Below are 110,810 nucleotides of genomic sequence, written 5' to 3'. Positions count from 1 at the left end.
CGGCACCTTCATGGTGCGGCGGCGCCTCGCCGGCCAGGAATAAGCGGATCCCGGGGACCGGATCGAGATGAGGAAAACTCCGGGCGGCCGCCGCAGAAGCCTCGGTGCGGCTGCGGCGGCCGCACTTCTCCTCGCAGGGGCCGGCAGCGCCGGTCCCGTAAGCGTCCGTAACGCTGCAGCAACAGCCCTTGTCCCGGCTCCAACTGCCTCTGCACGGACCGCCCCGGAAACGGCCGTACCGGTACCCGCGCCGCCGTCGCCGTCGCCGTCGCTACCACCTGCCGCGGCGCCCTCCCCATCGAACGTCCAGAGCGCGGGACTGCCGGAATCCGCACCGGCGACGTTGCGCATCCCTTCGATCGGGGCGTCGTCGAGACTTATCCGCCTGGGCCTGGACGACGACGGCGCACTGCAGGTCCCTCCGGGCAAACCGGGTTCACCCGCCGGCTGGTACGAGCATTCCCCAACCCCGGGCGAAACGGGTCCGGCCGTGCTGCTTGGCCATGTGAATGCCGAGGGAGGTGGTCCCGGGATTTTCGCCAACCTCCGCCGGCTCTCCCCCGGCGACCGGATTGAGGTGGTCCGGGAAGACGGCAGCACGGCCGTTTTCACGGTGCTCAGCGGCGAGCAGTATCCCAAGGACAACTTCCCCACGTCACAGGTGTACGGCAACACTGCCGGGCCGGAACTCCGCCTGATTACCTGCGATGGCTACGATCCCAAAACTGGCCGCTTCGACGACAACTTCGTGGTGTACGCCGCGATGGTTCCCTGAAGCTGCGCTGCCGTCCTGCTGACCGGAAAAGTGCCCGGCATGAGGCATCGACTTTTTTGGCCGCGCTGACCTGCCTGCCGGAAGCCGGCCGAAAACCGCTCTAAATCAGAGTTCGATGCTACGGACCGGCTGGCGCAGAACCGTCCGTAGTTTCTCCGGAGCCGCCCGCCTCGGGTCGCTGAGGTACACCTCGTGGTGGTCGCCGTTGAAGGTCAGCCCTCGCTCGGGCATCCAGGAGCCGTGCAGCCGGGCCAGGACCGGACCCTCGTCGTCGTAGGGTCCGATGTACAGGATCTGCGCCGCGAGACCCTCCGTGAGCGTCAGCAACCGCACCTGGTCCAGCCCGGGAACCTTCTTCTTGGCGGCCACCGAAGCAACAGCCGCGTCCACCATTTCCGGAGTGATCCACTCCGGCTGCGCAATGAGCATGGTCCAGTCCCAGGAGCCCTTGTCGCGGCGGCTAAAGGCCTCCGGATCCTCGGCACGCCACAGACCTTCCAGCGGGCCGACCGTAAAGTCCGCCTCCAGCTCATCCTTCGAGGCGAACTTCAGTGAATACGCCACCGGATAGAGGCACTCGAGGGCCCGGGTGTATTCGGGCGAGGTGTTGGGGTCACCGTGCCCGTCGACGGCGAGGTAGTGCATGATCGGCACGTCCACCAACGTGAAGTCCCGGCCGCCGGGCGAATAGAGCTCGGGGTAGGAGCGTTTCAGGTCGAGCTTTTCCATGCGCTGTCCACCTTTCGAGCGGCTTTCCAGCGTAGGCGTGTGCACCCGGATACCGGGAGGCCCGGCCCCGCAAGGCCATCCCGGCAGGGCCAGAAAGGAACCGCAGGCGCCAGAACGGCGGCCCCCGGAAAACCGGGGAACCGCCGTCGTTGTGGTGAAGCCGAGGAGCCTACAGGCTCTCGATAGCTGCCTTGGCCTGCGGATCGGAATCGTCCAGGAACTTGCGGATCCGGTCCACTTCCTCGGTCTCCCCGATGGCCGCAGCCGCGCGGCCCAGCGCGTACAGCGAGCGCAGGAAACCGCGGTTGGGCACGTGCGACCACGGGATGGGGCCGACGCCGCGCCAGCCGGCACGGCGCAGGGAATCCAGCCCGCGGTGGTACCCCACCCGGGCGTAGGCGTAGGACTCGATGTTCCGGCCCTCCTCGAACGCCTCATCCGCGAGCGCGGCCCACACCTGCGAGGAAGTGGGGAACTGCGCTGCGAGGTCCACCGGTTCGTCACCGGCATCCATGCGGGCGACGACGTCGGTCTCCTCGGGGAGATAGGTGGCGTCGGGGCCGAGCAGGTTCTTGCGGAATTCGTCTGACATTAGAGTGCCTTGCCTGCCGATCCAAGATTCTGTGCTGCTTCCACCACGCGGGCGGCCATGCCCTTTTCGGCGGCTGCACCCCAGACGCGCGGATCGTACTGCTTCTTGTTGCCCACTTCGCCGTCCACCTTCAGCACGCCGTCGTAATTGCGCAGCATGTGGTCCGCCACCGGGCGGGTGTAGGCGTACTGGGTGTCGGTGTCGATGTTCATCTTGACGACGCCGTAGGAGACGGCGTCGGCGATCTCCTGGGCGGAGGAACCCGAGCCGCCGTGGAAGACCAGGTCGAACGGCCGGTCCTTGCCGATGGAGCCGCCCACCGCGTCCTGGATTTCCTTGAGGATTTCCGGACGCAGCTTCACGCCGCCGGGCTTGTACACGCCGTGGACGTTGCCGAAGGTCAGGGCAGTGATGTAGCGGCCCTTGCTGCCGTCGCCGAGGGCTTCGATGGTGGCCATGCCGTCCTGGACCGTGGTGTAGAGCTTGTCGTTGATGGCGTTCTCCACGCCGTCTTCTTCACCGCCGACGGTGCCGATCTCCACCTCGAGGATGATCTTGGCGGCCGCCGTGCGGGCCAGCAGTTCCTGGGCGATGCGCAGGTTGTCTTCAAGGGTCTCGGCCGAGCCGTCCCACATGTGCGAGTTGAAGATCGGGTCCTCGCCGCGCTTCACGGCAGCTTCGGAGGCGGCCAGCAGCGGCAGGACAAAGTCATCCAGCTTGTCCTTGGGGCAGTGGTCGGTGTGCAGCGCAATGTTCACGTTGTAGCTCTTGGCTACTTCCTTGGCGTAGGCAGCGAACGCGAGGGAACCGGCGACCATGTTCTTCACCGAGGCGCCGGACCAATAGGCCGCACCGCCGGTGGATACCTGCACAATGCCGTCCGAACCTGCTTCGGCGAAACCTGCGAGCGCGGCGTTGAGGGTCTGCGAGGAGGTGACGTTGACTGCCGGATACGCGAAGCCCCCTGCCTTGGCTCGGTCGATCATCTCGGCATAAATCTCCGGGGTTGCAATAGGCATGCTGACTCCAAGGTCGATACGGCAGGGCCTTCAGCCCTCGTTGGCTCCTTACATCCTAGCCACAAGTGTCCCTGCGGCATCAGGTACCGGCGCCGGATTACGACGCCGGTTTCCGGGGTGCGCTGCTAGCCCACCTTCTGGCCGAACACATGCCGGCGGATCCAGCCATGCATCGCGATGGCGGCGGCGGAGCCGGCGTTGATGGAACGGGTGGAGCCGAACTGGGCAATCGACAGGGTGGCGTCCGCTGCGGCGTGGACTTCCGGGCTCAGCCCGGGCCCCTCCTGGCCGAAGACCAGCACGCAGTTTTCCGGGAGTTCGTAGGTTTCCAGCGGCACCGAGTCCGGGAAGTTGTCGATTCCAATGATGTGCAGGCCTTCGCTGCGGGCCCACTGCACAAAGTCCTCAACGGTGGGGTGGTTGCGGATGTGCTGGTAGCGGTCGGTGACCATGGCACCGCGGCGGTTCCACCGGCGTCGTCCGATGATGTGCACTTCCTTCGCCATAAAGGCGTTGGCCGTGCGCACCACTGTGCCGATGTTGAAATCGTGCTGCCAGTTCTCGATGGCCACGTGGAACGGATGCCGCCGGGTGTCCAGGTCCGCCACGATCGCGTCATGCTTCCAGTAACGGTATTCGTCCACCACGTTGCGTGCGTCCCCGTTGGCCAGCAGTTCAGGATCCCAGTGATCCCCTTCCGGCAGCGGCCCCTCCCAGGGACCCACACCCACCTGGTGCAACGGTGCGGCGGCTTCATCTACGGTGTCATTGCTGACTTCTTCGGGGCTGTCTATCACCCTTCCAGCCTAAGGTGAAAGACTGGCAACGCCCGCTTCCGGCGCCTCCGGGACAGGTTCCAAGGCCGTGCGGCGCGCTGTAAGGCGAGGCAGTAATGCAGTATGCGAGAAATGGGAGACCGTGGGCGAAAACGAGAACATTGAATGCTGGCTGACGGACATGGACGGGGTCCTGGTTCACGAAAACCACCCCATCCCCGGTGCCGCTGAGCTGATTGAGCGCTGGGTCTCCACCTCCAAGCGGTTCCTGGTGCTGACCAACAACTCCATCTACACCCCGCGGGACCTTGCCGCACGCCTGCGTGCCTCGGGGCTGGAGGTGCCGGAAGAAAACCTCTGGACCTCCGCGCTGGCCACGGCAGAGTTCCTCAAGGACCAGGTGAAGAACTCCGGCACTCCGGGGCGCTGCTTCGTGGTGGGCGAGGCCGGACTGACGACGGCGCTGCACGAGGCAGGCATGATCCTCACCGACACCACTCCGGACTATGTGGTGCTGGGCGAGACCCGCACCTATTCCTTTGGCACCATCACGAAGGCGATCCGGCTCATCCTGGACGGCGCCCGTTTCATTGCCACCAACCCGGACGTCACGGGTCCTTCGCAGGAGGGACCGCTCCCGGCCACCGGCGCCATCGCCGCACTGATCACGGCGGCCACCAAGATGGAGCCCTACATTGTCGGCAAGCCGAACCCGATGATGTTCCGGTCCGCGATGCGCAAGATCGACGCCCACTCCGAAACCACGGCCATGATCGGCGACCGGATGGATACCGATATCGTGGCAGGCATCGAGGCGGGACTGCACACGGTGCTGGTGCTCAGCGGCATCACCCAGCGCGAGGACATCAACCGGTATCCGTTCCGGCCCACGCAGATCATGAACTCCGTCGCGGACCTGATCAACACCATCTGAGGACTCCCGGAACCTGGCCGGGCGGGGTTATTCCTCCGCCCGGAGACCTCCCGAGGGTCCTGGCGGGTCGAAGAGCCGCAGCACTTCCAGCACTATGTCCTCATAGACCGCGGGGTTCCACTGCGGGCTGGCGTGGGCCGGACGGGCTCCTTCGGTGACCAGCGAGCTGGTCAGCAGGTTCTCCGGGAACGCTGCCTCCCAGCCGGCCCGGGCCGTGCCGTAGTCCACCGTTTGGTCCTCCGGGTTTCCGATGAATGCCAGCTTCGTCCCGCCCAGCGATCCCGAAAACCGGGGAGCCGTGAAGTGGTAGATGTAGGAGGCCTGGGACTGGATGAGCCGGCTGGACGGGGCCAGCGGCGAAAGCTGTTCCAGGGTTTGTTCCGCGACCGTCCGCCAGGACCGTTCATTCCTGTGCAGCATGCGCTCCCCCAGTTCGTAACCGCCGCGCAGCCCGGTGGTGATCCGGTAGCCGTTGTCGTACAGGAACACCGCTCCCTTGAACATGGCCTGGTCGCGGACGGCATTCCGGCCCGACGGGCTGGAGTCCAGGACGATCAGGTCGACGGCGACGCCCCGGCTGGCCAGCCTGGCGGCCACCTGCACCGCCAGCATCCCGCCGAAGCTGTGCCCGTAGAAGTAGACACGCGTCAGCGAGTGTTCCCGGATGGATGCATGCACCGCCTCCAGGATTGCCGGGACCTTCAAACCCCTGTTGGAATACCCGATCCCGGCGAGCTGTCCCCGCGTGGCCAGGGCCGGGCGCAGGGAGCGCAGGAGCCAACCGGTTTCCTCCCAGCTGGTCTTGTAGCCGGGGAACAGGAACCACATGGCATGCGGAAACCGGCGTTCGGCGTCGTCGTCGGGCACGCGCAGGATTTCCAGCTCTTCACGGTAGTGCTGGACGCGGTCGGTGACCACAAGATCGGTGCTGAGCACAATCCCCGCCAGCGAACCGGCCAGGAAGCGGCGCCGGGATACCCGGTGCAGGTCTGCCGTGGTCCGAAGGAGTTCCCTCGAATCGGGAGGTGCCGGTTCCATCGAACCGGTGCCGCGGCGGTTGCTGCGGCTATCCGAGGCCGAGCTCATCCTTGCCGAACGCAAACAGATAGGGAACGCCGGCCTCGGCCTCGATGCGTTCCTTCGCTCCGGTGTCCCGGTCCACGATCACTGCCACGGCCACCACGTTGCCTCCGGCGTTGCGCACGCCCTCGACGGCGGTCAGCGCCGACCCGCCGGTAGTGGACGTGTCTTCCAGGACCACCACGTTTCGGCCGGCGACGTCGGGGCCTTCCACCTGGCGGCCCATGCCGTAGGACTTCTGTGCCTTGCGGACAACAAAGGCGTCCACGGCGCGGCCGGCTCGGGTGGCCGCATGCATAACGGCGGTGCCCACCGGGTCCGCGCCCATGGTCAGTCCGCCGGCGTTGGTGAACTCAATGCCCGCGCTGTCCAGCAGTTCCAGCATCACGTCACCGACCAGCACCGACGCTTCGTGCTGCAGCGTGACGCGGCGCAGGTCAATGTAGTAATCCGCCTCGGCGCCGGAGGAAAGCACCACTTTGCCGCGCACCACCGCCAGTTCCATGATCAGTTCGAGCAGCCGGGCGCGGGACGGGGCGATTGCGGGCGAAGTCATGGCTCAATCCTAGCTACGGGCACCGGCAGGACAGGGCTTTGGTCCCTTATGCGAATGTGGCGCCGGTCGATTCGGACAACCCGGGCCTGCGGCGGCGCAACTCGCGCGGCCTTTCCCGGGCACGGCGGGACCGTCGGATATAGGCTGTGATCCATGCGGAAACTACAAGCGGAAATCATTGCCGAACTGGGAGTTCAGCCCACCATTGATGCGGCCGCGGAAATCCGCCGCCGGGTGGACTTCCTCAAGGACTATCTGCACGCCTCACACTCCAAGGGGTACGTCCTGGGCATCAGCGGCGGCGTGGATTCCACGCTTGCGGGCAAGCTTGCCCAGCTGGCCGTGGACGAGCTGAAAGCCGAGGGCACCGACGCGGAGTTCATTGCCCTCCGACTGCCCTATCGGGTCCAGCATGACGAAGCGGACGCCCAGGCAGCGCTCGGGTTCATCGCGCCGTCCAAGTCCCTGGTCTACAACGTGGGACCGGCAGTGGACGGCTTCGAAGACGAATACGTGAAGATGACCGGCGAGAAAATCACCGACTTCAACAAGGGCAACATCAAGGCACGGGTACGCATGACCGCGCAGTACGCAGTGGCCGGCCAGCACAACCTGCTGGTGATCGGCACCGACCACGCCGCCGAGTCCGTCACGGGTTTCTTCACGAAGTTCGGCGACGGCGGCGCGGATCTCCTGCCCCTTTCCGGCCTGGACAAGCGCCAGAACCGGGCCCTGCTGGCCGAGCTGGGCGCCCCGGAAACGCTCATCGCCAAGGCGCCCACCGCGGATCTGCTGGATGACAAGCCCGGCCAGACCGACGAAACCGAATTGGGCCTGAGCTACGACACCATCGACGGCTATCTGGAAGGCGGGGACACGCCTGCCGAAGACGCCGAAAAGATCGAGGCACGCTTTGTGATGACCCGGCACAAACGCACCGTACCGGTCACCGTTTCCGACACCTGGTGGAAATAGCGTCAACTTCCGTGGCGTGCACCCTTCTAAGCGGGCGGTCCGTCCATACCGCCCGCTTACCCCGTGTGGCGCGGGGCGCAGTGTGGAGCCGGACGGGATTCGGTAACGTAGCAGTGTGAAGATAGCTACCTGGAACGTGAACTCCATCCGCGCCCGAGCCGACCGCATTGAGGCCTGGCTGCAGCGCTCCGACGTCGACGTCCTTGCCATTCAGGAAACCAAGGCGAAGGACGACAACTTCCCCTGGGAGCTGTTCGAAAAGAACGGTTACGAGGTGGCGCACTTCGGGCTGAGCCAGTGGAACGGTGTGGCCATCGCGTCCCGCGTGGGGCTCGACGACGTCGAACGCACCTTCCCGGACCAGCCGATGTTCGGCAAGACCGAAGAAACCACCGTGGCCGAGGCCCGCGCCATAGGTGCCACCTGCGGCGGCGTGCGGGTGTGGAGCCTGTACGTACCCAACGGCCGGGCCGTGGATGATCCGCACATGCCCTACAAGCTGCAATGGCTCAAGACGCTCAAGGACCACGCGGCGGAGTGGATCACCAAGGATCCGTCCCTGGAACTGGCCCTGATGGGTGACTGGAACATTGCCCCGGAAGATGACGATGTCTGGGACATCGACTGGTTCCGCGCCCAGAATGCCACGCACGTCACCGAACCCGAGCGGCAGGCCTTCAACGAGTTCCTTGACGCCGGGTTCACCGACGTCGTCCGGCCCTTCCATCCCGGCCCCGGCGTCTACACCTACTGGGACTACACCCAGCTGCGGTTCCCCAAGCGCCAGGGTATGCGCATCGATTTCGTCCTGGGCTCCCCGGCCCTGGCCAAGCGCGTGACCGGTGCCGTGATCGACCGGGAAGAACGCAAGGGCAAGGGCGCTTCGGACCACGCACCCGTGATTGTGGAACTGGACTAGCCGTGGCGCGGCATCCGCAGCAGTCGCTGTACCGCACCTTCCCGTTTGTCTCCTACCTCCGCGTCTACGAACCGCTGGACGCCTTTGATGACAGCCAGCAGCTGGCAATCATGGAGCAGCGCGCCCGCGGACGCCACGAAACCGAGGTCCTGGAACGCACCGACGCCGTCCGCCGGCTGGTCCGGGTGGTCTCGGACCCCTTCCCCCACAACGCCACGGACCTGGTCCGGGTGCTGCATTATCCGGCGCAGGAAGGGGTCACCAACCGGTTGTACTGCCCCAACCAGCTGGCCGTGCGCACTTCCCTGGCGGCGGAGTCCCTGGGCGAGTCCATCCGCGGCCCCCTGGTGGACGTGCTGGTCCCTGAAGTGGCCCGCGAGGCCCACGCGGCGCGGCTGGATCCGGATTCCTTTGCCGACTCGCTGGCGAAGCTCCACACCCGCTCCGCCACCTGGGGCGTGCCCTTCGGCTGGTTTGTCCTGCTGCACGAGGAGGACCACACCGAGGTGGTGGAGGATGACGGGCATGTCCAGACCGTCCGGCTCTCCGCGCCGGTGCTGCAGTGCATTGACCGGGCGCGTGCAGCCTCGGCAGCCTTGGCCATAGCCGCTCCGGAACTTGACCTGCTGGACGAGCTGGCCGAACTGACAGCCTGGCTGGAAGTCTTTGATCCGGACGCCGTGCTGGAGCTGGACTACGGCCCGGTGGCGGACCTCGTCTTCCCGGACGACTCCCCCTCCGATGTGCGGCTGGGGATCGAGTCCCTGGCCGACGGCGATATGACCGGCGCTGCCGCCGCGTACCGCCGGCTGGCGTCGCGGTGGATCCCCATCCGGCAGTTGGCCCGGGCCTCCTAGGCAGTCCTAGCGGACCCGGTCCTCCCGGCCGAAGCGCAGCCGGCGGCCGGCCTCCAGGCTCAGCAGCACCGGGGTCTGGTGTCCGAGGACGGTGTCCAGGGTTTCCACCAGCGCGGTGGCGTCGGCGGCAATCAGGTGCGGAGCGGCCCCCTGCCGCGGGGTAATCCGCACCCGCAGGGCGCTGCGCCCCTTCACGGAGTACGTGCTGACGGCGGAGGCGGCAACATCGGGGTTGTCCTGCAGGGCGGTGCGCAGGGCCTGCTCGGCCACGGTTCCGCTGATCGCGACCCGGCCGGGGGCGCCGTCGTCGTCGTACTCGGAGACAAGTGTTCCCGTCCGGCCGCCACCCTGGCCGGCCATCCACACCGCCATGAGCACGATGCCCAGGAAGCTAAGCACGGCAAGTGCGACCCAGATCCAGCTGCCGCCGCCCCCGGGCAGTGCCGTGGCGGAGAGCGCTGAGTCGATGGCCTGTCCGGCGTCGGCTGCAAACCTGTGCCAGACCTGCGCCGCGGCAGGCCAGACGGAAATAAGCACCAGCCCTCCGCCGATGCACATCAGCACGAACCCAAGAAGCCCAAGCAGGAAACGGTTCAGCGCGCGAGGTGTGGCGTTCACTGTCCAATCACCCCGGTTTCGGCAACCCGTACGCGGACCGCCGGCTGCGGGTCCAGCTTGGTCAGCAGCAACTCGTCCTCCACTGCGCCCCGCACCGCCTCGGCATCCACGGGAGTGCCCGACGTCGGGCGGATCTGCACCTCCACCAGTGTCCTTCCCACCGTTACGAGCACCTGCTGTGGCGTGACGTCAGCACGCATCCGGGCGCACCGGGCCAGCGATGCGGCCAGGACTTCGCCGTCCACAACGACGGCGGCACGCGGGTTGGGCAGCGCATAGCGGGCGCGGCGTCCGGGCAGCACGGCCGGCAGGAAGAACAGCAGGCCGGCAAGGAAAATCAGTGCACCGGATAATCCGAGGATCACCGGGTCCGTACCCGCGGGAAGATCCGCCAGCCACCGCCCGAAGGTAGGCGGATCGATCAGCCACGCCTCCTGGCCCAGCGCCTGGAGCACGGATTCCAGCAGCACATACGCGAAAAAGAGAATGCCAAGGACGGCCGCAAAGGACGACGCGGCGGTGCGGGCCGAATGGGTTTCCCGTCGAAGGATTCTGTTGGTTACGTCCAGGTCCGCCTGCTTCACTGCACCCGCCTTCCTTCCACCGGCAGCGCGCCGGTGATGCGGATGTCGACCCGGGAAAGCCGGGACCCGGTAAGGTCAGCCACCCGTCGGAGCAAAACAGGTTTGGCGGCGTGCGCCCGCTCCCAGACCGTCCCGCCGGCGCGCTGCAGCATGGCGGGCGTGAGGACCTGCAGCGGCGGCAGCGCAATGGGCAGGGATACCGAGAGCGCGAGCAGCCCGCGGTCATCGGTCCACTGCACGCGCACCTGCTGTGCCGGCACGCCGAAGTATTCGGCCGCGGCCGCCTTGGCGGTGCTGGTCAGCGCCTGGGTGCTGATCCGGTTATGCCCGGCCAGCACCGACCCGGTCTCCATCGCCGGCGGCGCGGTCATCCCGGCGGCGCTCACGAAGAGGAGCGGCGGCCGGTCAGCGCATCGGAAACGCTGCGGAAGTCGATCTTTCCTTCCGCAGCGCGGCCCAGCAGCGCTCCGACTGCAATGAACAGGGCGGTCAGCAGAAAGCCCCAAAAATCGAATATCAGTGCGGCGAAAGCCAGTACGGCCCCGATTGCCATTCCCACGACTGTTGGTTTCATTTCCCCTGCCTTAATACCTGCTCCACATAACCCGGTGCGTCCTGCGAGGAACGTGCTTTGAAGCCTATACCGCTTTCGCGCCGCCGACCTGTGCGGAACCGGTTGGCTCGGTGGGAAGCTGCACGTCCGAAATTTCCACGTTAACCTCCACCACGCGAAGGCCCACGAGTTTTTCCACGGCACCGTAGACCGCGGCACGGACATTGTTCGCAACTACCGTCAGGGCATTGCCGTAGACGGCGGTCAAACTGATATCGACGGCGACTTCGCGTTCGCCGACCTCCACGTGCACACCGGAGGTGGCGTTTGAGCCGCCGACGGCGTCGCGCACCGCACCGAGCGCCCGCCCCGAACTGTTGCCGAGGGTGAAGACGCCGGGAACCGCCCGGGCGGCAATTGCGGCAACCTTGGCCACCGCCTGCTCGCTGATGGAGTTCCGGCCGCCGATCACGGCGGCATCGCCGGTGCCCGTTACGGCGTGCGCCGGGCCTGCCGGTGCGGGGGCGGTTGGTGCCGCAGTGACGGGAGCGTTCGCTGATGTGTTCCGGGGCTCATCCATGGGATCAGCGTATCCCGGGAGCGGGACGTTTTGCAGGGCGCAGCAGCAGCCGCTGATCCGCGCCGGGGGGCCGGAGGGCCGCCTCCGCGGGGCAAAAAGAAAAACCCCGTCCTGTCTCCTGCGAGACAGCTACGGGGTTTTAGCTGGTGGCTCCGACCGGCGTCGATCCGGTGACCTTTCGATTTTCAGTCGAACGCTCTACCAACTGAGCTACAGAGCCTGGCATCATCAACCGATGATCACCGAGATCTTCCAAATCGCTTCAGAAAATCTGAGCGACCCTGACGGGACTTGAACCCGCGACCTCCGCCGTGACAGGGCGGCGCGCTAACCAGCTGCGCTACAGGGCCTTGCATTTCACGAGTGTAAACTCTACCAGATTCTCACCGGCTCATTTACCACTCCTGAGTACCCCCAACGGGATTCGAACCCGTGCCGCCGCCGTGAAAGGGCGGTGTCCTAGGCCGCTAGACGATGGGGGCCAACAGAACACACATGGAATGAAGCGGCTGGTGAACCAGTCGTTTCGCTCCGTTGTGGACTCTAAAACTATAGGGCTTATTTCCGGAATATCCAAAACGCTTCCGGTGAGGCCTGCGCCACTACAGTGGAGGGGTGCCAATCGAGATGAACCCGGACGAGTTCGACGCCTGTGTGGAAGCAGCCCTCGACTCCATTCCGGCGGACCTGTCCCGCGCCATGAACAACGTGGCGGTCTTCATCGAGGACGAGTATGAGCCGGGTCCGCACGAAGATCCGGACACGGAACTGCTGGGGGTCTATGAAGGGACCCCGCTGACCGAGCGGGATTCCTGGTGGGATGCGGGTTCCCTGCCGGACCGGATTGTGGTGTTCCGCGGACCCTTGCTGCGGATGTGCGACAGCCGGGAGGAAGTGGTGGACGAGGTCCGCATCACGGTCATCCACGAGGTGGCCCATCACTTCGGCATCAACGACGAACGGCTGCACGAACTGGGCTGGGGCTAGCCTTTAACCATGAGTGAACATCACGGGCACAGCCACGGGCTGGGCACAGTCACCGCTACCGGAAAGCACCGGCGGCGCCTCCTGATCGTTTTCCTCATCACCATCTCGGTGGTCCTGATCCAGGTTGCCGGTGCCCTGCTTTCCGGATCCCTGGCCCTGCTTGCCGACGCCGGCCACATGCTCTCCGACGCGGCCGGGGTTTCCATTGCGTTGTTCGCGGCATGGATTGCCGCCCGCCCGGCCACATCGCGGCGGACCTACGGCTACCAGCGGGCCGAAGTACTGGCCGCCCTGGCCAATGCCGTGCTGCTGATTGTGATTGCCGTAGTGATCTTCGTCGAGGCGGTCCGCCGCCTCGGCAGCGAGACCGACGTCGACACCGGGCTGATGCTGCCCTTCGCCGTCGTGGGCGGCCTGGCGAACCTCATTTCCCTGCTGGTGCTGCACGCCGGCCGCAAGGAATCCCTGAATGTGCGCGGCGCCTACCTGGAGGTGCTGGGGGACCTGCTGGGCTCGGCCGCCGTGGTGGTGTCCGCCGTCGTCATCATGACCACCGGCTATCAGCAGGCGGATACCTGGGCCTCCATCCTGATTGCCCTGATGATTGCCCCGCGGGCCTGGTCGCTGCTGCGGGAAGTGATCGACGTGCTCCTGGAAGCCACCCCGCAGGGCGTGGACGTGGGCATGATCCGCGACCACATTGTGTCGGTGGACGGGGTGTCGGACGCGCACGACATCCACATCTGGACCATCACCTCCGGGGTTCCGGTGTTCTCCGCACACGTGGTGCTGGAGGAGGAACACCTCACTCCGGACGGCCTGGACACCATCCTGGACCGGCTGACCAGATGCCTGAGCAGCCACTTCGACACCGAGCACTGCACCTTCCAGCTGGAGCCGGCCAGCCACGCCGTGCACGAAGGCCAGCAGCACGCCTGACCGCGTGCGGCCGGTTACTCGGCGATCATGGGGCCGAAGTTCGGCCGATCCAGCAGCCGGGGATCGTCATGGTCCGGCACCACCATCAGCGGCCCCTTTGCATGGTGCAGCACGCTCTGGCTGGTGGACCCCATCAGCATGCCGGCAAAGCCGCCGCGGCCGCGGGTGCCCAACACCAGGAGCTCGACCTTTGCGGTGCGTTCAATCAGGATCTCGCCCGGGGCCCCGTCCACCAGCTCAACGGTCATTTCCAGTCCGGGGAAGTGGCTCTGCAGCCAGTCCCGGCCGGCGTCGAGCTGTTCATGCAGCTCCGCATGCAGCGCCTCGATGTCCAGCGGGGCAGGCACCCAGGCCAGCGAGCCGGTGAACGGCGGCAACGCGCACAGAATACGCAGGGGCAGCCCCATGCTCTGCGCCTGTTCGGCCGCAACCAGTGATGCGGCACGGCCCTGTTCCGAACCGTCCACGCCGACGACGACGGCGCGGTGCACGGCGTCCGGATCCGGCGAGTTGGCCGGCGGCCGCACTCCCGAGTCGGGAAGCCGCCCGGCGGTCCGCAGCGGCACCACGACCGTGGGGCACTTCGCGTGTGCCGGGAGGGCGCTGGAGACCGAACCCAGCAGGCGCCCGACAAAACCGCCGCGGCCGCGTGATCCCACCACCATGAGGTCCGCGTCTTCGGAGAGCTCCAGCAGGACGGCGGCCGCATCTCCGGTCTCCACCCGCGGGATCACTTCCACCCCGTAGTGGCTGATCCGCTCCACGGCCTCGTCCAGCACCTGCCGGGCGCCGTCGCGGATCATTGCGTCATCAACAGTGGTGTAGCCGGCGTCCATGGAGGAAGCGGCGAAAATGGGCACGGTGTACGCCGTCACGACGTGCAGCGGACACTCCCGCCGCCGCGCCTCCCGGGCAGCCCAGAACAATGCGCAGATACTTTGGTCGGATCCATCCACACCGACGACGATGCCCGCAGGCCCGTCGGCACCGGCCCCTGCACCCCAGGTCGAATCAGTCATATGCCGCTCCCTCTGGTCCCCAACCGGCGTCATCCTCCGGCTGTCCTTGGCAGTAGCGTACCGCGCCGGGCAGCGGGCTACGCTACCGCAGCCGGGCAAGTGCCTATATGGTTCCGCCTCAGGACCGCAGCCTGTGGGGAGGTTCCAAAACCGTCGGAAGGAACGACTGCGTGGATTCTTTCCCGAACGCGCAAACCGGTTCCGCTGGGCAGAAGGAAACAGCGCACGAGGAAACGGCAACGGAGCTAACCGAGGCCGTGGTGATCGGCTGCGGACTCAGCGGGTTGGCAGTGGCCACCGAACTATGCCGGCAGGGGGTGGACTCGATAGTGGTCCACGGACCGGCGCCGGCTGCTGCCACCATCAGGGAGGCAGCGTCAGAGCCGGAGGTCTTCCCGGAACGGTTGGAACTGCTGCGCGTGCTGCACGCCTATGCTGCCAGCCACCGGCTGGACGTCCGGGAGGATTCCGCAGCGCAGGAAATGACCTTGGCTGCTTCCGCCGGCCTGCTTCCCTCGCCGGCGGCTGCCCCCGGCAAATGGGCCATCCGCACCGGCAGCAACCTGCTCCTGGCCGACTACGTGGTGCTCACCAGTTGCTCCAGATCGGATCTGCGGAAGCTGGCCCGGGCGCTGGGCGTGACCGCCGGACCGGAAGCAGTGGAGGCGTTGCGGGGAATCGGCGTGTACCTCGTCGGCGTGGGCGAGAACCTGCTGCCGTCCCTCCGCGGGCTCATGCGCCAAGCCAAGGCGGCCGGCGAGGCCATTGCGGACGCAGGGTCACCTGCCCCGCAAGGCCCTGCCCAGGGGTGAGCGTTAGTCCTCGCGCAGCCGCCGGCGCACAACCAGGGCAATCAGCACTGCCACGGCGAGAAGCACCACCGCTGCCGGTACGACCACCGACCACGGGGATCCGGCATCGGCGGACTGGTTCAGCACCGGGCTTTGGGTCGCTGCGGGCGGCAGGGGCGCAGCAGTAGACGGAGCGGCGGTGCCGGTGGCGGTTCCGGTGCCGCCACTGCCCGCCACCGTAAACCCGAATGTCCCCTCGATCGGGTGGGCATCCGAGGACACCACGCGCCACTGAACCGTGTAGCTTCCGGCGGGCGCTCCGGGGCGGAGCGGCTGGGTGGCGGTGTTGTCCAGGATCCGCACCTGGCCCTGGGCCCAGTCCGTTCCTTCCTCATCCAAAACCCGCACCTCGGAGCCGATGGCCGCCGGAACGTTTGAGAAGGTCAGCTCCACGGACTCCGGAGCCGTGTCCACCACTGCACCGTTGCCCGGAGTGCTGCCCGTGAGTTCATCGTGGGCAGCAGCAGGCGGGGCGGAGAGAAGCAGCCCCGCGCAGAGGGCCAGCAGGAAGGCAGCAGCCACAGCGGCGAAACCGGACTTGGAAAGGTAATTGCGCACAAGGTTCGTCACCGTTTCAGCCTAACCGCCAGTTCTTCGCGGCACTGCCGCGTGCCCGCGATAAGATCTAAATGCTGGATTCCCTCACCATCCCCACCACTGGTCAGTTCAGAGGACGCGTCATGCTCAAACAAGGTTCAAAGCTGGACCGTTACTTCGAAATCACCAAACGCGGTTCCTCCGTATCAGCCGAAATACGCGGCGGCTTGGCCACGTTTTTCGCCATGAGCTACATCGTGGTCCTTAACCCGCTGATTCTCGGCGGCGAGGACTCGATGGGCAACACCATGCCCGGCCCTGCAATTGCCGCGGGCACTGCCCTGGTGGCAGGCATCCTGACCCTGATTATGGGCATCTGGGCCAAGCACCCGTTCGCGATCGCCACGGGATTGGGCGTCAACGCCTTCGTAGCCGTGACTGTTGCCTCCAATGACGGATTGACCTGGCCGGATGTGATGGGCCTGGTAGTCATCGCGGGCCTGGCGATGGTGATCCTGGTGCTCACCGGATTCCGTACCGCCGTTTTCCGGGCAGTTCCGCCCAGCCTGAAAACCGCGATCGTGGTCGGCATCGGCCTGTTCGTAGCGCTGGTCGGCCTGGTCAACGCGGGCTTTGTCCGGCGCAATCCGGATGAGGCCGGCACTACTGTTCCGCTGGCCCTGGGCAACGGCGGCCAGTTGCTGGGGTGGCCCACGCTGGTGTTCGTGTTCGGCCTGCTGCTGACCATTGTGCTGATGTCCCGCAAGGTCCGGGGCGCAATCCTCATCGGCATCGTCGCCTCGACCGCTTTCGCCGTCATTGTCGAATGGTTGGCCGAACCGGGCAGCCAGGGTGCCGGAGTGGCTACCGGCTGGTCGCTGGTGACCCCGAGCATGCCGCAGTGGGCTGCTCCGGATCTCTCCCTGATCGGCGATGTCAGCCTCGTAGGGCCCTTCCAGACCCTGGGCGGAGTTGCCGCCTCGCTGCTGGTCTTCGTGATCCTGCTCAGCATCTTCTTCGACGCGATGGGCACCATGGTGGGCCTCGCCACCGAGGCCGGCAGCATCGACAAGGACGGCAACATCCCGCGCGTGGAGCGCGTCCTCCTGGTGGATGCCGCAGGTGCGGTGGCCGGCGGCGGTGCCGGTGTTTCCTCCAACCAGATTTTCGTGGAGTCCGGCGCCGGCATCGGTGAAGGTGCGCGCACCGGGCTCGCCTCCGTGGTGACCGGCCTGCTGTTCATCGTGGCCATGTTCCTGACTCCGCTGATCTACCTGGTGCCGTTCGAAGCCGTGGCCCCTGCCCTGGTGGTCGTGGGCTACCTGATGGTCTCCCAGGTGGGCAAGATCGACTGGAGCGACATCGGGTTGGCCCTGCCGTCCTTCCTCACCTTCACGCTGATGCCGTTCACGTACTCAATTGCTGACGGCCTGGGTGCCGGGTTCATCTCCTTCACCGTCATCCGCGTCTTCCAGGGCCGGGGCCGAGAGGTCCACCCCCTGATGTACGTGGTGGCAGCGGCATTCGCCCTGTTCTTCGGCATCGGCCCCATCAGGGAGCTGGCGGGGATCTAGGGAGCGATTCCACCCGGTACTGCCAAACACGAAGGGATCCGCGGCCGCGGATCCCTTCGTGTCTTAACCGGTTTCGGCACCGGCAACCGCATCAGCTATGCAGCAGGAAAACGCTCCCACACCCGGTGGTTCGCCAGGAGCGCGGTAACGCCGGAGGCAACCTCGGCGGCTCCGCCTACAACAACGCCGGGTGTTTCAGCGGGGATGCCGGCGGCCGCAAGGACCGAAGCGCCGTCCCCCCAGGCCCCGATGGCCTTGGCATGGCGGAAGGCTTCCGTCAGGAGCAGGGTGACCCTCGGGTCAAGGGAGGGGTGCCCGCCGGGATTGCCCGCCTTGGCATCCAAGCTGTCCACCGCATCCGGTGCCGCGGCACCCGAGGCCGCAACAACCACGGCATCGAATTCGGTGGAACGGGCCGTCAGGTAGGTCCGCTGGACAGTGATTTCAGCGCCCAGCTTGCCGCCGTGCGGTGCAATGACCAGCGGGACCATGCCCTCTGCATGGACAGCTGCCAGGACCTCGGAAACCGAGGCCAGGTCGGATGTTTCATCGGCGACAACACCGACCACCCGGCCCGCTACCGGCCAGGAGCCGCCGAGCTGGCTGAGGGCCGGGCTGGGGGCTGTGTCGGCAACGGCGAGGGCGGGAGCCGGGGCCGCCAGGCCCAGGCCGGCAGCCACGTCCTCGGCAAGGCGCTTGTCGATATTCGCAAGCGACTGGAGCTGGCGCAGCCGGATGTTCTCCTCATAGCACTTGCCCAGTTCAAACGTGTAGGCCTGAACCACATGGTCCTGCTCCACCGGCGTCAGGGAACGGAAGAACATCCGCGCCTGGCTGTAGTGGTCATCAAATGTCGCCGGATTCTCGCGCACCTTGCGGGCCGCGGGCACCTCGACAGGAACGTCGATGAAGGCACCCATGTCTGCTCCGGCCATGAACGGGCAGCCGCCGTCGAGGGAGTTGGGCTTATACGGCGCCACGCCGGAATGGTCCGCACTCTGGTGGAACCCGTCCCGGAGCATGTCGTTGACGGGTGCATGCGGGCGGTTGATGGGAATCTGGCTGAAGTTCGGGCCACCCAGCCGGGTCAGCTGGGTATCGATGTAGGAGAACAACCGGCCCTGCAGCAGCGGGTCATTGGTGACGTCGATGCCCGGCACCAGGTGTCCGGGGTGGAAGGCCACCTGTTCGGTTTCCGCGAAGTAATTCGTGGGGTTCGCGTTAAGCGTCATGGTGCCGATGACCTGGACGGGAGCCAGTTCCTCGGGGACGAGCTTCGTCGGGTCCAGCAGGTCGATGCCCTCGAACATTTCGTCTTCGGTGTCGGGGAAGACCTGGATGCCCAGGTCCCACTGCGGGAACGCGCCGGCTTCAATCGCATCTGCGAGGTCGCGCCGGTGGAAGTCCGGATCCATGCCGTTGATGATCTGCGCTTCTTCCCAGACCAGGGAGTGCACACCCTGCCGGGGCTTCCAGTGGAACTTCACCAGGGTGGTTTCGCCCTTGGCGTTGATCAGGCGGAAGGTGTGGACGCCGAAGCCCTCCATGGTGCGGTAGGACCGCGGGATGCCGCGGTCGGACATGTTCCACATGGTGTGATGCTGCGCTTCGGTGTGCAGCGAGACGAAGTCCCAGAAGGTGTCGTGGGCGCTCTGGGCCTGCGGAATTTCCCGGTCCGGGTGCGGCTTCCCGGCGTGGATCACGTCGGGGAACTTGATCGCATCCTGGATGAAGAACACCGGAATGTTGTTGCCGACCAGGTCATAGTTGCCCTCGGCGGTGTAGAACTTGGTGCTGAAACCGCGGGTGTCCCGGACCGTGTCCGCAGATCCGCGGGAGCCGAGCACGGTGGAGAAGCGCACAAAGACGGGGGTTTCCACGCCCTTGGCCAGGAAACCGGCCTGCGTGACTCCTTCGGCCGCGCCGTTGGCAGTAAACACGCCGTGGGCGGCAGCGCCGCGGGCGTGGACCACGCGCTCGGGAATGCGCTCGTGGTCGAAGTGGGTGATCTTTTCCCGCAGGTGGTGGTCCTGCAGAAGCACCGGGCCCCGGGGGCCGGCCTTCAGGGAGTGATCGGTGTCCCGCAACCGCGCACCCTGGGCAGTTGTGAGGAATTGTCCGCTCTGCGCGGTGGAGGCCTTCGGCGCCCCGGTGGCCACACCTGTGGCAGTCACGGTCTCCGGTCCATCCTGGTCCGGCTTGGGCGGCAGCGGTTCGCGCGGCTGCGTCGGTTCGGCCAGTTCCGGGGCCTGCGGCGCCGGGGCGCCCGGTACGGGCAGGTCGGGTTCGGATGTGCTCTTGCTGAACATGTAGCCTCCATCGTGGTTGGTCCAACCGCCGCCCGAAGGCCACGGTCATTCTCACCACCCTACTGAAGTAAGCATGCTGATTGTCAACGGAGCTGCCGGGCGGCCACCTTCGGCAGGTACTCCCCGTGGCGCTACCGGCGGGGGGCCGGGACCGGCTGTTCCGCGGGCACTTCCCGGACAGGATCGTCATGCAGTGGCCGGGAACCGGCCGCGAAGCTGCGCACTTTTGCGTCATCCCACAGGTGGGCCGGCACCGCTCCCCCCAGCAGGGTGCGGGGCAGGGACGGATCCTCCGCAAACGGGGTGTCGCTGCCGGCCAGGATGATATTGCCGTAACGACGGCCCTTCAGCATGGCCGGATCGGCTATCGCCGCGGTGTACTCAAACGCCGCACAGATGGTGGCGGCTTCGGCGCGGGCGCCGCGCAGGTCCGGGGTGTCACCGCAGTTCACCACGTAGACGCCGCCGGGAGCGAGCACCCGGGCCACGTGCGCGGTGAATTCCGCCGTCGTCAGCGGCACCGGTGTCTTGGCGCCGGCAAAGACATCGCGGATCACCAGGTCGCGGCTGTCCTCGTGCAGGGTCTCGGTGACTGCACGCGCCTCCCCCACCCGCAGCCGCAGCAGGGGTGCCCGGGGCAGGTCAAACCACCCGCGGACCAGCTCCGCCAGCCTGCCGTCCAGTTCCACGGCAACCTGCCGGGCACCGGGATAGACGGCGGCCAGGTACCGGGCCAGCGAACACGCCGCCGCTCCCAGGTGCAGGGCACGCAGCGAGGCGTCCGGACGCCAGCGGGATTCCACCAGGGCAACGATCCAGCGCATGTATTCGAAGTCCAGATGCCGCGGGTCGGCAAGGTCGATATGCGAACTGTGCACTCCGTTCACCATCAGGATCCAGCCGTCGGAACTGAAGGAGTCCGGAACCAGCTCGCACGTTCCCGTGTCGATCGGATAGGTGCCGGCCACCGGGCCGGTGCCGGCCACGGCGTCCACCGGATCCTTGCCGGGGCGCTTGCGCCCCATCAGTGCCTCACCATCCGGATTTCCACCATGCCGGTGCCGGCCCAGACCTGCGGCAGCTCCTTTGACGTTCCGTCTGCCACGAAGCCGTTGCGCCGGTAAAACGCCTGGGCACGCGCATTGTCCTCTAGCACCCAGACGTAAGCGGGTTCCTTGTCCACGGCCTGCTCCAGCAAGGCCTGCCCAACACCCTTTCCATACGCTTCGGCGAGGATGTAGATGGACCAAAGTTCCAGCGGAACGTCCGCGTCGCTGTCCCGTGCGGGACCGGCGGACGCGAAACCAAGGAGCCGGCCGTCTTCCGAGTGGGCCAGCCAGTTTCGAATAGCCGGCTCCATTGCCTGTTCGGCCAGGGCTGCCCGCCGGTGTTCGACGGCGGCGCTGCGGTCCGCTTCCCGGCGCCGGAACACCTCATCCCCCAGTACATGGGCGTAACTCTCCCGCCAGGACTGCAGATGGACGGACACGAAGTCCTCGGCGTCGCCGGGGAGGGCGCGCCGGATACTAAAGCTCATATCTCCAGCTTAAGTCGGCACCGGCTGCGTCCCTGACCGGGGAGCGTCACAGCACCACCGCCAGCGCAAACCCGTCCCACCCCTTGCTCCCCACTGTCTGGAGGGCCGTGGCGTCCAGCCGCGGATGCGAGCCCAGGATGTCCACGGCAGCGCGGGTGCCCTGCACCGCTTCGTCGCCCCCGGGGTCCAGGACAGTGCCGCCGCGAACCACGTTGTCCAGCACAATCACGCTCCCCGGCCGGGACAGTTTCACCGCCCACTCCAGGTAGGCGGGGTTGTTGACCTTGTCCGCGTCAATGAAAAACAGGTCGAACGGCTCCGCCTCGGCCAGATCCGGCAGGGTGTCCAGGGCTGCACCCACCCGAATGGTCACGCGGTCCATAAGCCCGGCCGCAGCCAGATTGGCGCGGGCCACCTCCGCATGGCGGGGTTCGTATTCACACGTGATGAGTTCGCCGTCGTCGGGCAGCGCCCGGGCGAGCCAGGCCGTGCTGAACCCGCCCAGGGTGCCGATCTCCAGGATCCGCCGGGCCCCCGAGATGCGGGCCAGCAGCATCAGGAACTTCCCCTGCGCGGCGGTTACCTCGATTGTCGGCAGCCCTGCGGCCCCGGTCGCAGCAACGATGGCCTTCAGTTGGTCATCCGGCCGCACCACGCGGCTGCTGAGGTACTCCTCGACCTGCTCCCACTGCGACATCCCCTGCTCCCGTTCCGCCGGTGCGTCCGGCCGCTGCGTGCCTAGGCGTGCCCGCTGTACTCGTCCAGGTCGCCGAGCGCCTTTTCCAGCCGTTCCACCTTGCCGGTCAATTCACCGGTGTGCCCCGGCCGGATATCCGCCTTGAGCACCAGCGACACCCGGCTGCCGTACTGGCCAACCGCTTCCGTGGCCCGGCGGATGACATCCATGACTTCGTCCCATTCGCCCTCAAGGGTGGTGAACATGGCGTCCGTGGAATTCGGCAGGCCGGATTCCCGGACGATTCGAACGGCGGCGGCCACGGCGTCGTGCACCGAGGCCGAAGGACCGGCGGCTGGGGTCTGCGGTCCGGTACCGGACGGAGCGACGGAAAAGGCTACAAGCATCTGCCCAGTGTGCCACTGCAGGCACCAAAAAACCCGCGCAGGCCGCCGGAGCAGCCTACGCGGGTTTGGAGGTTTCCCGGCGGACCGTTCGGCCCGCAGGGCTCAGACTGCCGTGTCCCGGCTTGCACCGGCGGCGGCCACGTCATGGAACTTCTCGTTGAGACGCGAATGCCGCTGCCCGTAGGCGAAGTACAGCAGGAAGCCGATGACCAGCCAGCCCGCGAAGTAGATCCAGGTCTCAACCGCCAGGTTGGTCATCAGGTACAGGCACAGCACCGCGGAAAGGACGGGGATCACCGGACCGAAGGGCACCCGGAAGGCCGGGCGCAGGTCCGGGCGCTTCTTCCGCAGCACCAGGATGCCCAGGCTGACCACCACGAACGCGGAGAGCGTGCCGATGTTGATCATTTCCTCGAGTACGTCCACCCGCGTGAACCCTGCCACCACGGCGACCAGGGCGCCGAGGATGATCTGCAGCCGGGCCGGTGTGGAGTGCTTGTCGCTGGTCCGGGAGAGCGAGCGGGGCAGCAGGCCGTCCCGGGACATCGCCAGCACCACGCGGGCCAGGCCCATCAGCAGCACCATGATCACCGTGGTCAGGCCAATCAGGGATCCGACGGCGATGACCGATGCCGCACCGGTGTTTCCCACGAGGGCAAAGGCCGTTGCGAGGTTGGGGTCTTCGGCTGCGGCCAGGTCGGTGTAGGGGACCATGCCGGTCAGGGCCAGGGAGACGCCGATGTAAAGCAGCGTGACCACGGCCAGGCCGGCGAAGATGCCCCGCGGAAGGGTCTTGCCCGGATCCTTGACCTCTTCGGCAGAGGTGGCCACGACGTCGAATCCGATGAAAGCGAAGAAAACGATGGCGGCACCGGCAAAGACACCGAACAATCCGTACTGCGCGGGGGCGGCACCGGTGAGGAAGGAGAACAGGGACTGCTGCAGGACCCCCGAGCTTCCATCAGTGGCGGTGGCGACCGGATCCGGAATAAACGGCGTGTAGTTCTCCGCCTTGATGTAGAAGAAACCGGCGACGATCACGAAGAGAACCACGCCCACCTTGATGATGGTGAAAACGTTGCTCACCTGGGCGGAAAGCTTGGTACCCATGACCAGCAGGAAGGTAAAGATTGCGACGATCAGGAACGGGCCCCAGGTCAGCGAAAGCACGCCCAGGTCCAGCGTGGCGGGTATGTCCCAGCCGATCAGCGCAAAGACCTCGCTGAGGTAGATGCCCCAGTACTTCGCGATCACTGCCGCTGCGGTGAACAGCTCCAGGATGAGGTTCCAGCCGATGATCCAGGCCACCAGCTCACCCATCGTGGCGTAGGTGAACACGTAGGCGGAGCCTGCCACCGGGATGGCCGTGGCGAACTCCGCGTAACACATGATGGCGAGCGCGCAGGTGATCGCCGCCAGCACGAACGAAAGGGTTACTGCCGGGCCGGAGAACTGCGCCGCAGCCCGGGCGCCTACCGAGAAGATGCCGGCGCCTACGGCCACCGCGACGCCCATGATCATGAGGTCCCAGGTGGTGAGTGAGCGCTTTAGCCGACGGCCGGGCTCGTCGGCATCCGCAAGGGAACTCTCGATGGGTTTTGTACGGAAGAGACTCACGTGGATCCTCGCCTTATCTGAGGGAAATCTAACCGATCAATCGTAGTCCGGGCGCCGTGCGGCTCTTATTTTAGTCTCACATGCTGAGACAAAGGATTCCAAAAAGCTGCGCTGCGGAACCGGCGCCGGGGCGCTGGCTGGCAAGTGCCGCTGCCTTTTGCGAGGATGGATATGACGTACGCCACTCGCTTGTCAGGGGCGGCTAACCCAGGTTTTATCCCGGCAACGAACGGACAAGCAGCTATGGCCCGTGGAATCTATGTAAGCGCCATGACGCCCGGATCCGGCAAGTCCCTGATCAGCCTGGGGCTGGCGGACATGCTCGGCCGGCACGCAGACCGGGTGGGCTTCTTCAGGCCGATTGTCGAGGGCGACAACCCGGCACAGGATCCCATGGTGGAGCTGATGCAGCGCCGCTTCAACCTGGGTCCGGCCACCTGCCGCGGCGGCCTGACCCGGACTCAGCTGCGTGCATTGCTGGTTGCCGGGGAGCGCGGCGAGGTTGATGCCCGCTGCCTGGCCGTCTACAGCGAAATCGCCGCAAACTGCGACGTCGTCATTGTCGAAGGCACCGATCTCTCCGGGCACGACGTCGCCCTGGAGTTCGATCTCAATGCCCGGCTGGCGAATGACCTGGGCACCGTCGTGCTCGCCGTCGTCAACGCCCAGGAAACCACTGCAGCGGAGACGGCCGACGCCGTCGACGTGGCACGCCGCCAATTGGCCGACGCGAAGTGCGACCTGCTGGCCGTGATGGTCAACCGGGCAGCGCCATCCGACGTCGAGGCCATCACCGCCGCCATCCGGCCCGGACAGAGCGGCCGGCCGGTCTACGTCATTCCCGAGCAGAGTGAAATCTCCCAGCCGTCGATCGCCGAAGTGCAGACGGCACTGCGGGCCCGCCAAGTGGCCGGCAGCGCCAACCTTGAACGCGACGTTTCCGCAGTCAAGGTTGCCGCCATGACCGTGGGGAACTTCATTCCCCAGCTTTCGGACGGGACCCTGGTGATTGTCCCGGCCGACCGCGCCGACGTTATGGTCGCCACCCTGGCATCGTCCTTCTCCTCGGACTTTCCCGTGGCCAGCGGCATGATCCTCACCGGCGGCATCGATGTGGAACCGGCCATCCTGGGGCTGCTGGCGTCGGCACCCTTTCCCGTCTTCGAAGTCGAAACGGACACCTATATCACTGCGCGCAGGGTCAGCAGGGTCCGGGGCGAGATCTCCAGCGGCAACCGGCGGAAGGTTGCCGCAGCCCTGGGCACCTGGTCCCGGCATGTGGATGAGGCCGAGTTGCTGGAACGCCTGGCGCTCCCCCGCCCTGCCACCACCACACCGCTGCGGTTCCTCAACGAGCTGATCGTGCGGGCCCGCACCAGCCGGCAGCGGATCGTGCTGCCGGAAGGACTGGACCTGCGGGTGCTGCAGGCCGCAGAGATCCTCAGCCGGCGGGACGTATGTGCACTGACGGTGCTGGGTCCGGAGGGCCAGATCCGTGAACTGGCAGCAAGCGAGGGCATTGACCTGTCCAACATCAACCTCATCAACCCGGCCACCAGTGCCCTGCGGGAGGAATTCGCCCGGGAATACGCCACTCTGCGCAAGCACAAGGGCGTATCCCTGGAAGACGCCAACGAACGTATGCTCCACGGGGCATATTTCGGCACCATGATGGTGCAGCTGGGCAGGGTGGACGGCATGGTCTCCGGCGCGGCCCACACCACCGCCAACACCATCCGGCCAGCACTGGAGTTCATCCGGACCCGGGAGGGAGTCAAGATCGTCTCCTCGGTGTTCCTGATGCTGCTGGAGGACCGCGTCCTGGTGTACGGCGACTGTGCCGTGAATCCGGACCCGGACGCCGAGCAGCTGGCGGACATCGCCCTCGCCTCCGCCGCCACCGCCGAGCAGTTCGGTGTCACCCCGCGGGTCGCCATGCTCTCCTACGCCACCGGCTCCTCCGGAAAGGGCGGCTCGGTGGAACGCGTCCGGCAGGCCACCGAGCTGGTCCGCCGGGCCCGCCCGGATCTCCCGGTGGAAGGACCCATCCAGTACGACGCCGCCGTCGATGCCTCCGTAGCGGCCTCCAAGGCACCCGGGTCCTCAGTGGCGGGACAGGCCACGGTATTCATCTTCCCCGACCTGAATACCGGAAATAACACCTACAAGGCCGTGCAGCAGTCCGCCGGAGCCGTGGCCGTGGGCCCGATCCTGCAGGGCCTGCGCAAACCAGTCAACGACCTCAGCCGCGGCTGCACCGTCGAGGACATCGTGAACACCGTGGCCATCACCGCAGTGCAGGCACAGGAGGATTAAATGCTGGTTCTTGTCATCAATTCCGGATCCTCTTCGCTGAAGTACCAGGTCCGGGAGACCGATACCCAGGAACTGCTGGCCAAGGGGATCATCGACCGGATCGGCGACGTGGTTCCGGACCACGCGTCCGCGCTGGAAGAACTCAGCAGCCGGCTCCGCGACGAGCTGGACGGACGCACAATCGACGCCGTGGGGCATCGGGTGGTGCACGGCGGGGAACGCTTCAGCGAACCCGTATTGGTCAACAACGAGATTGTCCGCTCGATAGAACGGCTCAGCCCACTGGCCCCGCTGCACAACCCCGCGAGCGCCATGGGTATCCGCGCCGTCCATGAAAAATGGCCGAAGATGCCGCAGGTGGCCGTCTTCGACACCGCTTTCCACCGCACCCTGCCCGAACACGCCTGGCGCTACGCACTGCCCGACAGCCTGTACCGGCGTCACGGCATCCGCCGCTACGGCTTCCACGGCACCAGCTACGCCTACGTCGCACCGGCGGCTGCACGCTTCCTGGGCATCGAGCCGTCAAAGTTCGACGGCGTGATCGCCCATCTGGGCAACGGCGCCTCGGTGGCGGCCATCAAGGACGGCAGGAGCATCGACACCTCCATGGGATTCACTCCCCTGGAGGGCCTGGTGATGGGCACCCGCAGCGGAGACGTTGACCCGTCGATCCTCGTTTTCCTGGCCCGGCAGGGGTACGACGCCGACACCCTGGACAACCTGCTCAACCGGGAATCGGGGCTGCGGGCCCTGGCCGGCGAGTCGGACATGCGCGGGATCGAGGAAGCGGCCGACAACGGCAATGAGCAGGCTCGGCTGGCCCTGACCGTGGCCGCCTACCGGCTGGCCAAGTACATCGGCGCCTACCACGTGGCCGTGGGCGGCGCGCAGGCCGTGGTCTTCACTGCCGGGATCGGCGAAAACGGCTGGCATTTCCGCCGGCTGGTGGTGGACCAGCTGGGCCCCCTCGGCATCCGGCTCGACCCCGAAGCCAATCTGGCACCCGGCAAGCAGGCCCGGCGGATCAGTACGCCCGACTCTGCCATTTCCGTCCTCGTGGTGCCCACCGACGAAGAGGAGGCCATTGCGGAGGCAACCGCCGCCGTCGTCGAACACCACAAGGAATCCGCAGCTACCTTTTGACGGTTTGCAACCGAAATCCGCTAAAAGGGGAAGAACGGCAGACAGCAGGACATCCGCGTTGGTACGGTTGCAGACCCGGTTAAGCAGCGGCCGGGGATACCTGTCGGCGTGGAGAAGACATGGAAAATCCGCTGCGTGTTCTGGTCCAGATAGATACGCGGAATGCAGCCGCCTCGATTGAAGTCCGTGGAGAACTCACGGGCGCCAGCTGCGAGACCCTGCTGAACATCCTCCAGCACACCGCCACCCTGGGCGCCGACATCTGCGTGAACCTCACGCGCACCGTCCGGATTGAGGCCGCCGCTTTGGAGGTGCTCGCCGGGGTCGCGGACGACGTCGAACGCTCAGCGCCTGCCAACCTGCAGCTGCGCGTGCATATCCAGCTTCCACCGGACGCCCTGCCCGGCCATCCGACCGCGGGCGGCCTCCTCCCGGGGAGCCGGGAAGCACTGGATAACGACACTGCACTGGCAATGATCCTGTGCCGGGATACCCGGGTCCTTGCCGGGGCCCGTGAGCCCGGACCCGGGGACGCCGCGATACCCGCCGGAACCGCACCTCAGTGGCGTGTCCTGCCGGGCCGCCGCCCCTAGCCCGCTCGCCGCGCACCCTCCCGCCCACCCGGAGGCAGCATTCTGCCCGAACAAACACCTGTTTTGTCAGTACGCTTATGAATTGACACAATGGAGTTAGTTCTTTCAACGCACTCAGAATGCAACTAGCAGGAGGTTCGCACGTGAAAGCAGTTACATGGCAGGGAAAAGAGTCCGTCAGCGTAGAGGTGGTTCCGGATCCGGTGATCCAGGAACCGACCGACGCCATCATCCGCGTCACTTCCACCGCCGTCTGCGGTTCGGACCTCCACCTGTACGCCGTCCTGATGCCGTACATGAAGCCGGGTGACATCCTCGGCCACGAGTCCATGGGCATCGTGGAAGAGGTCGGCTCGGCCGTCACCAACCTGAAGAAGGGCGACCGCGTGGTCATCCCCTTCCAGATTTCCTGCGGCAGCTGCTACATGTGCCGCCAGGGCCTGCAGACCCAGTGCGAGGTCACCCAGGTACGGGAAAAGGGAATGGGCGCCCAGCTGTTCGGCTTCTCGGAGCTCTACGGTTCCGTCCCGGGCGGCCAGGCTGAATACCTGCGCGTGCCGCATGCCGACTACGGCCCCATCAAGGTCGGCTCGGAACTGCCGGACCACCGCTACCTGTTCCTCTCCGACATCCTGCCCACCGCCTGGCAGGGCGTCCAGTACGCCAACGTGCCCGACGGCGGCACGCTCGCCGTCTACGGCCTGGGACCGGTGGGCCAGTTCGCTGCCCGTATCGGCACCCACCTCGGCTACCGCGTCATCGGCGTCGACCCCGTGGAGGAGCGCCGCAAGCTCGCCGGCCAGTACGGCGTCGAGGTCCTGGACCTGCACAAGGACATTGCCGACGAGCTGCGCGAAATGACCGACGGCCGCGGCCCCGACTCGGTGGTGGACGCCGTCGGCATGGAAGCCCACGGCTCCCCTGTCGGCAAGGCCGCCCAGACTGCTGTTGGCCTGCTGCCGGACAAGCTGGCCCAGAAGGCCATGGAAACCGCCGGAACGGACCGGCTCTCCGCCCTGCACGGCGCCCTCGACGCGGTGCGACGCGGCGGAACGGTCTCACTCAGCGGCGTGTACGGCGGCACGGCCAGCCCGATGCCGCTGATGAACATGTTCGACAAGCAGCTGAACCTGCGGATGGGCCAGTGCAACGTCAAGCGCTGGGTTGATGACCTGATGCCACTGGTCGAGGACTCCGCCGATCCGCTGGGCGTGACCAACCTGGTGACCCACCAGGCCAGCCTTGAGGACGCACCGGAGCTGTACGAGAAGTTCCAGAAGAAGGAAGACGGCTGCATCAAGGTTGTCTTCCAGCCCGGTATCCAGAACTAACCGACACCGGCTCTGCCGCAGAAAGCCAGGACCCGCCGCAAGGCCGCGGGTCCTGGCTTTCTGTGGTTAACCGCCCCGGCAGCCCGCCGGGGACGGGTACGCGGATGTAATTCGCACCACACACCCCTGTGGCCCTACACTCATTGAGGTTCTTCAAACGAACACCCGTTCGGCATGCGTACAAGCGTGGCCGGTCCCCCGCCCCCCAGAGCAAGTTAGGTAAGGCCCATGGAAATCAAGGAACGCATCGAAGCGGCTCCTATGAAGCGCATGCAGGTCGGCATTGTCGCCATCTGCGTCGCCCTGAACATGATCGACGGCTTTGACGTCCTGGTTATGGCTTTCAGCGCCAATTCGATCAGCGAGCACTGGGACCTCACCGGTGCCCAGTTGGGCATGCTGCTCTCCTCGGCCCTCTTCGGCATGGCGGTGGGATCCATCCTGGTGGCCCAGGTGGCGGACATCATCGGCCGGCAGAAAACCATCCTGATCTGTGCGCTGGTGATTTCGGCGGGGATGTTCGCCTCCGCGTTCGCTCCGACCTATGCAGTCCTCTTTGTGCTGCGCTTCATCACCGGACTGGCCATCGGCACCATGCAGGCGAGCCTCAACGTCTTCGTCTCCGAGTACTCCTCGGCCAAACGGCGTTCCACCGCGATCAGCTTCTACAGCGCCGGGCAGCCTATCGGCGGCATGCTGGGCGGCATCATTGCGGGCATCCTCATCGCGGCCTACAGCTGGCACGCGGCGTTCATTTTCGGCGGCATCATCACGCTGGCCATGATTCCGTTCATCCTGAAGCTGCTGCCCGAATCCCTGGACTACCTCATGACCAAGCGCCCGGCCGGCGCTCTGGAGAAGACCAACCGCATCCTGGCCCGTCTGGACCAGCCGCAGATCACCGAACTGCCCCTCATTCCCCAGGGCACGGCGCTGACTGTCGGCTCACGCTGGAAGTCCCTGTTCTCCGGCAAATACGCGGCGACCACGGTCTTCCTGTCCATCGCATTCATGATGCTGATGGCGAGCTTCTACTTCGCGAACTCCTGGACGCCCAAGCTGGTCGCTTCCAGCGGTTTCACGGCACAGGACGGCATCGACGCCGGCGTGCTCTTCAGCCTCGGCGCGATCATCGGTTCCATCGTCTTCGGACTGATCGCCGCCCGATTCGCCGTCAAGTGGGTCCTGGTCACGTTCTTTGTCCTCGCCGCAGGCGGCTTCGGCGTGTACGCGGTCTCCACCGGTGCACTGCCCACGGCCCTGCTGGCGGCGGCCCTGCTGGGCTTCCTGGTGAACGCAGGCATCGCCGGCATGTTCTCCATCGGTCCCGTGTACTACTCCTCGGACGTCCGCGCCACGGCGGTCGGGTTCATCACCGGCATGGGCCGGGTGGGTGCCATCATCTCCCCGATCGTGGCCGGTTCCCTGATCGACGGCGGCTGGGAACCCGGCAACCTTTACTTCCTCTTCATCATCCCGATGCTTGTGGGCGGCGGAGCGATCGCCTGCCTGCGCACCGGCCGGCGCAAGACGGCCGAGCCGGCCGCCCTCCGCAAGGACACCGTCCCGGCCTGACCGGGCACCGCGGTGCCGCACCGAAAGGCGCGGCACCCGGAACGTTGCCTAGGAACGCCCGATCCCCCGCGGTGGAAGCCGCCGGAGATCGGGCGTTGCCGTTTTCCCGTCAATCTCCAGGCGCAGGTAGGTGCAGAACGGCTGGCGTCGGCGGTCTGTGGGGGACCCGGGGTTCAGCAGGCGCATCCCTGCAGGTGTTACGGAGTCCCACGGGATGTGGCTGTGGCCGAAGACCAGCAGGTCCGTGTCCGGGAACTGGGCGTCCATCCGTTCTTCCCGCTTTGCGGCGGGACCTGTCTCATGCACGACGGCGAGCCGCACCTCTTCAACCACCGCCCGGGCCACCAGCGGCAGCCGGTTCCGCAGGTCGGCGCCGTCGTTGTTGCCGTAACAGGCGATCAGCCGCCGTGAGCGGGACTGGAGCTGGTCGAGCAGCTCCTCGTTCACCCAGTCACCGGCATGCACCACAATGTCGGCCGCTTCAATGTCCGCCCAGAGGACCTCGGGAAGCACTTTCGCCCGCTTGGGCAGATGGGTATCCGAAAGCAGGAGGAGCTTCGTCGACATCCGCTATTTCCGCAGGTTCCATGCCCAGAGGATCAACGGCAGCTGGAGCGGGAGCCGGACACTGTGGATCAGTTTCTCTTTGTCCCCGCCGCGGGGGCCGAAGGCACGCTGCAGGGCAGAGATATGCCCCGCAATGAAGGCAACATACATGGCCGCCGTCCCCGTTGCCGCCAGCCGCCGAGTAGCCGGCAACAGCAGTCCGGCGGCGGCCGCGAACTCAATGACTCCGCTGACGTGCGTCCACTGCCGCCGGGTCAGCACACCGAACTTCCCCTCGGTATCGGTGCTGATGCTGCGCGGAACCACCGCGTTGTAGAAGCGCGGGTTGCGGAAGTGGTTGACGGCGCTGGTGGTCAGCAGGGCCGCCATGGCAGCTGCTGAGAGCGTCTGTCGGTTCATCGGGTTCCTTCGGTTGTGGGGACGGCCGCCTGCCGGGATGGCGCGGTCGGCACTTGTGCCGCGACGGCAACGGCAATTGCATCGGCTGCTCGGACCAGGGCCAGGTGGGAAAACGCCTGCGGAAAGTTGCCGGCCATGGTGTTGTTTTCTGCATCATATTCCTCACTGAGCAGACCAAGCTCGTTGGCGTACCCCACCAGCTGGTCCATCAGCCGCCGGGCCTCGGCGAGCCGGCCCGAGTGGGCGTACTGTTCCACCAGCCAGAAGCTGCACGCCAGGAAGGGGTTCTCCCCCGCCGCCAGTCCGTCCACCCCGGTTTCGGTGGCATAGCGCAGCAGGAGTCCGGAGCCGTTGACCAGCTCCGACTCCAGCCGGGAAACCGTGCCCAGCATTTTTTCGTCGTCGTAGGCAACGAAACCCACGTGCGGCAGCTGGAGCAGGGCGGCGTCCACGGTGCCGCTGCCGTAGAACTGGGTGAAGGAGTTCAGGTCGGGATCCCAGCCGCGTTCCATCACTTCGTCGCGCAGTCCGTCCCGCAGCCCTTCCCAGACCTCCACCGGCCCGTCGAGGCCGTAGGTCCTGGCGGCCTTGGCCGCGCGGTCGAAGGCAGCCCACATCATGACGCGCGAGTGGGTGAAGTGCCGGGGCGTCCCGCGCATCTCCCAGATGCCGCGGTCCGGTTCCTCCAGGTGCTTTTCCAGGAAGGTCAGCAGCGCCCGCTGCAGCGGCCAGGAAAAGTGGTCCTCCGGCACGCCCCGGTCCCGCAGCCGGTCCAGGGCCACCATCACTTCGCCCACGACGTCGGCCTGGTACTGCCCCACGGCCCCGTTGCCGATGCGCACGGGTGCAGCTCCCGCATAACCGGGAAACTGCGGGAGGATCCGTTCCGGAAGTTCCCGGCCCCCGTCCACGGCATACATGATCTGCAGGTCCTCCGGATCTCCTGCCACGGCACGGAGGAGCCAGCTGCGCCACTGCAGGGCCTCGTCCTCGTACCCGTGGGTCAGCATGGCTTCGAGCGTCAGGGCGGCGTCCCGCAGCCAGCAGTACCGGTAGTCCCAGTTCCGGTCCCCTCCTGCCGCCTCGGGCAGTGAGGTGGTGGGAGCGGCGACAATCCCGCCGGTGTCCTCATGGGTCAGGGCACGCAGGACCAGCAGCGAACGCCGTACCGCGTGTTCATAGGGGACGTTCTGCGGGCACTGCCGGCCCCAGCCCTGCCAGTAGGCGACGGTCCGCTCCAAGGCCGCGTCAACGTTCTGCCGGGGCGGTACCGGCCGGTGCGAGGGGTACCACGTGAGTTCCAGGTCAACGCATTCCCCGGCCCGGACTTCAAAGCGCCCTACGTGGCGGTGGTTGTCCGCTTCGGGCAGGCTCGGCCCGCGCAGGACCAGGGCACCCGGGCCCGCGATGGCGGAAAGGTGTTCGCCGTCGTCGTCCCACCCCCGGAAAACCCAGGGAATGACCGTGCCGTAATCAAAGCGGATCTCCAGTTCCTGCCTCATGTCCACAGTGCCGCTCAGGCCCTCGATCCGGCGGGTAAGGGACGCCCGGCGGTCCTTCACCGGCATGAAGTCCGTGACCCGGACCGCTCCGGAGGGTGTCTGCCAATGGGTACGCAGCACGAAGGTGGACTCAACATACCCGCGGTGCGTTACGGTCGCTGCGGGATGTTCCGGCGCCAGCAGCCACCGGCCGTGGTCGCTGCTCCCGAGCAGCGCACCGAACACCGAGGGCGAATCGAACCGCGGCAGGCAGAGCCAGTCCATGCTGCCGGTCCGCGATATGAGGGCTCCGGTATGCAGGTCCGAAACCAGCGCATAATCCTCTATGGGGGATGCCATGGCACTACTCAACCACACGGTGCCGAAGCAGATGCCCCGGTTCGTAGCGCAGCTGCGGCAATCACTGATTAGATTGGGGTGGTCCCGCGCAGAAGTTCCTTGCAGCGGATCGGCAGCGGGACCGGCACTGGATTAGGGAGCGGTATTGAAACACGCGTCAACCTCGAAGATGTCCTTCTCAGTGAAGGAGGTACACGCGTGAGCGTGGTTGCCCAGCCCACCGACGAGCAGCGCGCCTATGCCCTGCGGCGCATGAAAATGCTGGCCACGGGCCTGCTGATCCTCCTGGCCGTGATCTTCCTGTTTTCCTTCGCGCTGCAGGACAGGTACCCCTGGCTGGAATACGTCCGCGCTGCGGCGGAGGGCGGCATGGTGGGCGCCCTTGCCGACTGGTTCGCGGTCACCGCCCTGTTCAAGCATCCGATGGGGGTGAAGATCCCGCACACAGCCATCATCCCGGAGAAGAAGGACCAGATCGGGGCGTCCCTGGGCCAGTTCGTGGAACAGAACTTCCTGGCCGAAGACATCATCCGGGCCAAGCTCGATTCCATGCAGGTTGCTGCGAAGGCAGGCACCTGGCTGGCGCGGCCCGAGGGAGCCGAACGCGTCGCCACCGAAGGTGCCGCAGCCATCCGCGGGGCCCTGAGGGTGCTCGACGACGACGCCGTCCGCGACGTCCTGGAATCCATGTTCCGCCGCCACGTGGTGGACCCGCAGTGGGGGCCGCCGGCCGGAAAGATGGCCCAGCGGATCTTCGAAGAGGGCCACCACCACCAGCTGGTCAACCTGATTGTGGACAGCCTGTCCGACTGGGTGCTGGCCAATCCTGAGGTGATCGGCCGGCTGGTAACCGAGCGTTCGCCGTCGTGGGTTCCCGCCTTCGTGGATGACCTGGTCGGCGAGCGCGTGCAGATCCAGGCCGAACGGTTCCTGATCGACGTGCAGGAAAACCCCAACCACCAGCTGCGAGTGGCCTTGGACAACTACCTCACCGGAGTGGCCCGGGACCTGCAGGAGGACCCCAAGACCATGGCCAAGGCCGATGCGGTGAAGGAGCAGGTCCTGGATGACCCGCGCGTGCGCGAATTGATGACCTCCACCTGGACCACCATCAAAAACGCGCTGATGACGGCCGCCGATGACCCGGACAGCGAACTCACGCGGAACTTCAAGTCCGCGCTTCAGGACTTCGGTACGCGCCTGATCAACGAGCCGGAGCTCGCGGCCAAGGTGAACGGCTACGTGGCGGACGCTGCGGGCTACCTGGTCCGCACGTACAGCAACGACATTGCCGCCGTCATTACCGAGACGGTGGAGAACTGGGATGCGCAGGAGACCTCGGAGAAGATCGAACTGCAGGTCGGCAAGGACCTGCAGTTCATCCGGATCAACGGCACCGTGGTTGGTTCGCTGGCCGGACTGGCGATCTTCACCATTGCTACGGCTGTATTCGGCTGATCCGGGTCCGGAGAAAAGGAACGCTTAGGACAGAAAGGCCCGCCGGCAAATGCCGGCGGGCCTTTCTCCGTCGAGGGACAGTTGCCCTAGGCGGACTTCTCCAGCTGGTCCAGTTCGCCTGCCAGCTGTCCGGGGATCGACGCCGGCGGTTCACCGAAGGCGGCCCGGGTCGCCTTGATAACGCCCTTGCCCATGGCACGGTTGCCCACGCCGCCGACGACGGCGCCCACACCCAGCGGCAGGGCACGTCCAAGCAGGGCGGTGCCCTGCTTGGCCATGACCCGCTTGAGGAACTGCTTGCGGATGCTGCCGCCCACCGAGCCCATCAGGCCGGAGGGCATGCTGCCCATGCTGCTGCCCCAGGCCTGTGCGGTTCCGCGTCCGGACAGGGACTGCATCATGGAGGTCCCTTCCTCGCCCAGCATGATGGCCATGACCATGGTCCGTGACTTCTCCGGATCGGCCAGCCGGACTCCGTGCAGTTCAGCCACCGACTGCGCGTACAGGGCTGTCGCCTCGAGGAACCCGACGGTCGCTGCGGCTGACAGGCCAAGTGCCGCGACGGTTCCCACGCCCGGAACCACGGCGGTGGCACCGATGGCCGCGCCGCCGCCGGTCACCACGTTGATGTAGTGCCGGTCCAGGATGCTGATCAGCTCGGCGGCATTGGCGGACGGGTTCTTGCGCTGCATCCTGCGGATGTTCGCCAGCACCAGCGGCCGCTGGACTTCCACGGCACGCTCGATGGCCTTCACAACCTGAGGCTTGGGCTTGCCGTCCGCGCCCATAGTGGCTCGTCCGGCCAGTTTGGCTGCGGGATTGAACTTACGTCGCTTCACAGAACTCTCCTCGGGGAAATCCGGTACAGGCTTCACGCCTGCGGTATTGCTCCAACACCAGCGGGTTTTACCTAAAGCAAAGGGCGGGGTCCGGCGGAATATTCCGCCGGGGCCCCGCCCTCTAAATCAACGCCGCGTCAGCGGCGCTTACGCGCTAATTAGGCGCGGTTGCCGCTCTTGCGGGTGACGAAGCCGTAGATCACGAGGACGACAATGGCGCCGACGATGGCAACGAGCCAGGTCTGGATGGACCAGAATTCTTCAAGACCGACGCCGAAGATGGCGCTGCCGATCCAGCCGCCCAGCAGAGCGCCGATGACACCCAGAACCAGAGTGGCGATCCAGCCGCCGCCCTGACGACCCGGGAGGATCATCTTTGCAATTGCACCTGCGATGAGACCAAGAATAAGGAACGCAATGAAACCCATGAGATTCTCCTTGCTATGTGAGTGACAGTGATTTGAAGCACGACCTTGTGAGCCACGCTTTCCTCCAGACTACTTGATCAGCAACCTTACGTCACAGTCCGGAGGGAATTCCCATTCAGCCGGGGGTGTGTTAGGTACCGCGGGTGTGCGCCCAATTCCAGCTATTGTCCCCTGGGGCGTGTCGGCGTTCCCTACGGCGTGTCGGGGACAAGGTATCGGCGAAGGAAAACCGCTACATCCGTCATTTCACGCGTACCTATGGAATGCCCCATTCCCGAATAGGTCCGTGCCGTCAGCGCCACATTCTCGTCAAGCCACTGCGCGGTGTAATCCACTGCGTCTGCATTAATAACCCAGTCCTCCCGGTCCCGCCCCCAAAAGAACGGCACCCTTACGGGCAGCGGTTCCGCGGCGGCGAGGAGTTCGTTGCGGGCAATAAAACCGGAAAGGCCGACGACGGCGCGGAAATCCTGCGGCCTCAGCCGCAGCAGCGTGCCGGCCATGGCCATGCCCTGGGAAAATCCCACCAGCGAGATGCCGGTGAATCCGTATTCCGTCCGGGTCCGGTCCAGCCAGGCCAGCAGCGAGAGGGCGGATTCCAGGACCTCGGCGGTGTCCGAGTTCAGGAGCGGATCCAGCAGGAACCACCCGCTGGCTCCGCCCACGTCCAACGGCCCCCGCACCGCGGCTCCGACAGCAGAAGGCGGCAGGGCAATGAAGAGCCGCTCCATTGCCTGCTCGCCGGATCCGTAGCCGTGCAGAAAGACCACCAGTTCGCGCCCCCGGCGCCGCTCCGCCGGCTCGGACCACGTTACGTTTTCCATCGGTTCAGCGTAGCGCTGCACGCCGTTTGCAGGCCGTCGGCGCGGCGCCGCCCGAGGGCCATTGCCACGGGTGGTGCGGCAAAAGTAGAGTCGCATTCAGCGCATATACGTGGCGATTGCCACAGATCGCGGGCGTGCATGTATCCGAGCAAAAGCCACCAAAAGCACCGGGAACCGCACCGGCAAGCCGTTCCCCACCTAACAGCGGCCGGCCCTGGCAGGCACGGCCTGGACGGATCCCCTTCATGATCCTCACCCTTACCGCCAATCCCAGCCTTGACCGCACCGTCCAACTTCCCGGGGTACTGGAGCGGGGAGCCGTCCAGCGCGCCGTTGCCGCGGGGGAAGAACCGGGCGGCAAAGGCGTCAACGTCTCCCGGGCCCTGACCGTCTCCGGCATCCGGTCCGTTGCCGTCCTTCCCGGCGCCGACACCGATCCCGTCATGGCCGGATTGCGGCAGGCGGGAGTCGAGTACTTGAACCTGCCCATCACGGCGCCGCTGCGCAGCAACATCACGCTCACGGAGCCGGACGGCACCACTACCAAGATCAATGCTCCCGGTCCGCCGCTGAAGCCGGTGGAGCAGGAAGCACTGATCTCCCTGCTGGTAGGGGCCTGCACCGCCAGTGACAGCGGCCCGGGTTCCTGGCTGGTGCTGGCCGGCTCCCTCCCCCCGGAAGTGCCGCCGGACTTTTACGCTTCGGTGGCCCACACTGTGAGGGACCGGCTGGGGGCCAAGGCACCGCGCATAGCCATCGACTCCTCCGGACCGCCGCTCATGGGCGCGCTGCTCCACGGAGCGGAGCCGGACCTGCTGAAACCCAATGCCGAGGAACTCTCCGAAGCCACGGGGTTTTCCTCCGAAGCGGCGCTGGAAGCAGACCCCCTGCTGGCGGCGCGGGCGGCGGGGATGCTGATTGAACGCGGCGTCGGCGCTGTCCTCGCCACTTTGGGCGCCAGGGGCGCACTGCTGGTCACCGCGCACGGAAGCTGGCTGGCCACCCGGCCACCCGTGCAGGCCCGCTCGACGGTTGGCGCAGGGGATTCGGCCCTGGCCGGGTACCTGCTTGCCGACGTCTCCGGTGCGGCGCCCCCGGACTGCCTACGGCAGGCCGTGGCCCACGGTGCCGCCGCTGCTTCCCTTCCCGGAACCACTGTCCCAGCCGTTACAGCCACTGATCCCGGAGCGGTAACGGTCACCACCCTCAACGGCACCCGGGGCACCCCCCGGGGAGCTGCCGCCGCAGGGAGCGCCACCGCTTCGCCGTCGTCGTCGTCGTCTTCGAAGGAGGAAAGCTGATGTCGGACCTCATTACGCCGGATCTGGTCACATTGGACGAGAACCTGGGCACGGACAAGACCGCTGTTATCGGCCATTTGGCCCGGGGCGTGGTGGCCGCGGGACGAGCCACCAACTACGAAGACCTCTACGCGGATGCGATGGCCCGTGAATCGAAGACCGCCACCGGCGTGCCCGGCGGCATTGCGATTCCGCACTGCCGATCCGCGGCGGTCACCCAACCGACGCTCGCCATGGCACGGATCCGCCCCGCAGTGGACTGGGGAGCGAAGGACGGCCCCGCCGACATCGTCTTTTTCATTGCGGCTCCGGAAGGAGCGGACCAGGAACACCTCCAGCTGCTCGCAAAGCTGGCCCGATCACTCATCCGCAAGGACTTCACCGCCTCCCTACGTTCGGCTACCTCGCCGGTGCAGATCGTGGAACTGGTCGACGGAGCCCTCGGACTCGGCCCGGCACCGGACAGCGCCGGAAGCGCCGCCGGTGCGGGCGGCGCCGCTGCGGCTGGTGCGGCCACCGGCGCGACTGCCGTGGGCAGCGACGCCGGCTCCCACGACGCCGGCTCCCGCAACGGGGGCTCCCGCGACGGGGGCCAAGCGGACGGAACCGGTGACGGCGGACATGGAGCCGACGCTCCTGCGTCCGCGGGCGGTACCGGGGCAACCCAAACCGACACCTCGAGGTCACGGCATCTGGTCGCCGTCACCGCGTGCCCCACCGGTATTGCGCACACCTACATGGCCGCTGATTCCCTCGCCGCGGCAGCTGCCGAGAGAGGCGTCGACCTGCAGGTGGAAACCCAGGGTTCCGCCAAATCCACTCCCCTGGACCCCTCGGTGATCCGCAACGCGGAAGCGGTGATCTTCGCCGTCGACGTCGATGTCCGGGACAAGGGGCGCTTCGCCGGGAAACCGCTGATCAGCGGACCCGTGAAACGCGGCATCGACGAACCGGGCGTGATGATCGACGAAGCCCTCAACGCAGTCAATGACCCGAATGCCCGGCGCGTGTCCGGAGGCGGCGGCGGGGAGGAGAACGAAGGCGGGTCCGGCTCCGGCGGCGAAGGCTTCGGCGGACAGCTCAAGCGGGCGCTGCTGACCGGCGTCAGCTACATGATTCCGTTTGTTGCCGGCGGCGGCCTGCTGATTGCCCTCGGCTTCCTCCTGGGCGGCTACGAGCTCGCCCTGTCGGTCGACGACGTTGCCAACGGAGACCGGATGCTGGACGGCACGTCCCTCCTGAATCCGCCGCCTGAAGGGATAATCGCCTATCTCGGGGCCGTGTTCTGGAAGATCGGCTCCCTGTCCATGGGCTTCCTGGTGCCTGCCCTGGCCGGCTACATTGCGTATGCCCTGGCCGACCGGCCCGGCATCGCACCGGGCTTCACTGCAGGCGCCGTGGCGGTGTTTATGGATGCCGGCTTCATCGGCGGCATCATCGGCGGCCTGCTGGCCGGTTACGCGGCCCGCTGGATCGGCGGCTGGAACGTTCCGTCGTGGATGCGGGGGCTGATGCCGGTGGTCATCATTCCGCTTTTGGCGTCGATCATAGCCTCCGGCCTGATGATGCTGGTCCTGGGCGGACCCATTGCTGCCTTGACCCTGGGACTGAATGACTGGCTGACCGGCCTCACCGGTGTGGCGGCCATCGGCCTGGGCATCATTCTCGGCCTGATGATGGGTTCCGATCTGGGTGGCCCGATCAACAAGGTGGCGTACGCGTTTGCCGTGGCCGGGCTTGGGGAAGGCAGCTTCGAGAACCAGGTGCCGTGGGAAATCATGGCAGCGGTCATGGCCGCCGGCATGGTCCCGCCGCTGGGCATGGCCTTTGCCTCCACGGTGCTGGCAAAGAACCAGTTCAGCATGGCCCTGCGCGAGAACGGAAAGGCTGCGTGGCTGCTGGGCGCGGCCTTCATTTCGGAGGGCGCCATCCCGTTTGCCGCTTCCGATTTCTTCCGGGTCATTCCCTCCACCATGCTGGGCGGTGCGGTGGCCGGTGCGATCTGCCTGGGCACCGGGGTAACCTCACAGGCACCGCACGGCGGTATCTTCGTGTTCTTCGCCATCGGCAACCTGCTGATGTTCATCGTCGCCATACTGGCCGGAGCAGCTGTTACCGGGTTCGTTTACGTGGCTTTGAAACGGTTCGTGAAGCCCCGGAAAAAGGTGGAGGAACCAGCAATTGCCTAAAGCACAGTCGATGAAGAGGAAGGCTTAGATGATGCGGACCATCCAGGGAATCGGAGTCAGTGCCGGACGCGTCCTCGGCCCCTCGCGCCGGATGCCGCCTCCGGTGCCCGAGCCTGACGCCGAGGCGAAACCCGCCCCGGGCAGCACGGTGGACGGGGAGAAAAGCCGCCTCAAGGATGCCGCTGAAGCAGTCCGGGGGGACCTTAAGCACCGGGCGGAAACCGCCTCGGGCGACGCGAAAGCCGTATTGGATGCCACCGCCATGATGGCTTCCGATCCCATGCTGCTCAAAGCGGCGGGCAAACACATCAACGCAGGCATGGCTACGGACCGGGCCATCTGGGAAGCGGGCATGGAGGTAGCCGCCATGCTCCAGAGCCTCGGCGGCTACATGGCTGAACGGACCCAGGACGTGCTGGATGTCCGCGCCCGGATTGTCGCCGAACTCAACGGACTGCCGGCACCCGGGATTCCGGCTTCCGATGTTCCCTTTATCCTCACGGCCGTGGAGCTGGCACCGGCCGACACCGCAACGCTGGACCCGGCAATGGTGATCGGCCTGGTCACCAGCGAGGGCGGCCCGCAGTCCCACACGGCAATCCTCGCCCGCTCCCTGGGCCTGCCCGCCGTGGTCGGAGCCCCCGGCGCGGACGAAGTTCCTGATGGAGCCGAGATCTATCTCGACGGCGCGGCCGGCACCGTGGTGGTGGAACCCGGGGCAGAGGAACGGGAGGCCGCGCACAAATACGCTGCACGCTCCGCACTTCCGGCGTTCAACGGCACGGGCTCAACCTCGGACGGGTACCTGGTGCCGTTGTTGGCCAACGTGGGGTCGGGGAAGGACGCCCGGGCCGCGGCAGAGGCAGGTGCCGAAGGAATCGGGCTGCTCCGCACGGAGTTCTGTTTCCTCGGCAGGGATACCGAACCCACCATCGAGGAACAGGTTGCCGCCTACGGTGCGGTGTTCGAAGCGTTCCCCGGCCGGAAGGTAGTGATCCGGACCCTCGACGCCGGCGCGGACAAGCCGCTCCCGTTCCTGACGGACGCAACGGAGCCCAACCCGGCGCTAGGGGTACGCGGATTCCGGACCGACCAGGCCACACCCGGTGTCCTTGCCCGCCAGCTCGAGGCTATTGCCGCTGCCGCCGGGGCCTCCACGGCGGATGTCTGGGTCATGGCACCGATGGTCTCCACCGCAGAGGAGGCCGCCGACTTCGCGGTGATGTGCGCCGGAGCCGGTCTCGGCATGCCCGGGGTGATGGTGGAGGTGCCGTCGGCGGCCATCATGTCCGAAGCCATCCTTTCGCGGGTGAGGTTTGCCAGCCTGGGCACCAATGACCTGACGCAGTACACCATGGCCTCGGACCGGCAGCTGGGTTCGCTGGCGTCGCTGAACGACCCGTGGCAGCCGGCTGTCCTGCAGTTGATTTCCGCCACCGTGGCCGGTGCGGCAAGGGCCACGGCACTGGACCCGGCTGCCGGCGCCAGGACCGTGGGTGTTTGTGGTGAGGCAGCCGCCGACCCCGCACTCGCCGTCGTCCTGGCCGGCATGGGGGTGAACACGCTGTCGATGACCCCCCGGGCGTTGTCCACCGTGGGGGCGGTCTTGGCCTCCGTGACCCATGACCAGGCGAAAGAGTTGTCCGCGAGGGCCCTGGCGGCACACTCCGCGGCCGAAGCGCGGACCATCGTCCGCAGCCGGCTGCCCATCCTCGAACAGCTCGGCCTGTAGGCGGGCAAGGCGGAACAAAAGCCAGCAGCTAAACCACGGAAGGAACGAAAAATGGCAGAACGCAAAGCCACAGTGGCCAGCAGGGTGGGACTCCATGCCCGGCCGGCATCGATCTTCGCGGAAGCGGCAGCGGCCCAGCCCGTCGACGTGACCATAGCGATGGAAGGGGAACCCGCCGAAGAGGCAATGGATGCCTCGAGCATGCTCTCCCTGATGAGCCTGGGTGCATCGCACGGAGATGTGGTGGTGCTCCGCTCGGACGGCGCGGGTGCGGAAACGGCCCTGGAGGAACTGGCCAAGATTCTCGAGACGGATCTGGATGCGACCTAGGCAGCCCGGGCAAGAGGCGGGGCGCCGATCCGTTCCATGATTGTCCCGCCTTTTGCCTTCAGCACCGGTTACTTCCGGAAATGACGAAGCCAGCGGCAGTGCCGCTGGCTTCGTTGCAACTTCACGCTGACCCCCCACAGGCAGCGGACGTTACATATTCATTATTCTGGCATACAAACATGAAATCGTGAACAACTTTACCTAATTGTCATCTTGTGTAGTAAGGAGTCAGCAGGCTTTGCTTTTCCTTCTTTTTTGAGGCGATACCGAAGAGGGCCACGGCAGCGAGCCCCGCCGTGAGAACAATGACCGAGGAATGCGGAAGGATATAGTCCCAAACACCGGTCTGCTGTCCGGTTACCCACAGCACCGACCAGATCAGGATCTCGGCAAGGGCAAACCCTATCAACGCCGATCCGACCCGCAGCAGGGCCGGCCGCCTCGCGGTCGCAGCAACCCGGAAAGCGGGGATGATCAGGCAGGCGGCTATATAGGCGGGATAGATCCGCCCGAGCACTGAGTAGGCCCAGACATGCTCCTGGTGCATATAGCCGTTGAGGCCCGGCGAAGAGACAGGCATTTCACACATGCTGAACAACACGGTGGTGGCGATGACGGTAGCAGCCAGCACTACGAGTCCGGGTAGCCCAAGAATGATTCGCCGCACCTGGGGGGCCCGGAAGGCTGCAGCGGCACTTCCGCCAATGAACGCTACAACTCCGTAGGTCGCATAACGGAGAATCAGGTTCGCATGGTTTGCTCCGCCCAGCAAAGCATCCACGGGAAGGTATATCGACGGAATGCTCAGCGCAACTCCGATGGTGGTAGCTGCGAGCCCCCAAAAGAGCATTGGATTGCGCCCCCGGATAGCCAGCGGCAGCCGAACCAGGGTAAAGACAGCCACAACGGCCAGCGCGCCAAACTGAATGGCGGAGGCTATATTCATCCCAGGTTCTCCAAGAGCGTTAGATCATTTTCCACATCGTGTTCAAACTTCCTTAGTTGCTTTCCCGCCCCGTCCAAGCGGTCCCGGGCCAGAAACAGGAGTTCGGAATCGGTGAGCGCAGCCAGAGCTTCCTGCTGGCCCTTCTGCGGCCAGCCGGCCTCCTCCGGCGTGACCAGCCCGGTGGCCACCAGGCCGCCCGGCAGCGAAGCGCCCGCAATCCGCGCAGCTTCCACGGCCAGCTCAGGTGCCAGCCGGGCCGCGGAAAGCTGGGCCGAAATATTCTGGGGTGCAACGCCGGTCCGGGCGCTAAGCTGCTGGCGCAGGTCCCCCGGGTCTACTGCCTCGAACCAGGAACGGATCGCGTTCCGGTGCGGATGCTTGGCAAGGTCGGGGCATTCCGGGGGTCCACTCTGGGTGGCCCTGGCCAGGATCATTTGCAGGATGCAGATGTAGGAAACCTGGCTGATGAGTTCCGCGGGGTTGGGCCGCCACGGCCCGCCGAGCAGATCGGAGTACTCCTCGAAGTCAGAAAGGGCCTCTACCGGATTTTTCCCGTACGCCCGGGCTACCCGGACCACGGTAATCTCCGCTACTTTGCCCCGGACAACCTGCTGGGCCAGGGTGGAGCGCTTGATCCCCGTCCGGCGGCAAACGTCCGCATTGGATTCACCCGGAGCCACTGCGGTGCGCCAATTTTGGAAAGCCTTGGCAGACACCGCCATTTTGGCCCCCCTCGATTGGATTTACCCGAACAAATGGAATTATACTGTTGGAACTGGCTTCCCCTTCTGCGTTCCCCCCATATGCAGAGCGGGAAGCCAGCTTCAATTAACGCGCGGCCTGCCGCTCCGGCTATTCCTGCGGCCAGGACACATGGTGGCTGTATTCCGGATGCTTGCCAAGGTACGCGGCCATATAGGAGCAGTACGGCTTGACCCGTCGCCCGCCGCTCACAATGTCCTCCACGGCGTAGCGGGCCAGACGTGATGAGTAGCCCTGATGCCGGAAATCCGGCTCCATTTCCGTGTGGGTCAAAGCGACGCCGTCCGGCTCCACCTGATAATCGGCCATACCCACGAGGGTGCCGTCCAGCCGCAGTTCGTACCGATTCAGCGCTTCATTGCGCGTGACGCTGATGTCTTTGCTAGTCATGGCCCGAGACTGCCACGCATTCCCACCGCGGTCCAGTCCCCGCCGTCAGGCCGCCCGCCCGCCGTCAACGGTCGCTTCCGCGCGTCGCAGCGAGTCTTCCAGCACGGTGACGGCTTCGGCGTAGGCAGCAGCCTCCGCCGCGGTTCCCTCTTCGGGGCGCAGCTGCTCGGCAACCTTCAGCGCCCGGATAAAGGTCCGCGTTTCCGGGGTGCGCAGGTCCAGCAACTGCGGGTTTTCCGCCGCGAGCCAGGGGTCCAGTTCATAGGCACTCCAGCGGGCCAGGACGTCCCGGTGCCGGGCGGCAGCGGCATTTACAACTGCCTCCAGCTGTTGGCGTTCGCGGTTCCGGCGACGACGGCGGTCCCGCCGCCCCACCCAAAGCGCCGCTGCGATACTGCCCGCCACCACAACGGCTCCGACGGCGGCCGATGCGGCCGACGTGGCAGCCAACACCCAGGCAGCGGTCAGGAGCACTCCCAGGAACGCGGAGAACCCGACCCAGAAGAGGTTTTCCCCGTCCCGGGTACCAAGCGCGCGGTCCACACCGGCAGACCCGGCCACCAGCACTGCCGCCAGCAGCAGCAGGGGCAGAACCGTTGAAGGATCCGTACCGGGCATATCCACCCTCCTGCGTATTGTCGTTTGCCTCCATTGCACCGAACCCGGCGGCAAAGGTCAATGCCGGCCCCGGCCGCCCGGCAAAACAGGCCCCGCGGGGCCACACCAAGTATGCTGACGGTTGGATTCGTTCCAACCAACCCATGAAACCCGCCGGAAAAGCACCCTGTAGTGCGTTGTAAGGAAAGCAATGAAGATTCCCGCCCCGAGAGGGCCCGTCAGCGCCACCTTGATTGACCTCCTCCAGAACCGCGGCGGAACAGGTCATGCCAACGCCTACGGTTCCTTGAACCTGCTGGTGGACGAAGCACTGGCTGCCACTGCGGACCTGTTCCGTGACGAAGACCTCCAGCTGGCCCTGTTCTGCCTGTACGAGCTGCATTACAGCGGACTGGACGGAGTTGAAGACGCGGCAGAGTGGGATCCCGAGCTGATCCGCGTGCGGGCACGGCTGGAGGCCGCCTTCGAGGATGTGCTGCGCCGTACGGTGCCCGTCCCCGAGCTGCCCGCACCGGAAAGCGAAGCCGTCGCGGAGACCCTCTTCCGCCTGGCAGCCGAAGACGACAGCCCCAGCGTCTCCCGGTTTATTGCCAGCAAGGCCAGCGTGGAACAGCTTCGCGAGTTCCTGATCCTGCGCTCGATCTACCAGCTGAAGGAAGCGGATCCGCACAGCTGGGCCATCCCGCGCCTTCCGGTGGGCCGCGCAAAGGCGGCGTTGGTCGAAATCCAGGCCGATGAGTACGGCGGCGGGCGGGTGGAGCGGATGCACTCGAAGCTGTTCGGCACCACCATGGAAGGCCTGGACCTGGATTCCGGCTACGGGTACTACATTGACCAGGTTCCCGCCCTGACCCTGGCATCCTCCAACGCCATGTCGCTTTTCGGACTGAACCGCCGGCTGCGCGGCGCCATTGCCGGGCACCTGGCGGCGTTCGAGATGACGTCCTCGATCCCCAACTCGTTCTACGCCCGCGGGTTCCGCCGGCACGGGTTCAGCGACGATGTCACCTACTACTTCGACGAACATGTGGAAGCGGATGCCGTGCACGAACAGATTGCCGCACGGGACCTGGCCGGAGGCTTGGCCGAGGCTGAACCCGATCTGCTCGCCGACGTCATTTTCGGCGCCGCAACTGTCCTGACCATCGATGCGATGCTCGGCGAAGACCAGCTGAATGCCTGGCAGGCGGGCGAATCCGCGCTGCTGCTTCCCCTGGTGAACGACGGCGGCAAGGCAGCGCTGGCCGCAACCGCAGCGGCCGACGGAGTAACCCCGTGACGGCTCCGGCGGCCGGCCCCGTAGATGAGAAGGACACCGCGCAGGACGCACTGACGGAGGCGAACGCCGAACAAGCGGACGTCCAGGCGGAGCAGGACGGCGCCGACGCCTGGAAGACACGGGAAGGAACCGCTCCCGCTTCGATCGTGGCCTGCCCCAACGGTCCCCTGCTGGTCCGCGGCGACTTTGAAATTGTCACGCCTGACGGGGTTCCGGTACCCCGTGACCGGGAAACCGTTGCCCTGTGCCGGTGCGGCGGTTCGGCCATCAAGCCGTACTGCGACGGCACCCACAAGCTGATGAAGTTCGATACCGCCCGCCGTCGTCCGGTTCCGGCACCGGCGCGCAAAGCGGCGGAAGAGGCGTAACCCGACGGTGCCGGATACAGGAATGGCTTGCCTTCATTGAAGGCAAGCCATTTCTGTTCGGTGCGCCCAGCAGGGCTCGAACCTGCGACCCACGACTTAAAAGGACGTTGCTCTACCAACTGAGCTATAGGCGCTCCACCGGCCCCGGCTTTTGACAGCGCGCGGACCGACTGTCCCACTTTATCGCACACCACACAGATCGTGGAAAACCCCGGTCTGGAGCACGGCAGGGTACCCCGGGGACCGCCTCGATTTCCGCGTAAGTGCCGGAGTATTCTTCCAGTATGAGTGAGTCCAATTCAACGCCGCGCCATCACAAGCCAAAGCCTCTTGCACCTGTGGACTTCGCCAATTTCCCCGGCGGTGCCGATCCGGCACGCGTTTCGGAGGCGGCCCATCTTGCCGCCCAGGCGCTGGTCCACCACGGCCGCGAGAGCACCGATCCGGAAGTCACCCGCCGGCTCGTGGAACTGACCGACCAGCAGGGGGTGGAAGCGGTGGCCGAGATGTGGGCTGAAAGCCCCGCCCGGTCCCTGCCCGGCGCCCTCTGGCGCCTGTATGCCCTCCGCGCGTCCATCCAGCGGAACCCGGAACGGATCGCCGCCTACTACGCCGCAGGCAAAGACGTTGCCCAGGTATCCAAGGTAGTCGCCGGAGTAGCCGAGCCCCTCGGAGCGGACGAAATGCGGGCCATGGCGGACACCATTCTTTCCGGTGCCTTCGAGGGTGACTTCGACGTCGCGCTGGAGCGTTTCGCCGCGTTCTGCCGCGTGGTGGCCCTCGGCCAGGCCAACCATGCCGATGCCTCGGAGGCCTCCAACGGGGACCGGGCCACCCTGCTGACCCGCAACGCGCGCCAACTGGTGCACACGGCCGAGGACCTGGAGCACTCGGCAGCCGCCTGGCGGCGCGGAGAGCTCGACTAGCCGTGCCGCGGCGGGCACAGTGTCAAGCCCCACGGTGTCAAGCCCCACAGTGGCGCTCCGCACAGTGCCGCCCCGGCCTGCAGGGCCATGTTGACATCACCGGCCGAGCGTAGAAAACTGAAATCGGTGTCGGACTGCGGAACCCCCGGGCTTCAACTCTGAGCCGCTTCGAGCGGCCTTCCGCCGAGAGGCGCTCCCGGTCCGGCACCGTTACTTTTCCCCAGCTGGTTCCCAGCGGGATTCTTTCGCGGGCGTCCCCGTAATTCCAGCCCCGCCATCGGATATTCTTGGGGCTGTGAGCACCCTTACCTCCCCGGCCGACGTTCGTCCAACGTGAAGCTTCAACTCTTCCCCCAAGAGAATGCCGGGCTTGAGCTGCTTTCCCGGATGGCGTCCCAACTGCTGCGCGGCACCAGCGTGCTGGCGGAGATCCTCGGAGCAGAACCGGAGGAATTCGACCGGCTGACCGAGCAGCTGCACCAGATCGATGCCGAAACCACCGATCTGCACTTTGCACTGATGACGCAGATGCGGACCAGCTTCATCAACCCGCTCCCCCGTGAAGACCTCTACGAGCTTTCCCTGCTCCTGATGTCCGCCATGGAGTGCCTGGACGCCTCAGCGGAAACCATTTCCCTCTACAAGCTCACAGGGGTGTCCCGCCGGGCTTCCGAGCAGCTGGAAGTCATCGGCCGCCAGGCTGAGCTGACCGCCGCCGCCATGCGCCGGCTGGCTTCGCTGGAGGACCTGGAAGAGTACTGGATCGAAATGCTCCGGCTGGCCCGGCGGGCCGAGCGGTCCCGGCGGATCTGGGTGGCGGAACTGATGCGCGAGTACAAGCCAATGGCCTATGCCCGGCACCGGGACCTTGCCGACCAGCTTTCGGGAACCTCGGCGCAGCTGCGCCTGGCGGCCACGTTCGTGGGCGGCGTCCTCGTCCGGGAATCCTAGGGTGGCCACCCTCCTCCTGGCCGGCGTCGTCCTGCTCGCCGGAGCCTATGCCTTCCTCAACGGCTTCCATGACGCCTCCAACTCGGTGGCCACCTCCGTCCGCACCCGGGCGCTGACCCCCACCGTGGCCATTCTGCTGGCCGCCGGCTTCAATCTCCTGGGTGCGTTGGTGAGCACCGCATTGGCCGTTGCGCTGACCGTCCGGTTTGTGGATCTCCCGGCCGGGCCAGAGGGCCTCGGCATCCTGATTGCCGGGCTGCTGGCGGCGTGCGGATGGGGGGTGTGGACCTGGTGGCGGCGGATGCCGTCGTCGTCCACGTCCGCCCTGGTGGGCGGGCTGGTGGGTTCCGGCGCGGCCTCAACCCTGGTGGGCGGGCACAACATAGCCGAGTCCTACCGGCTGATCTGGGAGCAGATAGCCCTGCCGCTGCTGCTGTCCCCCCTGATCGCCTTTGCACTGGCCTACCTGCTGGTTTTTCCGGCTACGTGGCTGATGCGTTACAGCTCTCCGCGCCGCGGGGACGCCGGAAACCGGATAGCGCAGTCCGTCTTCACCTCGGCTTTCTCCCTGGGGCACGGAATCCAGGACGGGCAACGGACCATGGCCGTGGTGGTGCTTGCACTGCTGGCCGCGGGGCAGACAATTGAAACCGACATTCCCCTCTGGGTGCAGCTCTTTGCGGCGCTGGCCCTGGCCGCCGGCACGCTCTTCGGCGGCTGGCGGATCACGCACACACTGGGGTACCGGCTGGTCCGGATGGACCCGCTGCGGGGCATGAGCGCCCAGGCGGTCAGCTCCGCGATGCTGTTCCTTGGTGCGCTCTGGCTGCACATTCCGCTCTCCAGCACCCAGACCATGACGTCCGCCATCGTCGGCGCCGGCACCAACCAGCGCTTTTCCACCGTCCGCTTCATCCCGCTGCGGGAAATCCTCGTCACCTGGCTGGTCACGGCGCCCATAACCGCGCTGCTCGCCGGGATCCTGCTGCTGGCCCTCAGTCCGCTCCTGTAACCGCTGCTTATCCGAAACGTCCGGAGACGTAGTCTTCCGTGGCCTGCTCGGCGGGGTTGCTGAAGATGACGGGAGTGTCGGCGTATTCGATCAGCCGGCCGGGCTTGCCGGTGCCGGCGATGTTGAAGAACGCCGTCTTGTCCGACACCCGCGCCGCCTGCTGCATGTTGTGGGTAACGATGACCACGGTGTAGTCGCTCTTGAGTTCCTCGATGAGGTCCTCGATGGCCAGCGTCGAGATGGGGTCCAGGGCGGAGCAGGGCTCGTCCATCAGGATCACCTCCGGCGACACCGCTATGGCGCGGGCTATGCACAGGCGCTGCTGCTGGCCGCCGGAGAGCCCGGAGCCCGGCTTGTCCAGGCGGTCACGGACCTCTTTCCAGAGGTTGGCGCCGGTCAGGGACTTTTCCACCAGGTCATCGGCGTCGGACTTCGAGATGCGCTTGTTGTTCAGTTTCACGCCTGCCAGCACATTGTCCCGGATGGACATGGTGGGGAACGGGTTGGGCCGCTGGAACACCATGCCCACGTGGCTGCGGACGGTCACCGGATCAACGCCCGGGCCGTAGAGGTTCTCCCCGTCCAGCAGAACTTCACCTTCGACACGTGCGCCGGGGAGTACCTCGTGCATCCGGTTCAGGGTGCGCAGGAAGGTGGATTTGCCGCAGCCGGAGGGGCCGATGAAGGCGGTCACGGAGCGGGGTTCAATGTTGATGTTGACGTCCTGGACGGCAAGGAAATTGCCGTAGTAGACATTCAAGTCTTTGACGTCGATGCGCTTGGACATGGTTTCCTTCTCGGTAAATCGCTGTACAGGGCTAGCGGGAGGTCCGGGGGGCGAAGATCCGGGCAATCAGGCGGGCGCCCAGGTTCAGCAGCATCACCATGATGATCAGGATCAGTGCTGCCGCCCAGGCCCGCTGGGTACTCGGATCTGTGTTGGTCGGGGAGGTGGGGCTCATCAACTGCCGGTAGATAAAGGTGGGCAGCGTGCTCATCCAGCCCGCAAACGCGTTGAAGTTGATGGTGTTGACGAAGCCGGCGGTGACCAGCAGGGGTGCCGTTTCCCCGATCACGCGGGCGATCGCCAAGGTGACGCCGGAGGCAATGCCGGAAATCGCTGTGGGCACCACTACCTTCAGGATGGTCCGCCACTTACGCACGCCCAGGGCGTAGGAAGCCTCGCGGAGCTCGTTGGGCACGATCTTGAGCATTTCCTCGGTGGAGCGGACCACCACCGGGATCATCAGCACGGAGAGGGCGACGGCGGCAACGAATCCGGTGCGGGTGCCCGGCCCGAAGACGAGCCCGAAGAACGCGGCGGCAAACAGGCCGGCCACAATCGAGGGGATACCGGTCATCACATCCACAAAGAACGTGATGGCCCGCGAAAGTGTTCCGCCCCGGCTGTATTCCACCAGGTAGACGGCGGCGAGCAGGCCCACGGGCACCGAAATGACCGTGGCCCAGAAGGTGATCAGCAGGGTGCCGACAATGCCGTGGTACGCGCCGCCCAGGACCGCTGTCCCGTTGTCCGTCGTGGCGTTGTCCACGGCGCCGGTCATGCCGCCCATGGAGGTGAGCAGGAAATCCGGGCTGAGGCCGGGCAGCCCGCGGACCAGGACGGTGAAGATCACCGATACCAGGGGCAGCAGCGCCAGCAGGAAGGCACCGCAGACCAGGTTCGTGGCGAGGCGGTCCACTGCATGCCGCCTGCCCTCCACGACCCAGGTGGCAACCGTGCCGCCGATGACGAAAAGCACGGCGGTGAAGATTGCGAAGGACGTGATTGAGAAGCCGATGAGGGCGGACAGTGCCGCCCCCAGGATCAAGGCAGCGGCCAGCACGACCCAAGGCGTATAGCGGGGCAGCCTGTTCTTGGTCAGCAGGGACCCGGGACGGCTGAGGGCGGAGGTTGTATCGAGCATCAGTTGGCTCCAGAGAATTCTTTGTGGCGGCTGATGATCCAGCGGGCAATGATGTTGACCGCCAGCGTGATCAGGAACAGCACGAGTCCTGCAGCGATCAGTTCCGAGAGCCGGAGCCCGAATGCTTCAGGGAAGTTCAGGGCGATCTCGGCGGCGATGGTCTGGTTGCCGGGCCGGATCAGGCTGGCGATCAGGCCGCCGGAGGAGAGCACCAGGGCCACGGCCATGGTTTCGCCCAGCGCACGTCCCAGCCCCAGCATGACGGCACTGACGACACCGGGACGGGCGAAGGGGAAAACGGCCATCCGGATCATTTCCCAGCGCGTGGCACCCATGGCCAGGGCCGCTTCCTCGTGCAGCTTGGGCGTCTGCAGGAAGATCTCCCGGGTAAGGGAGGTAATGATCGGCAGCACCATCACGGAAAGCACAATTCCGGCCGTGAGCATGGTTTTGCCGGTCTGGCTGGCGGGACCGGCGAATATCGGAATCCATCCGGCGTTTTCGGCCAGCCAGTTGTACGGACCCACCAGTGCCGGGGCCAGCACTGTCATGCCCCAGGCACCGTAGACCACCGACGGGATGGCCGCGAGCAGGTCCACCAGGTAGCCCAATCCCTGCGCGAGCCGCCGCGGGGCGTAGTGGGAGATGAACAGGGCGACGCCGATTCCCACCGGAGTGGCGATCAGCAGGGCGATTAGGGCGGCAATCACCGTTCCGATGACCAGTGGCAGGATGTACTGTCCGAACCCGCCGCCGCCGGAGATGTCCGCCGGATCGGCCATGAACGTGGGCAGCGCCTGCCACATCAGGAAAACGGCCACGCAGAACAGGACGAACAGGATCAGGCACCCGGCTGTCACCGTAATGCCGGAGAAAACCTTGTCTCCGGCACGGCCCGCGCCGCTTTCTCCCGTTATGGACTTGCTGGACACTACTCACCCTTCGAAATGCGTTGCGTGCAGACTCTTTTATCAGTGTAGGGACTCCGCCTCGGAGCGGCCCCTGCCCTCCCCGTGCCGAGGCCCGGGGAGGGCAGGATGGTGGTCGGGCTAGGAACGCACCTGGATGGACTCCAATGCGGTTTCGGCCTTGCTCCGCAGGCTCTCGGAGAGCGGCGCACTGCCCGCGGCGTCGGACGCGGCAGCCTGGCCTTCGTCGCTGACCACGTAGTCGCCGAACGCACGGACCAGGTCCACCGTCTGCTGGTCCTCATAGCTGGTGCAGAACACGTGGTAGCTCACCAGCACCACGGGGTAGGCACCCGATTCTGCCGTGTCGCGGTCCAGGTCCATGGCCATATCCGCTTCCGGACGACCCTCCCCTGTCACCGGGGTGGAGGATTCCACGGCGAGGGCGGCGGCGTCGGCGCTGAACGGCACGTAGGTATCGCCCACCTTGACGCTGACCTTGCCCAGGGAGCCGGCTGCCGACGCGTCGGCATAGGTGATGCCGCCCTCAGTGGAAGTCACCGTGGAAATAACGCCGCCGGTGCCGGAGGCGCTTTCCCCGTTCGGCAGCCCGGCCGGCCATTCACCTGATGCCTTATCCGTCCACTTTTCGGGTGCTGCTTCGGCCAGGTATTCGGTGAAGTTCTTGGTGGTGCCCGATTCGTCGCCGCGGTGTACCGCCGTGATGGCGGTGTCCGGCAACTCAACTCCTTCGTTCTGCGCGGCGATGGCCGGGTCATTCCACGTGGTGACCTCGCCGCGGAAGATCGCTGCGATGGTGTCTGCGTCGAGGTTCAGGTCCGTTATGCCGGGAAGGTTGAAGGCCACGGCGATCGGCGAGATGTAGACCGGCACGTGGATGGCGCCGTCGGGTCCGCAGACTTCGGCGGCCGCGGCGGTTTCCTCATCATCAAGGTAGGCGTCGGACCCGGCGAACTGGACGCCGCCGGCCAGCAGCGCTTCCCGGCCTGCGCCCGAGCCGTCCGGTGAATACTGCACCGATGCTTCCGGATTGGCTGCACCGAAGCCGGCGATCCAGGCCTGCATGGCCGCATCCTGGGAGGAGGCACCGGCACCGGAAAGCGTGCCCGTGACGGAACTTTCCGAACTCCCCGCAGTCGGGGCCGCGGAGGGTGCAGCGCTGTCCGTGCCGCAGGCGGCCAGGCTGAGTGCGGCAACAAGTGAAACTGAAAGTACGGATGCAGCGCGGTTCAAAACCTTCACTATCGTGTCCCTTTCGAGGGGTTTCATTCGGCGCGGGTGCGCCGGGAAGCTGATTGCGGAAAAGCAGTCGAGCACGCGGAACCTCCAGCACGTTCCTGTTCAAGGGTGGCGAAGCAAGGTGAACGGAAAGTTAACGCCCGCCGGGCAGCCGAAGAACATCCGTTGCCGCCGAATGTAACGCCGGATACAGGTTGCCCTCAGCTCCCCCTAGACTGGTTTCATGCCCCAACGCAGCTCCTTCGCCAAAAGCCGGGGTTTCCTGCAGAACCGGGCCCGCGTAGGGCTGCAGCGCAGCCGCAATTCCGTGGTGCCGGCCCTCCAAATGACCATCTGCGCCGTCGGAGCGTACGCCTTTGCCGAGTACGTGCTCGGGCACGAGGGCCCGTTGTTCGCCGCGACGGCCGCCCTGATTTCCCTGGGCTTCTCCCGGGAACCGCGGACCCGCCGGGTGCTGGAGGTGGGAATCGGCTGCACGCTGGGCATCACCATTGGCGAAATCCTGCTCACCCTGCTGGGCAACGGCCTGGCCCAGGCCGCCGTCGTCCTTTTCCTCTCGGTGATGCTGGCCCGCTTTCTGGACCGCGGCGTTATCTTCACTACCCAGCTGGGGCTGCAGTCCCTGCTGGTGGTGCTCCTGCCCGCCCCGGACGGCGGTGTGTTCACCCGCAGCGTGGACGCCATAGTGGGCGGCGTTTTTGCCCTCGTGGTGACCATGCTGGCGCCGCGGGATCCGCGCCGGGAACCGAAGTCCAACATCCGCGAGCTCCTGCACGAACTGTCTGCCGTGCTGCGCCAGTGTTCCGAAGCCATCGCCAAGAGCGATTCCACCATTGCCTGGCATGCGCTGGTCCGGGCCCGCAACACCCAGCCCCAGCTGGACACCCTGGCCCGCAGCGTCCGGGATGCACGGGAAGTCGCCCGGATTTCGCCCGCCTACCGGCGGTACCTAGCGGAACTGGGAGACCTGCGCGGTTCCATCGGCTATCTGGACCTGGCTGTCCGCAACAGCCGGGTTTTCGCCCGCCGGACGACGTCGGTCATTAACCATGCGTCGCTGGGTGACGAGGCCATCGAGAACGTGTCGGAGGTGCTGAACGAGACGGCCGATGCCGTGAATGTCCTGGCCCGCGCGCTGGGCGGCGGGGAAGGCCCGGACACCCGGCTCCGGCACCTTCGCCAGGCCCGCAACGAGCTGGCCGCGGTGGGGAGCCGCCTGCATCCGAAGTCGCTGGGCATCACGGATCTGCAGGGCGACGCGCTCATCATGCTTTTCCGCCCCCTCGTGGTGGACCTGCTGGAATCCACCGGACTCACCCACGAAGAGGCGGTTACCTACCTCTCGGAGGTCTGAGCCGGCCGGAAGAAAGTGTCAGTGCCGCGGGATAGCCTGATTCCATGGCAACAAAGACTGCACGGCCCAAGACCGCCAACTTCCGCTGCTCGGAGTGCGGCTGGACGACGGCCAAATGGGTTGGACGCTGCGGCGAGTGCCAGGCCTGGGGAACGGTGGAGGAATCCGGCGAAGTCCTGGCCCGGACCACCGCCGCCACCGTGGTTGCCCGGCCTGCCCTGCGGATCGGCGAGGTAGACGCCACCACTGCCGCGTACCAGGCCACCGGGGTAGGTGAACTGGACCGCGTCCTGGGTGGAGGCCTGGTTCCCGGTGCGGTGATCCTGCTGGCCGGGGAGCCCGGTGTGGGTAAGTCCACCCTGCTCCTCGACGTCGCCGCCCGCGTCGCCGGCCTGGGCCGCGATGTCCTGTACGTCACCGGGGAGGAATCCACGGCGCAGGTGAAACTGCGGGCCGAGCGCATCGGCGCCGTGTCGGAGAACCTCTATCTCAGTGCGGAAACGGACCTCAGCCAGGCACTGGGCCAGGTGGAGCAGGTCTCCCCCGGGCTGCTCATTGTCGACTCCGTCCAGACCCTGAGCAGTAGCGCCGTGGACGGCAGCGCCGGCGGCGTCAGCCAGGTCCGCGAGGTGGCCGCGTCTCTGATCAACGCTGCGAAGACCCGGAACATGACCACCCTGCTCGTCGGCCACGTCACCAAGGACGGCTCCATCGCCGGCCCCCGGCTGCTGGAGCACCTGGTGGACGTGGTGTGCCAGTTCGACGGCGACAGGCATTCGAGGCTTCGGCTGCTGCGTGCGGTCAAGAACCGCTACGGACCTACGGACGAGGTGGGCTGCTTCGACCTGACCGAAGACGGCATCGAAGGGCTCGCCGACCCCAGCGGACTCTTCGTCTCGCGTACCAAGGACCCGGTCTCAGGCACCTGCATCACAGTCACGCTGGAGGGCAAGCGGCCGTTGGTCGCCGAGGTCCAGTCCCTGGTCGCCGAAACCGGAAATGCCCAGGCCCGCCGCGCCACCAGCGGCGTTGATGCCTCCCGCGTAGCCATGCTCCTGGCGGTTCTGCAGCAGCGCGCCTCCATGAGCCTGGCCAAGGATGACAGTTACGTCTCCACCGTAGGCGGCGTGAAGCTTGGCGAGCCCGCCACGGACCTGGCAGTGGCGCTGGCGGTGGCGTCGGCGAAAATGAACAAACCGCTGCCGGCCCAGCTCATAGCCTTCGGCGAGGTCGGACTGGCCGGGGAGGTGCGTCCGGTGCCCGGTATCGCACGGCGGATCAACGAGGCCGAACGGCTCGGTTTCACGCACGCCGTCGTTCCGGCTTCCCCGAACGGACCGGGAAACGTCCCCTCCGGCTTCAAGGTCCGGGAGGTCTCCACGTTGGCCGAGGCCCTGGAGCTGCTCTTCTAGCACTGCCGCTTCCGAAGATCCCGGGGAGCCGCCGGTGAGCGGTACCACCGCAGCTGTCTCCAGCGGCCTGCAGGCGGGCCCGGTCCGGGACGTGCCGTGGTTCACGAGTTGGATGGTCTACCCGGATCTCCCACTAGTATAGGGACGGGCAAGCCTCAGCCCAGATCATCCAGGCCCCCGGGCCGGAAGGAAGTGACCATGGCCCGCAGTCCCGAAGACGCGCTTAAAGCAACCCTGGCGCGGGTCGCACCCGGGACCGAGCTCCGCGACGGACTCGAGCGCATCCTGAGGGGCCGCACCGGCGCCCTGATCGTCCTCGGCTTTGACCGCGCGGTGGACAGCATCTGCTCCGGCGGGTTTGATATCGGCATCGACTTCTCCCCCACCAGGCTGCGGGAGCTGGCCAAAATGGACGGCGCGATCGTCTGCGACCGCGACGCCGGGAACATCCTGCGCGCGGCGGTGCAGCTGGTCCCCGACCACACCATCGAAACGCATGAATCCGGCACCCGGCACCGGACCGCCGAACGCGTGGCCATCCAGACCGGCTTCCCCGTGATTTCGGTCAGCCAGTCCATGCGGATCATCCAGCTCTACGTCGGCGGACTCCGCCACGTCCTCGAAGGATCCGAGCCGGTCCTGGCGCGTGCCAACCAGGCACTGGCAACCCTCGAGCGCTACCGCGCCCGGCTGGACCAGGTCACCAATTCCCTCTCCGCCTTGGAAATCGAGGCAATGGTGACGGTCCGCGACGTAGCGGTCACGCTGCAGCGCCAGGAAATGGTCCGCCGCATTTCCGAGGAAATCTCGCAGTACGTCCTCGAACTCGGCGTTGACGGCCGCCTGCTGTCCCTCCAGTTGGAGGAACTGACCACCGGCCTCGGCCCGGGCAGCGAAATGATCCTGCGCGACTACGCGGACCTGAATGACGGAAAGCGCAACATCGAGGAACAGATCTCCACGCTGCAGAACATGAGCTCGTCCGAAATGGTGGACCTGGGCAAGATCGCCTCGGTGGTCGGTTTCCAGCCGGGCCAGGATTCGCTCGAAGCCGTAGTGCAGCCGCGCGGCTACCGGCTCCTGAGCAATATCAAGTCGGTTCCCCCCGCGGTATCCAACCGGTTGGTGGACCACTTCGGCGGCCTGCAGAACCTGATGGCCGCCAACATCGATGACCTGATGACCGTCGACGGCATCGGCGAGCAGCGTGCCCGCACCGTCCGGGAAGGCCTCTCCCGGATCGCGGAGACCAGCCTCCTCGACCGGTTCATGTAGACCTATTCCAGTTCGAAAACAGCCGTTTCGCTGGTGACTTCCCCGAGCCTGGCAGCGAACACGTAGTAGCCGGGGTTCGGGTTGGAAGCCACGGCAGCGCAGCCCGGAGCCGACCGGTTCCGGTCCCAGGTGAAGTTGGCTGTCTCGGATGCGCCCGGTTCCACCGTCTTGAGGTAGTCCTCGCCGCCGTCCTGGCAGTCAGTGGAAGAAAAAATCCGGTCCGAGCCGCTGGCTACCGAAAACTCCATCTGCGAAGTGCCCACGTTGATCTCGCAGGCGGATTTCCCCGTGTTCGTGACCGTCAGCGCCAGGATCGGTGTGGCACCGGCCGGGTAGACCTGGGCATCGGTGGCAGCAGTAACCAGCACGGACTCTGCGGGGCAGGCGGACTCCGACGGGGTCGCCGCGGGTTTCGGAGCCTTCGACGCTTTCGTCTCGGCCGCAGGCGTGGCGGCCGGCGCGGTAAGGACCGGAGAGGGGACGGTGGCGTCGGCTACGGGCTGTTTTTCCGGTGTCAAAGCGCCGATCACGCCGGCAACCGCGAACCCGAGTCCCACCAGGAGCAGCACCGCGAGGACGCCTGCAACCAGCCGCCGCCGGCGGTAGACGGCGGGGCTCGGACGGCGCGGACCGGGGCGTGGTCCGGCCGGCTGCTGTCTTCCCATCCCATCCATGGTTCAAGGCTAGGGATCAAGACAGCGATTACGAGGCGCACCACGCCGGTTAGTAGAGTATTGCTGGTCATATGCAAGGGAGTGCAGCATGGATTCACAGGTGGAAGACCTGCACCGCCGGATTACCGGGTGGTTCGCCGGTAATGCCCGCGAGTTGCCCTGGCGGGACGCCGGGCGCACGCCCTGGGGTGTTCTGGTCAGCGAAATCATGCTCCAGCAGACGCCGGTGGTACGGGTGCTGCCCGTCTGGACTGAATGGCTGCAGCGCTGGCCGACGCCGGCCGGGTTGGCTTCGGAGCCCAGCGGGGAAGCCGTCCGGGCCTGGGGCCGGCTGGGCTATCCCCGGCGGGCCCTGCGGCTGCACGCGGCGGCAAAGGCCATCGTCGAGGAGTTCGGCGGCGAGGTGCCGTCCACTTATCCGGAGCTGCTGCGGTTGCCGGGAGTGGGTGACTACACCGCCGCCGCTGTGGCTGCGTTTGCCTTCGGGCGGCGGGAAACGGTGGTGGACACCAATATCCGCCGGGTGCATGCCCGGGCAGTAACCGGGAACGCCTTGCCCTCACCGTCCCTTACCGCTGCCGAGATGCGGCTGGCCGCTTCCCTGCTGCCCCTCGACACCAGCGACTCCGTGGCCTGGAATGCCTCTGTCATGGAACTCGGCGCACTGGTCTGCACCGCCCGCAGCCCTCGATGCGGGGAGTGTCCGATCTTGGACCGCTGCGCCTGGGTGGCAGCGGGCAGGCCGGAGCCCCATTACACGGCCAAGGGCCAGGCCTGGGCCGGAACGGACCGGCAGGTCCGCGGTGCCATGATGGCGGTGCTGCGCTCCGCGGACGGCCCGGTCCGCCGGGAACTGCTCCTGCACGCGCCGGTGGACCTGGCCGGCCCGAGGCTGACGGCCGACGTGGATCCCCTGGGCGCCCTGCACCGGCTGCAGGCGCCGCAGGAGCAAATGGAGCGCGCTTTGGCCGGCCTGATCGCGGACCGGCTGGCGGCAGAAGACGCCTACGGAGTGTCGCTGCCGCTTTGACCGGCGGCGGGCTCAGATTTCTCCGAACCCGTTGCGCACCTGCTCGGCCACGAGTTCCACCGCCCGGGCCGCATCAGGTCCGGTGGCGGTGGCGCTGAGCGTTTCGCCGGGCCGCAGGCCCAGCGTCATAAGCATCATGACCGATTTGCCGTCCACGCCGTTGATGGTGATCTCTGCGTCCAGGTCCGCCAGCAGTTGCGCCAGGACTGAGGCCGGACGGGCATGCAGGCCCATCGGGTTTATCAGCGTCCAGGCCCCGCTGGCGGAGTCGGCCGCGGCCGGCGCCGGCTCCCCGGAGGCAGGCGGCTCCCCGGAGGCAGGCGGACCGCCGGCGGCTTCGGCGGAGGCTGGGCTGTCCGGGGTGTAGGACGCTCCGGCGGACTCCGCGGCAGCCGAAACCTCGGCAACGTTCCTTCCGGTCTGTGCCGCTACGGCTGCGGCCACTGTGCCCTCGACCAGCGGCGCGTTGGCCATGAGTACCCGCTGCTGCTGCTCCGGGTCGAGGAACTCCAGCGCCGATTCCGCCGTCATCACAGCGGATCCGAGGTCTGTCAGCAGGACCGCACCCTCGCCGGAGTCCGTCGCGGCAATACCGGCCATGATTTTTTCCAGGCTGGTGCCGATGCCGTCGTCGTCGGTGCCTCCTGCCGGGACTATCCGAACGTCTGCGGCCATCTGCGCCGCAAGCTCGCAGACGCCCTCGGCCAGCTTCCGGCTGTGCGAAACAACCACCAGGCCGACACTCACGCTGCCGTCTCCGCCGCCGAAACCGCTGCCTGCAGGATCAATGCCGTGGACGCGGCCCCGGGATCCAGGTGCCCCGCACTGCGCTCCCCCAAGTAGCTGGCCCGGCCCTTGCGGGCGACGAGCGGCTCGGTGCCGGCCAGCCCGGCGTCGGCCGCGTTCGCGGCCGCCGTCAGGATCTCCACCGGACCTGAACCTGCCGCCTGGGCCGTAACAGCGGCATCCACCGCGGGAGTCCAGGCATCGATCATGGTTTTGTCACCGGGTTCGGCCTTGCCGCGGGCGACAATTCCGTCCCGGGCAGCCGTCAGGACGGCCACCAGCTCGGCCGGTCCGAGGGCGGACGCGCTGCCCGCCGCGGTGGAGGCACGCAGGAATGCGGTCCCGTACAGCGGTCCTGCGGCGCCGCCCACCTTCGACATCAGGGTCATGGCGACTGTTTTGAACACCGCCCCGGGTGTCTCCGGCACGCCGTCGGCGTCCAGTTTCTCCACTACCGCACTGAATCCGCGCTCCATGTTCTCGCCGTGGTCGGCGTCGCCGATCTCCCGGTCCAGGGTGGTCAGCCGCTGGCGGTTCTCGCTCAGGGCGGCGGCGCTTAGGCGCATCCATTTATCCGCCCAGGCTGCGTCCAGTTCCATGCCTATACTCCCCACCGCAGGGCCGGGGTGTTCACCGGCGAGTCCCAGAGTTCCGTAAGTTCATCGTCCAGCCGCAGGACGGTCACTGATGCCCCTTGCATTTCCAGGGCGGTGATGTAATTGCCCACCAGGGAACGCTCCACCCGGGCACCTCTGTCTGCCAGGATCTGGGCCGCCCGGCGGTAGACAATGTACAGCTCGCTCAGCGGAGTGCCGCCCATGCCGTTCACGAAGAGCAGTACCCGCTCCCCGGAGGCCACCCCGAGGTCGCTGAGCACCGCTTCCATCAACTGGTCCGTAATGGAATCCGCCGTTGTCATTGCCACCCGGTGCCGCCCGGGTTCGCCGTGGATCCCTACACCCATTTCAATTTCGTCGTCGGCCAGGGTGAAGCTCGGCTCACCGGCATGAGGCACCGTACAGGGTGCCAGGGCAACACCCATGGACCGTACGTTCGCGTTTACGCGTTCGGCGATCTCCGCCACCTTGGCAAGGTCATCTCCGCGCTCCGCGGCGCCGCCGGCAATCCGCTCCAGCAGCACGGTCCCGGCCACACCGCGCCTTCCTGCCGTGTACGTCGAGTCTTCCACCGCGACGTCGTCATTCACTACGACTGTGCGGATGTCGATGCCTTCGACGCCGGCAAGTTCGGCAGCCGTCTCGAAGTTCAGGATGTCGCCGGTGTAGTTCTTCACCACGAGCAGGACGCCGGAGCCCGAGTCGCTTTTGACGATGGCCGGCAGGATCTGGTCCGGGGTGGGAGACGTGAAAACGGCTCCCGGTACGGCAGCGGTGAGCATGCCCGACCCCACATAGCCGCTGTGCAGCGGCTCATGGCCGCTGCCGCCGCCGGAGACCAGGCCTACCTTGCCCTGTACCGGAACGTCGCGCCGGAGGACGTAGTCCGGGTCCAGATGGATCTGGACCAGGTCGTGGTGGGCCAACCCGAAGCCTTCGAGTGATTCTGCCACCACCGAGCGGGGATTGTTGATGAGTTTCTTCATGACGCCGGGCTCCTTAGCGGTCGGACTGAGGAGCCCCGCGAGCACGCCAAGGCTCCCTCTCCCCCACCGACCCTACCCGCGCCGGAAGCAGTGCAACAGGGTGCCCGCGTGCCAGCCGCACCGGCAGCGCTCGAGAGTCCGAAAAGCCGCCCGGGCAGCAAAAAAGCGGGAGGGGCGAGCCCCTCCCGCTTTTGAATAAAGCCTTACTTGCCCTTGAAAGCGTCCTTGACGTTCTCTCCGGCGTCCTTCAGGCTCGACTTGGCCTGGTCGCCGTGGCCTTCGGCCTCCATGCGCTCGTTGCCGGTGGCCTTGCCTACGCCTTCCTTGACCTTGCCGCCAAGATTTTCGGCCTTGTTCTGCATCTTGTCATCTGCGCCCATTGCTGAACCCGCTTTCTGATCGTGGCCCGTGCAAACGCGAAACCGCTGCTGGTTCGCAACCGTTTACTGCTGCGTTCCACGGGACCGTTGATGATGCTAAGTATCCTGAGCTTATCCAGTTCCGAAGACAAAAGGCCAGCACGGCCCTCCCGGTTACTCTCTCTGCGAACGCGCCCCGGACGGCTGCCGGATCAGAACGAGCGGATCATCCGGGTGTTTCCCAGGGTGTTCGGTTTTACCCGGGCGAGGTCCAGGAACTCGGCAACACCCTCATCGGAGGAACGCAGCAGCTCGGAATAGACCTCCGGATCCACGGCGGATTGGTTGGCCATGACGGCGAATCCGTGCCGCTGGAAGAACTCCACTTCAAAGGTCAGGCAGAATACCCGCCGCACACCGATTTCCACCGCATCAGCGAGCAGCTGTTCCAGCAGGAGATGGCCGATGCCGCTGCCGCGCAGGGCGGGGTCCGCTGCCAGGGTGCGCACTTCGGCCAGGTCTTCCCACATCACGTGCAGTGCACCGCAGCCGACAATCCGCCCGTCAGCGTCCTCGGCGACCCGGAATTCCTGCAGTGCCTCGTAGTAGGCAACAGCCTCCTTGGCCACCAGGATCCGTTCCTCGGCCAGCGGCGCCACCAGGGCGCGGATGCCGGGAACATCGGAAGTGCGGGCGCGGCGGATGGTCATGGCGGATACGGAAGTCACCGGCCCAGTCTAGGACTGTCAGGGCAGCCGCACCCAAACTTCGTTTCGGCGTTCGACGCCGGAGGGCCGCCCTGCGAACGCCAAAGGACCCGGCGGGCTGCCTGCCCGCCGGGTCCTTTACCCGTGCATTGGTTGTACTGAGCGGCTGTTAGTCGCTGACGCCGGCTTCGATTGCCGGGGAAGCTTCCTCAATGGCCTTCGGAACGCCGCTGCCGACGAAGGTGAACTTCGCTTCGTCGCCTTCGCCCTCGACATCCACCGAGATGACTTCGCCGGGCTTCAGCTCGCCGAAGAGGATCTTCTCGGACAGCTGGTCCTCGATTTCGCGCTGGATGGTCCGGCGCAGCGGCCGGGCACCCATCGCGGGATCGTAGCCGCGCGTTGCCAGCAGCACCTTGGCGGCCGGGGTGAGCTCGATGCTCATACCCTTCTCGGCCAGGCGCTCACTCAGCCGGTTCAGGAACAGGTCCACAATCTGGACAATCTCGTCCTGGGTCAGCTGCGGGAAGACCACGGTGTCATCAACACGGTTGAGGAACTCGGGGCGGAAGTGCTGCTTCAGTTCTTCCGTCACCCGTGCCCGCATCCGGTCATAGCCGGTCTTGGTGTCCGTGCCGGACTGGAAGCCCGTCATGACGCCCTTGGAGATGTCCCGGGTACCAAGGTTGGTCGTCATGATGATGATGGTGTTCTTGAAGTCCACCATCCGGCCCTGGGCGTCGGTCAGGCGGCCGTCTTCGAGGATCTGCAGCAGCGAGTTGAAGAGGTCCGAGTGGGCCTTCTCCACTTCGTCGAACAGCACCACGGAGAACGGACGGCGGCGGACCTTTTCGGTCAGCTGCCCGCCTTCTTCGTAGCCCACGTATCCGGGAGGAGCACCAAACAGGCGCGAGACCGTGTGCTTCTCGGCGTACTCGGACATGTCCAGCGTGATGAGGGCGTCCTCGTCACCGAACAGGAACTCCGCAAGGGCCTTGGCAAGCTCGGTCTTACCGACGCCGGTGGGGCCGGCGAAGATGAACGAGCCGCCCGGACGCTTGGGGTCCTTCAGCCCGGCCCGCGTACGGCGCATGGCCTGCGAGATGGACTTGATGGCCTGGTCCTGGCCGATGACGCGCTTGTGCAGTTCGTCTTCCATCCGCAGCAGGCGGGTGGACTCTTCCTCGTTCAGCTTGACCACGGGGATGCCGGTGGAGTTGGCAAGCACCTCGGCGATGAGTTCCTCATCCACCTCGGCAATGTCATCCAGGCCGCCGGACTTCCACTGGCGTTCCTTCTCCGCACGCTGATCCTGGAGCTTCTGCTCCTTGTCGCGCAGGGAGGCGGCACCTTCGAAGTCCTGGGAGTCGATTGCGGACTCCTTTTCCATCTTCAGCGCCGAGATCCGCTCGTCGATTTCCTTCAGCTCCGGCGGAGCCGTCATCCGGCGGATCCGCAGGCGGGCGCCGGCCTCGTCGATCAGGTCGATTGCCTTGTCCGGCAGGAACCGGTCACTGATGTACCGCTCCGCCAGCGTTGCTGCTGAGGCAAGTGCGGCATCGGTGATGGAAACGCGGTGGTGCGCTTCGTAGCGGTCACGCAGGCCCTTGAGGATCTCGATGGCGTGTGCCACCGAGGGCTCGGCAACCTGGATCGGCTGGAAGCGGCGCTCCAGCGCGGCGTCCTTCTCGATGTGCTTGCGGTACTCGTCCAGCGTGGTGGCACCAATGGTCTGCAGCTCGCCCCGGGCCAGCATCGGCTTCAGGATCGAGGCTGCGTCAATGGCGCCTTCGGCGGCACCCGCACCCACAAGGGTGTGGATCTCGTCGATGAACAGGATGATGTCGCCGCGGGTGCGGATTTCCTTGAGGACCTTCTTCAGGCGTTCCTCAAAGTCGCCGCGGTAGCGGGAACCGGCAACCAGCGAACCGAGGTCCAAGGTGTAAAGCTGCTTGTCCTTCAGGGTCTCGGGCACGTCGCCGCGCACGATCGCCTGGGCCAGTCCCTCTACGACGGCGGTCTTGCCGACGCCGGGCTCGCCGATCAGGACAGGGTTGTTCTTGGTCCTGCGTGACAGCACCTGCATCACGCGTTCCATTTCATGCTCGCGCCCGATAACCGGGTCGAGCTTGGATTCACGCGCGGCCTGTGTGAGGTTGCGGCCGAACTGGTCCAGCACCACGGATCCGGCGGGCTGGCCTTCCTGCTGCTGGCCACCGGTGGAGACGGGCTCCTTGCCCTGGTAGCCGGAAAGCAGCTGGATGACCTGCTGGCGGACACGGTTCAGGTCAGCACCGAGCTTGACCAGCACCTGCGCGGCTACGCCTTCACCTTCACGGATCAGGCCGAGCAGGATGTGTTCGGTGCCGATGTAGTTATGGCCGAGCTGCAGGGCTTCACGGAGCGAAAGCTCCAGCACCTTCTTGGCGCGGGGGGTGAAGGGGATGTGGCCGGTCGGGGCCTGCTGGCCCTGACCGATAATCTCCTGCACCTGCTCGCGGACAGCACCAAGCGAGATGCCCAGGGATTCAAGGGCCTTAGCAGCGACACCTTCACCCTCATGAATGAGCCCAAGCAGAATATGCTCGGTGCCGATGTAGTTGTGGTTGAGCATGCGGGCCTCTTCTTGGGCAAGCACGACAACGCGACGGGCACGGTCGGTAAATCTTTCAAACATGAGGCACACTCCTAGCTAACGCGTAATTCGATGCTACGTGCCCCAGGGGTGCTTAAGGAGCTTGTTCGCCATGGGCGTGAGACCTAGGCGGTATGCCTAGGACTGCGCGGCCCGGTAGGCGTCGATGATCTCGCTGTTCACGCGGCCGCGCTCGGAAACCGTGTAGCCGTTCTTGCGGGCCCATTCGCGGATCTGTGCCGCTTCGTTGCTGCGGGCCGAGCCGGTGCCGCGCGGACGTCCGGTGCGGCCTCCGACCTTGCGGCCGGCATCCACATAGGGCTTCAGTGCATCGCGGAGAGTTTTCGCATTGTCTTTCGACAGATCAATCTCGTACTGTGACCCGTCCAAGGCAAACCGTACGGTCTCATCCGCACTTCCGCCGTCGACGTCATCCACGAGAATGATTTTTACCTTTTGCGCCATGACAGGCTCCTAAGCAGCTAAAAATGGGAAGACTAATTATGAGACCACTTAGAGTATGACGCAATTGGTAAAGCCCCGTCAAAGTACTTGGCTATTTATTCTCTTCTTCACTCGGTTTTTTCAAAGCTTCATGGTCTACACTCTGGTCAGCTTCCCGTTCTGCCTCGGCAAGGGCCTGCCGCTCCGACCGGTCCGAGTTAAGCAGGGCCCTCATCACGAAATAAAAGAGAGCTGCAACACAAATTGACGGCAGGAGGACTTCTACATATTCCATGGCTAACCCATTTCCGGCTTAAGGAGGGGAAACAGAATTGTTTCCCTGATTCCTGTATTCGTGAAAAGCATCACAAGGCGGTCAATTCCCAGACCGATGCCGCCCATGGGAGGGGCACCATATTCCAATGCCCGAAGGAAGTCCTCGTCCAGGGCCATGGCCTCGTCATCGCCGCCGGCCGCCAGCAGGGACTGCTCGGTGAGGCGTTCACGCTGGATAACCGGGTCAATCAATTCCGAGAAAGCCGTGCCGCGTTCCATGCCGCCGATGATGAGGTCCCAGGCTTCGATCAGGCGGGGGTCCTCGCGGTTAGGACGGGCGAGCGGCTGCGCGGACGGCGGGTAGTCGTACACGAAGGTCGGCTGCAGCAGCGTCGGCTCCACAATTTCGCCGAATAGTTCGATAACCAGCTTTTCCGCGTCCCACTTCGGATCCACCTTCACGCCGTGCTTTTCCGCAATATCGCGGAGCACGGCTGCGTCGGTGTCCGGGGTGATCTGTGTGCCCACCGCTTCGGACAGGCCGGGGTACACACTCAGCCAGCGCCACTCGCCGTCCAGGTCAATGGTGCCGGCCGCCGTTTCGATCTGCCGGCTGCCCATGAGGTCCGCACAGTGCAGGATGATTTCCTTCATCCGCTCGGCCATCACGAACTGGTCCGCGTAGGCCTCGTAGCATTCCAGCGTGGTGAATTCGGGGGAATGCGTGGAGTCCACGCCCTCGTTGCGGAAAATGCGGCCGATTTCGAACACCCGCTCGATCCCGCCGACCACTGCACGCTTGAGGTACAGCTCCGTGGCGATGCGCAGGGTCATCTTCTGGTCGAAAGCGTTCAGGTGCGTCTCGAACGGCCGGGCAGCGGCACCGCCGTGCACCAGCTGGAGCATGGGGGTTTCCACCTCCACATAGCCGTGTCCGTGCAGGGTGTCGCGGACTCCGCGGATAACCGCCGCGCGCTTGTAGACCATGTCCCGCGCTTCATCGCGGACCATCAGGTCCACATAGCGCTGGCGGACGCGGGTTTCCTCGCTCAGTCCGGCGTGCAGCACCGGCAGCGGGCGCAGCGCCTTGGAGGCCATCGACCAGGACTGCGCCATCACCGAGAGTTCCCCGCGGCGGGAGGAAATCACCTCTCCGCGGATAAAGACGATGTCGCCCAGGTCAACCAGCGACTTCCAGTCCGCCAGGGATTCCTCTCCGACGACGGCCAGGCTGAGCATGGCCTGCAGCCGGGTTCCGTTGCCTTCCTGCAGGGTGGCGAAGCAGAGCTTTCCGGTGTTGCGGATGAACACCACGCGGCCGGTGACGCCCACGGTCTCGCCGCTGGCTTCGTCGGCCTCGAGGTGGCCGAACTTTTCGCGTACTTCCTTGAGCGAGGCGGTGCGTTCCACCCCTACCGGGTAGGCCTCATCCCCCCGGTCGATGAGCCGCGCGCGCTTCTCGGCACGGATGCGCATCTGTTCGGAGGTGTCTGCGGCTTCGGGAACGGGGTTAGATGTGGTCACGGTTATTAAGTTTACAGAGCAAAGCACCGCTCCCGGTTCCTGCGCTCCGTGCACCCGCACCGGGTACGCACGGAGCGCAGGTACTTTTGCTACGGCAGCAGGGTGTTGTCGATCAGGCGGACCGGACCGACCCGTGCGGCCAGCAGTGCCAGCGCGGTTCCGGCCAGCGGTGCGCCGGCAGTATCCGTGAGCGGTTCAAGGGTCTGCGGGTCCACCACCTCGAAGTAGTCCAGTTCCACTCCGGGCTGCGACGAAACGAGTTCGACGGCGTCGGGCAGGTCCAGGGGCCGGCCCGACGCAGCGCGTTCCTTCAGCAGGTTCAACGCCCGGGACAGCACCAGTGCCGCCTGCCGCTGGCCGGCGTCGAGGAAGCGGTTCCGGCTGGATTCGGCGAGTCCGTCGGCCGCCCGGACAATCGGCACACCGGTGATCTCCACGTCGAAGTTGAGGTCCGCGACCATACGCCGGATCAGGGCCACCTGCTGGGCGTCCTTCTGCCCGAAGTAGGCCCGGAAGCGCGCCGGTACCGGCGGAGCTGCCAGGTGGAAAAGCTTGGCGACCACGGTCAGCACGCCGTCGAAGTGTCCCGGCCGGACGGCACCTTCCCAGCGGGTGCCCATGGTGCCGGCGCTCACGCGGACCAGCGGCGCTCCGCCGGGGTACATTTCGGCCTCTGACGGGGCGAAGACCAGGTCCACTCCGGCGCGGCCCAGGAGCTCGAGGTCCGCATCGAGGGTGCGGGGGTACCGCTCGAGGTCGGCCGGGTCGTCGAACTGCAGGGGATTGACGAACACCGAGGCGGTGACGACGTCGTTGTCCGCCCGGGCGGCACCCATCAGGGAGGCGTGCCCTTCGTGCAGGGCACCCATGGTGGGAACCAGCGCGAGGGAGGGAAGGCGGGCGGGGTTGGCTGCGGCCGCTTTTTGGAGCAGCTCCTCGGTGGCGGAGCGCAGTTCGGCGGCGGTGGTGACGAGGCGGGGGGTGTTCAACGCTGTCCTTCTATGGGGGTTCGTTCGGATGTTCAGGGTTCCTGCGGGTCCCGGAGGGCGGCCAGGATGGCTTCACCCTGCCGGGGGGTGAGCAGTCCGCGGTCAACGGCCCGGGAGGCCGTCGCGGCGGAGAGTGCGGCGTAGGCGGCGCGGAGGTCCTCCGCGCCTGCCTGGGCAAGGGCGCGGGTATGTGCGGATACGGTGCCGACGTCGCCCCGGGCCACCGGGCCGGTGAGGGCACCCTCGCCGGAGGCCAGCGCGTTTTCCAGCGACGCGCGCATGAGCGGCCCCAGGAGCCGGTCCGGATGTTCGACGCCGAGGCCTGCCAGCAGCTGCGTGGACTGAGAGGCCAGGGTGACCAGGTGGTTGGAGGCATGGGCGAGGGCCGCGTGGTAGAGCACGCGGTCCGCTTCGTCGATGACCACCGGTTCGGCACCCATCTCCACCACGAGTGCCTGGGCGATCGGCAGGACGGCGGCGGGGGCGCTGATGCCGAAGGAACAGTCCGCCAGACGGGTCAGGTCCAGGCTCATCCCGGTGAAGGTCATGGCCGGGTGCAGTGCCAGGGGAATGGCGCCCGCTGCCCGCGCCGGGGCAAGGATTTCCGTGCCGAACCGCCCGGAGGTGTGGGCTACCAACTGTCCCGCCTGCCAGGCGCCGGTTTTCGCCAGTCCGGAGACCAGCGGGCCCAGGGCATCGTCCGGAACGGCGAGCAGGACGAGTTCGGAGCGTTCCACGATGTCCGGAATCTCAAGGATCGGCACTCCGGGAAGCAGGTTTTCCGCCCGTTCGCGGCTGGCGTCGGACACCGCGGAAACCCCGACGACGGCGTGCTCGGCCGCGCGCAGGGCAGCACCGAGGACGGCACCGACCCGGCCGGCACCGATGACGCCGACTCCCAGCCGGCCGCGGCGCCGGCGTTCTTCGACGCTGGCTGAATCAGCGGTGTTCATGGGGAGGCTCCTCCTTGGAGACGGGTAGCGGCATCACCGGGGTGGGCGGCGGGTTGGCAGGGGTGGGCGACGGGCTGTCAGAGCTGGACGGCGGATTGGCAGAGGTGGGCGGCGGGGCGGTCGGCATCGGGGCCGGGGCGGCAGGCGCGGACTTCGCCAGGGACGGACCGGTTCCGCGCAGCCACTGTTCCGGGAGGTCCCGGCGGCGGGCGGTCCGGGCGCGCAGCGCCTGCTCGTGGAGCAGCTGCCGAGCGGTGTCCGCATCGATTTCCACCACTCGAGGGGAAACCGGGCCGGGTGTGGAGTGCAGGACCAGGTCTGCCAGGCGCAGGCGGCGGGCCACCGGGCCCTGCTCCAGGGCAAGGGACTGGGTCCTGCTGTGCGGAACCACCTGAAGCGACCGCCACAGGAATCCGTGCCGGGACAGGATCGCCGTCTCCGTGACGAGGTAGCCGTTCCGGCGCCGGGAAAGCGGGGACAGCCAGCGGGCACGCCGCGGTGAGACGGTGAAGCCCGCTGCCGGGCCGGTCCCGTTCATCCCTGCGGTGAACACTCCCACCGGATCCTCGGTACCGGGATCCGGGACAACCAGGGCCAGCATCTGCAGGACCTCTTCCGGGGTACCCGCGGGCAGCAGCCGGGTGCGCGCGGAGGATTCACTGTCGGCGCCGACTCCATACCCTGCAACGTTCACGGAGATCGAATACCAGCCGGTGATCCGCCACAGCGGCGGCTGCCGCACGGCCAGGGCCTGGATCCGGCCCGGCGGTACCGTCTGCGTGCGGGTGTCCAGCAGTCCGGAGCGGATGCGGATACCTTCCCGTGACACGGAGGCACGGAAGTTGAAGCCGGAACTGAACAGGCCCCAGTACGCACTGCCGAAACCGAAAATGATCGGGACCATGGCCGCAATGGAGGCGGCCTCGCCCGTGAGCGCCGTCAGGACAATTACTCCCGCAACGGCCAGGATCAGGAAGACGGTGGTCCCGGACAGCAGGACGGAGGCAATCACGCGTCCGGCCGACAGTGCCAGCACCTGCCGTTCTCCAGGCACTGTTGCCTCGCCGGCACCGTTGCCGCCGTCGGACTGTTTTTCGTCGAGGCCGGAGGCGTCCTCGAGGATCCGCGCCCGCAGCTGCTGTGCATCCGGCAGCCGAAGGAAAGCCAGGCGCACTGCCGACTCACCGGCGTCGGCTACCTCAAAGCGCAGTTCGGCCAGCCCGAAGATCCGTGCGAGCAGGGGTTGGACAATGTCGATGGCCTGCACCCGGTCCAGCCGTGCCTGGCGTTGGCGGCGCACCACCACACCCGAACGCACGCGGATGTGGTCATGGGTCAGCTGGTAGCGGGTAACCCACCAGGAGAGGAAGAAAGAGCCGGCGATCACCACCAGGGCGATCCCCAGGGCCAGTACCGTCCAGAACAGTGCCGTACCGGCGGGCAGGTCCATGCGGCCGTCGGTAAACCACGACTCAACCTGGTCCCTGCCCACGAAATAGGCGAGGGCGGCCAAGGCTATCCAACCGCGGACCAGCGGGGAAACCGGGTGCACCCTTTTCCACTCGGGTTCCGTCTCGATAACCGAATCGATGCCGGCGGTTTCGGGGTCCTTGCCCGGCCCCCGGGCGGCGCCGGCGGTCACAGCCCGGCCAGCTGCGCTTCGCCGCGGGCGGACAAATGCTCCCGCAGGCGGGCACCCTCGTCAGCCGGCAGTCCGGCAATGCCGGCGTTGGTGCCCGGGGCGGCGGTATGGAGTTTCAGCGTGCACAGCCCGAAGGCCCGTTCCAGGGGTCCCACTGCCACGTCCACGTACTGCATCCGGCCATAGGGAACCACCAGGGTGCGCTGGAAGAAGATGCCCCGTCGAAGCAGCAGGTCCTCGTTGCGTTCGGCGTAACCGAGGGCACGGACCTGGCGGGGAAGCAGGATCCCGCGCCACAGCAGGGTTACGGCAAAGAAGATGGGCAGCCCCCACGCCAGCCACGCCGGGTATCCGGGCCAGATTCCGGTGAGGCGCAGCACCAGCGGAAGGCCGGTCACCACCAGCGTGATTACAGTTTCAATGCCCCAGCTCAGCAGCCTCAGCCGCAGGTACTTCGGTGAGACGCGCTGCCACTGCACTGCTGCGGGGTCGATTGCCTCGCTAGGCATATTCTCCTCCATCCCCCGCTCCATCTCCGGAGCCGCCTCCTGGGCCGGGCTCGGACCCGGTGCCGTCCTTGTCCACAGGGGGCAGCTTACAGAACCGCTCGACGGTAAGCCCCGTGGCAATCATCAGGATCCCGCCTACGCTGACGGCGAGGGAGGACCAGGTGCCGGCGTGACCCGGCCGCAGCGACCACAGGGGCAGCTGGGTGAGGAAGATGGCGGCATGCCAGCCGAGCAGCAGGGCGCCGGCGTAGGCGAGTGCCTGCGCCAGGACAACGGTGCGGGCGGCGGCAATGGGGTCCAGCTCCCGGTCCCGCCGGCCGTTGCGCCAACTGCGCACCCGCAGCCCGAGGAAGAGGGTGGCGCCGGTCACCAAGATGATGGCCACCAACGCCACCGAGCTCAGCACGGGTGCGGGATAGCCGTTTTCCGACAGGAAGTAGTTCGCCGTCCAGCCCACAACGCCGGCAGCGAGGCCGATGACGGCCAGCCACCGATATTGGATGCTGCTCACGGGCTCATTCTCCTTCGAAGACTTCGAGTCCGGGGAGGTCCTCGGCACGGGCGGCCAGCTCGGCCACGGGCACTGAGTCCAGCCGGGCGTCGGGTTCCATCCAGGCCCAGGGCTGCAGGACAAAGGCCCTCACGGCGGCACGGGGGTGCGGAATGGTGAGGTCCTCATCGTCCAGCCGCAGGTCCCCGTACGTGATGATGTCGACGTCGAGGGTCCGCGGGCCCCAGCGGACAATGCGTTCGCGGTGGTGGCGTGCCTCGACGGCCTGGCAGTGCGCGAGCAGGGCGTGCGGTTCGAGTTCGGTTTCGATCGCCACCACGAGGTTGAGGTAGTCGGGCTGTTCAGGGCCGCCGACCGGACGTGTGCGGACCACGGGGGATACGGCGCTCAGCCCTACCTGCGGATGGTCGGCCAGGTCCGCTACCGCCGTGGAGAGGGTGTCCCGGCTTTCGCCGAGGTTGCTTCCAAGGGCAAGGACGCAATGGACCGCAGTCATGCGCGCTCCCGGTGGACGGTCACCGCGACGTCGCCGAATTCCACCGTGATCGGCGCCTTCGGCTTATGCACCGTGACCTCAACTGCGGCAAGGACGGAGAAGGAAGCCAAGACGGCGTCCGCAATCCGGCCCGCCAGCGCCTCGATCAGGTTCAGCGGTTCCCCGGTGATGATCTGCACTACGCGTTCGGCAACCTCGCCGTAATGCGCCGTCAGGGTCAGGTCATCCGTGGCCGCTGCCGGCCGCAGATCGGCAAACAGGACCAGATCCACAACGAAGGGCTGGCCGTCCCGCCGCTCGTGGGGGAAGACACCGTGGAAACCGGTGGCAGTGATGCCGCTCAGCGTGATCCGGTCCCGTGTTCCGGGGGCCGTTCCGGAAACTCCGGTGCTCAGCATCCGGCTACCCTTTCCATGCCGCGGCGACTTTTACGGCATCAAGGCTGGCCGGCACGTTGTGCACGCGCACGGCCCAGACGCCGGCGGACGCCGCCAGCGCAGTCACCGCGACCGTAGCGTTGTCGCGTTCCAGCGGCTGGGCCGCCTTCCCGTAGCTGGTGAGCAGCGAGCCAAGGAAACGCTTGCGGGATGCACCGATAAGGACGCGGTGGCCCAAGGCGTTGAGACGGTCGATTCCGCGCAGCAACTGCCAGTTGTGTTCGCCGTCCTTGGAGAAGCCCAGTCCGGGGTCGAGGATGATCTGTTCGGGGGCCGCACCGGCGGCGTAGAACCGGTCACGGACCTTCAGCATTTCCGCTGCCACCTCTTCGACCACATCGGCGTAGCTGGCGTTGGGGTCATTGCTGCGGACGTTGCCGCGGCTGTGCATAAGGATGTACGAGACCCCCGTACGGGCAACAAGCCCGGGCATCCCGGGATCGGTTTCGGTGCCGGACACGTCATTGATGATCGCGGCGCCGGCCTCAATCGCCTTTTCCGCCGTGGCCGCATTCATGGTGTCGATGCTGACGAGGGCTCCTGCACGGACCAGGGCCTCGACCACGGGCAGAACCCGCTCCTGCTCCGCTTCCGGGGAGACGCGGACGGAATCCGGCCGGGTGGATTCACCGCCGACGTCGATGATGTCGGCGCCTTCGTAGTGCATCTTCAGCCCCGCACGGATTGCCGCGTCGGTATCGGCGAATTGCCCGCCGTCGCTGAAGGAATCCGGCGTGACGTTGAGGACACCCATAACCAGGGTGCGGTCAGTGGGAAGGTCGGAAAGCCTGCGCGCCTTGCGGGTGGGCCGCAGTACGGGCAACGGAGAGGTTGCCGGTCCTGTGCCGGGTGCGGCAGCGAGTGAATCCATGGTGGTCCTATCGTCCTAGTATCAGGCTCATTGCTTCGGCCCGGGTTGCGGTCTCGCGCAGTTGGCCGCGCACCGCCGAGGTCACGGTCTTGGCGCCTGGCTTGCGCACCCCGCGCATCGACATGCACAGGTGCTCGCATTCAATAACCACTATGGCACCGCGGGGGGAAAGATTGGTCATCAGTGCGTCCACGATCTGGGTGGTCAACCGCTCCTGGACCTGGGGCCGCCGGGCGTAGATGTCTACCAGCCGGGCGAGCTTCGACAGGCCGGTCACCTTGCCCTCATGGGAGGGGATGTAGCCGATGTGCGCGGTGCCGTGGAACGGCACCAGATGGTGCTCGCAGGTGGAATAAAAGGGAATGTCCTTGACCAGGACCATTTCTTCGTGGTCCAGGTCAAAAGTGGTTGCCAGCAGGTCCGAGGGGCTCTGGTGCAGGCCGCTGAAGATCTCGGTATAGGACTTGGCCACCCGGCTGGGGGTTTCCCTTAAACCGTCGCGGTCCGGGTCCTCCCCGATCGCGAGGAGGATCTCCCGGACCGCCCGTTCAATCCTTGGCTGATCCACCGGGGAATCCGCTGCCGCTTCGGCGGTCAGTAGTTCATCATCGAAATCCGTCACTGGTCGATCCTATCGCGCCGGTACTTCGTTCCCCGGCTATGCCGGGCGGCCCCGCAGGGCCGCCCGGACCTACGCCTCGGGGGGCGTGCTGCCGTTGCTTCCGCTCCGGCCGGGATGGCTGCCGTTCCCGCTGCCCTTGGGCAGGCCATTGCTGGACACATCGAAGTCCTGCGGCAGGTCGGCGTCGGCAATCTGGTCCTGCGGAGCAACCGAGGCCGGATCCGGGGCACCGATTTCCTTGGCCTGGCGCCGTTCCTTCTGCGAGACCACCGGCGGCATGCTGTGGACGGGGCGAGTGGGCTTGGACAGCCAGACCTCGCGGACATCGCGCTTGCGCACATCGGAGAAGACCTCGGCGATCTCCGCCTGGTTCAGGGTTTCCCGCTCCAGCAGCTCCAACGCGAGCCGGTCGAGGACGTCGCGGTTCTCGGTGAGGATCTGGTACGCCTCGTCATGCGCGTTGTCCAGCAGGCGCCGAACCTCCTCGTCAACCACATAGGCCACCTGGTCGGAGTAGTTGCGTTCCTGGCCCATGTCCCGGCCCAGGAACGGCTCTCCGCCGCCGGAGCCGAGCTTGACCGAACCGATCCGCTCGCTCATGCCGTACTGGGTGACCATCTTCCGGGCCGTGGACGTGGCCTTTTCGATGTCGTTGGAGGCCCCGGTGGAGGGATCGTGGAAGACGATCTCTTCGGCGACGCGGCCGCCCATTGCGTAGGCGAGCTGGTCCAGGAGCTCGTTGCGCGTGATCGAGTACTTGTCGTCCTGCGGCAGGACCATGGTGTAGCCGAGTGCCCGGCCGCGCGGCAGGATGGTCACCTTGGTGACCGGGTCCGTGTTCCGCAGTGCCGCAGCCACCAGGGCGTGTCCGCCTTCGTGATAGGCGGTGATCTTGCGTTCCAGTTCCTTCATCACGCGGCTGCGCTTCTGCGGGCCGGCGATCACGCGGTCGATGGCCTCGTCCAGTGCGCGGTCGTCAATGAGGTCCGCATTGGAGCGGGCGGTCAGCAGCGCCGCTTCGTTGAGCACGTTGGCCAGGTCCGCACCGGTGAAGCCCGGCGTCTTGCGGGCAACGGTTTCGAGATCCACGCCGGGAGCCATCGGCTTGCCCTTGGCATGGACCTGCAGGATGTGCAGGCGGCCCTGCATGTCGGGTGCCTCGACGCCGATCTGGCGGTCGAAGCGGCCCGGACGCAGCAGTGCCGGGTCCAGGACGTCGGGCCGGTTGGTGGCAGCGATCAGGATGACGTTGGTGTTGCCGTCAAAACCGTCCATTTCCACCAGCAGCTGGTTCAGCGTCTGCTCGCGTTCGTCGTTTCCGCCGCCAACGCCGGCGCCGCGGTGGCGGCCGACGGCGTCGATCTCGTCCACGAAGATGATGGCAGGGGCGTTGGACTTGGCCTGCTCGAAGAGGTCGCGGACGCGGGAGGCACCCACACCTACGAACATTTCAACGAAGTCCGAGCCGGAGATCGAGTAGAACGGCACACCGGCCTCGCCGGCGACGGCACGGGCCAGCAGGGTCTTGCCGGTGCCGGGAGGGCCGTAAAGCAGCACGCCCTTGGGGATCTTTGCGCCCACGGCCTGGAACTTGCCCGGATCCTGCAGGAATTCCTTGATCTCGTGGAGCTCCTCGACGGCTTCGTCGGCGCCCGCGACGTCGTCGAAGGTTACCTGGGGCATGTCCTTGTTGGTCAGCTTGGCCTTGGACTTGCCGAACTTCATGACCTGGGAGCCGCCGCCCTGCATGCGGGACATCAGGAACCAGAAAATCAGGCCGATGATGATGAACGGCAGGAACAATCCGAGGAAGCTGGTGAACCAGTTGGTCTGCACCGGCTGGTCCGTGTAGTTTGCGCCGGAATCGTTGACCGCCTGGACTATTTCCTCGCCGCGCGCAGTGCTGAAGTAGAACTGGACGTCAGTGACGCCCTTGTCATCAACGCCGCTGTCATTCAATGTCAGGTCGACCCGCTGCTCGCCGTCATAGATCTTCGCCTGCGAGACTTTGTCCTGGTCGAGAAGCTCTATGCCTTCCTTGGTGTCCACTTGCGTGGCCCTGGTGGCAGTAAGGCTCGGCACAAGGATCAAAAGAGCGGCCAATGCCAGCGCGATCCAAATGACCGGCCCCTTGAAGAAGTTCTTGGATTTCATTCGTCGTCAGGGCTAATGCCCCGTCCCTCCTGGTCAACAACGCTGGTATGCGCGGAATTTACCTACTAGCTATACACCGTCCCTCAGAAGAACACGGTCAGGGGAAGGGATTAGTTCCCTCAGGGCGTAGAGCGTTGCATCCGTGACGGTCCCTTGTCGGGGACGGGGAGGAACGGGGCCGGAAACCGTTATTCGTAAACGTGCGGCGCGAGGGTGCCGATGAAGTCCAGGTTGCGGTACCGCTCTGCAAAGTCCAGGCCGAAACCGACCACGAACTCGTTTGGGATTTCATAACCGACATACTTAACGTCGATTTCCACCTTGGCTGCCTCCGGCTTGCGCAGCAGGGTGCAGATTTCCACGCTGGCCGGTCCGCGGGATTCCAGGTTGGTGCGCAGCCAGGAGAGCGTGAGGCCGGAGTCGATGATGTCCTCGACAATCAGCACGTGCTTGCCGAGCAGGTCCGTCTCAAGGTCCTTGAGGATGCGCACGACGCCGGAGGACTGCGTGCCGGAGCCGTAGGAGGACACTGCCATCCAGTCCATGGTGACGTGGCTGTGCAGGGCGCGGGAGAGGTCAGCCATAACCATCACGGCTCCCTTGAGCACGCCAACCAGCAGGACGTCGCGGCCGGCGTAGTCGCGGTCAATTTCGGCCGCCAGTTCATTGATCCGGGTTTGGATCTGTTCCTTGGTGTAGAGAACGTGCTTGAGATCTGACTGGACGTCGTGTGAATCCACGAATGACTCCCGGGTGCGAGGTGTTGCAGCTTTGGATTTTAGGTGCTGCTCTTTTTCCTAAACACAAGATTGCCATAGCTTGAGCCGCCGTGGTGAACCGTTTTAGCGCGCGGCTGGCGGTAGACACTGACTTTCCCCACCAGCTGGACGGGTCCCGCCGACCCGGTTCGCCGCAGCAGCGACTGGACCGCCGCGAGGCGCTCGTAGCTCGGCTGCGCACCGCCGAGTTCGAGCGCGGCGAGGGCCAATACGCGCTGGCGGACGGCAGGGGCAAGGTTCCGCAGCTGCTCTTCGGGCAGCAGCAGCTCCCCGGAATCCGGGACGTCACCGGCCGGACCGGCGACGCGCAGCTCCGCAAAGGCCTGCGCCGCGACGGCGTCCAGATAGTCGGCGTCGGCGGAGAGGATACGTGAGGAACGGAACAGGGCTTCGGCGATGCCGGGGCCCAGCTTTTCTTCCAGGAACGGCAGCACTTCGGTACGGACCCGGGACCGGGCGTACGCGGGATCCCGGTTGCTGGGATCGTGCCAGGGGTCCAGCCCGGCATGCTCGCAGATCTCGACCGTCTGTTCGCGGCGCAGGCCCAGGAAGGGCCGCAGGTATTTTCCGCGTACAGCGGGCATGCCGGCCAGGGACCGGGTGCCGGAACCGCGCATCAGGCCCAGCAGCACCTGCTCGGCCTGGTCGTCAAGGGTATGGCCAAGCAGGACGGCGTCGGCGTCCAGTTCCTCCACTGCGGCGTCCAGGGCGGCATAACGGACCGTGCGTGCCGCCGCTTCGGGCCCCATGCCGGAGGCCGGCACTTCCACTTTCCGCACGAGGACGGGTTCCAGGCCCATCCCTTCCAGCTTGCCCCGCGCAGAGGCGGCCACGTCTGCACTGCCCGGCTGCAGGGAGTGATCAACGACGACGGCGCCCACCCGGTAGTCCCCCCGCCGGGAGAAGAACGAGGCGGCCAGCGCCAGGGCAAGGGAGTCGGGCCCGCCGCTGCAGGCCACCAGGATCAGCGGCGGACGGTCTCCGCCCGGGGCCAGGCCGGCGTCGCGCAGGGTGTCACGGATGCTGTTCCGGGCATCCCCCAGCGTCGGAAGGAGCCGTTTGCGCACCCGCGGCACGGGCCGGGCGGCGGCATGTGCCGCGGTGTCCGCTGTGGAGGCGGTGTGGTTGGAGTTGTTGGAGTCGTTGGAGTTTTCGTCGAGCACGTGCGGTTACAGTCCCATCCGGGCAATCCATAGGTCTGCGGAGTGGATCTCCGCTTCGGTCGGGAGGTTTTCGGGGCGCTCCCACACCCGGTTGAAGCCTTCCATGCCCACCCGGTCGGTGACGGCGCGGACAAAGCGCGCGCCGTCGCTGTACTGGCGCATCTTGGCATCCAACCCCATGATCTGGCGGAAGAAGCGGTCAATCCAGGTGCGCTTGGCGCCGCGGTTGTTGAACCGCTGCCGGATGGTCTTGACGCTGGGCACGATGCTCGCATCCACGGCGTCCATCACCACGTTCGCGTGGCCTTCCAGAAGCGACATCACGGCCGTCAGGTGCGAGAGGCGTTCCTTGTCCTCCGGATCCTGCAGCAGGGAGAGCAGGTCCACGGACTTGTGCGGCACGCCGTCGGCGTCCACGCCGCCCTTGGGAGCTGCCAGCGCCTTCACGGCGGAGCCCAGCCGCTCGGAAATGGTCTGCGCCTTGTCCATCATGCCGTTGGAGAGCTGGCTGATCTGCTCCAGCATGTGCCCGCGCAGCCAGGGAGCGGCCGCGAACTGCACCCGGTGCGTCTGCTCGTGCAGGCAGACCCAGAGGCGGAAGTCCGCGGGTTCCACGTTCAGTTCGCGTTCCAGCGTGACGATGTTCGGGGCCACCAGCAGCAGCCGCCCGCCGGGTTTGCCGACACCGCCCAGCGCGGCGAAGGGATCGTACTGGCCCAGGACCTTGCTCGAGAGGAAGGCGAGGATAGTGCCCAGCTGCGCACCGGTCATGGTTCCGCCCAGTGCGGTGTTGGCGGCGGCCAGCTGTTCCGGCCGGGTTTCGGCCAGGTGCTGCAGGGCCGGGCCCATCAGCACCGAGAAGCTCTGCGAGTTGGCGCGGGCCCAGGATGCCCGGTCCACAATCAGCACGTCCGAATCCCGCAGGTCCCGGGCGGCGTCCAGGCCGGTGATGCGGTGGACGTGCGCAACGGAGGCGTCGGCGGCGGCCCGCAGGTCCGCCACGGCGTCACGGATCTCGCGGGCGGACATCTTCGGTCCGGGCGCCACCATGGCCGCAGCGGTGGAAGCGGCCAGGTCCCAGTTCACCAGGGACGGCGCCCCGCCGGCAGACGGGTGGGCGTCGGTATTTTGCCCTGCAGGGGCGGAAGGCGCGGGGACGGGGGTCGGACGGCTTCGCTCGTTGCTCTCCATTGCTCCATTCGACCACATTGGCTTCCGGCGCCACACCACCTCGGGGGAAGGAACCGTCCTTGTTTCGTCAGCGGCAGCCGCATCCGGCCAGCACCGCGGCGGCGGAATCCACCGCGTCCCGTGCCTGCTGGGTGTTTCCGTCCAGGCCGCTGGCTATGAAGGTGAAGGCCAGGACCCTGCCGTCGGCGTCGGCGGCGTACCCGGTCAGCGCGGTGACCGCCAGCAGGGTTCCCGTCTTGGCCCGCACAATTCCCGCCGCTCCGGAATCGGCGGTCTCGTCATACCGCCCGGCCAGCGTTCCGCTCAGGGCCGCAACGGGCAGCCCGCCCGCCACCGCGCGCAAATCGGGGTCGGTGGTGGTGAGGAGGATCCGCATCAGCGAGTTCAACTGCGAGGCGGACACTGAGGTTTCACCGGACAGGCCGCTGGTATCCCCGAGCACCATTGCTCCGGTGTCCACGCCAAGGGCGGTCACTTCGGCGACAACGGTTTCGATTCCCCCGGCAAAGGATGCCTCCCGGTCCGTCGCAGCGGCGCTGAGCCGGGCCAGTACCTCCGCCAGGTAGTTGTCCGAGTTCAGCAGCATGTAGTCGACCTGTTCGGCCAGCGGTGCGGAACGGACCTCGGCGAGGGCAACAGCACCTGCCGGAGCGGCGCCGCGTTCAACAGACAGCTCGACGTCGATGCCCTTGGGTGCCAGGGCGGCAGCCAGCGCGGCGCGGTAGGACTCACCGGCGGACAGGGCGGCGTCGTCGACGCGGGGCCCAGGCCCGGTGCCCTCCTCTGCCCACGCCGAGCTCACCGCAAGGGAATGGATCGGGGCGATCTCCCCGGCCGCGACGTCGGCTTCCCCCCACGCGTCCGAGAGCGCCGGGCCGGTGAACAGCGAATCATCCACCAGCACCTTCACTGGGCCTGCGGTTTCCTTGTCGGAAAGCGCCGCGGCGGTCTTTTCGGCCAGGGTGGCCAGCCCGGCGTGGCCCGCCACGGAATCGGGGTCCGACTCTCCAGCGGTGAGCAGCACATCGCCGCCTCCGCGCAGGACCACCGTGCCGGGGTCCTCTCCCGGCAGTGCGATGGTGGGAAAGCGTGTCCCGCCGTCCATCGCGGACAGCGCCGCGGCGGCAGTCAGGACCTTGAGGCTTGAGGCGGGGGCCAGCCCGGCGGCGCCGTCGCGCTCATAAAGCACCGTGCCGGTGAGCACGTCCTGCACCACGGCGGAGAAGGTGCCGCTGCCGTCCACGGCCAGTTCTGCGTCCAGCAGGCGCCCCAGCTGCTCCGCATCCGGCATCGGGTCCGACGCCTTCGGAGCAGACACCAGCGCCCTGTCCGTGAGCTTCACGGGTGCCTGCTGGTAGCGCGGAACCACCTCGGCGCGCTGCAGCCGCGGTTCGGTCAGGGACTGGGCAACCGGCGGGAGGGCATAGCAGGCCAGCGGAACCAGCAGCACTGCGAAGGCCAGGGCCAGCAGAGTGCCGGAGAACATCCGAGACATGTCCCACCGACTCTTTCTTTTCCGCGGGCTTACCCGGCCCGTTCCGGCCCTGCACACGTTCTGTGCACAGGACATATATCTTTAAGACTAGACCGACGCCGGCACCCGCCCCCATCTTTCCGGTCGCGGGGCATGCCGGCGCATGATCGCCAGCCAAATCTTTCCAGTGGTTCCTCCGCGGGCCACGCCAGTGAGGAGTCGCAATGTCCGAAACGCCCATGACGCTCGACGTCACCATCGAGATCCCCAAGGGATCCCGGGTCAAGTACGAAATTGACCACGAAACCCACCGCCTCCGCCTGGACCGGGTCCTGTTCACGTCCATGGCCTACCCCACCCACTACGGGTACTTCGAGAACACCCTCGGTGAGGACGGCGATCCCCTGGACGCGCTGGTAATGCTGCAGGACTTCGACCTGATGCCCGGCGTCCTGGTGGAATCCCGCCCCATCGGCGTGTTCAACATGGTTGATGACGGCGGCGGAGACGCCAAGGTTCTCTGCGTTCCCGTGGACCCGCGCTTCAACCACATCCAGGACCTCTCGGACGTCTCCGACTTCCTGCTCGACGAGATCAAGCACTTCTTCACGAAGTACAAGGACCTCGAGCCGGGCAAGTGGGTTGAAGCCGCTGACTGGGCCGGCCGCGAAGACGCCGAAGCCGAGGTCAGGGCCTCCCTGGAGCGCTTCAAGGCACACGGCGAAGGCCACGAAGAGGACGAGGCCCAGGGCCGCGACGTCGACGCCAACCCCGTCAACAACTAGTTCTTCCTACCGGCCCTGCCGGTACGACGGCGGCTGCGCCCTTCGCGGGGGCGGCCGCCGTCGGCGTTTAACCCGGCAATGTCAGTTGCCGCGTGCCTTGCGCCGTGCCCAGGCGCGCAGGTCTCCCGCGTGGGTCCTGGCCGGGACAACCGCCACCAGTACGGCTGCCGCAAGGACAATCCAGCTGGACGTCAGCCATGCCGCCCACGCGCCCAGGAGGACAACGCCCGCTCCGAACAGCAGGCGAAGCAGCGGGCGGCGATCCGGGCTGGGCGCTTGGTCTTGGCTGGTCATGCGCCCGACTCTACCGCTAGGGCGCGCCACAACCGGATTCGGTTGTTTTCCCCGGAAATCTGACATGCTGATGCCATGCATTTTGTGCTGACCATCAACCAGCGGGACTCCCGCGAGGTCGGGGACCTGGTTCCGGGCCTGATCCGCTCCCTTCGGCATCTGCCTGCTGCCGTTCCCTTCCAGCGCACCGTCGGCGACGAAGCCCAGGGGGTGCTGACGGATGCAGCCACCGCGGTGGAAGCCGCGCTGACAGCGGTCCGGCAGCGCCGCTGGCATGTAGGGGTGGGTGTCGGCGAGCTCCAGGTTCCCCTGCCCGAGGATCTGATGGACGCACGGGGCTTCGGACTGGTCTACTCGCGGCGTGCCGTGGAGCGTGCCCAGCGCGCCGGCGACCGTGTGCCGCTGGCGGTGGAGGGGCCGGATGCGGAGCTGGCGGCGGAGGCGGAAGCCGTGCTGCGCCTGCTGGGCCTGATTGTGGCCGCCCGGTCCGAGGCCGAGTGGAAGGTGCTGGACCTCATGACCCCGGGAGCGCGCGGGCAGCAGAAATTCGTAGCCCAGGAGCTGGGGATCACCGCGCAGGCCGTGAGCAAGGCGGTGGTCCGGTCCCACTGGAGTGAAGAATGGGCCACCCGTCCGGCCGCCGCGCGGCTGCTGGGACTGGTCTACGGCCCGGCGTCGCTTCCGCCGGCCGCGCTCCCCTACCGGGCGTGAGCTAGGACTCGTCCAGCACGCTGGACAGCACGCTCGCCGCACCGTCCTCGTAGACCGTGCCGGTGACCTCGGAGGCTGCTGCCAGGACCTCGTCCGGCGCCTGCCCCATGGCCACTCCGCGGGCGGCCCAGTCCAGCATCTCAATGTCGTTGCGGCCGTCGCCCAGGGCAATGGTCAGCGTCGGATCGACCTCCAGCCGGCGGCGGACCAGTTCCAGCGCGCTGGCCTTGGTGACACCGGACGCGGCGATATCCAGCCAGGCAGTCCAGCCCACCGAGTACGTCACGCCGTGCAGGCCGATCGCCTCCACCGCTTCGCCGAATTCCTCCGCGGTGCTGTCGGTGCTGAAGACCACCACGCGTACGGCCTGTGCCTCCAGCATCGATTCGAAGTCCACGGCGAGGGCTTCGGCGCCGAAGCTGGCGTCCTGGAATCGCTCGGTGGACAGGAAGCGCCCTTCAGCGTCCTCCAGGGCGAACTTTGCAGTTGGAAGCTTCGCCCGCAGCGCGGCCAGTGCCGGTTTCGGGTCGAAGACCACACGGTCCATTACTTCGTAGCCGTCTTCGAGGGAGGGGTCCAGGCGCAGGGTCACGGCACCGTTGGAGCACACGCAGTATCCCCGGGTCAGGCCCAGGAGTTCGAGGATGGGCAACGCGGCCCCGTAAGACCTGCCGGTGGCCACCACCAGGTGGTGCCCTGCCGCCAGGGCCTTTCGTGCGGCCCCGCGCACGCCCGGGGACATGTGCCCGTCGTGGTCCACGAGGGTTCCGTCTACGTCGAGGGCCACCAGGTGCCGCTTGTCAGGGGTTCGCTGGTCTTCGATGCCAGCGGTACTCAAAGTTGTCATCGTTTTATCTAAGCAGATGGGTAAGGAAGGCGGCTAGGACAGCCGACACAGGACGTACCGCCGGACGGCGGTTGCGTGCCTGGGCAAAAGACGGCGGGACCGAAGGGCAGTGCCCATCGGTCCCGCCGGCTTGGGAAGGAGCTAGAGGACCGGAAGGACTTCCAGGCCGCCCAGGTACGGCTGAAGCGCAGCCGGGACATTAACCGAGCCGTCCGGGTTCTGGTGGTGTTCCAGGATGGCGACGATCCATCGGGTGGTGGCCAGCGTTCCGTTCAGGGTGGCGACCGCGCGGGTGCCCTTGCCCTCGGCCTGGCGTTCGCGGATGTTCAGGCGCCGGGCCTGGAAGGTGGTGCAGTTGGAGGTGGACGTCAGCTCGCGGTAGGCATTCTGGGTGGGAACCCAGGCCTCGCAGTCGAACTTCCGCGCCGCCGACATGCCCAGATCGCCGGCCGCCGTGTCGATGACCCGGTAGGGCAGTTCGACCTTGGCCAGCATTTCCTCTTCCCACGCCAGCAGCCGGCGGTGCTCTTCCGCCGCGTCCTCCGGCCGGGTGTAGACAAACATTTCCACCTTGTTGAACTGGTGGACGCGGATGATGCCGCGGGTGTCCTTGCCGTGCGAACCGGCTTCGCGGCGGTAGCAGGAGGACCAGCCGGCGTAGCGGACCGGTCCGCCGTCCAGCTCAAGGATTTCGTCGGCGTGGTAGCCGGCCAGCGGCACCTCTGACGTGCCCACCAGGTACAGGTCGTCTTCGGCCAGGCGGTAGATCTCGGCGTCGTGCGCCACGTCGAAACCGGTGCCCTGCATCGTCTCGGGGCGGACCAGGGTGGGGGTGATCATCGGGACGAATCCGGCCTTCACCGCCTGGTCCATGGCCATGTTCAGCAGTGCCAGTTCCAGGCGGGCACCGACGCCGCGCAGGAAGTAGAAACGGGAGCCGGAGACCTTGGCGCCGCGTTCCATGTCGATGGCGCCGAGCAGCTCGCCGATTTCCAGGTGGTCGCGGGGCTTGAAGCCCTCGGCCTCAAAGTCGCGGGGGTTGCCGACGGTCTTGAGGACCTCGAAATCGTCCTCGCCTCCGGTGGGAACGCCGTCGGACACCAGGTTGGGGATCCGGCGCAGCAGCGCATCGGACTCCGCCTGGATGGCGTCGGCTTCGGCGCCGGCGGCCTTCACCGCGGCAGCCAGTTCCTTCACCTCGGCCAAGAGGGCCTGCTTCTCTTCGCCCTTCGCGGCGGCGACGCGCTTGCCGAAGGCGTTCTGCTCGGCACGCAGGGTCTCGTAGCGGGTCCGGGCGTCGCGGCGGGAAGCGTCAGCGGAAATGATCGCGTCCACAAGGCTCTCGTCGGCCAGCCGGGCGCGCTGCGAGGCTCGGAATTTTTCGGGGTTTTCGCGGAGCTCATTTACATCGATCACGTCTCAAGAGTACCCAAAACCCGCCCGGCCTTGGCTTTGCGGGGCGGCGGCTATTCTGGGAGGCATCATGCCCGTTGAAATTACCCTCCTCCTTGTCCTCATCGCCGCCCTGTTGGCCTCCGCCGCAACCTGGGCCATTGCCGGCACCCGAAGCAGGAGGCAGGCGGCAGCGGACGCGGCGGTGTTCGCCCCGCGCGGAGCGGCCCACCAGCGGGTGGCGATGGTCGTCAACCCGATCAAGGCGCTTGCTGCAGACGCCGAGAAGCTGCTGAGGGCTTCCTGCGAGCTGGCGGGCTGGGATCCGCCGCTGATCCTGGAAACCACCGTGGACAGCCCGGGCTATCTCCAGGCGCTGCAGGCGCTGGAGTCCGGGGCCGACGTCGTCCTCGCCGCGGGCGGCGACGGCACCATCCGCGAAGTCTCCCGCGCGGTGGCGCATTCCGGTGCAGCGTTGGGCCTGATCCCGCTGGGCACCGGCAACCTGCTGGCACGGAACCTGGATATCTCGGTGGCGGACCTGGCGGGAAACATCCGTAACGCCCTGCACGGGGACGTGCGGCGGATCGACATGGCGGACATTGTGCTCGAAGATGCCTCCACCGGCGGGCGTTCCCACAACGCGTTCCTGGTGATGGGCGGGATCGGCCTGGATGCCCAGGTGATCGCCGCTACCCGGGATGAACTCAAGAAGCGGGTGGGCTGGCTGGCCTACAGCGAAGCCGGCGTCCGGCTGCTGCCGGGGAGGCGCACGCGGATGACCGTCAGCCTGGACGACGGTCCGGCGCAGTCACAGAACGTGCACAGCGTGCTGGTGGCCAATACCGGACGCCTGCCCGCCGGCATCGATTTCATTCCCGACGCCGTGGTGGATGACGGACTGCTGGACGTCGTCATCATCAGCCCGCGCAGCGTCCTGGGCTGGGCCTGGGTGGCAGGCAAAGTGATGACGCGCTACCCCAAGGACCTGCCGGTGATCCGCCACCACCGGGTCCGGAAAGTCACGGTGACCGTCGCGGAACCCACGCAGACCCAGCTCGACGGCGACCTGACCGGTCCGGCCACCACCATCGCGGTGGAGGTGGATGCCGGCGCCCTGCTGGTCCGGGTGCCGCCCTCGCCCGTCCTGCCGCCGGAGGCATAAAAACGGCGCCGCACCGGTGGGTGCAGCGCCGTTTCGGGGGAAGGCGTTACTTGCCGTCCTGGGTGCCCTCGGAGTCGGTGTAACCGCCTTCGCGGCCCTTGTCCGTCCTGGCACCGTCTTTGTCGGTGTACTCGCCTTCGTCCTCGCTGGGGGAGGACTGCTCGCGGATCAGTGCCTCTTCCTCGGCAAAGCGGATGTCGTTGCCCTGGTCGCCGACATCGCCGCGGTAGTTATCGTCATTGGTGGAAACACCGCTGGGCTTCGGGTCCTTGAGCTGCTCTTGTTCGTTCGGGTACTCGCTCATGCCGGCACCTTCCTTCTTGGGGTGGTTGACCAGTGCGCCAATACTGCGCGCGCCTTCCATCAGCATACTTATTGCCGGTCCCGGCGGAAACCCGGTTAATTCTCGAGCATGTTCCGGGTTGCGGTCTCCGAGGCGGAGAACCCCGTCACGGGGATGACCTGGCCGTCGAAGAAACGGTCCACCACCCGGGGATCAATGTAGGACTTGCGGGCGATTGCCGGGGTGTTGCCCAGGTGCTCCGCCACGTCGCGTGCAGTTGCTGCCACGGCCTTCCGCTTCGCCCGGTTGGTAGCGGCTGCCGGCGCCATCCGGGCCAGGGACATGGCCGCCACCACCGTGGCCTGCCAGGTGCGGAAGTCCTTGGCGCTGAATTCTCCGCCCGTGACCTCCCTCAGGAAGGCATTGAGCTGGGCGGCATCGACGCTGTGCCAGGCGCCGTCCGCGCCGAGGTAGGCCAGGGCCGTGTCCGCGTCCGGGCGGCGGAGCATCGGTTCGAGGGCCGCCGCGAGGTCGGCGTCCTTGATGGAGGTGTGCCACTCCTGGCCGCTCTTGCCGGGGAAGTCGAAACGCACTTCGGTTCCGTCCAGCCGCACGTGCTCGATCCGCAGGGTGGTGGTGCCGTAGGACCCGTTGGCGTCCGCGTACCGGGTGCCGCCCACGCGCAGCGCGCCGGCGTCGACAATCCGCAGGGCTGCGGCCAGGGCGCGTTCCGAGCCGCAGCCTTCGGCGCGCAGGTGCTTGGTGATCAGGCGGCGGGCCGCCGGAAGGGACTGGGCGAACGCGAGGGCGCGGTCGAATTTTTCCCGGTCCTTCATTTCACGCCACTGCGGGTGGTACATGTACTGCTTACGTCCGGCGGCGTCGGTTCCCGTCGCCTGGATGTGGCCGTTGGCGTACGGGCTGATCCAGACATCCGTCCAGGCCGGCGGAATGGCCAGCGAGCGGATCCGCGCCACGACCGTGCGGTCGGTGATGACGTTTCCGCGGACATCCCGGTAACTGAATCCCTTGCCCCAGCGCCGGCGGGAGTAGCCGGGATGTTCGCAGTTGCTTCGCCGCAGTCGGCCCATGGTGCGTCCCTTTCACCCGCCGCGGAACGGTTCGGCCGCAGCTTCCAGCCCTAGTATCCGTTCAGCAGGGACTCGAACCAAATGTCAGCGGCCCGGAACGCCTCGTCGCTGGTGTGCCGGGGTATTTCCGACTCGCGGTGGTCCGCCCGCGGATAGGAGCCCAGGAAACGCAGTTCCGGGCTGATCCGGTGCAGGCCCTTCAATGCATCCGCCATCCGGGCATCCGCGACGTGGCCGTCGGCGTCGATGCTGAAGAAATAGTCACCGAGGAACATACCCGTGGGACGGGACTCGATCCGGCTCAGGTTCACCCCGCGGGTGGAGAACTGCTCGAGGATTTCCATCAGGGCACCCGGGTGGTCCTCCGGCAGGGGAACTACGAGGGTGGTCTTGTCGGAGCCGGTTGGTTCGGGGAGCAGGCCGGGCTGGCTGATCATCACGAATCGGGTGACGGCATCGCGGACATCGCCGATGTCCGCCGCCAGAACTTCCAGCCCCAGCCGCTGCGCCACCAGCGGTGCGCAGATCGCCGCGTCGAAGGACGGATCGGCTTCGCTCAGTCCTACTGCTGCCGCTGCCGTTGAGGAAGCGGGCAAGTATTCCGCTGCGGGAATATTTCCCGCAGCCCATTCCCGGCACTGCGCCCAGGCATGGGTGTGCGTGGAAACCGTGCGGATGTCCGCCAGGGCCACCCCCGGCCGCACCGCCAGGACAAAGGTGATGGGGACCAGGATTTCCCTCAGGATCCGCAGCGAGGCACCGGCGGACAGCGCATCGAGGGTGGCACTGACACCGCCCTCCACCGAGTTTTCAATCGGCACGACTGCAGCGGTGGCCTGCCCGGAGCGGACCATTTCCAGTGCGGAATTCACGCTGGGCGCCGGAATGCGGATGGCGTCCCGGGCGCCCGGAATGGTCAGCAGTGCAGCCTCCGTAAAGGTGCCCTCCGGACCGAGGTAGGCATAAACCACGGTTTCCCCCAGCGGACCGCGGTGATGCGGGGCGGTCTGGGTGTCGGCGGCATGCGTCATTTAACGGTCGGTTCCTGCCCGTTGTCGGAAACCATGGGCTTCCCCGCCTCGAGCCAGGCACCCATCCCGCCGTTGACGTTGACGGCGGAGTAGCCGTTGGCTTCCAGCCACTGGGTGGCCCGGGCACTGCGGCCGCCGGTGCGGCAGATGACGGCAAGGTCCTGGTCCGGGTCCAGATCGTCCAGGGCCTCGGGCAGCCGGTCGAGCGGGATGTGGAGGGCGCCGTCAACGTGGCCGGCCTCCCACTCGTAGTCTTCCCGTACGTCGAGGATCTTCGCGCCCTCGGGAATGGTGTCTACGGTTACGCTCTGCATCTCACTCATTGCTGCCCTCACTGTCGAACGGAAATGTCGCCCCGCACCACGGTTCCGGGCACGCCCGGGCCCGCCGTACGGTGCCGTTTTGTCCAGCCTATAGTGGGACGCGGTCCGAGAGAATAAACGCCCGGACGCCGCCCGCACCGAAAGGCTCGCAATGCCCGCTCCCCACGAGATGACCGCCGTCGAACTCCGGGATGCCCTGGCCTCCGGCGGGCTCGGCGCGGAGGAAGCCACGGACCACTACCTGCGGCGCATCGAAGAGCTCAACCCGGCATTGGGTGCCTTCCTCACGCCGACGCCGGAACTCGCCGTCGCCGAGGCGCGGGCCGCGGACGCACACCGTGCCCGGGGCGGCGAACTGGGCCTGCTGCACGGAATGCCGCTGGCGCACAAGGACCTCACCGATGTGGCCGGCGTGCGCACCACCATGGGCAGCACGGCCCTGGACCCGTGGACAGCCCGGGAGGACGCGGCCCTGCCGGCCGTCCTTCGCCGGGCCGGGGCGATCAGCCTCGGCAAGACCCAGGTCCCCGAATTCGGGCTCAGCAGCTACAGCGAAAACCGGGTGGGTCCGCCGGCGCGGAACCCGCGCGACCAGCGGCTCAGCCCCGGAGGATCCTCCGGCGGCAGCGCAGCCGCAGTCGCCGCCGGATTGATTCCCTTTGCGCCGGGCACCGACGGCGGCGGCTCGGTACGCATCCCTGCGGCGGCCACCGGACTGGTGGGCCTGAAGCCCAACCGCGGGCGGATCCCGGCCGGCTCAGGGCAGCAGGACCTGGGGCAGTTCGTGGTGGCCGGCCCGCTGGCCCGGAATGCAGCGGATGCGGCACTGCTGCTGGATGCGATGGTCGACGAACCCAATTACCGCGCCACCAGCGCGGCCCCCGCCGCCGGAACCTTCCTCGAGGCCGCACTGCGGGCCGAGGGCAGGTTCCGGATCGGGATCAGCACCCGTTCACCCTTCGAATCCGGATTGGAGATCCGGCTTGATCCCGAGGCGGTACAGGCGCTCGACGCCGGTATCGCGGCCCTGACCGGCGCCGGCCACGACCTGCTGGACACGGACCTGGTTTATGACGAACGGTATCCGGACGCGTTCCAGGTGGTGTGGACGGCCGGGCTGGCCACCGCCGTCCTGGCACCGGGCGGGGAAGAACGGCTGACCGACCTGGCCGCCGTCATGCGTCAGCGCGCCCTTCAGCGCAGTGCCGCGGACCTGGTGTCCGCCGTCGAGGTCCTCCGCGCCTTCGAGGCCGAGACCATCCGGCAGTACAGCGCCTACGACATGATCCTGACGCCTACCCTGGCAATGCCGCCGCGGCCCCTCGGCTGGTACGCCAGCGGCGACGCCGGCGCCGGTGACCGGGCGGACGAGGATTACGCGAGGCAATGCCGGTACTCCCCCTTCACCTCCATGGTGAATGTCTGCGGGCTTCCCGCGATTACCCTGCCGGTGCTGGATACCGCGGACGGACTGCCCATGGGGATCCAGCTGATCGGGCGGCCCGGTGCGGAAGCGGATCTGCTGGCCGTGGCGGCCCAACTGGGCTATTGACCTAGAAGAGCCCTGCCAGCAGCCGGTCTGATTCCCGCTGTCCCTCGACATCGAAGGCGCCGCCGGTAACGAGCAGCTCGTCCGCACCGGAGGAAGCCACCAGGTCCTCGAGCCTGCCGTGCACCTGTTCCGGTGTCCCGTAGACAGAGGTCTCGAGGGTGGCGCGGACCAGGTCCTGCTGCCGTCCGGACAGTTCGGCGGCGCGGTGAGCTGCCGACAGGGCGGGGAACACCCCCTTGGTCCGGGAATCGGCCAGGGCATGTGCCTCGGGCAGCAGCAGTTCCCGTGCCTCTTCTTCACTCCCGGCCGCGGCGATGTTGACTGCCGCCAGCACGTAGGGCCGGGGAAAACGGTCCGAGGGGCGGAAGGAGGAGCGGTACCGCTCCAGTGCACCTGTCTGCCCGGCACTGTTCTGCCGGAACAGCGCCGGGCCGCCCAGGACGACGCCGAGGCCGGCGCGTGCTGCTATGTCCACTCCCGCTCCGGTGGCAAGCACAAACACCGGGGTCCGGCCGCGGTCCTGCGGGCGGGCGGTGATCGGCGCGGTGCCGTCGAGATAAGCGAGCAGTTCCGCCAACTGCCCTTCGAATTCCTCCGCCTCGGCCGGTCCTGCCCGCAGTGCCTTCCGCACCGCCGGAGTGAAACCGAGGGAACGGCCCAGGCCAAGATCAATCCGGCCGGGATACAGGGCCTGCAGCGTCGCCGCCTGCTCGGCCACGACCAGCGGCTGGTGGTTCGGCAGCATCACGCCGCCGGAGCCGATCCGGATGCTGTTGGTGCGTGCCGCCAGGGCGGCCATCAGGACGGCGGGTGCCGAGCCGGCAATTCCGGCCACGGCATGGTGCTCGGCAACCCAAAAGCGCCTGTAGCCCAGCCGGTCTGCCGATTCGGCGCGTTCAAGCACTGCATTAAACGCCTCCGGCTCGGGAAACCCTTCGCGGGAGTTGGCACGGTCAAGGATCGAGACGGGAACGCTGAGGCTTGGCATACCCATGCCAACCCCCTGCCTGCTTAGGGAATTCCGTCGCAGACGTGCAAATCCGCGCGTCATGCAGGCAGGTATGCATGTAACGCTGGCAAAATCATCCTTTTTTCATGTGACCTTCGACATAGCTCACCGGGAAAGCTGCCTAGTCTCCGGCGGATTCTTTCAGTTCGGCCTGCTTGACCCCCGGGAGGGAGTGGGAATATTAACCTCGTGAGCCATACCCCCAGTACCTCAGGCGTACAAGAAGCGCGTAAAACCTTCTTCGGCCATCCCCGGATGTTGGCCAACCTCTTCAGCGTTGAGCTGTGGGAGCGATTCTCCTTCTACGGCATGCAGGGCATCCTGCTGTACTACATGTACTACAGCACCACCGACGGCGGCCTCGGCATCGACGAAGCCATTGCCGTCTCCCTGGTCGGCGCCTACGGCGGTGGCGTGTACCTTTCCACCATCGTCGGTGCCTGGCTCGCCGACCGCGTGTTCGGCTCGGAGCGGGTGCTGTTCTACTCCGCCGCGATCGTGGTCCTCGGCCACATTTCCCTGGCTGTGCTCCCCGGTTCCGTGGGACTGGCCGCCGGCCTGATCCTGATTGCCCTGGGTTCCGGCGGCGTCAAGGCCAACGCGACCTCCCTGGTGGGCACCCTGTACGAGGAGAAGGACGAACGACGCGACGCCGGTTTCTCCCTCTTCTACATGGGCATCAACCTCGGCGCCCTCGTCGGCCCGCTCCTGACCGGCCTCCTCCAGGTCCGCCTTGGCTTCCACTACGGCTTCGGCCTGGCCGCTATCGGCATGGCCATCGGCCTGGTCCAGTACGGCATGACCCGCAAGTACCTGCCCAAGGCAGCCCACGAGGTCACCAACCCGCTGCCGCGCAAGAAGTACCTCCCCATGGGCATCGTCGTTGCCGCAGTCGTGGTCATCGTCGCCCTGGCCGCCGCCTTCGGCCTGCTCAAGGCGGAGAACCTGGCAGTGGTCATGGCCACGGTCGCCATCCTGGCCTCCATCGCGTACTTCATCATCATCCTGCGCAGTCCGAAGGTGGACAGGCTAGAACGCCGGCGTGTTTACTCCTTCATGCCGCTGTTCATCGCCAGTGCCGCTTTCTGGGCGCTGTTCCAGCAGCAGTTCACCGTGGTGGCCCTGTACGCCGACACCTCCCTGGACCGGCACATCTTCGGGTGGGAAATGCCGCCGAGCTGGGTCCAGTCGATCAACCCGATCTTCATCATCATCTTCGCTGCAGTGTTTGCCGCCGTCTGGACCAAGCTGGGCGACCGCCAGCCGTCCTCACCGCTGAAGTTCGCCCTGGGCCTGGCAGTGATGGGCCTGGCGTTCCTGGCCTTCATTCCGTTCTCCGGCGGCGGCGCCAACAGCACCCCGCTGCTGGCGATCGTCGGCATCCTGCTCCTGTTCACGTTCGCGGAGCTGTTCATCTCCCCGATTGGCCTGTCCGTGGCAACCAAGCTGGCTCCGGAAATCTTCCGGACCCAGATGGTGGCCCTGTTCTTCCTGTCCGTCTCCCTGGGCACCACCCTGGCAGGCTGGCTGGCACAGTTCTACGATCCCGCAACTGAGGTCAGCTACTTCACCTTCAGCGGCGTCACCGCAATCATCCTGGGCATCGCCCTGGCTGTCGCGACACCGTCGATCAAGAAGCTCATGGGCGGCGTGCGCTAGCAGGCAGGCACCAAGCGTTTCACTAAGGACGGCGGCACCGGAACTTTCCGGTGCCGCCGTCCTTTTTGCCGTCCCGTCACATGCTTGGCTGCATCCCTGCGGCGTGGTTAGGATGGGTCCCAGCTTCAGGAGACACGGCCGCCAAGCTCCGACTTGGCCGTGCACCAACCCCATGCTTCACGGGTGGTTCGGATGACGAAGCGGCCTGCACCGCCCCTTGGGCATCCGGTGCGGGCAAGAGCACCGATTCCTTAAGGATCACTGCCATGCGCAAAAGCACTGACCGTATTTTGACCACGCACGCCGGTTCGCTCCCCCGGACCCCTGAACTGATTGCCGCGAACGCGGCCCGGGAAACCGACCCCGCGGATACGGAAGGCTACGCCGAACTGCTGCAGGCCGCCGTCGCCGACCTCGTGCGCCGCCAGCGCCAGGCGGGTATCGATATCCCCAACGACGGCGAATACGGGCATGCGATGTCCGCGGACGTCGACTACGGGGCCTGGTGGTCCTACTCGTTTGCCCGGCTTGGCGGCCTGAGCGTTGCCGAGACGGGGATCTGGAACATGGAACCGCACCGCTCCGAGCCCGGAAACGTTGTCCTCACCAGTTTCGGGGACCGCCGCGACCGGCAGCGCTTCGCCGATGCCTACACCGACCCAACCTCCGGCATCACCACCGGGGCGCAGAAGGTCTTTCCCAAGGTCACGGGTCCCGTGGAATACACGGGGTACGACGCCGTGGCCGGCGACATTGCCAACCTCAAGTCCGGTCTGGCCGAGGCAGGTTTGTCCGAGGGTTTCCTCGCCTCACTCTCCCCCGGCTCCTGTTCGCGGATTGCCAACGAGTACTACGCGACGGAGGAGGAGTTCATCTACGCCTGCGCGGATGCCATGCGGGAGGAATACCTTGCCATCGTGGACGCCGGGCTGATCGTCCAGATCGATGATCCGTCCATTGCCGAGAACTGGGACCAGATCAACCCCGAGCCTTCGGTGGCCGACTACCTCAAGTTCACGCAGATCCGCGTCGAGGCCCTGAACTATGCCCTGCGCGGCCTGCCCGAGGAACAGGTCCGATTCCACCTGTGCTGGGGTTCCTGGCACGGGCCGCACACTACGGACATCGAGTTCCGCCACCTGGTGGACACCCTGCTGCAGATTAACGCCGGCGGCTACAGCTTCGAGGCAGGCAACGTCCGGCATGAGCACGAATGGCGGGTCTGGGAGGATACCAAGCTGCCGGAGGGGAAGGTCCTCATTCCCGGCGTGGTCTCCCATGCCACCAACGTGGTGGAACATCCGGAACTGGTGGCGGACCGGATTGAACGGTTCGCCCGGCTGGTGGGGCGCGAGAACGTCATTGCGTCCACCGACTGCGGGCTGGGCGGCCGGGTGCATCCGCAGATCGCGGCGGCCAAGCTGGAGACGCTCGGAGAAGGTGCCCGGCTGGCCAGCGCCCGGCTCTGGTAGGCGGGCCACCGACCTGCGTGAGGGTGCGGCGGGCGGGACCGGCGTCCCGCCTCACCCGTGCCCGGGGCCTTAGCCGTCCAGTCCGGCGCTGACCAGCGCCAGCATGCCGCTTGCTGCCGCCAGGGCACCCAGTGCACAGACGGAATTGAACGCCTCCGCTCCGGCCTGCCGCCGGTCCCGCCCGAAGAGGATCCCCGCCGCGGCCCAGGCGGCCGCGAAGGCCAACGCCGGCATCGGTCCGCTGGCAAAACCCGCGGCGGTTTCCGCCCAGGCCGGCAGTGCGAACGCCGAGCGCTGCGTCCAGAAAAACCAGAACACCGGTGCGGCGCACAGGTAGAGCACGTTGAAGAAAACCATCATGGCCCGGGCGCCGCGGCGCAGGCCGCCGTGCGGCAGTGCGCCCTGCGGCGGCACGGAACTACTCGACGTGGCCATCAGCTTCCTTCCCCCGCCGCACCCGCGGCTTCGGCTAGAAGCATACGGGTGCCCCTGCGTTTCTACGTGCACGGCGTGTCTGCCGCCGACTGCGTTTCTTTGGCATGCTTAGGGGTATGTCTAATCGTGCCGGCCAACGCGCCGAACCTTCCGACCTTGTAGATCTCACCGCACTCTTGGACGCCTATTACGACGTCGTACCGGATCCGTCCAACGTTGCCCAGCGCGTGGCCTTCGGCACCTCCGGGCACCGCGGTTCCTCCCTCAACGGCGCCTTCAATGAGCAGCACATCGCGGCCATCACCCAGGCCATCGTGGAATACCGCACCTCGGCGGGCATCACCGGGCCGCTGTTCATGGGCAAGGACACGCATGCCCTGTCCGAACCGGCGCAGAACACCGCCTTGGAAGTGCTGGCCGCCAACGGCGTCAATGTGCAGATCGACGCACGCAACGGATTCACCCCCACCCCGGCCGTGAGCCATGCCATCCTGGTGCACAATTCCACGCGCACGGACCAGGCTGACGGCATTGTGGTCACCCCGTCGCACAATCCTCCGGCGGACGGCGGCTTCAAGTACAACCCGCCCACGGGCGGACCCGCCGGATCGGACATCACCAACTGGATTGCCGACCGCGCCAACCAGCTGCTGGAGAACGGCCTGGACGGGGTCCGGCGCATCCCGCTGGGCGAAGCACGCCTGGCCGATTCGGTGGGCACCTATGACTTCCTGGCGCATTACGTGGAAGACCTGCCCGCGGTGCTGAACCTGGATGCCATCCGGAGCGCCGGCCTCCACATCGGCGCCGATCCCCTCGGCGGCGCCTCGGTGGACTACTGGGGCGCCATCGCGGAACGGCACTCACTGAACCTCACCGTGGTCAATCCCAACGTGGACCCGCAGTGGGCCTTCATGACCCTGGACTGGGACGAGAAGATCCGCATGGACTGCTCCTCGCCGTTCGCCATGGCGTCGCTGATTTCCCGGGCCGGGGATTACGACATTGCCACGGGCAACGACGCCGACGCCGACCGGCACGGCATTGTCACCCCGGATGCGGGACTGATGAACCCGAACCACTTCCTGGCAACCGCGATTGACTACCTGTACCGCAACCGCTCCGGCTGGAGCGCAGACGCCATGGTGGGCAAGACCCTGGTCTCCTCCTCCATGATCGACCGCGTTACCGCAGACCTGGGGCGGGTCCTCATGGAGGTACCGGTGGGCTTCAAGTGGTTCGTGCCGGGCCTGCTCTCCGGCGAAACCGCGTTCGGCGGCGAGGAATCCGCCGGTGCGTCCTTCCTCCGGCTCGACGGAAGCCCCTGGAGCACTGACAAGGACGGCATCCTGCTGGCCCTGCTGGCCTCGGAAATGACGGCCGTCACCGGCAAGACCCCGTCCCAGCGGTACCGCGAACTGACCAACCAGTTCGGCGATCCCGAATATGCGCGCGTGGACGCACCCGCCACCCGCGAGCAGAAGGCCGCGCTGGCCAAGCTCTCGCCGTCGGACGTTACCGCCACCACCCTGGCCGGTGAGGAAATCACCGCGCGCCTGACCGAGGCACCTGGCAACGGCGCGCCCATCGGCGGCCTGAAGGTGACCACGGAAAACGCGTGGTTCGCCGCGCGCCCCTCGGGCACGGAAGACGTCTACAAGATCTACGCCGAGTCCTTCAAGGGCGAGGAACACCTGCACCAGGTCCAGGCCGAGGCCAAGGCCATCGTGGACGGCGTGATTTCCTAGCTTCCGCCGTAAACGGGCCGTAAAAAACAGAAGGGGTGCACCTGCCGGTGCACCCCTTCTTCCCGTTCTGCAGCCGGTTACAGCAGCCGGCGCAGGAGCCGCTTCTTCAGCCCCGTGTAGGGCGGGTACGCGAACCGGAGGGTGTCCAGCAGCGTGCCCTTGGTGAAGACCGGCCGCAGCTGGCTGAACGTGTCGAAGGTGTATTTCCCGTGGTACGCGCCGGTGCCGCTGGCACCTGCACCGCCGAAGGGCAGGCCGGGTACGGCCAACTGGACGGTGCTGGCGTTGTGGTTGATGCTGCCGGCCCGGACCCCCTCCTCGAACGTCTTCCGTGCCGCCGCAGAGTTGCTGTACAAATAGGCGGCCAGCGGAACCGGACGGGAATTAATGAATTTCATTGCCTCCGCCAGGTCCCGGACCTCGATGATCGGCAGGACGGGGCCGAAGATTTCCTCCTGCATCACGGGTGAATCCGGGGCCACGTCGGTGAGGATGGTCGGTTCCAGGTACAGGCTTCCGCGGTCGCTGCGCCCGCCGGCCAGGACCGTGCCGCTGTCCAGCAGCCCGACCAGCCGTTCCCAGTGCTGTTCGTTGACAATCCGGCCCAGGTCCTTGCTCCGGGACGGATCCTTGCCGAACTGCTCCGCGACCGCCCGCACCAGGTGCTTCTTCAGCGCAGGTGCCGCCTCTTTCGTCACGAGGACATAGTCCGGGGCCACGCAGGTCTGGCCGGCGTTAAGCAGTTTCCCGAAGACCAGGCGGCGCGCGACGGCGGCCCAGTTGCCGTCCAGCACCACGGCCGGAGATTTCCCGCCCAGCTCCAGGGTGACCGGGGTCAGGTGTTCGGCGGCGGCCTGCAGGACAATCCTGCCCACGCGCTCCCCGCCCGTGAAGAAGATCGAGTCGAACCGTTCCTTCAGCAGGGCGGTGCTGGCTTCCTGCCCGCCCTCGACCACGGCGACGGCTTCCGGGTCCACATAGCGCGGCAGCAGCTCCGCCAGCACGGCCGACGTCGCCGGGGCCAGTTCGCTGGGTTTGAGGACTGCCGCGTTGCCGGCGGCGAGGGCACCGACCAGCGGCGCCAGGACCAGCTGCACGGGATAGTTCCAGGGACCGATGATCAGCACCACGCCCAGCGGCCGTGGTTCGGTCCGGGCCGACGCCGGCTGCAGGCCCAGGGGGACGGAAACCCGCCGGCTGCGGGCCCAGTTCTCCAGATGCTTCAGTGCGTGTTCGGCCTCCGCCCGCACCAGGGAAAGTTCGGTGACGTAGCTTTCGAGCGGATTCTTGCCCAGGTCCGCTGCCAGGGCGTCCGCCAGCTCCTGTTCCCGCTCGTGGAACAGCCGGACCAGGCCTTCGAGCTGCTGCCGGCGCCAGGCGAGCGGCCGGGTGCGGCCGGAGTCATAGGTTTCCCGCACCTTGGCCAGCACCGAGGGAACTGCTGCGGGGGAACCAGCGGGGTCGGTGGCGGAATCGCGGATGGATTCAGAGAACGCGGAGACCATCTCGCTCATGCCTGGGTGCTTTCCTTGAGGGACGTTTCGTCAGCGGGAGCCGCCGGTTTCCGGCCGGTGAAGTGGTCCATGGACTGGTAGACCTTGAAGACGCGGCCGGCAACCACGTCCCAGGCCGGTTGGGGCAGCACATTGCGCAGGGCGCTGCCCAGGGCCACCGTCCAGGGCAGCTGGATCCGTGCCTTGCCGGCAAGGAGCGCCTCCCACGCCTTGTCCACCACGTATTCCGGTTCCATCAGCGGAGTCATCAGCGGCCCCCTGGCCCCTTCGAACATGCCGGTCTTGATGTAACTGGGGATCAGGGTGGTTACTGCAACGTGGCCGTTGCCGGATTCGGTGAGTTCCAGGCGCATCGAGTCGCTCCAACCGATGACTGCCCATTTCGAAGCCGTGTAGACACTCATTTTCGGAACGGACAGTGTGCCGGAGGCGGAGGCTACGTTCAGGATGCGGGCCGGGGTGCGCCGCTCGATCATGCCGGGCAGGAACGCGCGGGTCACCTGCATGGGGGCGAGGGTGTTGACCTGCATAACGGCGTCGATATCCGCTTCCGGCTCGTGTTCCCAGAAGTACTTGCCGCGCACAATCCCGGCGTTGTTGACCAGGATGTCCGGTACGCCTACCTCCCGGATGACCTGGTCGGCCGTGGCCGTGATGTCCGGCAGGGAGGCAACGTCCACCGCGTAGGGGTGGATTGCCGACGCGCCCAGTTCCCGCAGCTGCGCGGCGGTGACCTCCAGGGCCTCGGCGTTGAGGTCCCACAGCACCACTGCTGCCGCGCCGTCATGCACGGCCCGCTCGGCGTAGAGCCGGCCCATGCCCATGGCTGCGCCGGTGATGAGAACTACGCGTCCTGCAACTGAAATGCCCATGCTGCTCCATCGTCCAATCGGTTTGTGATCAAGGTCCCGCCCTGCACCTTGCATTCTTCCTATGCAACGTAGCATCCCGGTTCGCCGGGACGGCTAGAATTTGGCCTAGACACCCCCTTTCTCCGGAAGGCACCACCATGAGCAGATTCGGTATGGACTGGACCCTCCACGGAGACGGCAAAACCATCCGGCCGGGCAGCTACGTTGCTCCCGAGGAACGCCTGAGCTGGCCGCGGACCATCAGCATCGGCTCCCAGCACGTGGTGGCCATGTTCGGCGCCACCTTCCTGGTGCCGCTCCTGACCGGCTTTCCGCCGGCCACCACCCTGCTGTTCTCCGGCATCGGAACCATCCTGTTCCTGATCATCACCGCCGGACGGGTCCCCAGCTATCTGGGCTCCAGCTTTGCCTTCATTGCTCCGATCGGAGCTGCCACCAACCAGCACGGTCCCGGCGGAGCCCTGGGCGGCATCATCATGGCGGGCTTTGCCCTGTTCCTGGTCGGACTCGCCGCGCAGCTTGCCGGCACCCGCTGGATCCAGGTCCTGATGCCGCCGGTGGTCACCGGCACCATAGTGGCCCTGATCGGCCTCAACCTGGCCGGTTCGGCGCGGGACAACTTCGAGCGAGGGCCGCTCACGGCCACCGTCACCGTGGTGGTAATCCTGCTGACCACGGTCCTGTTCAAGGGATTCCTGGGCCGGCTGTCGATCCTGGTTGGCGTGGTGGCCGGCTACGTCACGGCCATGCTGCAGGGCGAGGTGGATTTCCAGGCTATCGGCGATGCCGCCTGGATCGGGCTGCCCGAATTCACCGCCCCCACCTTCCACTTCTCGGTTATCGGCCTTTTTGTTCCGGTGGTCCTGGTACTGGTGGCCGAAAACATTGGACACGTGAAATCCGTGGCCGCCATGACCGGCCGCGACCTTGACCCGTACGCGGGCCGGGCACTGATGGCCGACGGCCTGGCCACCATGCTGGCCGGTTCCGGCGGCGGTTCCGCCACCACCACCTACGCAGAGAACATCGGCGTGATGGCGGCCTCCCGCGTGTACTCCACGGCGGCGTACTGGGTGGCCGGCATCGTGGCCATCCTGCTCAGCCTGTTCCCGAAATTCGGGGCCATGATCGCCACGGTGCCCGGCGGCGTGCTGGGCGGGGCCGGCGTCGTCCTCTACGGCATGATCGGCATCCTCGGCGTGCGTATCTGGGTGGACAACCGGGTCAACTTCTCCAACCCGATCAACCTTTCCACCGCCGGCCTGGGCCTGATCATTGCGATCGCGAACTTCACCTGGATAGTGGCAGGGCTGGAATTCGGCGGCATTGCCCTCGGCACCGGCGCCACCCTGATTGCCTACCACGGCATGCAGGCGATCGCCCGCTGGCGGGGGACGGATCCGGACGAGCCGCAGGAGGACGCGGGAGCCAGGCCCAGCCGGCTCGGCTAGGCCGCCGGCCGGCCCCGGATCAGGCTCCTTCCAGTGCCTGGCGCGTAGCCCACGCCACGTACTTTGCCGCCTGCTCCATGGCATCCTGCGGCCGCTGGACCACATCCAGCAGGCTGACGGCCGCAACAATTCCGTACTCCTGCAACTGGTCCGGGGTCAGGGTGATCCGGCCGGCCACGGCCACCACGGGGATGCCGGCATCCCGGGCCCGGGCCGCCACTTCCAGGGGCGCCTTGCCGTAGCGGGACTGTTCATCCAGCGAGCCTTCGCCGGTGAGCACCAGGTCGCAGCGTGTGAGTGCCAGGTCCAGCCCGGTGAACGCGCTGAGCAGTTCGAACCCGGGATTCAGCGACGCCTCGGTGAACGCCAGGAACCCGGACGGGAAGCCGCCCGCCGCACCGGCGCCGGGAATGTCGACGTCGACGCCGGTCGTGAACTTCAGCAGTCCGGCCCAGTTACCCAGGGCATCCTCGAGGACCGCCTGCGCTGCGGAGTCGGCGCCCTTCTGGCCGCTGAACACGGCCACCGTACCTTCCGGGCCGAGCAGCGGGTTGGTTACGTCGGCGGCGATCTTCAAGTCCACGCCGGCCAGCCGGGGGTCCAGGCCGGCGGCGTCCAGGGACACGGCCCGCGCCAGGGCCGCTCCCCCGGGCGGCACCGGCGCACCGGCGTCGTCAAGGATCTTCAGGCCCAAGGCCGTCAAGGCGCCGGAGCCTCCGTCCGTCATGGCGGAGCCGCCGATTCCCAGGATGATGGTGCGCGCACCTGCATCCAGTGCCTCACTGATCAGCTGCCCGCTGCCGTAGCTGGTGGCCGCTAGTGCGGTCTCGGGGGTGGGGTCCAGCAGGGTCAATCCGCTGGCCCGCGCGGTTTCGATCAGGGCAGTATCTCCGGTGAGTGCCCAGACAGCGGTGATTTCCCGTCCCAGCGGTCCCCGGACCCTGGCGGTGCGGGCCTCGGCCCCTGCTATCAGGGCAGCGTCAAGGGTGCCCTCGCCGCCGTCCGCCACCGGCACAGCGGTGACCTCGGCATCCGGGTAGACCGCCAATACGCCTTCACCCATGGCTGCCGCGGCCTCCCCGGCGCTGAGTGATCCTTTGAATTTGTCCGGAGCAATAACTACACGCATGCCCTCATCCTGCCAGTAGGGACGGACAAGACCGTCCAAGTAGTCGTTACCGCCACTGCCCGCGGTCTTTGAGGACGTCCACGAGGATGTCCGAACGGTCCGTAACGATGCCGTCCACGCCGAGGTCCAGCAGCCGGTTCATGGTGGGCGCGTCGTTCACGGTCCAGACGTGGACCTGGATTCCGGCGCGGTGGCAGCTGCGGACAAAACCCGGCGTGACCACGGGCACGGGGCCGAAGCGCAGCGGAACCTGGACGCACTGGAAACGGCCCAGCCGGGCGAGGAACACGGCGGCGCCCAGCGGGCCGAGCAGAAGCAGCGCCGCGGTCAGGGCGCTTCCGGCGGAGCTGGCAGCCGGCCGGCCCAACCGGCGCAGGGCGCGAAGCCGGCGGACGTCGGAGAAGGATGCCACCAGGACCCGGTCATGGGCGGAGTGTTTTTCGATCAGGGCCGCGAGCAGTGCTGCCCCGGCGGCGTCCTTGACGTCTACATTGAGCCGCATCTGGGGCCACTCGGTCAGGAGTTCTTCGAAGGTGGGGATCCGTTCCGCCCCGCCCACCAGCACGTCGTCGAGTTCCTTTCGGGTGAGCTGGCTGATTTTGCCCACCACGCCGCCGGAAATGCGGTCCACGGTTTCGTCGTGGAAGGCCATCAGGATGCCGTCGCGGCTGGTGCGCACATCCGTTTCCAGGTAGCTCATCCCCAGGTCCGCGGCCGCGCGGAACGCCAAGAGCGTGTTTTCGTAGCCGTCGGGGGAAAAGCCGCGGTGCGCCAGCGCGATGGGTGCCGGCGATGATTCCGGGGGCGCCGTCGCCTGGTCGCGGGGGGCCCGGAAATATGGATAAGTTGCCAACACATTCGTACCTTACCAAGCGCCGGACTGTGCCCGGACGGGCCACGCCCGGCCGCACGCGCCTAGACTGGCAGCACCGCGACCGGCAGCAGTTTCTTTCGCCGGCTAGTTCCGTGGAGGTCAGTACCGTGCCTGACAAACGTCCCGTGGGGTCCCGCTTCGGAGCACGCTGGCCGCTCCGGCGCCTGCTGAGAAGTGCCGGCAGCGCTCCCGCCACCCTCACCTTTATTGCCTTGTTCTGGATCCTGGGGGCGTCCACATCCTCCCTCCGCAGCGGCCCGGAAGGGCCGTGGCTGGACTGGGCTGCCGCTTCCGTGAACACCGTGGCCGGTAATCCGGCACCCCTGCTTTTCTGCTGTTTTTGGGCGGGCGGCCCGGCAGGCTACCTCGGCGGCACCCTGTTGGCACTGCTGGCCGGGTTGCCCACCGAGCGGCTGCTGGGAACCGGACGGTTCCTGCTGGCCGGGTTCGGCGGTCAAATCGCCGGACTGCTGCTGACCACCGGCTTCGCCTACCTGACCAGCGCCTCCATCGGCGACTGGTCCCGTGCCCTCGTCTCCGAGTCCTTCGTGGGTCCGGTGGCCTTCCTGGCTGCCGCGGGGGCTGCTGCCAGTGCCCGGCTCGGGACCCTTTGGCGACGCCGCCTGCGGGTTCCCCTGTTTGCGTTGCTGATACTGCTGGCGCTCTACGGCGGAAGCTTCTCCACCCTGACGGTCCTGGGCGCGGCCGCGGCCGGCGCACTGGCCGGCCCCTATCTGGCGGGCCGCCGGCCGTCGATTCCGCGCAGGCTGGTCAGCAGCCGCCGGGAGGCGCGGGTGCTGGTGGCCCTGGCTGTACTGGCTTCCGCTGTCGGGCCGGTTATCAGCGCACTCAGCAGCCAGGCGGTGGGACCGCTTTCGGTGCTGCAGTATCTCTTTACGGACGTGGAGGTGAGGACCCCGGCCGAGCTGGCCCAGGTGTGCGGTGAAGCGGCGGATTCGGCGCAGTGCATCGCGGCGCGGATCCAACTGCGTGCCGGTCCGGCGGCGTTCTTCCTGGCCATCCTGCCCCTGGTGCTGCTGGCTGTTTTTTCCGACGGCCTGCGGCGCGGGCGCCGGTTCGCGTGGGCCGCCGCGCTGCTGCTGCAGGGCGCCATGACAGTTCTGGCCGCGGTACGGATCGGCCGGCTTTTGGCCGGGAATGAACCGGGCACCCTGGCTCCCGGCACCGGAAATGCGGTTGCACTGGTGCTGCCCATGGCCGTTCCGCTGGCGGTGCTGGTGCTGCTGATCCTCACCCGCGGGCTCTTCTCCGTAACCGCTCCTGCCGGAACCTATCGGCGGTTAGCGGGCACTTCCGCCCTGGCGGCGGTTTTGCTCGCCGCGCTTTACCTGGGTGCCGGTCTGTTAAACCGGAACGGTTTCTCGCCGGCCGCGACGCCGGCGCTGCTCGCCGCGGATCTCCCCGGACGTTTCCTCCCGGTCCTCGAAGTGACCAGCCGGGCTCCCGGCATTGTGCCGGAGAGCCTGCCGGCAGTCCTGCTGTACGAAGGAGTAGGGGTGGCCTTCTGGGTTCTGGTGTGTGTGCTGCTGCTGCGCTCCTTCCTGGTTCCGCCCTACAGTCCGGCGACCGCTGATGCGGACCGCGCCCGTGTGCTGCTTCGGACCCACGGCGGCAGCACCATGGCCTGGATGACGCTCTGGGCGGGCAACAGCTACTGGTTTTCCCCCAGCGGGAATTCCTATGTGGCCTACCGGATGGATCTGGGGGTGGCGCTGAGCGTCGGAGAACCGGTGGGACCGAGGGATGAGCTGCACAGCTCCGTGGAGGGATTCTCGGCTTTCTGCGCCGCGAACGGCACCACCGCGTGCTTCTACTCCGTGGGTACCCAGGTGCGCGACCTCAGCAGCGGGTTGGGATTTTCCTCGCTGCAGGTGGCTGAGGAAACCGTCCTCCGGCTGGGCTCGCTGGCGTTCAAGGGCAAGAGATTCCAGGACATCCGCACCGCCATGAACCAGGCCCGCAAGCTGGGCATCCGGGCCGAGTGGACCCGCTATCCCACGGCACCGCTGGCCGTGAAGGACCAGGTGTACGCCATTTCGGAGGAGTGGGTGGCGGATAAGGACATGCCGGAGATGGGCTTCACGCTGGGCGGACTGGAAGAAGTGGATGATCCGGAGGTGCGCTGCCTGCTGGCCATCGACGAAGACGGCACCGTGCACGCGGTAACGTCCTGGCTTCCGGTGTACCGCAACGGAGCGGTGGCGGGCTGGACCCTGGATTTTATGCGCCGGCGCAGCAACGGCTTCCGGCTGGGGATGGACTTCCTCATCGCTTCCGCTGCACTGTCGCTCCAGGACGAGGGGTTTTCCTTCCTCAGCCTTTCCGGCGCGCCGTTGGCGCGTGCCGACGGGGAGACAGACGACGACGCCGACGGTCCGCCCGTGATGGACCGACTCCTGGACCGGCTGGGGGAAACCCTGGAGCCGGTATACGGTTTCCGCTCCCTGCTGGCCTTCAAGGCCAAGTTCGCCCCGGAGTACCGTCCGTTGTTCATGACCTATCGGGACCCGGCGTCCCTGCCCGCCATCGCCAACGCGCTGGCGCGGGCCTACGTTCCGGATCTGTCCCTGGGGCAGGGCCTGTCACTGGCCCGCCGGATCGTGACCCGTACCGCATGAGGACACCCCGGCCGTGATGGGCCTGTCCCTGATTGACGGGATCCTCCCCGCCCTCGCCCTGGCCCTGGGCGCGGCTGCGCTTCTTTGGCTAGGGATTGCCGGGAGGCGGCTGGGCCTGCGCAGGATCCTGGTCTATTTGGTGGTTGCGGCCGCCTGCACGGCACTTCTTTATGTGCTGGCAGAACTTATATTCCATTGGTGGAATGCTTCTCTTCCACGGATGCTCTACCTCTACACCGCCCTGGCCATCCTGGGGCTTCAGCTGGCGGCCGGGCTGCTGGCAGTTCCAGGCTCCCCGTGGTCCCGCCGGACCGCGGGCGCTGCGGCGGCGTTCGGAATACTGCTGGCGTTGGCCTGCACCGCGAACCTTGCCTACGCCCAATACCCCACCCTCCGTTCCCTCCTGGACCCGCCCTCGGCCACGAATGACCCGCTGCCCCGTCCCGCGGAAACCGGGACCAACCGCCCCGCAGCCTCCGAACGGGACTGGTCGCCGCCGTCGAACCTGCCCGGCGAAGGCCGGGTCTACCGGGCAGAGATCCCCGCGGCAGCCTCGGGATACGCCTCCCACCCTGCACTGATCTACCTCCCGCCCGCCTATCTGGCCGATCCAGGCGCGGTCAGCCTGCCGGTGCTGGTCCTGATCCACGGCCAGCCGGGCTCCCCGAATGACTGGCTGGTAAGCGGCCGCATAGCCGAAATGATGGACGGCTTCGCTGCCCGACATGCCGGCCTGGCTCCGATTGTCGTCATGCCCGACGCCAGCAATGACTCCAACCCCGACTGGCCGCTGTGCCTGGACACGACCGTAAGCGACTCGGCAACGTACCTGGCCCGGGACCTTCCCGCCTGGGTGCAGCAGCATCTGGGGGCCGGAACGGCCGGAGCACGGCAATGGGCCATCGCGGGGTATTCGTTCGGCGGCACCTGCGCAGTGCAGTTGGCGGCGAACCACCCCGAGTCCTATCCGACATTCCTGGACATCGCCGGCGAAAACGAGCCCACCGACGCCGATGGGCAGCAGGCCCTGCTGGACACGTATTTCGACGGCGACCAGGCCGCCTTCGCTGAACAGAACGCCGTGGACCGGTTTCACCGGATGCCATTTCCCGAACTTGCCGGGATCGTCGTCGTCGGCAGCGAGGACAAGGTGTACGCCCCGGAAGGCAGGCAGGTGTACGAAGCGGCCCGGGCGGCCGGCGCGGACGTGCAGTTCCAGGAGCTTCCGGGCGGACACTCCTGGCAGGTCTGGCGGGCCGGACTGGAGAACAACCTGGACTGGCTCTGCAGGCGGCTTGGCATACTTGATCCATGAGCCCCGTGCCCGCACCTCACCCCTCCCCGGCCGCGAATCGGCTCAGGCAGCTGCTGCATGGAATCAGCCGCGCAACCTCGCCGCATGTGGCCCTGTTGGTGATCCTGGCCGTCGGCCTCCTGCCGGCACTGGCCCTGACCCTGGTGTCCGCAGAGGTCTATGAATCGGTCACCGACGCGGACGGCATTGCCGGCCTGGACCGGCCGGTGCTGGAAACGGCACTGGGACTGCGCACTCCCGCGCTGGATTCCGCAGTCACCGGCTTCACCAACCTTGCCGGGACCATCGGCATGCCCGTCATCGCCGGGCTCGTGGTGCTCGTTATGGGCCTGCGCTGGCGTTCCTGGACACCGCTGATCCTCACCGCGGCCGCAGCCGCCGGTTCACTGCTCATGACGGTCACGGGAAAGGCCTTGATCGGCCGGACCCGGCCCGACCTGGCGGATGCCGTCCCGCCGTACGAATCCTCCGCCTCGTTTCCGAGCGGACACACCCTGAACTCAATCGTCATCGCGGGGATCCTGGCCTACCTGGTGATCCTGCACGTGCACAACCGCTGGGCGAAGGCCTCCGCGCTGCTCGCGTCAGCGGTCTTTACATTTGCCGTGGGCCTGAGCCGGGTCTACCTCGGCCACCACTGGCTGACGGATGTGCTGGTGGCCTGGACGCTCGGAGCGGCCTGGCTCGCGGTGGTAATTACCGCGCACCAGCTTCTGCGGAGGCTTCCTGAACATCGAGCAGCCGCTCAAGGATCACCGCCACGCCGTCGTCCGTGAAGCCCGGTGCCGTGAAATCCGCCGCCTCGCGGGCAGCCGGGTGACCACTTGCCATGGCGTAGCCCCGGCCCGCCCAATCCAGCATGGAAATGTCGTTGGGCATGTCGCCGAAAGCTATGGTTTCCCCCGGGTTTATACCCTTCTCCTTGGCGTAGCCGGCCAGGGTGACGGCCTTGTTCAGGCCCGGCAGGGACATTTCCAGCAGCGGCATCCGCGGTGCCGAATGGGTGGTCTCCACCAGTTCGGACACCGCCGGCGCCACCCGGCGCAGGAACTCGTCCGGGGAGATGTCGGCGCCCCGGGCGAGGAATTTTGCCACGCCAGGTGAGCCTGCAAGGGATTCGTGCAGCGGGCCGGGAACTATGCCGCCGAGGAGTTCGACGGATCCGGTGTCCACGAAGCCGTCCTCAAGATGGAGGCCGTCCACCGTCTCCGCCGCGAAACGTGCCCGCGGGAAGAGGTCCCTGATGACCTCCGCGGCGGCGAGCATCTGTTCCAGCGGGAGGAGCCGGGTGGCGAGGACCCGCTCGGCGGCCAGGTCATAGGTGATGGCCCCGTTGGAACAGATCACGGTCCCTGCGTGCCCGATCCGCTCGCGCAGGGGGTCCAGCCAGCGGGGCGGGCGCCCGGTCACGAAGACGACGTCGATGCCCGCAGCCATGCAGGCGCGGAAAGCGTTCACGGTCCGATCGCTGATGCTGTTGTCCGCACCCACGATGGTGCCGTCCATGTCGCTTGCTATCAGCCGTACCGGCCCCCGCTGTTCCTGCATGCCATCAAGCTTACTTCCGGCCGCGGCGGGGGCCGGAACGGTGCGAAGCCTCCCCAACGGGTCTGCCCCGGGGACCCTAGTCCTCCCGGATTTCCGCGGTGCCGATCATCGTGGCCCGCGCCAGGGTGTGGGTGAAGAGCGCAAAGCCGAGGGCAGCCGGGGTGGCGTCCGGCGGGACGTCCAGTTCCTCCGTATCCACGGCGTGGACCACCACGAAGTAGCGGTGCCGTCCGTGTCCTGCGGGCGGGGCCGCGCCCACAAAGCCCGCAAATCCGGCGTCGTTGGCCAGCTGTACGGTGCCGGCGGGCATCTGGCCCGTATTGGCCGCATCGGCGGCGAGGCCCGTGACCGACGCCGGGATGTTGAAGGCCGCCCAGTGCCAATAGCCGCTGGCGGTGGGTGCATCGGGGTCGTACATCGTCACGGCAAAGCTGCGGGTCTGCTCAGGGAAGCCGGACCAGGTCAGCTGCGGCGAGGCATCGCCGCCGTCGGCTACGCCCATCTTGCCGCTGTACTGGGCCGGTGCGAACGTGCCTCCGTTCGCGAATTCTTCACTCTCGACGGTGAACTCAGGTACCTGCGGCAGCGCCTCATACGGGTCTCGGCTTTCCACGGACTTCCTTTCGGGTAGTTGGCATTGGTGCCGCGGCGTGCGGCTGGATCAGGGAACTTCGCGGCGGTAGGGCGGATTGGCTCCGGCGCGGGAAACGGTGACGGCTGCTGCGCGCGCGGCGAAGGAGAGCAGCTCCTTCAGTTCGCCTACGCCGATCCGGGCCAGGTCGCTGCGGCGGGCACCGCCGTCGAGCTCCCGGTCCATCAGCCCCACCAGGAGGGCGGACATAAACGAATCCCCGGCGCCCACGGTGTCCACGACGCTGACGGTGGGTGCGGCCACTTCGCATTCTCCCGCCGCGGCCACGGCCCACGGTCCCTTCGATCCCCGGGTGACCACTACCAGCGACGGTCCCGCGGCGAGCCAGCGCCGGGCGGATTCCTCCACGGGTTCGTCCGGGTAGAGCCACTGCAGGTCTTCGTCGGAGGCCTTGACGACGTCGGCCAGTGCCACGAAATTCTCCGCCTGTTCGCGGGCGTAGGAGGCGTCGGTGATGATGGTCGGCCGGCAGTTCGGATCGTAGGTGACAGTGCAGCCGGGCCGTGCCTGTTCCACGGCGCGCAGCACGTGGCCCGCGCCGGGCGAGAGCATGGAGGCGATGGAACCGGTGTGCAGCATGGTGGTTCCGTCCAGCAGGGCCGGAAGATCCTCCGCAAGGCCCGGCAGCTGCCACTCCAGGTCAAAGGTGTACCGGGCGCCGCCCGCCGGATCCAGCACGGCCGTGGCCACGCTGGTCGGCCGGTCATCGGCTTCGAAGGCGGTCAGCACGGAGTTTGCCCGAAGATGCTCGGCGATCATGGCACCGTAGGTATCCGAGCCGAAGCGGCCCACGAACTGGACGGGACGGCCCAGCCGCGCCACGCCCACAGCTACATTCAGCGGGCTGCCGCCGGGGTGTGTTCGCCGCGGTGCCGTATCGCTGACTACTTCATCAACAAGGGCTTCCCCAATAACTGTAAGCACACTGCCAA

At 66.7% G+C, this 110,810-nt stretch carries 112 protein-coding genes, 4 tRNA genes and 1 riboswitch (1 of these 117 only partly in view); of the genes, 40 read left to right on the top strand and 76 right to left on the bottom strand.

Annotated features, from left to right (window positions below; genetic code table 11):
* On the top strand, positions 1–43 hold the 3' portion of the coding sequence (locus NNX34_RS06500; RefSeq protein WP_255765649.1) for an excalibur calcium-binding domain-containing protein. It extends 419 nt beyond the left edge of the window; the window shows 43 of its 462 coding nt (coding positions 420–462); its start codon lies off the left edge, out of view; the stop codon is at positions 41–43.
* A 276-nt stretch (positions 44–319) separates the two neighbouring features.
* Entirely contained in the window at positions 320–775 is a 456-nt protein-coding gene (locus tag NNX34_RS06495; RefSeq protein WP_255765756.1) for a class F sortase, read from the top strand.
* Positions 776–880: 105 nt separating this feature from the next.
* On the opposite strand, the gene NNX34_RS06490 is transcribed toward NNX34_RS06495, so the two are convergent.
* The 4 genes from NNX34_RS06490 to NNX34_RS06475 form a co-directional block, all read right to left on the bottom strand.
* Positions 881–1,504, bottom strand: a complete 624-nt coding sequence (locus NNX34_RS06490; RefSeq protein WP_255765648.1) for a GyrI-like domain-containing protein — start codon at positions 1,502–1,504, stop codon at positions 881–883.
* A gap of 169 nt (positions 1,505–1,673) precedes the next feature.
* Entirely contained in the window at positions 1,674–2,096 is a 423-nt protein-coding gene (locus tag NNX34_RS06485) for a DUF3151 domain-containing protein (RefSeq protein WP_255765647.1), read from the bottom strand.
* A complete protein-coding gene (gene fbaA / locus NNX34_RS06480; protein WP_227920761.1) occupies positions 2,096–3,115 on the bottom strand; it encodes a class II fructose-bisphosphate aldolase in 1,020 nt (339 codons plus the stop codon). Before fbaA ends, NNX34_RS06485 begins: the two co-directional genes overlap by 1 nt.
* Positions 3,116–3,240: 125 nt before the next feature.
* Entirely contained in the window at positions 3,241–3,909 is a 669-nt protein-coding gene (locus tag NNX34_RS06475) for an RNA methyltransferase (RefSeq protein WP_255765755.1), read from the bottom strand.
* A 163-nt stretch (positions 3,910–4,072) separates the two neighbouring features.
* Between NNX34_RS06475 and NNX34_RS06470 the strand changes: the two genes are divergently transcribed.
* Complete coding sequence (locus NNX34_RS06470; RefSeq protein WP_255765754.1) at positions 4,073–4,825, top strand: HAD-IIA family hydrolase; 753 nt, start codon at positions 4,073–4,075, stop codon at positions 4,823–4,825.
* A gap of 27 nt (positions 4,826–4,852) precedes the next feature.
* Here NNX34_RS06470 and NNX34_RS06465 read toward each other — a convergent pair whose 3' ends face one another.
* Together NNX34_RS06465 and pyrE are read right to left on the bottom strand one after the other, a co-directional pair.
* Positions 4,853–5,863 carry an alpha/beta fold hydrolase gene (locus NNX34_RS06465; RefSeq protein ID WP_255765646.1) on the bottom strand — a complete coding sequence of 337 codons (1,011 nt, stop codon included), beginning with the start codon at positions 5,861–5,863 and terminating at the stop codon, positions 4,853–4,855.
* Positions 5,864–5,891: 28 nt separating this feature from the next.
* The gene (gene pyrE, locus NNX34_RS06460) at positions 5,892–6,461 is read right to left on the bottom strand and encodes an orotate phosphoribosyltransferase (protein ID WP_255765645.1); all 570 of its coding nucleotides are present in this window, start codon (positions 6,459–6,461) and stop codon (positions 5,892–5,894) included.
* A 153-nt stretch (positions 6,462–6,614) separates the two neighbouring features.
* Here pyrE and nadE point away from each other — a divergent pair, with 153 nt between their 5' ends.
* From nadE to NNX34_RS06445, 3 genes are all read left to right on the top strand, one after another.
* Positions 6,615–7,436 (top strand): ammonia-dependent NAD(+) synthetase, encoded by an 822-nt coding sequence (gene nadE / locus NNX34_RS06455; RefSeq protein WP_255765644.1) that lies wholly within the window; start codon positions 6,615–6,617, stop codon positions 7,434–7,436.
* 115 nt (positions 7,437–7,551) lie between these two features.
* Positions 7,552–8,355 carry an exodeoxyribonuclease III gene (locus NNX34_RS06450; protein WP_255765643.1) on the top strand — a complete coding sequence of 268 codons (804 nt, stop codon included), beginning with the start codon at positions 7,552–7,554 and terminating at the stop codon, positions 8,353–8,355.
* 2 nt (positions 8,356–8,357) lie between these two features.
* Positions 8,358–9,212 (top strand): hypothetical protein, encoded by an 855-nt coding sequence (locus NNX34_RS06445; RefSeq protein WP_255765642.1) that lies wholly within the window; start codon positions 8,358–8,360, stop codon positions 9,210–9,212.
* A 6-nt stretch (positions 9,213–9,218) separates the two neighbouring features.
* Here NNX34_RS06445 and NNX34_RS06440 read toward each other — a convergent pair whose 3' ends face one another.
* The 8 genes from NNX34_RS06440 to NNX34_RS06405 all read right to left on the bottom strand — a co-directional run bounded on the left by NNX34_RS06440 (position 9,219) and on the right by NNX34_RS06405 (position 12,029).
* Positions 9,219–9,830, bottom strand: coding sequence for a hypothetical protein (locus tag NNX34_RS06440; RefSeq protein ID WP_255765641.1), 612 nt, complete (start codon positions 9,828–9,830; stop codon positions 9,219–9,221).
* A complete protein-coding gene (locus NNX34_RS06435; RefSeq protein ID WP_255765640.1) occupies positions 9,827–10,414 on the bottom strand; it encodes a DUF6286 domain-containing protein in 588 nt (195 codons plus the stop codon). The genes NNX34_RS06440 and NNX34_RS06435 overlap by 4 nt, the downstream gene beginning before the upstream one ends.
* On the bottom strand, positions 10,411–10,785 hold the full coding sequence (locus NNX34_RS06430; RefSeq protein ID WP_255765753.1) for a hypothetical protein: 375 nt from the start codon (positions 10,783–10,785) through the stop codon (positions 10,411–10,413). The genes NNX34_RS06435 and NNX34_RS06430 overlap by 4 nt, the downstream gene beginning before the upstream one ends.
* Positions 10,786–10,796: 11 nt before the next feature.
* Positions 10,797–10,988 carry a DUF2273 domain-containing protein gene (locus NNX34_RS06425; protein ID WP_230025100.1) on the bottom strand — a complete coding sequence of 64 codons (192 nt, stop codon included), beginning with the start codon at positions 10,986–10,988 and terminating at the stop codon, positions 10,797–10,799.
* Between the two features lie 64 nt (positions 10,989–11,052).
* Positions 11,053–11,547, bottom strand: coding sequence for an Asp23/Gls24 family envelope stress response protein (locus NNX34_RS06420; protein ID WP_255765639.1), 495 nt, complete (start codon positions 11,545–11,547; stop codon positions 11,053–11,055).
* Between the two features lie 144 nt (positions 11,548–11,691).
* Positions 11,692–11,767, bottom strand: a tRNA-Phe gene (locus NNX34_RS06415).
* 56 nt (positions 11,768–11,823) lie between these two features.
* Positions 11,824–11,897: transfer RNA gene (locus NNX34_RS06410), tRNA-Asp, on the bottom strand.
* Positions 11,898–11,956: 59 nt separating this feature from the next.
* Positions 11,957–12,029, bottom strand: a tRNA-Glu gene (locus NNX34_RS06405).
* Between the two features lie 145 nt (positions 12,030–12,174).
* On the opposite strand from NNX34_RS06405, the gene NNX34_RS06400 reads away from it, so the two are divergent.
* Both NNX34_RS06400 and NNX34_RS06395 read left to right on the top strand, forming a co-directional pair.
* Positions 12,175–12,534: a metallopeptidase family protein gene (locus NNX34_RS06400; protein ID WP_227920973.1), complete on the top strand. Its 360-nt coding sequence runs from the start codon at positions 12,175–12,177 to the stop codon at positions 12,532–12,534.
* Positions 12,535–12,543: 9 nt separating this feature from the next.
* Positions 12,544–13,473 carry a cation diffusion facilitator family transporter gene (locus NNX34_RS06395; protein ID WP_255765638.1) on the top strand — a complete coding sequence of 310 codons (930 nt, stop codon included), beginning with the start codon at positions 12,544–12,546 and terminating at the stop codon, positions 13,471–13,473.
* 14 nt (positions 13,474–13,487) lie between these two features.
* On the opposite strand, the gene NNX34_RS06390 is transcribed toward NNX34_RS06395, so the two are convergent.
* Positions 13,488–14,492: a universal stress protein gene (locus NNX34_RS06390; protein ID WP_255765637.1), complete on the bottom strand. Its 1,005-nt coding sequence runs from the start codon at positions 14,490–14,492 to the stop codon at positions 13,488–13,490.
* Between the two features lie 170 nt (positions 14,493–14,662).
* Here NNX34_RS06390 and NNX34_RS06385 point away from each other — a divergent pair, with 170 nt between their 5' ends.
* Positions 14,663–15,304 carry an FAD-binding protein gene (locus tag NNX34_RS06385; RefSeq protein ID WP_255765636.1) on the top strand — a complete coding sequence of 214 codons (642 nt, stop codon included), beginning with the start codon at positions 14,663–14,665 and terminating at the stop codon, positions 15,302–15,304.
* Between the two features lie 3 nt (positions 15,305–15,307).
* Here the strand turns inward: NNX34_RS06385 and NNX34_RS06380 are convergent, their stop codons facing one another.
* On the bottom strand, positions 15,308–15,913 hold the full coding sequence (locus NNX34_RS06380; RefSeq protein WP_255765635.1) for a copper resistance CopC family protein: 606 nt from the start codon (positions 15,911–15,913) through the stop codon (positions 15,308–15,310).
* Between the two features lie 110 nt (positions 15,914–16,023).
* On the opposite strand from NNX34_RS06380, the gene NNX34_RS06375 reads away from it, so the two are divergent.
* Positions 16,024–17,454 carry an NCS2 family permease gene (locus NNX34_RS06375; protein ID WP_255765634.1) on the top strand — a complete coding sequence of 477 codons (1,431 nt, stop codon included), beginning with the start codon at positions 16,024–16,026 and terminating at the stop codon, positions 17,452–17,454.
* A gap of 95 nt (positions 17,455–17,549) precedes the next feature.
* Here NNX34_RS06375 and NNX34_RS06370 read toward each other — a convergent pair whose 3' ends face one another.
* The 6 genes from NNX34_RS06370 to NNX34_RS06345 form a co-directional block, all read right to left on the bottom strand.
* Complete coding sequence (locus tag NNX34_RS06370) at positions 17,550–19,763, bottom strand: catalase (protein ID WP_255765633.1); 2,214 nt, start codon at positions 19,761–19,763, stop codon at positions 17,550–17,552.
* 131 nt (positions 19,764–19,894) lie between these two features.
* On the bottom strand, positions 19,895–20,788 hold the full coding sequence (locus tag NNX34_RS06365) for a spermidine synthase (RefSeq protein ID WP_255765632.1): 894 nt from the start codon (positions 20,786–20,788) through the stop codon (positions 19,895–19,897).
* Positions 20,788–21,300 (bottom strand): GNAT family N-acetyltransferase, encoded by a 513-nt coding sequence (locus NNX34_RS06360; RefSeq protein ID WP_255765631.1) that lies wholly within the window; start codon positions 21,298–21,300, stop codon positions 20,788–20,790. The genes NNX34_RS06365 and NNX34_RS06360 overlap by 1 nt, the downstream gene beginning before the upstream one ends.
* 46 nt (positions 21,301–21,346) lie before the next feature.
* A complete protein-coding gene (locus tag NNX34_RS06355; RefSeq protein WP_255765630.1) occupies positions 21,347–21,997 on the bottom strand; it encodes an O-methyltransferase in 651 nt (216 codons plus the stop codon).
* A gap of 41 nt (positions 21,998–22,038) precedes the next feature.
* Positions 22,039–22,383 carry a thiamine-binding protein gene (locus tag NNX34_RS06350; RefSeq protein WP_255765629.1) on the bottom strand — a complete coding sequence of 115 codons (345 nt, stop codon included), beginning with the start codon at positions 22,381–22,383 and terminating at the stop codon, positions 22,039–22,041.
* 102 nt (positions 22,384–22,485) lie between these two features.
* A complete protein-coding gene (locus NNX34_RS06345; RefSeq protein ID WP_255765628.1) occupies positions 22,486–24,000 on the bottom strand; it encodes an amino acid permease in 1,515 nt (504 codons plus the stop codon).
* Positions 24,001–24,243: 243 nt separating this feature from the next.
* Between NNX34_RS06345 and pta the strand changes: the two genes are divergently transcribed.
* From pta to NNX34_RS06320, 5 genes are all read left to right on the top strand, one after another.
* Positions 24,244–26,316, top strand: a complete 2,073-nt coding sequence (gene pta, locus NNX34_RS06340; protein ID WP_255765627.1) for a phosphate acetyltransferase — start codon at positions 24,244–24,246, stop codon at positions 26,314–26,316.
* Positions 26,317–27,462 (top strand): acetate/propionate family kinase, encoded by a 1,146-nt coding sequence (locus tag NNX34_RS06335; RefSeq protein WP_255765626.1) that lies wholly within the window; start codon positions 26,317–26,319, stop codon positions 27,460–27,462.
* Positions 27,463–27,581: 119 nt separating this feature from the next.
* The gene (locus tag NNX34_RS06330) at positions 27,582–28,055 is read left to right on the top strand and encodes a hypothetical protein (protein ID WP_255765625.1); all 474 of its coding nucleotides are present in this window, start codon (positions 27,582–27,584) and stop codon (positions 28,053–28,055) included.
* A gap of 143 nt (positions 28,056–28,198) precedes the next feature.
* Positions 28,199–29,386 carry a zinc-dependent alcohol dehydrogenase gene (locus NNX34_RS06325; RefSeq protein ID WP_255765624.1) on the top strand — a complete coding sequence of 396 codons (1,188 nt, stop codon included), beginning with the start codon at positions 28,199–28,201 and terminating at the stop codon, positions 29,384–29,386.
* A 228-nt stretch (positions 29,387–29,614) separates the two neighbouring features.
* Entirely contained in the window at positions 29,615–30,961 is a 1,347-nt protein-coding gene (locus tag NNX34_RS06320; protein ID WP_255765623.1) for an MFS transporter, read from the top strand.
* Between the two features lie 48 nt (positions 30,962–31,009).
* On the opposite strand, the gene NNX34_RS06315 is transcribed toward NNX34_RS06320, so the two are convergent.
* Genes NNX34_RS06315 through NNX34_RS06305 form a run of 3 tightly spaced genes read right to left on the bottom strand, consistent with a single transcriptional unit; the run spans position 31,010 to position 33,786 of the window.
* Positions 31,010–31,528: a metallophosphoesterase gene (locus NNX34_RS06315; RefSeq protein ID WP_255765622.1), complete on the bottom strand. Its 519-nt coding sequence runs from the start codon at positions 31,526–31,528 to the stop codon at positions 31,010–31,012.
* Positions 31,529–31,531: 3 nt separating this feature from the next.
* Entirely contained in the window at positions 31,532–31,927 is a 396-nt protein-coding gene (locus NNX34_RS06310) for a hypothetical protein (protein ID WP_227920692.1), read from the bottom strand.
* Positions 31,924–33,786, bottom strand: a complete 1,863-nt coding sequence (locus NNX34_RS06305) for a glycoside hydrolase family 15 protein (protein ID WP_255765621.1) — start codon at positions 33,784–33,786, stop codon at positions 31,924–31,926. Before NNX34_RS06305 ends, NNX34_RS06310 begins: the two co-directional genes overlap by 4 nt.
* Before the next feature lie 234 nt (positions 33,787–34,020).
* Here NNX34_RS06305 and NNX34_RS06300 point away from each other — a divergent pair, with 234 nt between their 5' ends.
* Positions 34,021–35,226, top strand: a complete 1,206-nt coding sequence (locus tag NNX34_RS06300; protein WP_255765752.1) for a DUF445 domain-containing protein — start codon at positions 34,021–34,023, stop codon at positions 35,224–35,226.
* A gap of 86 nt (positions 35,227–35,312) precedes the next feature.
* On the opposite strand, the gene NNX34_RS06295 is transcribed toward NNX34_RS06300, so the two are convergent.
* From NNX34_RS06295 to NNX34_RS06285, 3 genes are all read right to left on the bottom strand, one after another.
* Complete coding sequence (locus tag NNX34_RS06295) at positions 35,313–36,065, bottom strand: hypothetical protein (protein ID WP_370646968.1); 753 nt, start codon at positions 36,063–36,065, stop codon at positions 35,313–35,315.
* 158 nt (positions 36,066–36,223) lie between these two features.
* The gene (locus tag NNX34_RS06290; protein WP_255765620.1) at positions 36,224–36,493 is read right to left on the bottom strand and encodes a GlsB/YeaQ/YmgE family stress response membrane protein; all 270 of its coding nucleotides are present in this window, start codon (positions 36,491–36,493) and stop codon (positions 36,224–36,226) included.
* 191 nt (positions 36,494–36,684) lie between these two features.
* A complete protein-coding gene (locus tag NNX34_RS06285) occupies positions 36,685–37,317 on the bottom strand; it encodes an alpha/beta hydrolase (protein ID WP_255765619.1) in 633 nt (210 codons plus the stop codon).
* Positions 37,318–37,562: 245 nt separating this feature from the next.
* Here NNX34_RS06285 and NNX34_RS06280 point away from each other — a divergent pair, with 245 nt between their 5' ends.
* From NNX34_RS06280 to NNX34_RS06265, 4 genes are read left to right on the top strand one after another with little or no spacing between them, the layout of a single operon-like run.
* Entirely contained in the window at positions 37,563–38,618 is a 1,056-nt protein-coding gene (locus NNX34_RS06280) for a 1-phosphofructokinase family hexose kinase (protein WP_255765618.1), read from the top strand.
* Positions 38,618–40,807: a fructose-specific PTS transporter subunit EIIC gene (locus NNX34_RS06275; RefSeq protein ID WP_255765617.1), complete on the top strand. Its 2,190-nt coding sequence runs from the start codon at positions 38,618–38,620 to the stop codon at positions 40,805–40,807. The genes NNX34_RS06280 and NNX34_RS06275 overlap by 1 nt, the downstream gene beginning before the upstream one ends.
* Positions 40,808–40,838: 31 nt before the next feature.
* Positions 40,839–42,539: a phosphoenolpyruvate--protein phosphotransferase gene (gene ptsP, locus NNX34_RS06270; protein ID WP_255765750.1), complete on the top strand. Its 1,701-nt coding sequence runs from the start codon at positions 40,839–40,841 to the stop codon at positions 42,537–42,539.
* Positions 42,540–42,590: 51 nt separating this feature from the next.
* The gene (locus NNX34_RS06265; RefSeq protein WP_255765616.1) at positions 42,591–42,869 is read left to right on the top strand and encodes an HPr family phosphocarrier protein; all 279 of its coding nucleotides are present in this window, start codon (positions 42,591–42,593) and stop codon (positions 42,867–42,869) included.
* A 208-nt stretch (positions 42,870–43,077) separates the two neighbouring features.
* Here NNX34_RS06265 and NNX34_RS06260 read toward each other — a convergent pair whose 3' ends face one another.
* The 4 genes from NNX34_RS06260 to NNX34_RS06245 all read right to left on the bottom strand — a co-directional run bounded on the left by NNX34_RS06260 (position 43,078) and on the right by NNX34_RS06245 (position 45,585).
* A complete protein-coding gene (locus tag NNX34_RS06260) occupies positions 43,078–43,815 on the bottom strand; it encodes a hypothetical protein (RefSeq protein ID WP_255765615.1) in 738 nt (245 codons plus the stop codon).
* Positions 43,812–44,537 (bottom strand): hypothetical protein, encoded by a 726-nt coding sequence (locus NNX34_RS06255; protein ID WP_255765614.1) that lies wholly within the window; start codon positions 44,535–44,537, stop codon positions 43,812–43,814. Before NNX34_RS06255 ends, NNX34_RS06260 begins: the two co-directional genes overlap by 4 nt.
* Before the next feature lie 130 nt (positions 44,538–44,667).
* On the bottom strand, positions 44,668–44,967 hold the full coding sequence (locus NNX34_RS06250; protein ID WP_255765613.1) for a GNAT family N-acetyltransferase: 300 nt from the start codon (positions 44,965–44,967) through the stop codon (positions 44,668–44,670).
* A gap of 45 nt (positions 44,968–45,012) precedes the next feature.
* A complete protein-coding gene (locus NNX34_RS06245; RefSeq protein WP_255765612.1) occupies positions 45,013–45,585 on the bottom strand; it encodes a hypothetical protein in 573 nt (190 codons plus the stop codon).
* A gap of 190 nt (positions 45,586–45,775) precedes the next feature.
* On the opposite strand from NNX34_RS06245, the gene NNX34_RS06240 reads away from it, so the two are divergent.
* Positions 45,776–46,864, top strand: coding sequence for an iron-containing redox enzyme family protein (locus tag NNX34_RS06240; protein WP_255765611.1), 1,089 nt, complete (start codon positions 45,776–45,778; stop codon positions 46,862–46,864).
* The gene (locus tag NNX34_RS16125) at positions 46,861–47,232 is read left to right on the top strand and encodes a CDGSH iron-sulfur domain-containing protein (protein ID WP_370647232.1); all 372 of its coding nucleotides are present in this window, start codon (positions 46,861–46,863) and stop codon (positions 47,230–47,232) included. The genes NNX34_RS06240 and NNX34_RS16125 overlap by 4 nt, the downstream gene beginning before the upstream one ends.
* 61 nt (positions 47,233–47,293) lie before the next feature.
* On the opposite strand, the gene NNX34_RS06230 is transcribed toward NNX34_RS16125, so the two are convergent.
* A tRNA-Lys gene (locus NNX34_RS06230) sits at positions 47,294–47,366 on the bottom strand.
* Between the two features lie 150 nt (positions 47,367–47,516).
* On the opposite strand from NNX34_RS06230, the gene NNX34_RS06225 reads away from it, so the two are divergent.
* From NNX34_RS06225 to NNX34_RS06215, 3 genes are all read left to right on the top strand, one after another.
* Positions 47,517–48,158, top strand: a complete 642-nt coding sequence (locus NNX34_RS06225) for a hypothetical protein (protein WP_255765610.1) — start codon at positions 47,517–47,519, stop codon at positions 48,156–48,158.
* 333 nt (positions 48,159–48,491) lie between these two features.
* The gene (locus NNX34_RS06220; protein WP_255765609.1) at positions 48,492–49,109 is read left to right on the top strand and encodes a DUF47 domain-containing protein; all 618 of its coding nucleotides are present in this window, start codon (positions 48,492–48,494) and stop codon (positions 49,107–49,109) included.
* Position 49,110: 1 nt separating this feature from the next.
* Positions 49,111–50,121, top strand: a complete 1,011-nt coding sequence (locus tag NNX34_RS06215; protein ID WP_255765608.1) for an inorganic phosphate transporter — start codon at positions 49,111–49,113, stop codon at positions 50,119–50,121.
* 7 nt (positions 50,122–50,128) lie between these two features.
* On the opposite strand, the gene pstB is transcribed toward NNX34_RS06215, so the two are convergent.
* The 4 genes from pstB to pstS form a co-directional block, all read right to left on the bottom strand.
* Complete coding sequence (pstB, locus tag NNX34_RS06210; RefSeq protein WP_229951410.1) at positions 50,129–50,908, bottom strand: phosphate ABC transporter ATP-binding protein PstB; 780 nt, start codon at positions 50,906–50,908, stop codon at positions 50,129–50,131.
* A 31-nt stretch (positions 50,909–50,939) separates the two neighbouring features.
* Complete coding sequence (gene pstA, locus NNX34_RS06205; protein ID WP_255765607.1) at positions 50,940–52,049, bottom strand: phosphate ABC transporter permease PstA; 1,110 nt, start codon at positions 52,047–52,049, stop codon at positions 50,940–50,942.
* Positions 52,049–52,981, bottom strand: coding sequence for a phosphate ABC transporter permease subunit PstC (gene pstC, locus NNX34_RS06200; protein WP_255765606.1), 933 nt, complete (start codon positions 52,979–52,981; stop codon positions 52,049–52,051). Before pstC ends, pstA begins: the two co-directional genes overlap by 1 nt.
* A gap of 117 nt (positions 52,982–53,098) precedes the next feature.
* The gene (pstS, locus tag NNX34_RS06195) at positions 53,099–54,247 is read right to left on the bottom strand and encodes a phosphate ABC transporter substrate-binding protein PstS (RefSeq protein ID WP_255765605.1); all 1,149 of its coding nucleotides are present in this window, start codon (positions 54,245–54,247) and stop codon (positions 53,099–53,101) included.
* Positions 54,248–54,440: 193 nt separating this feature from the next.
* On the opposite strand from pstS, the gene NNX34_RS06190 reads away from it, so the two are divergent.
* The 3 genes from NNX34_RS06190 (at position 54,441) to disA (ending at position 58,258) form a co-directional block, all read left to right on the top strand.
* On the top strand, positions 54,441–55,571 hold the full coding sequence (locus NNX34_RS06190) for an aromatic acid exporter family protein (protein WP_255765604.1): 1,131 nt from the start codon (positions 54,441–54,443) through the stop codon (positions 55,569–55,571).
* Positions 55,572–55,615: 44 nt separating this feature from the next.
* On the top strand, positions 55,616–56,983 hold the full coding sequence (gene radA / locus NNX34_RS06185) for a DNA repair protein RadA (RefSeq protein ID WP_255765603.1): 1,368 nt from the start codon (positions 55,616–55,618) through the stop codon (positions 56,981–56,983).
* A 198-nt stretch (positions 56,984–57,181) separates the two neighbouring features.
* Positions 57,182–58,258 carry a DNA integrity scanning diadenylate cyclase DisA gene (gene disA / locus NNX34_RS06180; protein ID WP_227920642.1) on the top strand — a complete coding sequence of 359 codons (1,077 nt, stop codon included), beginning with the start codon at positions 57,182–57,184 and terminating at the stop codon, positions 58,256–58,258.
* Positions 58,259–58,260: 2 nt separating this feature from the next.
* On the opposite strand, the gene NNX34_RS06175 is transcribed toward disA, so the two are convergent.
* Positions 58,261–58,923, bottom strand: a complete 663-nt coding sequence (locus NNX34_RS06175) for a hypothetical protein (RefSeq protein ID WP_255765602.1) — start codon at positions 58,921–58,923, stop codon at positions 58,261–58,263.
* A gap of 97 nt (positions 58,924–59,020) precedes the next feature.
* Here NNX34_RS06175 and NNX34_RS06170 point away from each other — a divergent pair, with 97 nt between their 5' ends.
* A complete protein-coding gene (locus tag NNX34_RS06170) occupies positions 59,021–59,962 on the top strand; it encodes an A/G-specific adenine glycosylase (RefSeq protein ID WP_255765601.1) in 942 nt (313 codons plus the stop codon).
* A gap of 12 nt (positions 59,963–59,974) precedes the next feature.
* On the opposite strand, the gene dhaM is transcribed toward NNX34_RS06170, so the two are convergent.
* The 22 genes from dhaM to dacB form a co-directional block, all read right to left on the bottom strand.
* Positions 59,975–60,709: a dihydroxyacetone kinase phosphoryl donor subunit DhaM gene (gene dhaM / locus NNX34_RS06165; RefSeq protein ID WP_255765600.1), complete on the bottom strand. Its 735-nt coding sequence runs from the start codon at positions 60,707–60,709 to the stop codon at positions 59,975–59,977.
* A complete protein-coding gene (dhaL, locus tag NNX34_RS06160; protein ID WP_255765599.1) occupies positions 60,706–61,347 on the bottom strand; it encodes a dihydroxyacetone kinase subunit DhaL in 642 nt (213 codons plus the stop codon). Before dhaL ends, dhaM begins: the two co-directional genes overlap by 4 nt.
* A gap of 2 nt (positions 61,348–61,349) precedes the next feature.
* Positions 61,350–62,351: a dihydroxyacetone kinase subunit DhaK gene (gene dhaK, locus NNX34_RS06155; RefSeq protein ID WP_255765598.1), complete on the bottom strand. Its 1,002-nt coding sequence runs from the start codon at positions 62,349–62,351 to the stop codon at positions 61,350–61,352.
* Positions 62,352–62,554: 203 nt separating this feature from the next.
* The gene (locus NNX34_RS06150) at positions 62,555–62,731 is read right to left on the bottom strand and encodes a CsbD family protein (RefSeq protein ID WP_227920630.1); all 177 of its coding nucleotides are present in this window, start codon (positions 62,729–62,731) and stop codon (positions 62,555–62,557) included.
* A 191-nt stretch (positions 62,732–62,922) separates the two neighbouring features.
* Positions 62,923–63,420, bottom strand: coding sequence for an amino-acid N-acetyltransferase (locus NNX34_RS06145; RefSeq protein WP_255765749.1), 498 nt, complete (start codon positions 63,418–63,420; stop codon positions 62,923–62,925).
* Positions 63,421–63,586: 166 nt separating this feature from the next.
* Positions 63,587–66,094, bottom strand: a complete 2,508-nt coding sequence (locus tag NNX34_RS06140; RefSeq protein ID WP_227920628.1) for an ATP-dependent Clp protease ATP-binding subunit — start codon at positions 66,092–66,094, stop codon at positions 63,587–63,589.
* 96 nt (positions 66,095–66,190) lie between these two features.
* Positions 66,191–66,517 (bottom strand): Lsr2 family protein, encoded by a 327-nt coding sequence (locus tag NNX34_RS06135; RefSeq protein ID WP_255765597.1) that lies wholly within the window; start codon positions 66,515–66,517, stop codon positions 66,191–66,193.
* A 276-nt stretch (positions 66,518–66,793) separates the two neighbouring features.
* On the bottom strand, positions 66,794–68,248 hold the full coding sequence (lysS, locus tag NNX34_RS06125) for a lysine--tRNA ligase (RefSeq protein ID WP_255765748.1): 1,455 nt from the start codon (positions 68,246–68,248) through the stop codon (positions 66,794–66,796).
* A 137-nt stretch (positions 68,249–68,385) separates the two neighbouring features.
* The gene (gene panC, locus NNX34_RS06120; protein ID WP_255765596.1) at positions 68,386–69,285 is read right to left on the bottom strand and encodes a pantoate--beta-alanine ligase; all 900 of its coding nucleotides are present in this window, start codon (positions 69,283–69,285) and stop codon (positions 68,386–68,388) included.
* 32 nt (positions 69,286–69,317) lie between these two features.
* On the bottom strand, positions 69,318–70,238 hold the full coding sequence (locus NNX34_RS06115; RefSeq protein ID WP_255765595.1) for a Rossmann-like and DUF2520 domain-containing protein: 921 nt from the start codon (positions 70,236–70,238) through the stop codon (positions 69,318–69,320).
* Entirely contained in the window at positions 70,225–71,880 is a 1,656-nt protein-coding gene (locus tag NNX34_RS06110; protein WP_255765594.1) for a PH domain-containing protein, read from the bottom strand. The genes NNX34_RS06115 and NNX34_RS06110 overlap by 14 nt, the downstream gene beginning before the upstream one ends.
* Positions 71,877–72,389: a PH domain-containing protein gene (locus tag NNX34_RS06105; protein ID WP_255765593.1), complete on the bottom strand. Its 513-nt coding sequence runs from the start codon at positions 72,387–72,389 to the stop codon at positions 71,877–71,879. The genes NNX34_RS06110 and NNX34_RS06105 overlap by 4 nt, the downstream gene beginning before the upstream one ends.
* Entirely contained in the window at positions 72,382–72,900 is a 519-nt protein-coding gene (locus NNX34_RS06100) for a DUF3180 domain-containing protein (protein WP_255765592.1), read from the bottom strand. Before NNX34_RS06100 ends, NNX34_RS06105 begins: the two co-directional genes overlap by 8 nt.
* 4 nt (positions 72,901–72,904) lie before the next feature.
* Positions 72,905–73,396, bottom strand: a complete 492-nt coding sequence (gene folK / locus NNX34_RS06095) for a 2-amino-4-hydroxy-6-hydroxymethyldihydropteridine diphosphokinase (RefSeq protein WP_255765591.1) — start codon at positions 73,394–73,396, stop codon at positions 72,905–72,907.
* Positions 73,393–73,794: a dihydroneopterin aldolase gene (gene folB / locus NNX34_RS06090; RefSeq protein WP_255765590.1), complete on the bottom strand. Its 402-nt coding sequence runs from the start codon at positions 73,792–73,794 to the stop codon at positions 73,393–73,395. Before folB ends, folK begins: the two co-directional genes overlap by 4 nt.
* A 4-nt stretch (positions 73,795–73,798) precedes the next feature.
* On the bottom strand, positions 73,799–74,704 hold the full coding sequence (gene folP / locus NNX34_RS06085) for a dihydropteroate synthase (RefSeq protein WP_255765589.1): 906 nt from the start codon (positions 74,702–74,704) through the stop codon (positions 73,799–73,801).
* A 7-nt stretch (positions 74,705–74,711) separates the two neighbouring features.
* The gene (folE, locus tag NNX34_RS06080; RefSeq protein WP_255765588.1) at positions 74,712–75,326 is read right to left on the bottom strand and encodes a GTP cyclohydrolase I FolE; all 615 of its coding nucleotides are present in this window, start codon (positions 75,324–75,326) and stop codon (positions 74,712–74,714) included.
* A 69-nt stretch (positions 75,327–75,395) separates the two neighbouring features.
* Positions 75,396–77,480: an ATP-dependent zinc metalloprotease FtsH gene (ftsH, locus tag NNX34_RS06075; protein WP_255765587.1), complete on the bottom strand. Its 2,085-nt coding sequence runs from the start codon at positions 77,478–77,480 to the stop codon at positions 75,396–75,398.
* 188 nt (positions 77,481–77,668) lie between these two features.
* Positions 77,669–78,220 carry a hypoxanthine phosphoribosyltransferase gene (hpt, locus tag NNX34_RS06070; protein ID WP_255765586.1) on the bottom strand — a complete coding sequence of 184 codons (552 nt, stop codon included), beginning with the start codon at positions 78,218–78,220 and terminating at the stop codon, positions 77,669–77,671.
* A 38-nt stretch (positions 78,221–78,258) separates the two neighbouring features.
* Positions 78,259–79,422 (bottom strand): tRNA lysidine(34) synthetase TilS, encoded by a 1,164-nt coding sequence (gene tilS, locus NNX34_RS06065; protein WP_370647230.1) that lies wholly within the window; start codon positions 79,420–79,422, stop codon positions 78,259–78,261.
* A gap of 6 nt (positions 79,423–79,428) precedes the next feature.
* The gene (locus NNX34_RS06060) at positions 79,429–80,613 is read right to left on the bottom strand and encodes a zinc-dependent metalloprotease (RefSeq protein WP_255765585.1); all 1,185 of its coding nucleotides are present in this window, start codon (positions 80,611–80,613) and stop codon (positions 79,429–79,431) included.
* A gap of 67 nt (positions 80,614–80,680) precedes the next feature.
* The gene (dacB, locus tag NNX34_RS06055) at positions 80,681–82,108 is read right to left on the bottom strand and encodes a D-alanyl-D-alanine carboxypeptidase/D-alanyl-D-alanine-endopeptidase (protein ID WP_255765584.1); all 1,428 of its coding nucleotides are present in this window, start codon (positions 82,106–82,108) and stop codon (positions 80,681–80,683) included.
* 218 nt (positions 82,109–82,326) lie between these two features.
* Here dacB and NNX34_RS06050 point away from each other — a divergent pair, with 218 nt between their 5' ends.
* On the top strand, positions 82,327–82,872 hold the full coding sequence (locus NNX34_RS06050; RefSeq protein ID WP_255765746.1) for an inorganic diphosphatase: 546 nt from the start codon (positions 82,327–82,329) through the stop codon (positions 82,870–82,872).
* An 81-nt stretch (positions 82,873–82,953) separates the two neighbouring features.
* On the opposite strand, the gene NNX34_RS06045 is transcribed toward NNX34_RS06050, so the two are convergent.
* The gene (locus NNX34_RS06045) at positions 82,954–83,166 is read right to left on the bottom strand and encodes a hypothetical protein (RefSeq protein ID WP_255765583.1); all 213 of its coding nucleotides are present in this window, start codon (positions 83,164–83,166) and stop codon (positions 82,954–82,956) included.
* Between the two features lie 75 nt (positions 83,167–83,241).
* On the opposite strand from NNX34_RS06045, the gene NNX34_RS06040 reads away from it, so the two are divergent.
* Positions 83,242–83,877: a hypothetical protein gene (locus NNX34_RS06040; RefSeq protein WP_255765582.1), complete on the top strand. Its 636-nt coding sequence runs from the start codon at positions 83,242–83,244 to the stop codon at positions 83,875–83,877.
* Between the two features lies 1 nt (position 83,878).
* On the opposite strand, the gene NNX34_RS06035 is transcribed toward NNX34_RS06040, so the two are convergent.
* Both NNX34_RS06035 and serS read right to left on the bottom strand, forming a co-directional pair.
* Positions 83,879–84,724 carry an HAD family hydrolase gene (locus tag NNX34_RS06035; RefSeq protein ID WP_255765581.1) on the bottom strand — a complete coding sequence of 282 codons (846 nt, stop codon included), beginning with the start codon at positions 84,722–84,724 and terminating at the stop codon, positions 83,879–83,881.
* A 141-nt stretch (positions 84,725–84,865) separates the two neighbouring features.
* Positions 84,866–86,140: a serine--tRNA ligase gene (gene serS / locus NNX34_RS06030; RefSeq protein ID WP_255765580.1), complete on the bottom strand. Its 1,275-nt coding sequence runs from the start codon at positions 86,138–86,140 to the stop codon at positions 84,866–84,868.
* A 67-nt stretch (positions 86,141–86,207) separates the two neighbouring features.
* Here serS and NNX34_RS06025 point away from each other — a divergent pair, with 67 nt between their 5' ends.
* Positions 86,208–87,281, top strand: coding sequence for a diacylglycerol kinase family protein (locus NNX34_RS06025; RefSeq protein WP_255765579.1), 1,074 nt, complete (start codon positions 86,208–86,210; stop codon positions 87,279–87,281).
* A gap of 46 nt (positions 87,282–87,327) precedes the next feature.
* On the opposite strand, the gene NNX34_RS06020 is transcribed toward NNX34_RS06025, so the two are convergent.
* The 4 genes from NNX34_RS06020 to NNX34_RS06005 are packed head-to-tail and all read right to left on the bottom strand — an operon-like array spanning position 87,328 to position 90,009.
* Positions 87,328–87,645, bottom strand: a complete 318-nt coding sequence (locus NNX34_RS06020; RefSeq protein WP_255765578.1) for a hypothetical protein — start codon at positions 87,643–87,645, stop codon at positions 87,328–87,330.
* 35 nt (positions 87,646–87,680) lie between these two features.
* Complete coding sequence (locus NNX34_RS06015) at positions 87,681–88,655, bottom strand: DNA topoisomerase IB (protein WP_255765577.1); 975 nt, start codon at positions 88,653–88,655, stop codon at positions 87,681–87,683.
* Between the two features lie 50 nt (positions 88,656–88,705).
* Positions 88,706–89,686, bottom strand: coding sequence for a prephenate dehydratase (pheA, locus tag NNX34_RS06010; RefSeq protein WP_255765576.1), 981 nt, complete (start codon positions 89,684–89,686; stop codon positions 88,706–88,708).
* Positions 89,683–90,009 (bottom strand): rhodanese-like domain-containing protein, encoded by a 327-nt coding sequence (locus NNX34_RS06005; RefSeq protein WP_227920571.1) that lies wholly within the window; start codon positions 90,007–90,009, stop codon positions 89,683–89,685. Before NNX34_RS06005 ends, pheA begins: the two co-directional genes overlap by 4 nt.
* A gap of 151 nt (positions 90,010–90,160) precedes the next feature.
* Here NNX34_RS06005 and NNX34_RS06000 point away from each other — a divergent pair, with 151 nt between their 5' ends.
* A complete protein-coding gene (locus tag NNX34_RS06000; protein ID WP_255765575.1) occupies positions 90,161–91,561 on the top strand; it encodes an amidase in 1,401 nt (466 codons plus the stop codon).
* A 1-nt stretch (position 91,562) separates the two neighbouring features.
* Here the strand turns inward: NNX34_RS06000 and NNX34_RS05995 are convergent, their stop codons facing one another.
* Complete coding sequence (locus tag NNX34_RS05995) at positions 91,563–92,555, bottom strand: MsnO8 family LLM class oxidoreductase (protein WP_255765574.1); 993 nt, start codon at positions 92,553–92,555, stop codon at positions 91,563–91,565.
* A 270-nt stretch (positions 92,556–92,825) separates the two neighbouring features.
* On the opposite strand from NNX34_RS05995, the gene NNX34_RS05990 reads away from it, so the two are divergent.
* Both NNX34_RS05990 and NNX34_RS05985 read left to right on the top strand, forming a co-directional pair.
* Positions 92,826–94,229, top strand: a complete 1,404-nt coding sequence (locus NNX34_RS05990) for a peptide MFS transporter (RefSeq protein WP_370646979.1) — start codon at positions 92,826–92,828, stop codon at positions 94,227–94,229.
* A 123-nt stretch (positions 94,230–94,352) separates the two neighbouring features.
* A riboswitch (SAM riboswitch) is annotated at positions 94,353–94,476 on the top strand.
* A gap of 19 nt (positions 94,477–94,495) precedes the next feature.
* Positions 94,496–95,701 carry a cobalamin-independent methionine synthase II family protein gene (locus NNX34_RS05985; RefSeq protein ID WP_255765571.1) on the top strand — a complete coding sequence of 402 codons (1,206 nt, stop codon included), beginning with the start codon at positions 94,496–94,498 and terminating at the stop codon, positions 95,699–95,701.
* Positions 95,702–95,770: 69 nt separating this feature from the next.
* On the opposite strand, the gene NNX34_RS05980 is transcribed toward NNX34_RS05985, so the two are convergent.
* Positions 95,771–96,136, bottom strand: coding sequence for a hypothetical protein (locus tag NNX34_RS05980; RefSeq protein ID WP_255765570.1), 366 nt, complete (start codon positions 96,134–96,136; stop codon positions 95,771–95,773).
* A gap of 116 nt (positions 96,137–96,252) precedes the next feature.
* Here NNX34_RS05980 and pgm point away from each other — a divergent pair, with 116 nt between their 5' ends.
* Positions 96,253–97,884: a phosphoglucomutase (alpha-D-glucose-1,6-bisphosphate-dependent) gene (gene pgm, locus NNX34_RS05975; RefSeq protein ID WP_255765569.1), complete on the top strand. Its 1,632-nt coding sequence runs from the start codon at positions 96,253–96,255 to the stop codon at positions 97,882–97,884.
* A gap of 77 nt (positions 97,885–97,961) precedes the next feature.
* Here pgm and NNX34_RS05970 read toward each other — a convergent pair whose 3' ends face one another.
* Positions 97,962–99,398 carry an aldehyde dehydrogenase family protein gene (locus NNX34_RS05970; RefSeq protein ID WP_255765568.1) on the bottom strand — a complete coding sequence of 479 codons (1,437 nt, stop codon included), beginning with the start codon at positions 99,396–99,398 and terminating at the stop codon, positions 97,962–97,964.
* A complete protein-coding gene (locus NNX34_RS05965; protein ID WP_255765567.1) occupies positions 99,395–100,270 on the bottom strand; it encodes an SDR family NAD(P)-dependent oxidoreductase in 876 nt (291 codons plus the stop codon). Before NNX34_RS05965 ends, NNX34_RS05970 begins: the two co-directional genes overlap by 4 nt.
* 137 nt (positions 100,271–100,407) lie before the next feature.
* Here NNX34_RS05965 and NNX34_RS05960 point away from each other — a divergent pair, with 137 nt between their 5' ends.
* Positions 100,408–101,721 carry a uracil-xanthine permease family protein gene (locus NNX34_RS05960; protein WP_255765566.1) on the top strand — a complete coding sequence of 438 codons (1,314 nt, stop codon included), beginning with the start codon at positions 100,408–100,410 and terminating at the stop codon, positions 101,719–101,721.
* A 19-nt stretch (positions 101,722–101,740) separates the two neighbouring features.
* On the opposite strand, the gene NNX34_RS05955 is transcribed toward NNX34_RS05960, so the two are convergent.
* Positions 101,741–102,850, bottom strand: a complete 1,110-nt coding sequence (locus tag NNX34_RS05955) for a glycerate kinase (protein WP_255765565.1) — start codon at positions 102,848–102,850, stop codon at positions 101,741–101,743.
* 46 nt (positions 102,851–102,896) lie between these two features.
* On the bottom strand, positions 102,897–103,706 hold the full coding sequence (locus NNX34_RS05950; protein ID WP_370647229.1) for a glycerophosphodiester phosphodiesterase family protein: 810 nt from the start codon (positions 103,704–103,706) through the stop codon (positions 102,897–102,899).
* A 125-nt stretch (positions 103,707–103,831) separates the two neighbouring features.
* Between NNX34_RS05950 and NNX34_RS16120 the strand changes: the two genes are divergently transcribed.
* From NNX34_RS16120 to NNX34_RS05935, 3 genes are read left to right on the top strand one after another with little or no spacing between them, the layout of a single operon-like run.
* Complete coding sequence (locus NNX34_RS16120; RefSeq protein WP_255765563.1) at positions 103,832–106,363, top strand: bifunctional lysylphosphatidylglycerol flippase/synthetase MprF; 2,532 nt, start codon at positions 103,832–103,834, stop codon at positions 106,361–106,363.
* Positions 106,364–106,379: 16 nt separating this feature from the next.
* Positions 106,380–107,678 (top strand): alpha/beta hydrolase family protein, encoded by a 1,299-nt coding sequence (locus NNX34_RS05940; protein ID WP_255765745.1) that lies wholly within the window; start codon positions 106,380–106,382, stop codon positions 107,676–107,678.
* Positions 107,675–108,454 (top strand): phosphatase PAP2 family protein, encoded by a 780-nt coding sequence (locus NNX34_RS05935; protein WP_255765562.1) that lies wholly within the window; start codon positions 107,675–107,677, stop codon positions 108,452–108,454. Before NNX34_RS05940 ends, NNX34_RS05935 begins: the two co-directional genes overlap by 4 nt.
* On the opposite strand, the gene NNX34_RS05930 is transcribed toward NNX34_RS05935, so the two are convergent.
* The 3 genes from NNX34_RS05930 to NNX34_RS05920 form a co-directional block, all read right to left on the bottom strand.
* Positions 108,375–109,226 carry an HAD family hydrolase gene (locus NNX34_RS05930; protein WP_255765561.1) on the bottom strand — a complete coding sequence of 284 codons (852 nt, stop codon included), beginning with the start codon at positions 109,224–109,226 and terminating at the stop codon, positions 108,375–108,377. The genes NNX34_RS05935 and NNX34_RS05930 overlap by 80 nt on opposite strands.
* A 76-nt stretch (positions 109,227–109,302) precedes the next feature.
* The gene (locus NNX34_RS05925; protein ID WP_227920535.1) at positions 109,303–109,839 is read right to left on the bottom strand and encodes a YbhB/YbcL family Raf kinase inhibitor-like protein; all 537 of its coding nucleotides are present in this window, start codon (positions 109,837–109,839) and stop codon (positions 109,303–109,305) included.
* A gap of 48 nt (positions 109,840–109,887) precedes the next feature.
* A complete protein-coding gene (locus NNX34_RS05920; RefSeq protein WP_255765560.1) occupies positions 109,888–110,802 on the bottom strand; it encodes a carbohydrate kinase in 915 nt (304 codons plus the stop codon).
* Between the last annotated feature and the right edge of the window lie 8 nt (positions 110,803–110,810).

The organism is Arthrobacter sp. zg-Y1116 (genome assembly GCF_024385485.1).
Lineage (GTDB): Bacteria > Actinomycetota > Actinomycetes > Actinomycetales > Micrococcaceae > Arthrobacter_B.
This window is presented reverse-complemented; position numbering and strand designations above follow the sequence as displayed.

Excerpts from the sequence above, each read along its gene's own strand:
- NNX34_RS06490 (WP_255765648.1), bottom strand. The coding sequence starts at position 1,504 with ATGGAAAAGCTCGACCTGAAACGCTCCTACCCCGAGCTCTATTCGCCC.
- NNX34_RS06485 (WP_255765647.1), bottom strand. The coding sequence starts at position 2,096 with ATGTCAGACGAATTCCGCAAGAACCTGCTCGGCCCCGACGCCACCTAT.
- fbaA (WP_227920761.1), bottom strand. The coding sequence starts at position 3,115 with ATGCCTATTGCAACCCCGGAGATTTATGCCGAGATGATCGACCGAGCC.
- NNX34_RS06470 (WP_255765754.1), top strand. The coding sequence starts at position 4,073 with ATGGACGGGGTCCTGGTTCACGAAAACCACCCCATCCCCGGTGCCGCT.
- NNX34_RS06465 (WP_255765646.1), bottom strand. The coding sequence starts at position 5,863 with ATGGAACCGGCACCTCCCGATTCGAGGGAACTCCTTCGGACCACGGCA.
- pyrE (WP_255765645.1), bottom strand. The coding sequence starts at position 6,461 with ATGACTTCGCCCGCAATCGCCCCGTCCCGCGCCCGGCTGCTCGAACTG.
- nadE (WP_255765644.1), top strand. The coding sequence starts at position 6,615 with ATGCGGAAACTACAAGCGGAAATCATTGCCGAACTGGGAGTTCAGCCC.
- NNX34_RS06430 (WP_255765753.1), bottom strand. The coding sequence starts at position 10,785 with ATGACCGCGCCGCCGGCGATGGAGACCGGGTCGGTGCTGGCCGGGCAT.
- NNX34_RS06425 (WP_230025100.1), bottom strand. The coding sequence starts at position 10,988 with ATGAAACCAACAGTCGTGGGAATGGCAATCGGGGCCGTACTGGCTTTC.
- NNX34_RS06420 (WP_255765639.1), bottom strand. The coding sequence starts at position 11,547 with ATGGATGAGCCCCGGAACACATCAGCGAACGCTCCCGTCACTGCGGCA.
- NNX34_RS06400 (WP_227920973.1), top strand. The coding sequence starts at position 12,175 with ATGAACCCGGACGAGTTCGACGCCTGTGTGGAAGCAGCCCTCGACTCC.
- NNX34_RS06395 (WP_255765638.1), top strand. The coding sequence starts at position 12,544 with ATGAGTGAACATCACGGGCACAGCCACGGGCTGGGCACAGTCACCGCT.
- NNX34_RS06390 (WP_255765637.1), bottom strand. The coding sequence starts at position 14,492 with ATGACTGATTCGACCTGGGGTGCAGGGGCCGGTGCCGACGGGCCTGCG.
- NNX34_RS06375 (WP_255765634.1), top strand. The coding sequence starts at position 16,024 with ATGCTCAAACAAGGTTCAAAGCTGGACCGTTACTTCGAAATCACCAAA.
- NNX34_RS06370 (WP_255765633.1), bottom strand. The coding sequence starts at position 19,763 with ATGTTCAGCAAGAGCACATCCGAACCCGACCTGCCCGTACCGGGCGCC.
- NNX34_RS06365 (WP_255765632.1), bottom strand. The coding sequence starts at position 20,788 with ATGGGGCGCAAGCGCCCCGGCAAGGATCCGGTGGACGCCGTGGCCGGC.
- NNX34_RS06360 (WP_255765631.1), bottom strand. The coding sequence starts at position 21,300 with ATGAGCTTTAGTATCCGGCGCGCCCTCCCCGGCGACGCCGAGGACTTC.
- NNX34_RS06355 (WP_255765630.1), bottom strand. The coding sequence starts at position 21,997 with ATGTCGCAGTGGGAGCAGGTCGAGGAGTACCTCAGCAGCCGCGTGGTG.
- NNX34_RS06350 (WP_255765629.1), bottom strand. The coding sequence starts at position 22,383 with ATGCTTGTAGCCTTTTCCGTCGCTCCGTCCGGTACCGGACCGCAGACC.
- pta (WP_255765627.1), top strand. The coding sequence starts at position 24,244 with ATGGCCCGTGGAATCTATGTAAGCGCCATGACGCCCGGATCCGGCAAG.
- NNX34_RS06335 (WP_255765626.1), top strand. The coding sequence starts at position 26,317 with ATGCTGGTTCTTGTCATCAATTCCGGATCCTCTTCGCTGAAGTACCAG.
- NNX34_RS06330 (WP_255765625.1), top strand. The coding sequence starts at position 27,582 with ATGGAAAATCCGCTGCGTGTTCTGGTCCAGATAGATACGCGGAATGCA.
- NNX34_RS06320 (WP_255765623.1), top strand. The coding sequence starts at position 29,615 with ATGGAAATCAAGGAACGCATCGAAGCGGCTCCTATGAAGCGCATGCAG.
- NNX34_RS06315 (WP_255765622.1), bottom strand. The coding sequence starts at position 31,528 with ATGTCGACGAAGCTCCTCCTGCTTTCGGATACCCATCTGCCCAAGCGG.
- NNX34_RS06310 (WP_227920692.1), bottom strand. The coding sequence starts at position 31,927 with ATGAACCGACAGACGCTCTCAGCAGCTGCCATGGCGGCCCTGCTGACC.
- NNX34_RS06300 (WP_255765752.1), top strand. The coding sequence starts at position 34,021 with ATGAAAATGCTGGCCACGGGCCTGCTGATCCTCCTGGCCGTGATCTTC.
- NNX34_RS06290 (WP_255765620.1), bottom strand. The coding sequence starts at position 36,493 with ATGGGTTTCATTGCGTTCCTTATTCTTGGTCTCATCGCAGGTGCAATT.
- NNX34_RS06285 (WP_255765619.1), bottom strand. The coding sequence starts at position 37,317 with ATGGAAAACGTAACGTGGTCCGAGCCGGCGGAGCGGCGCCGGGGGCGC.
- NNX34_RS06280 (WP_255765618.1), top strand. The coding sequence starts at position 37,563 with ATGATCCTCACCCTTACCGCCAATCCCAGCCTTGACCGCACCGTCCAA.
- NNX34_RS06275 (WP_255765617.1), top strand. The coding sequence starts at position 38,618 with ATGTCGGACCTCATTACGCCGGATCTGGTCACATTGGACGAGAACCTG.
- ptsP (WP_255765750.1), top strand. The coding sequence starts at position 40,839 with ATGCGGACCATCCAGGGAATCGGAGTCAGTGCCGGACGCGTCCTCGGC.
- NNX34_RS06265 (WP_255765616.1), top strand. The coding sequence starts at position 42,591 with ATGGCAGAACGCAAAGCCACAGTGGCCAGCAGGGTGGGACTCCATGCC.
- NNX34_RS06260 (WP_255765615.1), bottom strand. The coding sequence starts at position 43,815 with ATGAATATAGCCTCCGCCATTCAGTTTGGCGCGCTGGCCGTTGTGGCT.
- NNX34_RS06255 (WP_255765614.1), bottom strand. The coding sequence starts at position 44,537 with ATGGCGGTGTCTGCCAAGGCTTTCCAAAATTGGCGCACCGCAGTGGCT.
- NNX34_RS06250 (WP_255765613.1), bottom strand. The coding sequence starts at position 44,967 with ATGACTAGCAAAGACATCAGCGTCACGCGCAATGAAGCGCTGAATCGG.
- NNX34_RS06245 (WP_255765612.1), bottom strand. The coding sequence starts at position 45,585 with ATGCCCGGTACGGATCCTTCAACGGTTCTGCCCCTGCTGCTGCTGGCG.
- NNX34_RS06240 (WP_255765611.1), top strand. The coding sequence starts at position 45,776 with ATGAAGATTCCCGCCCCGAGAGGGCCCGTCAGCGCCACCTTGATTGAC.
- NNX34_RS06225 (WP_255765610.1), top strand. The coding sequence starts at position 47,517 with ATGAGTGAGTCCAATTCAACGCCGCGCCATCACAAGCCAAAGCCTCTT.
- pstB (WP_229951410.1), bottom strand. The coding sequence starts at position 50,908 with ATGTCCAAGCGCATCGACGTCAAAGACTTGAATGTCTACTACGGCAAT.
- pstA (WP_255765607.1), bottom strand. The coding sequence starts at position 52,049 with ATGCTCGATACAACCTCCGCCCTCAGCCGTCCCGGGTCCCTGCTGACC.
- pstS (WP_255765605.1), bottom strand. The coding sequence starts at position 54,247 with ATGAAACCCCTCGAAAGGGACACGATAGTGAAGGTTTTGAACCGCGCT.
- NNX34_RS06190 (WP_255765604.1), top strand. The coding sequence starts at position 54,441 with ATGCCCCAACGCAGCTCCTTCGCCAAAAGCCGGGGTTTCCTGCAGAAC.
- radA (WP_255765603.1), top strand. The coding sequence starts at position 55,616 with ATGGCAACAAAGACTGCACGGCCCAAGACCGCCAACTTCCGCTGCTCG.
- disA (WP_227920642.1), top strand. The coding sequence starts at position 57,182 with ATGGCCCGCAGTCCCGAAGACGCGCTTAAAGCAACCCTGGCGCGGGTC.
- NNX34_RS06175 (WP_255765602.1), bottom strand. The coding sequence starts at position 58,923 with ATGGGAAGACAGCAGCCGGCCGGACCACGCCCCGGTCCGCGCCGTCCG.
- NNX34_RS06170 (WP_255765601.1), top strand. The coding sequence starts at position 59,021 with ATGGATTCACAGGTGGAAGACCTGCACCGCCGGATTACCGGGTGGTTC.
- dhaL (WP_255765599.1), bottom strand. The coding sequence starts at position 61,347 with ATGGAACTGGACGCAGCCTGGGCGGATAAATGGATGCGCCTAAGCGCC.
- dhaK (WP_255765598.1), bottom strand. The coding sequence starts at position 62,351 with ATGAAGAAACTCATCAACAATCCCCGCTCGGTGGTGGCAGAATCACTC.
- NNX34_RS06150 (WP_227920630.1), bottom strand. The coding sequence starts at position 62,731 with ATGGGCGCAGATGACAAGATGCAGAACAAGGCCGAAAATCTTGGCGGC.
- NNX34_RS06145 (WP_255765749.1), bottom strand. The coding sequence starts at position 63,420 with ATGACCATCCGCCGCGCCCGCACTTCCGATGTTCCCGGCATCCGCGCC.
- NNX34_RS06140 (WP_227920628.1), bottom strand. The coding sequence starts at position 66,094 with ATGTTTGAAAGATTTACCGACCGTGCCCGTCGCGTTGTCGTGCTTGCC.
- NNX34_RS06135 (WP_255765597.1), bottom strand. The coding sequence starts at position 66,517 with ATGGCGCAAAAGGTAAAAATCATTCTCGTGGATGACGTCGACGGCGGA.
- lysS (WP_255765748.1), bottom strand. The coding sequence starts at position 68,248 with ATGCGCATCCGTGCCGAGAAGCGCGCGCGGCTCATCGACCGGGGGGAT.
- NNX34_RS06115 (WP_255765595.1), bottom strand. The coding sequence starts at position 70,238 with ATGAACACCGCTGATTCAGCCAGCGTCGAAGAACGCCGGCGCCGCGGC.
- NNX34_RS06105 (WP_255765593.1), bottom strand. The coding sequence starts at position 72,389 with ATGCCTAGCGAGGCAATCGACCCCGCAGCAGTGCAGTGGCAGCGCGTC.
- folK (WP_255765591.1), bottom strand. The coding sequence starts at position 73,396 with ATGACTGCGGTCCATTGCGTCCTTGCCCTTGGAAGCAACCTCGGCGAA.
- folB (WP_255765590.1), bottom strand. The coding sequence starts at position 73,794 with ATGCTGAGCACCGGAGTTTCCGGAACGGCCCCCGGAACACGGGACCGG.
- folP (WP_255765589.1), bottom strand. The coding sequence starts at position 74,704 with ATGGATTCACTCGCTGCCGCACCCGGCACAGGACCGGCAACCTCTCCG.
- ftsH (WP_255765587.1), bottom strand. The coding sequence starts at position 77,480 with ATGAAATCCAAGAACTTCTTCAAGGGGCCGGTCATTTGGATCGCGCTG.
- NNX34_RS06060 (WP_255765585.1), bottom strand. The coding sequence starts at position 80,613 with ATGGAGAGCAACGAGCGAAGCCGTCCGACCCCCGTCCCCGCGCCTTCC.
- dacB (WP_255765584.1), bottom strand. The coding sequence starts at position 82,108 with ATGTCTCGGATGTTCTCCGGCACTCTGCTGGCCCTGGCCTTCGCAGTG.
- NNX34_RS06050 (WP_255765746.1), top strand. The coding sequence starts at position 82,327 with ATGACGCTCGACGTCACCATCGAGATCCCCAAGGGATCCCGGGTCAAG.
- NNX34_RS06045 (WP_255765583.1), bottom strand. The coding sequence starts at position 83,166 with ATGACCAGCCAAGACCAAGCGCCCAGCCCGGATCGCCGCCCGCTGCTT.
- NNX34_RS06040 (WP_255765582.1), top strand. The coding sequence starts at position 83,242 with ATGCATTTTGTGCTGACCATCAACCAGCGGGACTCCCGCGAGGTCGGG.
- NNX34_RS06035 (WP_255765581.1), bottom strand. The coding sequence starts at position 84,724 with ATGACAACTTTGAGTACCGCTGGCATCGAAGACCAGCGAACCCCTGAC.
- NNX34_RS06025 (WP_255765579.1), top strand. The coding sequence starts at position 86,208 with ATGCCCGTTGAAATTACCCTCCTCCTTGTCCTCATCGCCGCCCTGTTG.
- NNX34_RS06020 (WP_255765578.1), bottom strand. The coding sequence starts at position 87,645 with ATGGAAGGCGCGCGCAGTATTGGCGCACTGGTCAACCACCCCAAGAAG.
- NNX34_RS06015 (WP_255765577.1), bottom strand. The coding sequence starts at position 88,655 with ATGGGCCGACTGCGGCGAAGCAACTGCGAACATCCCGGCTACTCCCGC.
- pheA (WP_255765576.1), bottom strand. The coding sequence starts at position 89,686 with ATGACGCATGCCGCCGACACCCAGACCGCCCCGCATCACCGCGGTCCG.
- NNX34_RS06005 (WP_227920571.1), bottom strand. The coding sequence starts at position 90,009 with ATGAGTGAGATGCAGAGCGTAACCGTAGACACCATTCCCGAGGGCGCG.
- NNX34_RS06000 (WP_255765575.1), top strand. The coding sequence starts at position 90,161 with ATGCCCGCTCCCCACGAGATGACCGCCGTCGAACTCCGGGATGCCCTG.
- NNX34_RS05995 (WP_255765574.1), bottom strand. The coding sequence starts at position 92,555 with ATGGGTATGCCAAGCCTCAGCGTTCCCGTCTCGATCCTTGACCGTGCC.
- NNX34_RS05990 (WP_370646979.1), top strand. The coding sequence starts at position 92,826 with ATGTTGGCCAACCTCTTCAGCGTTGAGCTGTGGGAGCGATTCTCCTTC.
- NNX34_RS05985 (WP_255765571.1), top strand. The coding sequence starts at position 94,496 with ATGCGCAAAAGCACTGACCGTATTTTGACCACGCACGCCGGTTCGCTC.
- NNX34_RS05980 (WP_255765570.1), bottom strand. The coding sequence starts at position 96,136 with ATGGCCACGTCGAGTAGTTCCGTGCCGCCGCAGGGCGCACTGCCGCAC.
- pgm (WP_255765569.1), top strand. The coding sequence starts at position 96,253 with ATGTCTAATCGTGCCGGCCAACGCGCCGAACCTTCCGACCTTGTAGAT.
- NNX34_RS05970 (WP_255765568.1), bottom strand. The coding sequence starts at position 99,398 with ATGAGCGAGATGGTCTCCGCGTTCTCTGAATCCATCCGCGATTCCGCC.
- NNX34_RS05965 (WP_255765567.1), bottom strand. The coding sequence starts at position 100,270 with ATGGGCATTTCAGTTGCAGGACGCGTAGTTCTCATCACCGGCGCAGCC.
- NNX34_RS05960 (WP_255765566.1), top strand. The coding sequence starts at position 100,408 with ATGAGCAGATTCGGTATGGACTGGACCCTCCACGGAGACGGCAAAACC.
- NNX34_RS05955 (WP_255765565.1), bottom strand. The coding sequence starts at position 102,850 with ATGCGTGTAGTTATTGCTCCGGACAAATTCAAAGGATCACTCAGCGCC.
- NNX34_RS05940 (WP_255765745.1), top strand. The coding sequence starts at position 106,380 with ATGGGCCTGTCCCTGATTGACGGGATCCTCCCCGCCCTCGCCCTGGCC.
- NNX34_RS05935 (WP_255765562.1), top strand. The coding sequence starts at position 107,675 with ATGAGCCCCGTGCCCGCACCTCACCCCTCCCCGGCCGCGAATCGGCTC.
- NNX34_RS05930 (WP_255765561.1), bottom strand. The coding sequence starts at position 109,226 with ATGCAGGAACAGCGGGGGCCGGTACGGCTGATAGCAAGCGACATGGAC.